We start from the raw sequence: 115343 nt of genomic DNA on the forward strand, positions 1-115343 counted from the left end.
GAGGAATTGCACGCTTAGACGGCAGAAGTAACTTCACTGAAGACGTTACAAGACTACCACCATCGCTTCGTTACTTTGCTGGTGGTGATAATAACTTACGCGGTTATGGCTATGAATCTATTGCTCCTGTCGATGAAGATGGGAAATTGATCGGTGCAAAGTACATGGTCACCAGCACTCTAGAGTACCAGTATAGGGTCTACGGTAATTGGTGGTTGGCAGCGTTTGTGGATTATGGTGATGCTTTTTCTGAAACACCAGAGTGGAAAACCGGTACTGGAGTTGGCGTTCGATGGGCGTCGCCAATTGGACCTGTACGTCTGGACTTTGCATTGGGACTGGATGCGCCTGAAGGCGAACAGTTCCAGTTTCACTTCGGCATAGGACCTGAACTATGACCGAACAATCAAAACCGTTAACCGACAACAGATCACAGCCCGACAGCACCGCAGCAGACGTTGGCACTAAAAAGAAACGCTTATGGTGGCCCGTACGTTGGCTGCTGAAGTCTTCGTTAGGATTGATTATTTTAGTGATTTTGCTGGTCTTGCTTATCGGCGGACTGTTATTTACCAACCCTGGCCTTAAAACCATAGTGTGGGGAGCTCAAAAAGCGCTGCCGCAATTAAGCGTAGAAGACAGTGAAGGGGCATTATTGAGGGAGTTTACTCTCACGAATGTTCGATTTAGTGACGAGTCGCTTGGTGTCGATACTAAGTTTGGCCAACTGCAATTGGGGGTAAATGTTGAGTGTGCTCTGCGTTTGTCGATTTGCGTTGAAAAGCTGGTTGCTAAGCAAGGCTACCTTAAACTGTATGATACAGGCGCACCGGTTGAGCCGGAACCTGAACCAGCAGATGACGACCCTTCACTCATTTTTGTACCTATTCCTATTGAAGTCGGATTGATTTCACTGGATGACATAGAGCTTGATGTTTTCGGCATTGGAATTGACTGGAACTCATTACACACATCCGGTGGGTTTTTTGGCAGTAAATTAACCCTGTTACCCAGTGCTATCTCTGGGTTGACCCTGTCGCTTCCTCCTGCACAAGAAGAGCCTGAAAGTGAATCCGCTGAGGCTGAAGTTGTTGAGGCTGGCCCAATCATCCTTCCAGATGTGCATATCCCTCTGGAGATAGACATTAAGAAGCTGGAGCTTACGCAATTCGAGTATCAAGCCGAAACACCAATAGTTGTGAATCGAGCAATGCTTATTGGGCAAGTCGGTGGGTATGACATTGGTGTCGAGCAGTTTGAATTGGAGATGCCAGAAGTCGATGCGACCCTACAAGGGGACATTCGCCTTGAAGCGGACTATCCACTGAATCTTCATTTGAATGCGACGGTGTTGCACCCAGAATTGAAAGGCCAAACGGTGGATCTTTCAGTTAATAACTCTGTCGCCGATCTCGATTTAGATCTTACTTTATCCAACCTATTATCGGGCCACTTCGCGGGAAACCTACAACCCTTGGATCCTGATTTACCGTTTGATCTTGCAATAAAAGATGTGGACGCTTTTTGGCCCTTGTTTAGCGGGCCAGAGTATCAAGCCAGCATATCGTCTTTGGTGACTAAAGGGAGCTTAGATGGATTTAGTATTGAACTGGTGGGCGCGGTAGATGGAACGGTTGTCCCCGCTACAGAGTTGGATTTACGAGGAAGTGGTGACCTATCCCATATCGACCTAACTCAGCTTACGGTGGGGGTTTTAGGTGGAGAGATCCAAGGTACAGCGTCCGCTGATTGGTCAACACTGGTTAATTGGCAGGCCGAATTGGCATTCGAACAGCTTCAACCAGGGCTCGAATGGCCGGAAGCTGAAGGTGAAGTTAGTGGGCGCTTACGTACAGATGGAACCTTAACAGATGCCGGTGGGTGGAAAGTATCGCTGCCGCTGCTCGATATCGATGGAATATTGAGAGAGTACCCACTTAATCTAGAAGGCTCTGTTGATGTGTCGGATGTGGCGGGCGCCGGAGATTTGTACGTCGATATCCCATCTTTGTCGTTAAGCCATGCTGATAATAGGGTTCAGGTAAGTGGTCAGATCGATAAGTTGTGGGATTTGGCGCTCAACTTGAACTTCGTGGATTTAGCGGCGAGCGTGCCAGATGCTCTGGGGCGAATCCAAGGTGAGGTTTTGATAGGCGGCGCATTGGAAGAGCCGGACTTACAGGTCGATCTCAATGTTAATCAGTTCGCTTTTAAAGACATTGCGACACTAAATTCATTGTCTTTGAAAGGTGATTTAACACCGTTGCCGTCACCCAGTGGCGATATCTCATTAAACGTTAACCAACTGCAGGTGAATCAACAGGATATTGATAGTATTGCGCTGGGGTTTGTTGGCTCCCAAGACCAGCATACATTGCGCTTAGATATTCAATCCGAGATGGTATCTGGCGGGTTAAGCATTCGTGGTGGGTTAAAGCTCGAGCCCGATCTCAACTGGAGTGGCGCACTGTTTGATGCGCACTTTAAAACGTTACAAGGAGAGTGGCGTTTGGATCATGAGCCAAAATTGGGTTATGACATGGCGACGAACGTTGCCAATGTCGACGCGCATTGTTGGCTGCAAGCGCAATCCAAGGTTTGCTTAGACAACGACGTTGTTGCTGGGGAATCTGGAGAGGCATCGCTGTCGGTCAATGAGTTTAACTTTGAGCAATTGGCTGCATTTATCCCTAAAGGCACTGAATTGGATGGACTGTTAAATTTGCAGGCCCAAGCCAAATGGGCACCTGGTACTCCGATTGAAGCACAAGCCACGTTAACATTGCCAACCGGTAAGGTGACTCAGAAGCTTGAACCTGATTTGGTGGTTGGCTGGGAGCAAATTAGCGCCAAAGTCATGCTGGCGGATAATAATCTACGCAGCGAGTGGGCCATTGATCTGACCGAAAACGGACAAGTTAAAGGCTACGCGAATTTGGATGATGTGTTGAATGACAGTCGAGACATTGATGCGAACATTGTTATCGAAGAGATCAACTTATCGCCTTTGCAACCATTGGTCGGCGAGTTTAGCCGTGTTGGCGCGCTGATTGAGTCTGATATTGAGCTAAAAGGGCCGATGTTAAAACCAAAAGCCCAAGGCTATTTTGCGATCAATGATATTCAAGTTGCAGGTGACATAACCCCTGTAGAGGTAAGTAACGGTGAGTTTAGAGTCGACTTCACTGGATACCAAGCCGCTCTTAACTCTCGCATTGATACTGCAGAGGGGAGCTTGGAGATCAAAGGAGAGGCCGATTGGACGGACACGGAGGATTGGTATACCAAGCTCAATATTTTTGCTGAAGAGCTGTTGGTGAGTGTTGACCCCATATTGGTTGCTTCGGTTGAGCCTGACTTAAACATCTCTATTGTCCCTGGAAACATCAAAGTTGATGGTAAAGTGGCACTGCCTTATGGACGAATTACGGTTCAAAGCTTACCCGAGTCTGCGGTATCACTGTCTAGTGATGAAGTTCTTCTCGATGAAGATCTGCAGCCACTGGAAGAGCAAAGCGAGATCCCATTTAACATAGAGACCAACATTAATGTCGTTATTGGAGACGATTTTAGACTCTCTGCATTTGGCTTGCGAGGCAGCCTTGTTGGCGATCTTTCAGTTACTCAAAAAGATCAGGCACCGTTTATTATCGGTGAGGTCAACATCGTCGATGGTGCGTATCGCGCGCTTGGCCAAGACTTGGTGATCAGTGAAGGTAAAATCCTATTTAATGGGCCCGCCGATCAACCTTACCTAGCCGTGACGGCGATACGAAATCCAGATAATACTCAAGATGATGTGACCGCAGGTGTGCGAGTCTCAGGGCCAGCGGACGAGCCTGAAGTGATCATTTTTTCTGATCCATCAATGCCACAAGCCAATGCACTGTCTTACGTGTTAAGGGGTCAAAATCTGGATGCAGAGTCAAGTGGTGATGCGATGACGACGGCGTTGATAGGATTAAGCCTTGCGCGTAGCGGTAAAGTAGTTGGAGAGATTGGTGAAGTGTTTGGAGTACAAGATCTTCAATTGGATACCGAAGGATCCGGGGACGATTCACAAGTGACGGTGAGTGGTTATATATTGCCAGGCCTTCAGGTGAAGTATGGTATGGGAATTTTTGAATCGATTGGTGAATTTACAGTTCGTTACCGTATTGCCAAGGATCTGTATGTTGAAGCTGTTTCCGGTGCAGATAACGCATTAGATGTGCTCTATCAGTTCCAGTTCGACTAAGCTGTAATAGGTGAGTAGTTAAGTTAGGAGTCATCCATGGACAATAATCCGCATTTAGTGTTTGTATATGGCACGTTGCGCCAAGGCGAAGTAAACCATGATTTGTTGGCTTCTAGCGAGTTTATTGGTGGCCACGTGACTGAGCCCAAGTTTGAACTTCAAGACCTAGGAGAGTATCCGGGGCTAATTTCGGGCTCAAGTTCTATCGTCGGAGAAGTCTACCGAATCGATGAACAGACACTGGCCAAACTCGATATATTGGAAGATGTGCCTATTGAGTATCGTCGTGAAGTCATCGATACCCCTTATGGCCCTGCGTACTACTACATCTACCAAGGCCAAGTTCAAGGACGAGATATTGATGGTGGCGACTGGTTCTCGCGGTTTGGTTAAGTGCTTCGTGTAAAATGAGTGTCTAATGATGGAACATTAAAATGCAGTGGCGCGAGCCTTTGGTCGTGTGAATAATCCTGCGTGGCTTCGATCGTCCACCCTAATTGATAATGCTCATTTAATGCATTCACTAGGTCAAAAAAGCTCCATTTATTATCAAAGTTACTATCAAAATGATGCAGTCCTTGCTGTGGCGTTTCGATTAGCTGAAATAACGCCTTGGCGGTGTCGGTCATTAAAGAGGTTGCTGGATACCAAAGAGTCGACGCCTGAACTTTCCCTGTTTCGTCTGCTTGCTTGTTGAGGATCTCGAGCATGTTGTTACCGCCCTGTGTAGGTGACCCTATTTGCCAGCCGATTCGAGCGATCATAGCCTCTGGGTTAGCGGCCCAAATCTCATCCTCGCAGCTCATTTTATATTGGCCATAGTCATCACGGCTGCTGCGCTCGTCGAAGATAGAGTAGGGGCCATTTCTGTTGCTATTAAACACCATGACAGTACTAGTAAAGACAAAGGGGATATCACGTGACTTGGCGGTTTGCGCTAAAAAACCGGCCCAATTTGGGCTTCCCATCGCCAAGTGGCAGATTGCATCGATGTTAAGAGTATCTACAAAAGCTTGTGACTTTTGAGCATCTTGTGGATCGATTGTGTGGTGATCCCATTCAACTACTTGCCATTGTTGCTCAGCGAAATATTTCACCACGATGGGAGCAAGTGTCCCACTCATCCCTGTCATTAAAAGCTTTTTCATCGAAGATTCACTTGTCCTGGTGATGACTTTATTAAAAGGCACATTGCTCTTTCAATACGTTTAATACCAATCGAAGTCATTAACTGGTCAGAAAATTGCGACGGAAAAATCGCTGAGAACAAGGCAAAGATTTTGTAGATAGTTGTTCTAAAAATCTTTAACGCCGTTATCAGTGATTTTAACGAGCAAGAATGATCAGGTAATTGCTTTGGTTGGTATAAATACAGCCTAACGGTCGCAACGCCAAATGAATGCGAAGTGCTTCACATCAAAACTGATCGATGCAAGCGTACAATGAGTAATAGTGAACATAAGCATTAAAATTTTTGAAAACCAAGGAGCTAGGTATGTGGAAGAGATTGTCTCTATGCGTTGTTGCCTGCTGCGCATTTTTGTTGAGTGGCTGCGTGAGCGTGCCTAACGGTGTGACACCAGTAAAAAACTTCGATTTGGAGCGCTACCTAGGCACTTGGTATGAAATCGCGCGATTGGATCACAGCTTTGAACGCGGTATGGAGCAAGTTACTGCGACCTATTCATTGCGAGAGGATGGGAGCGTTACGGTTGCAAATAGAGGATTTGTCACTGACGACGCACAGTGGGAAGACGCCAATGGAGTGGCAAAATTTACCAATGAAGAAGATGAAGGTCATTTAAAAGTGTCTTTCTTTGGCCCTTTTTATGCGTCTTACGTTATTTTTGAGCTCGACAATGAAGAGTATAACTACGCTTTCGTCACTGGTCCAAATAGGGATTATTTGTGGTTTTTGTCTCGCACGCCAGAGGTGGATGAAGCACTGAAACAAAGATTTTTAGATAAGATTGAGCAATTAAATTTTGACACAAACGAGTTGATTTGGGTCGCGCAAAAGTAAGGGATAAATACCCGGCCTAGGGAAGGGCGTTCGCCTAGGCCGGAGTCGAGAGTTTACTGCTCAGGAAAATCCTTTAGAAACTGCTCTAGTTTTTCTACCATGTTGCTTGAACCGACAAAGAAAGGCACACGTTGGTGCAGTTCGGTTGGTTTAAGTTCCATGATGCGAGTGTTACCGTCTGAAGCCAAGCCACCAGCTTGCTCAATCAAAAAGGCCATTGGGTTACACTCGTATAAGAGGCGAAGTTTCCCGTTAGGGTAACTTGCCGTACTTGGGTAAAGGTAGAGACCACCTTTAAGCAAGTTACGGTGAAAGTCTGCAACGAGTGAGCCAATATAGCGAGAGGTGTATGGACGACCATCTTCAGGTTCGTTCTCTTGGCAGTACTTAATGTATTTTTTTACGCCAACTGGGAATTTGATGTAGTTCCCTTCGTTTACAGAATAGATATTGCCATCTTTTGGAATCATCATGCTTTCGTGAGAAAGGCAGAACACACCGATTGATGGGTCGTAGGTAAAGCCGTGAACGCCGTTACCTGTAGTGTAGACCAACATAGTTGAAGAGCCGTAGATTACGTAACCTGCGGCAACTTGTTCGGTACCAGGTTGTAAGAAGTCTTCTTCAGTTGGTGGAGTGCCAACTGGAGAGATACGGCGATATATTGAGAATATGGTGCCCACTGAAACATTCACATCGATGTTCGATGAGCCATCTAATGGATCCATTAATACAACGTATTTAGCGTTGGCATTGCTATCACGGTCGAAATAGACGGCTTCGTCTTCTTCTTCACTGGCGATACCACAGACTTGTCCACGAGCTTCTAATGCAGCTTTAAACTTATCGTTCGCGTATAGATCAAGTTTCTGTTGAGCTTCACCTTGTACATTTTCACTGCCGACTGCACCGGTAATATCGGCGAGACCAGCTTTATTAATCTCTCTGTTTACGACTTTTGCAGCGAGACGAATCGATGCAAAAAGTGAGGACAGTTCACCTGTGGCGTGGGGGAAATCTTGTTGTTTCTCTACCACGAACTCTCCGAGAGTGCGCATATTGGGCATAATTGTTCCTTAAGTCATACTTAGGTAGGGGGAATACACCTGTCTTCTATGAGACTTTACGGTGTTAGTTTAATCATAGGCGGTGAAACTTTTTAATGGTAATGAAGAAACTGGCAATCGCAGCTAGATTGTGAATTATATGTCAAAGTTTGTAAAAATGAGATCTGGCAATAGGTTAAAGTAGGTTCAATGAGTGAGGAGTTTGGTGTTCAGCATGATTTTAAACAATTGGTATGACCACGTGAGACAGCGATGAAGGATGAAACAAATCGTTTTAAACAACTGGTCAGCTCGATGTCGCAAACGAGTCATTTGTCGCTGAGTGAACAGTTGCAGCAGCTGTGCCGTGAGCGCTGGGTAATCGCCATTCAAACCCCTACTGTGGACTCTGCAGTGGCAGACGAAAGCATTTTTAAACAATGTATAGATTTGTTGGATTATTGTGGCTACCACCCAAGCTTTGCTTGGCTTACTCAGTCTGGTCCAAATGTTCGTATGATTGAACGCACACAATCCCCATTTCTTGTGATGCACTTGCCAACAGAGATCGATTCGGTAAGCGCGCGTGGTCTAACCATTCATACTTTATTGCGTTGCACTTATCAGCCGATGCATCTGTCGGGTGCTGTTCTTGATTCGTTGGCTAAAGTGGTGGTTTGGAATGATGACGACTGGGCGCAGCACCATTTCAAAACGACAGAAAGCATTTCGCAATTCACCTCAATAGCGCATAATGCTGCTACCTTGTTAAGTGAGAGTTCGTTAACGGAGTCGCAGCGTTTCATTGCCAGCACAGCGCTTCATATAGGCGTGTTAGAATCCGTCAGTCACTCTTTTTTTAGCCAATATACGTCTATTCAAGATAGTTAATCAGTTTGAGAATCAATATGAGCGGTAACCAATCTCAGTACAGTCATCACGACAAACGGATCACCTTAGCCTTTACTGGCGCATCAGGCGCACCTTACGGTCTGACCTTGCTCGGTTCTTTGCTGGCGGCTGATTATCAGGTTTTTTTGCTCGTTTCTTCGGCAGCACGTGTTGTGTTGGCCACCGAAGAAGGCTTGAAGCTTCCTAGTGGGCCCGATGCAGCTCATAAACAGTTGGTTGAAATGTTCGACTGCGATCCAGAAAAGTTGGTGGTGTGTGGAAAGGAAGACTGGTTCTCCCCAGTTGCTTCTGGTTCTGCTGCTCCTAAACAGATGATCGTGTGCCCCTGCTCAACGGGCAGCGTCGCAGCCATCGCGCATGGTATGTCCGACAACCTCATCGAACGCGCAGCCGATGTCGTCTTAAAAGAGCGTGGTCAACTGCTATTGGTGGTACGCGAGACGCCGTTTTCTACCTTGCATCTTGAGAACATGCACAAGCTGTCAGCGATGGGGGTTACTATCATGCCAGCTGCCCCAGGTTTTTATCATCAGCCGCAATCAATACAAGATCTGGTCGATTTTATGGTGGCAAGGATTTTGGACCACATTGGATTGGATCAAAAATTGGTGAACCGTTGGGGCTATGACCAGCGATAGAGCCACTTGCGTATACCGAGTGTTAATTTACACGTTAAAACTAGGCAAATGTTTCATTTCCCTTTACAATTTCGCTTCACTCAACGGGGAGCTGTTGTAAGTTACTGGGTCTAATGCCGGTATACTTATGTTCGGCTGAGATCAACCTTGGAACCCGTCGACCTGAACCAGATAATACTGGCGTAGGAATTGAGCACTAACATTCATGGAACGAAACCCTCTGGATACACTCAAGCCTGTGCCGCTCATTTCATGGAGAGCGAGCGATGACTTTAACAAAACCTTTACTATTGACCACTCTGGTTGCTGCAGCATTTAGTGCAAACGCAGCTGACACATTAACGGTTTATACCTATGATTCTTTTGCCGCTGAGTGGGGCCCAGGCCCTGCTATAGAGCAAGCATTCGAAGCTCAATGCAACTGCGATCTAAACTTTGTCGCACTAGATGATGGCGTCTCAATACTCAATCGTATTCGCCTTGAAGGGAAAAACACTAAAGCCGATGTCGTACTAGGCCTAGACAATAATCTTGTAGCTGAAGCCAAACAAACGGGTGCATTCGGTGCGCACAATGCGAACCTAAGTAACCTTACTCTCCCAGGCGGTTGGGAAGATGATATTTTCGTCCCTTTTGATTACGGGTATTTCGCGTTCGTTTACAACACAGAAACGGTAACCAACCCACCTAAAAGCTTGAAAGAACTGGTAGAGCGACGTGATGACCTCACAGTTATCTACCAAGATCCACGGACTTCAACGCCGGGTCAAGGTTTGATGCTTTGGATGAAGTCAGTCTACGGCGACGAAGCACCACAAGCTTGGCAGAAGTTGGCTCAAAAGACGGTGACTGTGACAAAAGGCTGGTCTGAAGCGTACTCGATGTTCTTAGAAGGTGAGTCGGACTTGGTGTTGTCTTATACAACGTCACCGGCGTATCACGCCATTGCTGAAGGTGATTCTAAGTATGCCGCAGCTGATTTTAGTGAAGGGCACTACCTACAAGTGGAAGTGGCAGCCAAAGTAAACACTACGTCAAATCCTGAGCTAGCAGAGCAGTTTTTACAGTTTATATCCAGCGATGAGTTTCAGAGCGTGATCCCTACAGGTAACTGGATGTACCCAGTGACCAACGTACAGCAACCTGAAGGGTTCGCTGACTTAACCATGCCAAGCCGCACACTAGAGTTTTCTGCCAATGACGTTGCCCAGCAACGTAAAAGCTGGATCCGTGAGTGGCAAACAGCACTAACACAATAACACCATTATGCCGGCTGTAGAGAGTACTCATACAGGGTCGACAAGCTGGCGATTTAAACCGTCACGGGCTGGGGTGAGTATCGCTGTGATACTCACCCTATTCGTTGGTGGATGCTTATTGAGTTTACTTTCCTTTAGCGGTGACTCGCCCATTACAGGGCTACTTATGGTGATTAACGATCCCTATTACCGACATGTCACCCAGTTCAGTTTTTCCCAAGCGCTGCTTTCGACTCTACTTAGCGTAGGGTTGGCTATCCCCTTGTCTGTCGCGATGTATCGAAGGCAGTTTTTTGGAAAAGCATGGCTGACCAAAATATTTTCAGTCACGTTAGTGTTACCGGTGTTGGTCGCAGTGTTTGGTATTGTTGCCATATATGGAAATAGTGGGCTGCTGGCAAAGCTTGCCGCTTATTTAGGAACCCAGCTACCTTATTCTCTATATGGCCTTAATGGGATAGTGTTGGCTCACCTGTTTTTTAATTTGCCGTACGCGACTCGATTATTATTGCGCTCTCTGGAGTCTATTCCTGTCGCACAGCACCATTTAAGTACCATGCTGGGCATGACACCTTGGCAAAAATTTTGCCGTGTCGAATGGCCAAGGCTCAAGCAGCAGCTTCCTCACTGTGCAGGGTTGGTATTTATGCTCTGCTTCACCAGCTTTGCCACGGTAATGGCACTGGGGGGAGGACCAAAGGCAACAACAATTGAACTTGCCATTTATCAAGCGATTAAGTTTGACTTTGACCTACAGGTCGGCGCTGTATTGGCGCTTTGGCAAATGATGTTGTGCGGCACGCTTGTGTTGGTGATACATCAACTCACCCAGCAACCGCCCGTTGGTGCGATGGAGTATCAACCACTGCCAAAAATAAAGCGGGACAGCACATCGGCTAGGTTTGCTGATTCGTTAATTATTGTGTTTGCGATCTTATTAGTGATCCCACCACTTTTTATGGTTGTATTCAGTGGTTTATCAGGGAGTCTTGAAGCCACGCTGACATCATCAACCTTCTGGATAGCTACGTTTCACTCCTTAGCTATTGCCAGTTGCTCTGCCATCATTGCTTTGGTAATGGCCTATTTGATAGTGAATAGCGCGCGTCAATATCGCTATCAACGTCAAACACTTAAGGCATCGGGACTGGAAGTTATCGGTTCACTTGCGTTGGTCACACCTGGGTTGGTACTGAGCACAGGGTTATTTCTATGGCTAAGAACCTGGGGTGACGCTTATCAATTTGCCTTTGCGGTTGTGGTGTTAGTGAACAGCATGATGGCACTGCCGTTTGCCATTAAGAGCTTGTCACAAGCAATGGATAACCACTTTAGCCATTATCACACTATGTCGTTAATGCTTGGCATGCGCGGTTCTACGCGGTTTCGTTGGGTCGATTTTGCGGGATTAAAGTCTGTTTTCTTACACGCGTTTGCGGTGAGTTTTTTACTATCGCTAGGCGATCTTAGTGCGATTGCGCTGTTTGGAAGCCAAGATTTCACCACCTTACCTCTCTACCTTTTACAATTGTTAGGAAGCTATCAAATGGACGCTGCCGCGACCGTTTCATTGTGGTTATTTATCATTAGCATGCTTTTGCTTGCGCTCGCAGACCAGTCAAAGGTGAACTATGACTAGCCATCTTTCTAAAAACACACCTACGTTAAGTACTGAACCCCAAGGTCTTGAACCGCGCCTTGACTCAAGGCGTGATGTGACTAAAGAGCATGCTTTAGTTATTGAGAGACTTTCATTTGAATATAGCGATCAGTGCTTTGAGTTCACCCTCGAAGTGGATCAAGGAGATACACTTGCACTGATTGGTCCGAGTGGCGCGGGTAAATCGACATTGCTTCATATGATTGCCGGGCTAACTCCACCCAGTGCAGGCCAGTTAGCGTTTGACGGCAAGAGCTTAATTTCGCTGGCACCTTATCAGCGTCCAATAAGTATGTTGTTTCAAGACAATAATCTCTTTTCACACCTTACCGTTGAGCAAAACATCGGGTTAGCGGTAAACCCCAGCCTGAAGTTAACTGAGGCAGAAAAACAGGTTGTTCGTCAAGTAGCCAGTGATGTTGGTTTGGCAGGTAAGCTTAACCAAATGCCGTTAGCACTGTCCGGTGGACAGCGACAGCGTGTAGCATTGGCAAGATGTTGTGCGCAAAGAAAGCCGCTTTGGTTGCTTGATGAACCTTTTTCTGCGTTAGACCCCGAGTTGCGCTTAGAAATGCTATCGTTGGTGAAACAGTTGGCAAATCAGCACAATCTCACCGTAATAATGGTGACCCATCAAGTGAGCGATGCACTGCGTATAGCGGATAGTTTTGGTTACGTTGAACAGGGCAATCTGTGCTACAGCGGTTCAATTGAACAGCTTAAGCAGCTTAAAGAAAGTTCGACGATGCGTTCAACACAGTCGTTAGAGCGCTTTCTCGCGTCATCTTCATAATCGAGACAGTTTTACTGTTTCGGCCTACAAAAAACAGAGTGATAATTTCGTCAGTGTAACGCTATGAATTTCATAGAGGGATGCGTACAATCGCTCCTTTTTGAAAGTAGGTGTGTTGCGACTGCATATACAGCAAAGCGCGCAATTAACATCTACTATTTAGCATAGAGCAGCAATTTAGAAAGGGTGAATGCAGCATGACATTTGCGATTGGTCAGCGTTGGATCAGCGACACAGAAAGTGATTTAGGGTTAGGGACAGTAGTAGCGGTCGATGAAAGAACAGTGACACTGATGTTTCCTGCCGGAGAAGAAGAGCGTGTGTACGCACAAAAAGATGCGCCAATTACCCGTGTTGTGTTTAATGTCGGTGATCAAGTTGAATCCCAAGAAGGGTGGATGCTCACTGTCGAAGACCTTTCCGTCGATCAAGGTGTTGTCACCTACACCGGCGCTCGTTCTGACACTGAAGAGTCAGATGTTCGTTTACGCGAAATCTTTCTAAGCCACACCATTCGATTTAATAAACCACAAGACAAGTTGTTTGCAGGTCAGATTGATCGCATGGACAACTTTGTATTGCGTTATCGAGCGTTGACTCATCAGTATCAACAACACAAGAGTCCACTGCGTGGATTGTGTGGGGTTCGTGCTGGCCTGATACCGCATCAGCTTTATATTGCCCGTGAAGTGGGCAGTCGTTTTGCCCCGCGAGTATTGCTTGCCGATGAAGTTGGCCTAGGTAAAACCATTGAAGCGGGCATGATATTGCACCAACAGGTTTTATCGGGTCGTGCCGAGCGTATCCTTATTGTGGTACCTGAAACGCTACAGCATCAATGGCTTGTCGAAATGATGCGCAGATTTAATTTGTATTTTTCTATCTTTGACGAAGAGCGATGCCTTGAAGCTCAGCAAGAGGTTGCCAATCCTTTTGAGTCGCAGCAGTTGGTTTTGTGCTCACTGGATTTCTTGAAAAAAAGTGAAAAACGACAGGCACAAGTTGCCGAGGCTCATTGGGACGTGCTGGTAGTGGACGAAGCGCACCACTTAGAGTGGAGCGTTGATGCACCAAGCCGCGAATATCAATTGATCGAGTCTATCGCGAGACAGGTCGCCGGTGTGCTTCTATTAACTGCAACCCCAGAGCAGCTTGGGCGCGAAAGCCATTTCGCCCGATTGCGTCTTCTTGATCCGGATAGATTTTACGACTATCAAAGCTTTGTTGACGAAGAGGCCCAATACGAGCCTGTGGCGAATGCGGTTAGCCAACTGGTGAGTGGTCAGCCGCTTACCGATGAAGAAAAAAATCAAATTGGTGACCTCCTTAGCGAGCAAGATGTAGAGCCGATGTTCAACGCCATTGAGTCAGCTAGCGCGCAAGAAGAGCGAGACTTTGCTAGAGATGAGTTGGTGACAAACTTAATGGACCGACACGGTACGGGTCGAGTTTTATTTCGAAATACGCGTTCAGCCATCTCAGGCTTCCCAGTACGTAATACTCACATTATGCAGATGCCAATGCCTGAACAATATCAGCGCGCTTTGAAGGTAAATGCAATGCTGTCTACGGATCTTCCACAAGAGCTATTGGCGAAGAAAAACTTGTACCCAGAGCAAGTATTCCAAGAGCTAGGGGACAGCAGTAATTGGTGGCAATTTGACTCTCGCGTCGATTGGTTAATTGAGAAAGTGAAGGATAAGCGTTCGGCTAAGATTTTGGTCATTGCTTCACGTTCTCATACTGCGCTGCAGTTAGAGCAAGCTTTGCGTGAGCGAGAAGGCATTCGCGCAACGGTATTCCATGAAGGTATGTCGATCATCGAACGCGATAAAGCGGCGGCCTACTTTGCACAAGAAGAAGGTGGGGCGCAGGTTCTGATCTGCTCCGAAATAGGCTCAGAAGGGCGAAACTTCCAATTTGCAAACCAATTGGTGATGTTTGATCTGCCGTTTAACCCTGATTTACTCGAGCAAAGAATTGGCCGCCTTGACCGCATTGGGCAGCAAAATGACATCGACATTTATGTGCCTTGTCTTGAGGGTTCGTCGCAGTCTATTTTGGCCCAGTGGTATCACAATGGCTTGAATGCTTTTTCTGAAACCTGCCCAACGGGCCGCACAGTTTATGAAGCGTTTTCACAGCAATTAATTGAGATGTTAGCCACCGGTGATCATAGTCAACTGGACGATGTCGTAGAGCAATCCAAAGCGCTTAACACCCGTCTAAAGTCCGACCTTGAGCAAGGGCGAGATCGACTACTCGAAATGCACTCTAATGGCGGTGACGCATCGGTTGAGCTAGCAAACGATATTGCGCAGCGTGATGGCGATATCGCTTTGGTTACTTTTGCACTCAGTCTATTTGATGCAGTAGGTCTTAACCAAGAAGACAAAGGTGACAATGCACTTATTGTGACTCCGGCTGAGCACATGATGGTATCGACTTACCCGGGTCTACCGTTTGATGGCGCCACCATCACCTTTGATCGTGATGTGGCTTTGTCTCGCGAAGACATTCAATTTATGTCTTGGGAGCACCCAATGATCCAAGGTGGCATTGAGCTTCTATTTAGTGAAGGTGTTGGTACCAGCGCACTGTCACTGCTAAAAAATAAAGCATTACCTGTCGGTACATTGTTGTTGGAACTGGTTTATGTGGTTGATGCACAAGCACCTAAATCCAGCGGCATTAATCGCTATTTGCCACATACCCCTATCCGCGTCTTAATGGATGCGAAAGGTAATGATCTTTCAGCTCAAGTCGAATTTGAAAGCTTTAACCGCCAGTTAAGCCCTGTGAATAGGCATATGGCAAATAAACTGGTGACGTCTGTTCAGACTGAAATCAATCAATTGATCAATAGAAGTGAGCCGGTCGCAGAACAACAGCTTATAAAAGTGAAACAGCAAGCCCATCAAGAAATGACCGTATCGCTGACCGCAGAGCTAGAGAGACTGCAAGCACTTAAAGCGGTGAACCCGAATATTCGAGATCAAGAAATTGAAGCGTTGGAACAGCAAATTGCTACGCTAGACGACTATATATCTCGAGCGCAGGTGCAACTTGATTCTTTACGTGTGATTGTCGTATCACACAACTAATTGGCAGCATGTAGGAGTTGTTATGGCGATGGAAGCCTACCACCCGCCGATAGAACCATGGGTGGATATTGTGTACCAAGATGAGCATATACTGGTGGCTGACAAGCCACCAGGGCTTCTGTCGGTACCTGGACGTTTGCCAGAACATTACGACAGTTTGTGGAGTCGCCTTGTAGAGCAGTACCCAGATATTCAAGTGGTGCACAGGCTTGATATGGCGACTTCCGGACTGATGTTGTTTGCGCTAACCAAAGACGCTGAGCGTCATCTTAAAAAACAGTTTCAGTATCGCTTAACCCATAAAGTTTACTATGCACGCATTTGGGGCTGTCTGGAAGAAAAAGAGGGTATCATCGATCTACCGTTGATTTGTGATTGGCCTAATCGACCTCGACAGAAAGTGTGTAATCAGGATGGTAAGCACGCGATCACCGATTACCAGAAAGTAGTGTGTGAAGAAAAAACCAGTTTGGTGCGACTACTCCCAGTGACAGGGCGTTCACATCAGTTGCGTGTGCACATGAGTGAAATTGGGCATCCTATTGTGGGGGATGAGTTTTATGCGACCGATGAGGCGCTGCAATTTTCGCAACGATTACAACTTCACAGCACCGAGCTCAGTTTTTACCATCCAGAAAACGATGAACTAGCGTCCATATTTGTACCTTGTCCATTTTATCCTGGGCTGGCTCCGGTGGTACTTGATCACTACCAAGCGCCACAAACATTGCCAGATTACAAGACTTTACCAAAACACTAGCTTAGGATAGTAGGGGCAGCAACACACGACCAAGGAGTGCATGTGGCCCCGCTATCAATTGTTTACCTAGACAGTGCAACTATCCCCTCGCACATTACGATTCCAACACCGAGTTTTCCGCATCATTGGACGGATCACCCCCAGACAAACGCTGAGCAACTCGATGAACGATTAACTGGGCAGCACATTGTCATCACCAATAAAGTCGTGCTTGATGCCGCCATATTGGAAAAGCACCCTCAGATAAAATTAATCGCCATTTCTGCCACCGGCACCAATAATGTTGACCTCACCTATTGCAAGCAACAAGGTATTCGTGTGTGCAATATTCAGGGGTACGCGACACGTTCGGTCCCTGAACATGTGATAGCTATGATGTTTGCTTTAAGACGTAACTTACGCGGCTATCAGCAAGATATCGAGCAAGGGGAGTGGCAGCGTCAGAATCAGTTTTGTTTTTTCACTCACCCAATTCAGGACATTGAGGGGAGTCAACTGGGCATCATTGGATCAGGCGCGCTTGGACAAGCACTTGCTGATAAAGCTCAAGCATTAGGCATGAACGTGGTGTTTTCCGACAGAAAGGGCGCTTCTTCTCTCCGCCCTGGATACCAAGATTTCGAAACAGTGCTACGTGAATCTGACGTAATTTCTCTAAACTGTCCGCTCAACTCGAACACCAAGAATTTGATTTCTTCGACTGAGCTATCGATGATGAAATCAAGCAGTGTATTAATCAATACGGCTCGTGGTGGAGTGGTGGATGAGCAGGCGCTCGTCGATGCGCTCAATAAAAAACAAATTTCTGGGGCGGCGAGCGATGTGTTTATTGAAGAGCCAGCCCCTCTAGATAATCCATTAATGCTCAATGCCCACTTGCCCAACTTAATACTCACACCACACGTGGCTTGGGGCAGTGATTCAGCCATCACTAAGCTGGTGCAAATATTGATAGATAATCTCAATGCATTCGTGGATGGCGAGCCAACAAATGTGGTGATCTAGAGTTAATTTGCGATAGGGGCGTGGCGAGCTAGGATATAAGTATCCCAAGGACAAAAAAATAGCTGCACTTAAAGTGCAGCTATTTCAATATAAGTCTGTTTAGTCTTGCTAGCCTTGAGGCTTAACCACTAAAACATTAACAGGAGAGTTGTGGACAACCTTACTAGCGACTGAACCTAATACCACTTTATCGATTTTTGAACGCTTATGACTTGGCATGACAATGAGGTCTGCCCCAAGCTTTTCTGCGTAATCAATAATGGTCGTATAAGGCTTTCCTTCCGCAACATGTGTCTTATAGACCACCGAATCGTCAACATATTGATCGGCAAATGTTTTAAGTTGCAACTCTACGTCATGCTTCATTTTTAGTGCGGCTTCTTTCGGGAAGTAAGACGACACCATCGACATATGAATTCCAGGCAATACGTTGAGTAGGTGAATTACAGCACCTGCTTTTTTAGCATGCCAAACGGCGGTCTTAATCGCTTTATCGCTAAACCCTTTTTCGTTTAGATCAACGGGGACTAGAATTTGTTTATACATAGTTATCTCTCACCAACGCAACTGGACTTAACTGTCCTCTCTGTATAGTGCATTGCCCCACATTTGCCAATGTGGGGCTTTGAGTTACATCAAAGTATAGAGAATGAACTCAGTTTTATACGTTTAATGCTTGTTTTGATACTCGTCGGCGCTGATTCCACAGCATCAATCCAACAATTAAAAACGAAGGTACAAATACCCACTCTTTCATTGGGCGGTCTGCGGCAAGAACAATGGTTTTGATTTCCCAGTCAAAATCGATGCCCGAAGCCTCAGCTGGAGATCCAAACTCAACCATATCAACAATCATTTTTGAATCAGTCTCAGTCAACATTAGCCCCATTGAAGAGATACGAGCATCTGCATCGCTAGCGCGATCGTCAAACGGTAGACGAACGGTTTTAGCTACAAAGTTACCTTCTAAGTTTTCACCTTCAACCATTAACTCCAGTGACTCACCGACATTCAATGTATCAACAACTTCAACAATTTCTGTACCTGGGAAGTACTCTTTAGCCGGGTACACTTTGTCCCACCAGAATCCTGGACGGAAGAAAGTGAAGGTTAGAACCAATAACAATAAGGTTTCCCACCATTTGTTTTTTGTTAACCACCAGCCCTGCGTGGCGGCAGAGAATAATAGCATTGCCGTGGTCGCTGAGATTATGGTTAATAACAAGTGCCACCAACTGTCGATGCCCATCATCAGCAGCTGAGTGTTGAAGATAAACATGAACGGTAAAATAGCGGTCCGTATATCGTAGGTAAAGCCTTGTATACCTGTGCGGATAGGGTCGGACTTGGCGATGGCCGCTGCAGCAAAAGCGGCGAGACCCACCGGTGGTGTATCATCTGCCAAAATACCAAAATAGAACACAAACAAGTGCACCGCGATCAGCGGTATGATTAATCCATTTTGAGCGCCCAACGTCACAATAACCGGCGCCATCAAGGTGGACACGACGATGTAGTTTGCCGTTGTTGGAAGGCCCATCCCTAAAATCAGGCTAATGATTGCGGTGAATAGCAAAATCAGGAAGATATTACCACCCGAGATAAACTCGACAAAGTCGGTCATTACTAGCCCAATACCGGTTAGGGTGACGACACCCACAACAGTACCCGCTGCAGCCGTAGCGACACCGATGCCTATCATGTTACGAGCACCTGAAACCAACGACTCTGCTAGGTCGACAAAACCTTCTTTCGTGGAGGAGCTAAGCTCCTTTTGGCCTTGGAATTTAGCCATGATTGGACGTTGAGTGATCAAGATAAACATCATAAACACCGTGGCCCAAAATGCGGACAAACCAGGAGAGAAACGTTCAACCGTTAAACACCATACCAGCACGACAATCGGTAGCAAAAAGTGTAAACCCGATTTGATCGTTGGGCCTGGATCAGGCACTTCGGTTAACTCACCGTCAATCTCGACACCGTCTTGATAATTAGCCGAAATCTTAAGTAGACCGACATAACAGATCAGTAGAGCAACCGCGACAATGGGGCTTGCGGCAGCGCCAAACACATCTTTGGTCCAACCTACACCGTAGTAGACCAGAGCACTGATAATGCATAAGCCTAAAATGGTTCCAGTGAACGACAGTAAGCTATATAGCAGCGTCGGTTTGTGGCGACGTGGAAGACCTTCCATTCCTGCTTTACAGGCTTCAAGGTGAACAATGTACAGCAGCGCGACATAAGAAATTAGCGCAGGCAGTAGTGCCGCTTTAATGACTTCTACGTAAGAGATACCAACGTATTCGACCATTAGAAATGCTGCGGCACCCATAATCGGTGGCGTTAGCTGACCATTGGTGGACGCAGCAACTTCTACAGCACCAGCTTTGGTTCCCGGAAAGCCGACTCGCTTCATCAGTGGGATAGTAAATGTCCCTGTCGTCACAACGTTAGCAATCGACGACCCCGATACTAGGCCAGATAAACCTGATGCAACAACAGCCGCTTTAGCGGGGCCACCACGCATATGGCCAAGTAGAGAAAATGCAACTTTAATAAAGTAAGCACCAGCACCAGCACGGTCTAACATCGCGCCAAAAAGTACGAATAGGAATACAAACGAGGTTGAAACGCCTAGAGCAACACCAAATACCCCCTCCGTGGTCAGCCATAAGTGCGACATGGCTTTATTAATGCTTGCCCCTTTATGCGCAATGACGTCGGGCATGTGTGGGCCCGCAAAGGTGTATAGCAAGAATACCGCCGCCACCACCATAAGCGGTGGACCCAGCGCGCGACGAGTTGCTTCTAAAAGAAGCACCATACCGCACACAGCTATGACGATGTCAGCAGTCGTTGGTGCGCCCGAACGCCCAGCAAGCTGAGTATAGAAAATATAGATATACGCAGCAGAAAAAGCACCTACTGCAGCCAATACCCAGTCAATCGCAGGGATGCGATCTCGCGGAGAGCTCGATAAAGCGGGATAGGCTGTAAAAGCTAAGAAGATCGCAAAAGTGAGGTGAATGGCACGAGCTTCTGTATCGTTTAATACAAAAATGTTGAAAATAAAAGGCAGTGGAGAGGCATACCAAAGCTGGAACAATGACCAAAGTAATGGAATAAACCATAAAATGGTACCAGGCATGCCTTTGGGACTGCGGGCGCCTGTATCGGCTTGTGCCACCATCTCTTGTACATCTTGCGGTGGAGTTGTGTTTTTCGTCATATGTGGTTTTCCTGTTTTTGACGACAAGTCAACGATCTGTGATGACTTTACGATCAGTTTAGACTGACTTCGAGTAGGTTGTGTCGGAAGTTAAAAGTGTCGCGAAATTTGGACGGTGCAAAAATCAACTTTTGACCGCCCAAAAAAAGTGTCTACTACTAGAGACTAACAATAGCGTCTTTGGTAGCAGACATAGAAAAGTCTAGTCTAAAAGACCGACTTCTCTATAGTATTTCTCCGCACCTGGATGCAGTGGAATAGAGAGCCCAGCCGACACCATATTTTCTTTTTTGAGGTTTGCGAAAGCTGGGTGTAAGCGTTTGAAGGTTGGAAAGTTTTCAAATACCGCTTTGGTCACTTGATAAGCGACGTCTTCGGATATATCGCTAGTGGTGATTATTGTTGCCGCTACACCAAAGCTCTTAATGTCGCCGTCTGTCCCTTTGTACATGCCTTCAGGGATAGTGGTAAATGTGTAATACGGGTTGTTCGCGACTATGGCGTCGATCTTTGGACCTTGAATAGAAATGAGTTTAGTGTCACATGAGGTCGTGGCTTCTTTGATAGAACCATTTGGATGTCCTACGACGTAGACAAAGGCGTCTATCTTGTTGTCACACAGAGCTTGAGAACGTTCTGAACCTTTTAATTCCGAAGCTAATTTAAAGCTGCTGTTTGACCACCCCATTGCGTCCATGACAACGCCCATTGTTGCTCTGTCGCCCGAGCCAGGGTTACCAATGTTTACGCGCTTACCTTCGAGATCTTCGACGCTGTTAATGTCGGCATCGTTACGAACGATGACATTGAACGGTTCGGTATGGATAGAAAACATAGCGCGAAGCTTTTTATACTCGCCTTGTTTTTCAAATTGGCTGGTGCCATTGTATCCGTGGAATTGCCAATCGGATTGAACCACGCCAAAATCCAGTTCACCGGCTCTCATGGTATTAACGTTGTAAATGGAACCGCCTGTTGATTCAACTGAACAGCGCACGTTGTGCTCTTTGCGGCCTTTATTGACTAACTTACAGATAGCCCCACCAGTTGGGTAATAAACACCAGTTACAGAGCCAGTACCTATAGTGATAAAGCTTTGCGCTTGTACACCGCTGGTTGCAAGTACTGTTGCTGCTACAGCCCCTGCTTTGATCCATTTTTTCAATGCCATGAAATTGTCCTTGAATTGTTTTAATAGCGGCTACTTAAGAGTGTAGCTCGCGTTATGAAGCTCTGTTTATTAGACCGCCAATAAAGTCGTCGTGACGAAAAAGTGGCGCGATAATAGCAAAAAATGGGCAGAAAATCGGTGAGCTTTCGCTTGGGCGGTGAACAGTGGATTAAAAAAACAGCGGCTACTTTAAAGCGTAATAAAATATTACTCTTTAAAATCAGGGTGTTATTGGAGTGCCCTCATGCTCATTAGTAAATGACAGGGATGTGAGCTTGGTCACACTAGTCGAGATGCAATGACTAAGCTCATGATTTGTGTAGATTTTATCCAGAGTACTCGAACAATTCACACACAGAATCGAACAGTTGCTTGGTATCTATCGCCAATGTAGGGGTAATGAAAATGGTATCGTCACCTGCAACAACACCCAAAATACCTTCCGATTTGCCTAAAGAGTCTAGCAAGCGAGCGATGAGCTGCGCGGCACCGGGGCCTGTGTGTATAACCACTAGAGCTTGGTTGTAGTCAACGTCTAGAACCAGTTCGCGTAACGAGCTTGATGCCGTCGGCACGCCCAGCTCTGCAGGAAGGCAATACACCATTTCCATCTTCGCATTGCGGGTACGGACAGCGCCAAACTTAGTCAACATACGTGAGACTTTAGATTGGTTAATATTGTCAAAGCCTTCATTTTTTAATGCGTCGACAATTTCGCTTTGTGAGCCAAAACGCTCTTCTTTTAACAGCGACTTAAACTCTTTGACTAATAGGTCTTGTTTTTCGTTATTTCGCATAAGTGTCTTTTTGTTATCGATATTTCAAAACTATTTTCCCACAGAATGGCCTCACTCAGTAGTGTGATCGTCCTGTTTTGCTAATGTAATCACTTTACAGCATTTGACTGGATAAAAAGAGACCTCTTTCAAAGGCTGATCAAATTTGGCGAGTGACTTCGCAATACCAGCGTTAAATAATTGTAATGGATTAGTGATTGTTTTAATTTCGAATAAGAATTTATGGAGGGCCATGAAAATGGCTTACCTGCTTCTGTACCCTAAAAAACTACAAATATTTGATTGATTCTTTCTCAAGGAGAAGCCCGATGAAAGTAGCTGTTATTGGTGCCGCTGGTGGTATTGGACAAGCACTCGCACTTTTACTAAAAAACAACCTGCCAGCTGGGTCTGATTTGGCATTGTATGACATTGCCCCAGTAACACCTGGTGTTGCTGCCGACCTTAGCCACATTCCAACGCCTGTTACGATTAAAGGTTTTGCTGGTGAAGATCCGTCACCTGCATTAGAAGGTGCGGATGTTGTATTGATCTCTGCTGGTGTTGCCCGTAAGCCTGGTATGGATCGTGCCGACTTATTCAACGTGAACGCTGGTATTGTAAAATCTTTGGCAGAAAAAATTGCTGTTGTTTGTCCAACAGCATGTGTTGGTATCATTACTAACCCAGTCAATACTACGGTACCCATTGCCGCAGAAGTTCTAAAGAAAGCGGGCGTGTACGACAAACGTAAGCTGTTTGGGGTAACGACACTGGATGTGATCCGTTCTGAAACATTTGTTGCAGAGTTAAAAGGCAAAAGCCCGCTAGAGACTAAAGTTCCAGTCATTGGCGGACACTCTGGCGTGACGATTTTACCTTTGCTGTCTCAAGTTGAAGGTGTGGACTTCTCTGATGAAGAAATTGATGCATTGACTAAACGCATTCAAAACGCTGGTACTGAAGTTGTCGAAGCGAAAGCGGGTGGCGGTTCAGCAACTCTGTCTATGGGTCAAGCGGCGTGTCGTTTCGGTCTGTCTCTTGTTAAAGCAATGCAGGGTGAAGAAGGCGTTGTAGAGTGCGCATACGTTGAAGGTGACGGCGCTCACGCTCCATTCTTCGCACAGCCTGTAAAACTGGGTAAAGATGGTGTTGAAGAAATTTTGAGTTACGGCACATTAAGTGACTACGAAAAAGCCGCACTTGATGGAATGCTAGAAACGTTAAATGGTGACATTGCCATTGGTGTAGAGTTTGCAAAATAGAAGGTTCTTCCTTTACTAATTGCAACGATCACTGATTATTAGAGCGGGCCATTAGGTCCGCTTTTTTGATCCATTTATGATCATTACCTTTTAAAGCGACGTATTAAGCTATAAAAGGGAGAAAAGTGATGCAAACAGATAAGATCAAACCCGGTATGCGTGTTGAAGTTCCTCAGGGGATTGGAGATGTGTTGGTCATCGACCACGCCTACGATACTGTTCTTGTACAAGGGGAGCATCCTGAGCAGCAATGGGCAGTACATAGCGGTGACATTGTTAGTAACGAGCAACTGCACATCGAATGTGATCGCTATTATTAATACCACCCAAAGCAATTACCTGACCAGTTAATGACTTCGATTGGTATATAGGCGCTATCATCTTTTTTGAGACAAAAAAGGGCAGGGTTTTCTAAAACGCTGCCCTCTCTTAATGTAGACGGTTGAACTTAACTGCTTCGTTTTACCGCTAAATGCGCTAGAGTAATTAACGCTTCTTTATAGTCAGACTCTGGTAAAGCAGCCAATTCACGTATCGCCTTATCGGCTTCTTGTTCAGCTTTCTTGGTGGTATAGGTCAAGGCGCCGGTTTCATCCATTGCTTGTAATATGTCATCCAGCTTTTCCATTCCGTTGGCTTTTTCTATTGCTTCGTGGATCATCAGACGTTGCGCCTCTGAACCATTGCGCATAGCATAAAGCAGCGGCAGTGTAGGTTTGCCTTCCGCCAAATCATCACCCACATTTTTTCCCATCTCTTTGCCATCGGCAGTGTAGTCAAGAACGTCGTCGATGAGCTGGAATGCTGTTCCCAAGTATTTACCGTAGTTTTGCAGCGCGAGCTCAAGCTTCTCGTCAGCATCCACCAGTAACGCACCGATATGTGCAGCGGCTTCAAATAAACGAGCCGTTTTGGAGTAGATCACTTCCATGTAGTTTTCTTCGGTGGTGCTAGGATCATTACAGTTGATCAATTGTTGCACTTCACCTTCGGCAATAACATTGACCGCACCACTCATTAACTCAAGGATCTTAAGGGATCCTAGGCTGGTCATCATTTGGAATGAGCGAGTGTAAATGAAGTCACCGACTAAAATGCTTGCGGCGTTGCCAAAGGCTGCATTGGCCGTTTCTTTGCCACGGCGCATATCCGATTCGTCGACGACATCATCATGAAGTAGTGTCGCGGTATGGATAAATTCAACAAAGGCCGCAGCGGTAATGTGTTTATCACCCTCATAGCCGAGCGCTTTTGCCGACAACAGTGCAATGAGCGGTCTAAGGCGTTTGCCACCCCCACTCACAATATATAATCCAAGCTGATTGATTAGGCTGACATCTGAATTAAGCTGCGCCTGAATGGTGGCGTTCACTTTTTCCATGTCTTTGGCTGTAAGCGCTTGAATAGCGTTAAAATCCATATTACTTCCGGCTGAGCTAGCCCTCACGGGGGCTTGGTTACTAATTATTTGCGAATAGTACACTAAAAATCGTTGCCAAACACCGCCTCAAAGGGCATGATCCTCTCACTTTTAATTGGTGAATACCTTTTCGCCATTTTTTTTAAATATTGGCTTGTCATAAGGGACGCATTCCCGTAGAATCTGCGCCCTATTGATTAGTTTAGCGCACACCCAAAAAATAGTGGCTGTGCGGAAAAAGCGGAGTAAATTATGTACGCTGTTTTCCAATCTGGTGGTAAACAACACCGAGTAAGCGAAGGACAAGTTCTTCGTTTAGAGAAATTGGACGTAGAAACTGGAGCAACTGTTGAGTTTGATTCAGTTCTAATGATCGCTAACGGTGAAGAAATCACTGTTGGTGCACCTCTTGTAGAGGGTGGCAAAGTTGTAGCTGAAGTGGTTAAGCACGGTCGTGGCGATAAAGTTAAAATCGTTAAGTTCCGTCGTCGTAAGCACTCTCGTAAGCAACAAGGTCACCGTCAGTGGTTCACGGAAGTGAAAATCACTGGCATTAGCGCTTAATTGTAGGAGAGTTTAACAATGGCACACAAAAAAGCTGGCGGTTCTACTCGTAACGGCCGTGACTCAGAAAGTAAACGTCTTGGTGTTAAGCGTTTTGGTGGTGAATCTGTTCTTGCAGGTAACATCATCGTTCGTCAACGTGGTACTAAGTTCCACGCTGGCACAAACGTAGGTTTGGGTAAAGACCACACTCTATTCGCTCTTACCGATGGTAAAGTGAAGTTTGAGACTAAAGGTCCTAAAAACCGCAAATTCGTTACAATCGAATCTGAGTAATTTTAGCCTTAAAGCTGGAATTCAAAAGCCCTGCCGATTCGGCGGGGTTTTTTATTTGTGGGTAGGGTTTTTAACAGCAGTCTGTTTGGTGACAGGCTTTAGGTAGTAATGGCAAGGCAGTGCGTAAACTCGTTTTCAGGGTTTATACTTACTACCTAAACTCTGTTATTCAGCCTGTAGGCTATAGAGCCACTTAGTAATGTGGAGAGTAAAATGAAATTTGTAGATGAAGCGTCGGTAAAAGTTCAAGCCGGTGACGGTGGCAACGGTGTGGTCAGTTTTTGGCGCGAAAAGTTTGTTGCTAAAGGCGGCCCTGACGGTGGTGACGGCGGTGACGGCGGTGATGTGTACATTCAGGCCGATGAAAACCTCAATACACTGATCGACTATCGTTTCCAACGCTTTTACGATGCTGAGCGTGGTGAGAATGGCCGCGGTGGTAACTGTACCGGTAAACGCGGTAAAGACAAAGTCATGCGCGTTCCTGTCGGTACCCGTGCGGTCGATATCCACACCAATGAAATTGTGGGTGAAGTTGCTGAGCACGGCAAGAAAGTGATGGTCGCAAAAGGTGGCTGGCATGGACTGGGCAATACACGTTTTAAATCGTCTGTTAACCGTGCACCTCGCCAAAAAACCATGGGCACTAAAGGTGAAATGCGTGAGTTGCGCCTAGAGCTTCTTCTGCTGGCAGATGTGGGTATGCTTGGCTTGCCAAATGCCGGTAAGTCGACCTTTATTCGCGCTGTTTCCGCAGCTAAACCAAAAGTTGCTGATTACCCATTCACCACTTTAATTCCAAGTCTTGGCGTAGTCAGCGTGGTACCTGAAAAGAGCTTTGTAGTTGCTGATATCCCTGGACTAATCGAAGGTGCCGCTGATGGAGCAGGTCTGGGCATTCGTTTCTTGAAGCACCTGGAGCGTTGTCGAGTATTACTGCACATGATCGATATTATGCCGGTTGATCAATCGGATCCGGTACAAAATGCACTGACGATCATTGACGAGCTTGAGCAATACAGTGAGAAACTTGCTGAGAAACCACGCTGGTTGGTTTTCAATAAAGTGGATCTCATGCCTGAAGAAGATGCAAAGCAAACGATCCAAGAGATCTTGGATGCTTTGGGTTGGGAAGGGGAATACTTTGAGATTTCCGCAATCAACCGTAAAGGGACTAAAGAGCTTTGTTATAAACTTGCAGACTTCATGGAAACTCTACCTCGTAGTGAAGAAGTGCAAACCGAAGAAGAAAAAGTCGACTTCATGTGGGACGATTACCACAAAGAGGCTATGTCTGGTAAAGATGTTGTCACTGAAGATGATGATGATTTCGATGATTGGGATGACGAAGAAGATGACGGTCACGTCATTTATGTTCGTGACTAATTAACAGTCTGTATAATATTTGAAAACCGCTCCAGATGGAGCGGTTTTTTTGTTTGAGAGAAAGCATTGCTAAGGCACAATAGGGACTTAGGAATCCAGCAAGCTAACGCACAAATTTGTGTGGTATTGGGAAAAATTTATTCAAGGAAGAGCTGTCATGTCTAAACAGCGAGCAGTTTCAAGATTTATCGCACAAGCAGGCCAAATGCTTCTTGCTCACGGCGCCGAGAGTACCTTAGTGAGTGATGTCATGCGACGTATGGGGCTTGCCTGTGGTGTTCAAGAAGTGGAAATTGCGCTTTCTGCCAACGCGTTAGTCGTCACCACGGTTATGGATGAGCATTGTATTACTACTGCTCGAAGTTGTGCCGATCGCGGTATTAATATGCGTATAGTGACCCAAATTCAGCGGATATGCATACTGTTGGAGCGCCAGATCCTAGATTTTGAAATGGCCCAACAACGGCTTAAAACCCTATCGCCACAACGCTACAATCGTTGGCTAGTGTTAGCCATGATAGGCTTGTCGTGCGCCAGCTTTTCTCGCTTAGCAGGAGGAGATTGGGTAGTGTTTACCATGACATTTTTAGCCTCAAGTGGCGGTATGCTCGTTCGTCAAGAGTTGGGGCATCGACACTTTAACCCTTTAGTGAACTTTTCCGCGACAGCCTTTGTTACTTCCCTCATCTCTGCGCAGGCAGTGCTGCTTGAACTTGGAAATCAGCCTACGATCGCTATGGCGTCATCGGTATTAATGCTTGTTCCTGGCTTCCCATTAATTAATGCGGTCGCAGACATGTTAAAAGGGCACATAAATATGGGCATAGCGCGATTTGTTATGGCCAGCTTACTCACCTTAGCCACTTGTTTGGGTATTGTGGGTGCCATGTTAGTGACTGGAAGTTGGGGGTGGGTATGATTGATTTACTGCTCGGTTTAGCTAACGATATGCTATTTGCCGCGATCCCTGCAATTGGCTTTGCATTGGTATTTAATGTTCCTCAAAATGCCCTCAAATACTGTGCGATAGGCGGTGCGCTAGGCCACGGTAGTCGCTTTCTGATGATGCATTATGGCGTCCCTATTGAGTGGGCGACGTTCTTTGCCGCAACATTAGTGGGCCTTGTCGGCGTAAAATGGTCTCACCGATTTTTGGCGCACCCAAAAGTTTTTACCGTAGCCGCGTTGATTCCGATGGTCCCTGGGGTGTTTGCGTTTAAAGCGATGATCGCTCTGGTAGAAATTAATCATCTTGGCTATACCCCTGAATTGCTTTCAAGTTGCTTAGAAAACTTCTTAAAAGCGATGTTTATTATTACTGGGTTAGCGGTTGGCCTTGCAGTACCTGGACTGCTATTCTACCGCCGAAAACCGATTGTCTGATCAAGGATTAATATGAAAATTAGTATGATTGCCGCAATGGCCAACGACCGAGTTATTGGTAAGGACAATCAAATGCCGTGGCATCTACCTGCTGACTTTGCTTGGTTTAAGCGAAGTACTATGGGGAAACCCATTATTATGGGGCGCAAAACTTTCGAATCGATTGGTCGACCACTGCCTGGGCGTAAAAACATTGTGATTTCTCGCGACGCTACGCGACAGATTGATGGCGTACAGTTGTGCAGCTCAATAGAAGACGCGATTAAAGCCGCAGGCAACGTAGAAGAAGTGATGATCATTGGCGGTGGTAGCATATATGAGCGCTGCTTACCTTTAGCGGATACTCTGTACCTTACATTCATTAATGCTAATATTGATGGTGACACTTGTTTTCCTGACTGGGGAAAGTTGTGGTCAAAAACATACAGTGAGCATTACCAGGTAGATGATAGAAATGCTTACGATATGGAATTTGTTGTTCTAGAAAAGTCGGAGTAATAACCAGTGGCGAAAGATCGGTTTGATAACTTAGACCTTAACCTGCTCAAGGTGTTTCAAACTCTCATGCAGGAAAGAAACATGCGTAAGGCTTCAGCGCTATTGCATGTATCTCAACCTGCAATCAGCCAATCATTGCAAAAGCTACGGTTTCATTTTGCTGATGACTTGTTTGTAAAGGTGACGCATGGGCTTGAGCCTACCCACTTTGCATTAGAATTATCGGCATCGATTACTCCTTACTTTGACGCGCTAAAGAGCGCTGTAAACAGTCATCAGCAATTTGACCCAAGTAAAATTGACCATCCAATTCGAATTGCACTGGTGGCTACCGTGCAAACGCTTCTTGCAGGCCCACTGTTTAGGATAGTGCGAGAGCAAGCACCCAATGCAACCTTAGAGCTTCTACCATGGGCATCTCAGACCTTTGAAGAAATTCAGTATGGGAGGACACTGTTTGGAGTGACCGTCGATAAAGAGGCTCCAAAAGAGCTATGCGATAACTTTCTAATGCCATTAACAGGCCGCTTTATCGTTAGAAAAGATCACCCGATTAACGAAGCAATCGTTAAGCCTGAAAGGTTTGAAGGCGTTGAGTTAGCTGCTTTTGTTACGCCAGGATGGAATGACCATTTTAGCTATGCGCAAGAAGTCCTAAAAGGTTTTGGTGTTAATACTAATGTCAGCTTTCGCTCAGAAGTGTTAGACACGGTGATAGAGGTTGTTAGCCAAAGCGATCTCATATTTGCGCATTCTACAATGTTCCCAATCGAGCGTTACCCGAACCTTAGGTTCATCGATCTCGATATTCCAATTAGGCAAAAGCAACTAGATATTCATAGCTATCACCACATAAAGGATCGCAATAATCCAATTATCAACTGGTTAAACTCGGTAATTTTAGAGGTGCTTAAGCAGCAGTCTGATAAGCATTGATTATTTCGCTGATAACTTAATTTAATTTCTACTTATTAAATTTGCGCTTTATAGTCGCTGTGTGTCAGGGACGACGTTTTTTTATCAAGGATGACCTCTTAATATTAATAGAGTATTCCAATGAAAAAATGTCTTCCCGTGCTAATTGCCACTTTTTCGGCTGCAGTCTCCCTTCCCACTCTTGCTAACCCTGCTAATGTTGAGGGGCACCGAATAGGTGCTGGCTTCTCAAAAACCAAAGATGTAACGGCTGGCTTTGATCTGGGATTAGGGGGCGGATTAAAGCTAGAGTACGGTTATGAGCTTAACCATATTTTTGGTTTTAATGTGTCTTATCAAGGCTTTGGTGAGTCTTGGGGAGATGCTAATGTCGATGGTTCTGTATTTAAGGCTGACACGGATATAGGTTACGCTTTTGACCTTCAAGAATTCTCTATAAAGCCTTACGTGGCACTGGGTCTGGCGCAGGTTAACGAGAAATTTTCAATCGATGGGATTCCAGGTTCTGGCGACTTGAGCGACACGTCATTTCTATTTGGTTTTGGTGCGCGCGCAACCTTTATGCACAACTTTTATGCCGATATGCGCTTTGACTACTTGATGACTGAGTACAGTGATCTGGACCAGTTTTCTATGAGCTTTGGCTACAAATTCTAATTGCTTGAGTTTTAGTTCTAGCAATTACAGCGCTGCTTGAACAAAGTAGCGCTGATCTTCCCAACGGATCATCGTCAGTGATCCACCCCAGACACAGCCAGTGTCCAGCCCAATCACATTACTATTTTGATAGCCTTCGAGAGCAGCCCAATGCCCGAATAGCACGGTTTTACTTAGCTTTACGCGGTCAGGCCATTCAAACCAAGGGACTAAATTGGGGTCAGAGACCTCCGAGGGAGGCTGCTTGCACGCCATATCAAGCCCACCATTAGCGTAACAATAGCGCATTCGAGTAAACGCATTAATAATGTAGCGCAGTTTTGCATAACCCGTTAGCGTACAGTCCCATAGCTCGGGTTGATTGTCGTACATCTCTTTAAGCAGTGTCACCCAGTGAGAGCCACTCAATGCCTCTTGAACATAAAGTGCATTCGCTCTAGCGGTATCTAAATCCCAAAGAGGAGAAATCCCAGCATGACAAACCACAAACTCTGCATGCTCTTGCATCAAAGGTTGCTGTCTTAGCCAGTCTAGAAGTTCATCGCGATCAGGGGCTTCAAGTATGGGTCTAGTGCGGTCTTTGTCTTTAATACGGTGAATACCATTGGCAACCGCGAGCAGATGAAGATCGTGATTGCCTAGCACCACTTTTAGCGACTTGCCTAATGATCTGGCAAATCGCAACACCTCAAGTGAATCTGGGCCACGGGCGACCAAGTCTCCAGCAATCCACAGTGTATCGAGTTTTGCATTAAACTGAGCTTGCTCCAACAGCATCTGCAGCTCGCGAAAACACCCTTGTGGGTCACCTACAATATAGTTAGCCACAGTTAATTGATGATATTTGGAATGGCAAGAGTAAAAGGGTCAATGTTGGTAGCGAACTCTTGTTGGTGAGAGTCCAGCATGATGTAGCTCCCTTGCATTGTCCCCATTGGCGTTTCAATGGCAGTGCCACTGGTATAGGTGTATTCGTCATTGGCAGGAATGATAGGCTGCTCGCCGACAACACCTTCACCTTCTACCGATATTTGCTTGCCGTTTGCATCGGTGATCAGCCAGCGGCGGCTGATCAACTGTACGGTTTCGGTGCTTAAATTTTTAATTGTGATGACATAAGCAAACACATAGCGCTTTTGCTCAGGATTGGACTGACTTTCAATATACTTAGTCAGTACTTGGCACTTTATGCAAGGGTCACTCATCATCACTCCATTAAGGTAGTATTAAGCCGTGTGGTTGGCATCCAGATAATTCGCCATTGCCACAAACTGTTCTAGAGTAAGGTTTTCAGGTCGCATACTTGGGTTAACTCCAAGCGCTTCCAGTTGCTCTTTATCTAACAGTGCTTTGTAGCAGTTGCGAACGGTTTTGCGACGTTGATTAAAACCTTCACGACACACGCGGTCCAACCATTTAAGGCTGTTTGCTTTATGCGGCAAGACTTCATATGGCACGAGGCGAACAACCGCTGAATCGACTTTTGGTGGTGGAACAAAAGATTCTGGTGGTACTTCCAGCACCGGCACAACTTTACAATAGTACTGAGCCATAACCGTTAAGCGGCCATAGGCCTTGGTTCCAGGACCTGCGGCAAGACGATTAACAACTTCTTTTTGTAGCATGAAGTGCATGTCTTGGATGTCTTTGTGGAACTCAAACAAGTGAAACATCAAGGGTGTAGAGATGTTGTATGGCAGGTTACCAAAGATGCGCAACTTATTGTCAGGCTTAACGAGCTGAGTAAAGTCAAAACGCATTGCATCGCCTTCGTGGATAGTCAGCTTTTCAGCTAAATCCGGATGGTTGCGTAAGCGCTCTGCCAAATCTCGGTCTAGCTCAATTACCGTTAGTTTGTCGACTTCTTTGCCAACAGGTTCGGTGATCGCGCCAAGACCTGGGCCAATTTCAACCAAGTTTTGGCCTGGAAGAGGGTTAATCGATGACACAATGCCATCGATAATGTATGGATCATTTAGGAAGTTTTGGCCAAAACGTTTTCTGGCTTTGTGTCCTTGGTGGACGTCATTTCTCATTGTTTGTTCTCTACTAATTCTATTGCGTGAGCAAGCGCAGTGCGTAAACTTCCTGTATCGGCAAGCCCAGTACCAGCCAAATCAAGCGCAGTGCCATGATCAACTGATGTACGAATAAACGGAAGGCCTAGCGTTATATTGATAGACTCTCCAAATCCTTTAAATTTTAGCACGGGAAGGACCTGATCGTGATACATACCTAACACGGCATCGGCATCTTCTAGATATTTTTGGTTGAAAATGGTGTCAGCAGGCAATGGTCCCACAATATCCATCCCTTGTTCACGTAAACGGTTTAGGGTTGGTGTTATGACTTCAATTTCTTCTCTTCCCAAATGCCCATCTTCTCCCGCATGTGGATTTAGGCCACACACATAGATCTTTGGGCGTTCAATGGCAAACTTAGACACTAAATCGGCATGTAAGATTTCCACAATGCTGGTTAGTCGTTCTGACGTTACCGCCTTTGAGACGTAAGCCAGTGGAATGTGCGTTGTAACCAGCGCAACTCGTAAACCTTCTGTTGCCAGCATCATAACCACGAGAGGAGTCTGAGATTTTTCTGCGAAAAATTCAGTGTGACCACTAAATGCCACACCTGCGCGATTGATCACACCTTTGTGGACTGGACCTGTAACCAAAGCATCAAATTCACCGCTAAGGTTGCCCATTGCGGCCCGCTCGAGCGTTTTCAGCACATAATGCCCATTTGCTTCATCCAAACTGCCTGCAACACAAGGTGAAGACATCGCGATGTGGTCAACGGTTAATTCACCTGCTTGGGTCGGTGTTTTTGGCGCTGTGGCGTCATACTCTTTGAGCGTAACCTCAATACCCAATGCGTCTGCACGTTGCTTTAGCAGCTCTTGATCTGCACAGACAACAAGCTGATGTGGCCAGCTTTGAGTAGACAGTGCTAGTACTAAGTCTGGGCCTATTCCTGCAGGTTCTCCTGGGGTGATTACGATACGCTTAGTTGACAACGTCGAGCTCCTCATCGGTTTCGATAAATTCGACATAGGCGCTGGCACGAAGCTCTTGCAACCAGGTACTGACTTCTTCATTGAACTTACGGTTAAACAGTATTCGATAAGCGCGATTACTTAGCGCAGAGTCCGTTCTATCGACTTCACGGCGATCGAGTACTTCGACAATATGCCAGCCATGGACCGTTTTAAATGGGTCACTAATCAAGCCAATAGGTAAGGTTTCTACCTGGTGTTTAAACTCAGGGACGTACAAATCGGGTGTTTGATAACCTAACTCGCCATCGCGCGATGCAGAGCCTGGGTCTGCTGAAAACTGTTGTGCCAGATCGGCAAACGTTGCTTCGCCACTGTTTATTTGACGAATGTAGTTCTCCAATTGTTGCTTGGCACCTTCGTCACTAAGTATTACTGACGTTTTGATCAATATGTGTCTAGCATTGACCTCTGTAACGGCAACGGTTTCGAGACCTTTGACGTCTTTGATTTTAAGAATATGGAATCCCGCCCCACTTCTAAATGGACCGATAATGGCAGACTTACCTTGCGTCGTAATTTGGTCGGCAAATATGGTCGGCATTTCTTCTTTTCGTAGCCAACCCCAGTCACCACCTTCCAAGGCTTTAGGTCCTTTTGAGTAAGTAAGTGCTAACTTTGAAAAGTCCTCGTCATCGTCAAGCATCTGCTTAATTTCTTGCGCCTGAGCTTCAACTTCTTCTTTCGATTGACTGCTGTTGAATCTTAATTGGATATGCCCAATGCGATACTCGACACTCTTATTGGTCTCTTCAGACAATAGTTTGCTAAGGTTTTCTACCTCTGCTGGCAATATGCTGATTCGACGACGAACCAGTGCATTACGCGCTTCAGAGGCGGCGACTTCATCACGGATCTGTTCGCGGTACTCTGCATAGGATAACCCTTGGTCAGCAACGCTTTGCTGCAGTTCAAGTAGTGTTTGATCGTTATTTCGAGCAATGGTCGAGATTGCTTCATCAAGTCGTTGATCGTTAATTCGTACACCTATGCGCTCTGCCTCTTGTGCCTGCAGCGTATCTAGGATCAATTTATCGAGCACTTGATCTTTCAGTACCTCTTCGTCGGGTAGTGCTTGTCCTTTTTGAGCCGCACCCATACGGACTGATTTTAGTGATGCATCAATATCACTTTGTAGGATGACGCCATCATTGACGATGACGGCAACACGATCTAGCTCTTGCGGTGCAGCAATACTGTGTGAACTCAGCAGCACAGTAAGTGATACCGCAAGCAGCCGTTTAATACTCATCATTACATTGTCCAAAATATGTTAGTTATCTAATCTAAATGGTCGGCCATAACCCAGAGCACCACTGTTAGAGCCTGTGTCTGAGCCTAATGCCTGTCCAAACCCGACAATACCAAAGTTGATACCCAGGTTTTGTTCATACTCAGGTTCGCTGTTGTCGACACCGAGGTTTTCGTAAGAGCGGATTAAGTCGGAATAAGTGAAACCAATATACCAACAATCCGAGTTGTACCGTAAACTGGCAACCAACTCCAGTGGAATACTTTCTGTGGTGTCGTAGTAGTACTGTACGTTGGCTTGCCAGTTGCGATTAATGGAATAACCAGTAACTAGACCGAGCTGAGAGATACCGTCATTGGTGATGTTTTCGGTATCAAAATCTACGGTGCTGTCGATGTAGTCTTTTGTGACGTATCGGTAGTTACCTTGGATATACCCTCGGCCGTGTCTGTACTCTAGACTGCTATTTGCCGTCGCAAGTTCCCCTTGGTCAACAGAATAATAGAGGCCACCGTGGTAATAAAGGTAATCGTTAAAGTTAAAGTCACCTTCCATTGCCCAAGCCAATTGATCGTCGTTAGGGGTGTCATATCGATCGTCTAGGTGGATTATTTGCCCGAATGATAAACTGGCTCGTTCTCGATACTCATCGTCGTAGAATCGCGTAGAGGCGCCATAACTGATTTGGTTTGCAGCGACAATATCATCGACGCCACTTTTCTTACGCGGCCTGAACAGACTGTAGTAGTCGCCTTGCAATGTAGTTGTATCGTAATTGCCATAGATTCCAGATTGGTCAACTTTACCAACGTATAAGTATTGCACTGTGGGTTCGAGCGTTTGTGTATACCCGCCAAATAACGAGGTATCACGCTCTAGTATTAGTGTACCGATCGAGCGAAATTGAGGGACAAATCTGACGACTTCCTCTTCTAAATCGTCTACTCCAACATAGTTTTCAATGTCTTGGTTGTAGTAGGTTCCTAGTAGTCGAGCTTCTGTTATCGCCGATCCCCAAGTGGTTACGATAGGGATTGTAGCGCCTGGCTCTATGTGTACTCGAGTCGCGCCTTCTGGTTGAACGTCGGTGGTGCCGTCCGTTTGAAAACGCGTGACGTGTGAAATGACGTCTAAGTCCAGATATTTGTATACCTGTGGTAAGTAGTAGTTGGCTTCTAACTGCGGCAGCATTTCATAGGGAAGGCCATCTTCAGCGTTTGGCTCATACAATAGTTGGAAGCTACGAACTCTTAATGTGGTATCCCAGTTTTGGTTACGGTAAGAGGTATAGGCATCTTGAAGCAGTTGGCCGTCTTCACGTTCACCGATGTTAGAGTCGATGTCGCGGAAAAAGTAGATGTCGCTTACTTGGCCGTAATCGATGCCAAATTTCCAGTTATTATTGTATATACCGTTGTGCTGCAAGCCCACACCCCAGCGGTCACCAAGGTCTTCGTACAGTTTGTCTTCACCTAACCACTGAAAGTCGACTTGAGACTGCCCGAAGTCGGTGAGTAAGCGAAATTGGTTATCAAGTTGCAACCCACGGTTTTGCATGTACTTGATGTTGGTTTCGAGATCGTAATTTGGTGCAATGTTCCAATAAAATGGGATTTCAGCTTCAAAACCGTCTCGAGAACCGAAGGCTACTGAGGGGTAGAGAAAACCCGTTTTTCGCTCATCCCCTGTAGGAATTGTCATATATGGCATCCAAAAAACAGGGACTTCTTGGATCTCAAAGCGTGGGTTATGCAACGTGGCTGTTTGCTTATCTTGATCAATCTCGATAGAGCTTGCCTTAAACTGCCATGATTTATCGTCTTCGGGGCAAGAGGTAATTGTACCGTCTTCTAATTCGTAATAGTTTTTGCCTTCAGAATAGATAAGTTTGGCGGTGCCACGGCCTTGCTCACACAACATTTCGTAGTCGGCATTTTCAATGGAACTGTTGTTGGTATCGAGATCCGTTGTGACACGAGTCGCGTCGGTCTTGATTTGGCCATCGGTCAGAAAAACGTTGCCTTCCGCAACAGCGATATTATCGGTTTCGTGGAAGGTAACGGTATCGGCCTTTAAAACTTTGACGCCCTGCGTAACAACGACATCACCTTCATAGCGAGCTTTATCACCGCGCTGTCCAGCTAATGAGTCTGCCTCAACATAGGTGGTTTGAGACTCAATGTCTTGATTTTCATCACTGTTGACCAAACATTGATCAAAGTTATCACCGAGAGCATGACTGCCATCAGTTGTGGTATTCTTGGTTGTGTCAGACTCTGCAGCCACAAAATTTGGCAACGCGCACAGTATGGCAAAGAGTAGGGTGCCAACTTTTGTGCGGGAATCATTATGCATTGAGTAGTACTATCCTATGTAACTAGATTTTCGGTCCGTTAGAATGGTTGACCGAGTCCTTGAGGAAATGTTCCTTATAATAATGGAATTTGTGTCATCAAGCGAATTTTGATGCGGAGTTCTATAGATAAATTAGTCGATTGAGAGCAAATAGCATGCATTACTTTGGCAAGTTGATTGGGGTTTTATTTGGTACGATGTTTGGCGGTTTTTTAGGCGCGCTCATCGGCTTATACCTTGGCCATCGATTTGATCGCGCCCGTGCCCGCGCCAACCACCCATTCGGTGGTACTTCTGGAGGGTATCGAGGTACCGCCTCACAGCAGCAGCGACAAGGCGAGTTTTTTAAAGCGACATTCGCGGTAATGGGGCATGTTGCAAAGTCTAAAGGGCAGGTGACTCGTCAAGAAATTGAGTTGGCTAGCAACATTATGCAGCGCATGCGTCTGGACCCAGAGCAAACTAGCGCGGCACAGGCGGCGTTTCGTGACGGTAAGGAGAGCGACTTTCCTTTAGACGAGATACTGCAAAAAGTTCGCACGGTAACGGCAGGGCGTTATGACTTACTGCAATTTTTTCTTGAAGTTCAGGTCTCGGCCGCGTTCGCGGATGGGAGTCTCGATCCCAAAGAGCGCGCGATTTTGCACACCATTGCCCAAGGGCTTGGGTTCAGTGCTGCGCAACTTGAACAGCGTCTTCGTATGCAAGAAGCGGCGTTTAGATTCCAGCAAGGCGGCTTTGGTGGCCATCACCAAGGGCAGTATCAAGGTGGGCAATGGCAACAAGCACCTAGCGCCAACCAGTTAAAGGATGCGTTCGAGCTTATTGGTGTGAGCGAGGATGCCGATTCGCGTGAAGTGAAGCGAGCCTACCGTAAACTGATGAATGAGCATCACCCAGACAAGCTGGTGGCGAAAGGTTTACCACCAGAAATGATGGAGATGGCTAAAGAGAAAGCGCAAGAAATTCAAAATGCGTACGATTTGATTAAGAAAGAGAAAGGGTTTAAGTAAAACACTCGTTAGTATTGAATTGATAGTAGAATAGTTCAATTCAAAAAGAGTGCATGCAGTAGGGTGAGCGCATGAGTCTGCAAAAACCGCACAATTCGGCGTATGACTTCCGCAAAGCGCCGTGAAATCATCCCTGATGGCTCCGACACGGCGTCCATGCCGTGTAGGTTTGCTCCAGTCACACACCAAATTGTGCTCACAAAACGTTCATGACCTTGCCTTGGTACATGCAGGTTTTTAGAGTTTTACACCCTGCTAATGATTGGATGAGTCAACTCTTTAGCAGGGCGTTTTCGTGTGCGATAAGTCGCGTCTATTATTTCACTTCGTTCAGCGACCAGTCATAGTCAAACTTCACCTTACCTGAGAAATTCGCCACCTCTGGTCGAATTTCAGCAAGATGATCAATAACACCATCACTTCCTCCAAAGTCGACCTCAAACCAGTCGTAAATGGATGATAAGGTAAGTTGACCATTGGACAAGAGCACGCCTTTGTCGCTAGATATATAGCTTTGCATCGCTTGTTGCAATAACTGTTCGGTATTGGCCTCAGTAAATGCACGTTGCTGTAGGTTGGGACAGCCGAGACTGGCACAGTTCACCGCATAGTGGGTGCGTGGATCTTGCCAAATCGGGCGCAAAATTCTGTGCTCAATATCGTTCAGTGTCAGCGCTTGACCATTTATGGTGGTAATCTCCTTGTCCCAAGGACCAAAGCTAAATAGCCCGCCAATCTTAGTAATTGATTTTGTGGGGTAGTTATCCAAAATAATATCAATGGTAAAGGCGTTATACAGGTTCACCCAAAATGCGTATTGCTGCTCACGCGTGAGTTGATGCGGATCCACCTCACTCATCTTTGATAAGTACGTTTTTAGTGATTGTTTATCTTGGGTAGTGACTTGATTGTATTTCACTAGGGTGTGCTGCCCTTGCACAACTAAATAGCTGTCCAGAAACTCTTGATAGGGCTGATGATCAATGTCTACAGCCTTGGCATCAGCAAAAGGTTGCCAGTAGTCCCAAAGATCCGCTTTAGGCGCGGCGAACAGTGAGCAAGAAAAAACAACCGCAGTTAGTATAAGTAGTCGATTTACAAAGGTGAACATTGAATCTTCCCTGTCAATATCTTGGTTAAGTGTACGTTAATTAAGACCCCATGGCCGGGCATTTACTTTCACTAAAAAAACAAAAAGCCGCAAAACTCATCGAACGCGAGTATTGCGGCTTTGTCTATAAGCTATCGTTATTTTAAAAAGCTAGGAATTTTGCTTTCAAAATCAGAGATGGCTTGCTCATGTTGCAGGGTTAGACCTATGTTGTCTAAGCCATTAAGTAGGCAGTGGCGTCTAAAAGAGTCAATCTCAAAGCTGTACTCTTTGCCATTCGCGCGCACCTTCAATGCCTCTAGATCGACTTCTACGGTTGCCCCTTCGTTACCTTCGACAAACTCAAACAGCTCATCCACTTCGGCTTCAGTTAATTGAACCGGAACCATCTGGTTATTGATGGAGTTACCATAAAAAATGTCGGCGAAGCTCGGCGCAATCATCGCTTTAATGCCGTAGTCGGCCAGTGCCCATGGTGCGTGCTCACGCGATGATCCACAGCCAAAGTTTTCGCGCGCGAGTAGAATACTTGCCCCGTTATAACGAGGGTAGTTTAAGACAAACTCTGGGTTCGCCTGCTGACCCGCATCGTCCAAAAAGCGCCAGTCATGAAAAAGGTGTTTGCCAAAGCCTAAGCGAGAGACTTTTTGCAAAAACTGTTTGGGGATAATGGCATCGGTATCGACGTTGGCTGCATCTAAGGCGACGACAATACCGGTATGTTGTTTAAATCCAGTCATGAGTTATCTCCTTAGTCCAACGTACGAATATCAACAAAGTGACCAGCAATGGCTGCTGCAGCGGCCATCGCTGGGCTAACCAAATGAGTTCGCCCTTCACGGCCTTGTCGCCCTTCAAAGTTGCGGTTCGACGTCGACGCGCAGCGCTCTTTTGGACCAAGGCGGTCATTGTTCATTGCAAGACACATTGAGCAACCTGGCAGACGCCATTCAAAACCCGCTTGCTTAAAGATCTCATCTAAGCCTTCCGCTTCAGCTTGCGCTTTAACTTGTTCAGAGCCAGGAACAATCAAGGCTTGAACATGAGAGGCAACTTGGCGGCCTTTAGCAACGGCCGCGGCCGCGCGCATATCTTCGATGCGTGAGTTGGTGCAAGAGCCAACAAACACCTTATCGATGTTGTAGTCTGACAGAGCTTTGCCAGCTTCCAATCCCATATAAGCCAAGGCTTTTTCGGCTGAGGCTTTTTCGACAGGGTCATTGAAGCTCTCTGGTGCAGGAATTGGCTCATCCACCGCAATTACTTGGCCTGGGTTGGTTCCCCAAGTCACTTGTGGTTTGATGTCGGCGGCTTGCAAGGTGACAACCGCGTCAAATTGAGCATCGTCGTCCGATTTCAGTGTCGACCAGTAGGCAACAGCGGCATCCCAGTCGTCGCCAGTTGGTGCAAATTTACGTCCTTGTATGTAGTCGAAGGTGGTTTGGTCTGGGGCGACAAGACCGGCTTTCGCGCCTAGTTCGATGGCCATATTACACACCGTCATACGACCTTCCATGGAGAGAGCTTCTATCGCCTCACCACAAAACTCAACCACGTATCCCGTGCCGCCTGCAGCGGTGGTTTTACCAATGATGGCAAGCACGATATCTTTCGCGGTTACGCCTGGGTTTACGTGACCTTTTACTTCAATTTTCATAGTCTTGGCACGGCCCTGTTTTAGCGTCTGCGTTGCCAAAACATGCTCAACTTCTGAGGTGCCAATACCAAAGGCTAACGAGCCAAATGCTCCGTGCGTCGCGGTATGAGAATCACCACACACAATGGTCATGCCCGGCAGAGTAATGCCTAGCTCTGGTCCCATAACATGCACAATACCTTGATATTTATGGTTGATGTCATACAAGGTGACGCCAAATTCTTCACAGTTTTTAGCCAGCGTTTGCATTTGAATTCGTGCCATATCACCAGAGGCATTGATGTCTTTGGTGGTGGTGGATACGTTATGATCCATAGTGGCAAATGTTTTGCCTACTTGGCGAACCGTACGTCCTTTCTCGCGTAATCCATCAAACGCCTGTGGTGACGTGACTTCATGCACTAAGTGACGGTCGATGTACAAAATTGGGTTTTCACCCTCAGCCTCGACCGCAATGTGCGCATCGTAGACTTTTTCATATAGTGTTTTTGCCATGTTGTGTTCCTTGTAGGCGGGCGGGCCCGCCTAATCTAGAGTTCCATTTTGCTATAACAATTCTTTTTAGCCAGCGGCTTGATTACGCGTTGCTGATGTACGCTGCGATGGTATCGCCCATTTGCGATGTCGTCAGAGCTTTTCCTGCTGCAGCAAGATCAGCAGTCAGCTCACCCGCAGATAGCGCTTGGCTCACCGCTTTTTCGATGGCTTGCGCTGCGTCTTCTTCACCTAGGCTGTAGCGCAGCATCAGTGCGGCCGACAGAATTTGAGCCACTGGGTTGGCGATGTTTTTACCCGCGATATCAGGAGCACTGCCACCGGCTGGTTCATACAAACCAAACTGGCTTTCATTGAGGCTGGCTGACGGAAGCATACCCATGGAGCCTGTGATCATCGCGCACTCATCTGAAATAATATCGCCGAAGATGTTAGAACACAGCATCACATCAAATTGCGCAGGATCTTTAATCAGCTGCATGGTCGCGTTATCGATGTACATGTGAGAAAGCTCTACGTCTGGGTAGTCTTTAGCAATCTCTTCGACCACTTCACGCCAGAGAATGGAGCTTTGCAGCACATTGGCTTTGTCTATTGAGCACACTTTCTTATCGCGTAGGCGCGCTGACTCAAAGGCAATTTTGGCAATACGTTCGATTTCGTAGCGATGGTATACCTCGGTATCAAACGCTTTTTCGTCTTTTCCTTCACCTTCACGCCCTTTTGGTTGCCCAAAGTAGATACCGCCGGTGAGCTCACGCACCACCACAATATCAAAACCACGACCAGAAATGTCGGCGCGCAGAGGAGAGAAGTCTTCTAAACCTGCGTGAATTTGCGCAGGGCGTAGGTTACAAAACAGTTGGAAATGCTTACGTAGCGGAAGTAGCGCACCACGCTCTGGCTGATCGTTAGGCGGTAAGTTCTCCCATTTAGGACCGCCAACAGAGCCAAATAGAACTGCGTCTGATTCTTCACAGGCGGTTAATGTTGCAAGCGGAAGCGGAGAACCATGATTATCAATGGCGATCCCACCGACATCATGCTCACTACGCGTAAGAGTAAAGCCAAATTTTTGTTCAATTGCGTCGAGGACTTTGTTGGCTTGCGCCATCACTTCTGGGCCAATACCATCACCTGGCAATACAGCGATGGTGTAATTCTTGTCTGTCATGATCTTCCTTAATAGTTTTCTTATGCTTAATTTTTTAAGTGCGAGTTGATAGCGCCGTAATTTTCTTCGTTATCAACTCGCTTTTGTTACTAAACCGTCGCCACTTTTTTTTGTTTGATTTCGGCGATTTGGTCGGCGCGATGAATGCTGTTTATGACGTGCAGCAATGCTTGTCCTGAGGCCTCAACAATATCGGTTGAAATACCTGTACCGTGATATTTACGACCTTTATAGTTGGCGATGATATCAGCCTGACCTAATCCGTCTTCACCTTCACCTTTCGCCGTTAGGTCAAACTTGTCCAATACAATGTCATAACCTGTGACTCGATAAATACATTGGTAAAGCGCATCTACAGGGCCGTTACCCACAGCCGCCTCAGAGGTTTCGGTATCGCCACACTGCAATTTAATGCTGGTGGTCGCCATCACACTGCCCGATTGAACGCTCAAGTAATTCAACTTATAGAAGTCGTCTTCATCACGCAAGTTTGAGAAGTGCATCAAGGCTTCAAGGTCGTAATCAAACACCTGGCCCTTGCGATCGGCAAGCTTCAAGAAGTCTTCATATAAAGCGTCTAAGTTATACTCTTCATCTTTATAGCCCATGCTGTCCATGTGGCTCTTCACCGCAGCACGACCGCTGCGAGAGGTTAAGTTTAGTGCTTGATTTTTAAGACCAATAGACTCAGGCGTCATGATCTCGTAAGTGTTTTTATTTTTTAGCATGCCATCTTGGTGGATGCCTGATGAGTGACTAAAGGCATTACCGCCCACAATGGCTTTGTTGTCTTGAATCGGCATGTTGCACAATTGGCTAACAAGCTTGCTGGTGCGAGAGATTTCATCGTGTTTAATGTTGGTGCCAACGCCAATTAGATTCTGGCGAGTTTTTAAAATCATCGCCACTTCTTCTAGTGCGCAGTTTCCGGCGCGCTCACCAATACCATTGATGGTGCCTTCGATTTGGCGAGCACCGGCTTGGACAGCCGCAATAGAGTTAGCCACAGACATGCCCAAGTCATCGTGACAGTGCACAGAAATGACCGCCTTATCGATATTAGGGACGCGGTCAAACAGTGTTTGAATGATGCCACCAAATTCATTTGGAACGGTGTAGCCAACGGTATCTGGAATGTTGACGGTGCTTGCACCTGCATTAATCGCCGCTTCTACCATACGACATAGATTGTCGATGGGTGTACGCCCTGCGTCTTCACAAGAAAACTCGACATCGTCGGTATAGTTACGCGCATGTTTTACTGCTTTTACCGCCATCTCAACCACGTCGTCATAACTGCGGCGCAATTTGTCCTGTACGTGGATCGTTGAGGTAGAAATAAAGGTATGAATTCGAAATTGCTCAGCAACGCTCAGTGCTTGCGCTGCGGCGTCGATGTCTGCGGCAACTGCGCGAGACAATGCAGCGATACGACTGTTCTTAATGTGTTTAGCAATAGTTTGTACTGATTCGAAATCACCTGGCGAAGAGATAGGAAAACCAGCTTCAATTACATCAACGCCGAGACGCTCTAACGCATAGGCTATTTGCAGCTTTTCCTTAACCGTCAAACTGGCTGAAAGGGCTTGTTCGCCATCGCGTAGCGTGGTGTCGAAGATAATGACCTGATCCTTCATTTTTAGAATCCTCTTAATAGTGAATCGTTTGCTCTAGCATTTTCTAGGGCGATAAGTACAAAAAAACCCGCCTAGTGCGGGTTGTCTATTTTGTGGTGTTTATGTTTCTTCCACAGCCTACCCGCGCGATTGATTCACGATAAGCAGGAGGAGTAGTGAAGAGACAAAACGGTGCATATTTTACGTCCACAAAAAGTTGATAACAAATTAGTACCCAAAATGACCATCAGCGTCAAGGACAAAATACTTTTTTTATTAAATCGACTTGCATACAGCACAGTGTACAATTTAAAATCTGAGTAATTAATCGGTTGGATAAATACCGAGAATTAAACTAATATCAGACTAGCTGATACACACTTAAAATCCGCCGCGTAGAAATTTTCGATTTATGATTGCAAAGAGTGATGGTGATATGTCCGAACAGACAACCAAAAAAAAAGTCGGCCGCCCCACGGGGAAATCCGACGCACGTGCTCAATTAATTTTACGGGCCCGAGAGCTATTTACTTCTATGCCATATGACAAGGTGTCGACAAGATTAATAGCCGAAAAAGCTGGGGTTAACTCAGCGATGATCCGCTATTACTTTGGAAATAAAGAAGGGCTATTCGAAACCATGGTAAGGGAAACTATGGACCCTCTCAGGCAAAAGATGCACGAGCTACAAAAGCGTGGCGATCAAGTGACGCTGCTGGACATGATGTCTATGCAAATGACCCAAATGAAAGAAATGCCCGATTTTCCTAAGCTGGTATTCCAAGGTATGCATATGCCAGCATCTGCAGTACAGCGACAGCTGTTAGTCAAAGTTTTTTCCGAAATGATGGATACAGAGCATCATCGTATTTTTGCCAAAATGTCTGAAAGTGCATTATTGCGAGAAGGGCTGGATCCTAAAATGGCAAGACTTTCTGTGATCAGTTTAATCATGTTTCCATTTCTGGCTCCCGCACCAATGTTGGAGCTGCACGGCATTGAGTTAGACGATGAGTTTCTAGAAGGTTACTTGTCGCACAATATTGCTTTAATCACCAATGGGTTTATGAAACCCGGCGCTAAAATTGACTAAGGAACGTTAATGTCTCTGTCTCGTAAACTACTTTTCTTCCCATTTTTTGCAGCAGGCATCGCTATTTTAGTGATTGCCGTAAAATCTCAAAAAGATCTTCCCGTCGAACCCATTTCGGAGCGTGCGCGAATTGTCGATGTGATTCCACTAGAAAGGACGTCAATTGCCCCTACTGTGATTGGCTATGGGCAACTTCGCCCAAAAACCGAATGGAAGGCCATAGCTGAAGTGACCGGTCAGGTTTTGTATCGACATCCTGATCTTGAAAAAGGAAAGATCGTGGAAGCCGGTACGCAAGTATTGCGCATAGATCCCATTGATTACGAATTGCAACTTGCTCAGGCAGAAGCCGATTTGAGTAAGTCTAAGACAAGCCTTACAAAGCTCACACTCGAGAACACCAATTTAAAGCAAACCATAAAAATCGAAGAGAGCAGGCTTAAACTGAGTGAGAATGAGTTGTCGCGGATTCAAAATCTGGTTTCTAGAGGCCTGGCCTCACAATCTGATGTGGACTCACAGCAGCAAAGCTATCTTGCGCAGCAAAAACTGGTTCAAGACATGCGCAATACATTAACCCTTTACCCAGAAGAAAGAAGCGCAACGCAAGCTGCGGTGCATGTAAGTCAGGCGAATGTGGATCAAGCCAAAAATTTATTGGATAAAACCAGTATAACCCTACCAGCAACCATGCGTGTTTCGACCGTGGATATTGAAATTAATCAGGTGGTCAACATGCAGCAAACCATGTTTGTAGGGCACTCAATAGAAGCGATTGAAGTCGAAGCGCAACTGTCGATTCATGATCTACAAACCATTGCAAGCAGTGCCGGAGCCATTGCTGCGGTAGGCAATCCTCAAGCCATTCCTAACTTAGATAAAATGAGCGCAGTCGTTACTCTTTCTAGTGGACAACTGACGGCAGAGTATCAAGCGAGAGTCGCGAGACTAAGTGATACCGTGGATGTAAACCAAGCGACTGTTGGTGTCATTTTGGAAATTGACCAAGATTTGCAAACAAACTTGTCCGAAGGTAAGCCATTGTTGGTTAACGGAATGTTTGTTAAAGCATCGATTACAGGAGCGAAACAAGATTTGCTAATGGTGCCTGAGCGCGCGTTGCATGGCGATCGAATTTACCTCATGGATGACAACGGAAAGCTCGATATTCGTCAAGTTACCGTGCTTTATCGACAAGATGGACAAGTGGTCATCGAAGGTGACGTAACCACAGGGGATATGTTGGTTCTTAATGATCTGTTGCCAGCGGTGGAAGGAATGGCTCTAAGAGCGGCTGAAGGAGATCAGCTATGATCCGATTTTTCGCTCGTCACCCTACAGCAGCAAACCTACTCATGTTGGGGATCATGTTGGTGGGATTAACGTCCCTAGGTAACATCAAACGAGAAACCTTTCCGGAATTCAGTCCTCCATACATTATGGCTGGTATTGTCTACCCCGGAGCGTCTCCTCAAGAAGTGGAAGAGAGTCTCTGTGTTCGCCTTGAAGACGCGGTCGATGGGTTGTCTAATATTGTTGAAACACGCTGTGAAGCGATTGAAGGCTCAGCTCGACTTGTTTTGAAATTGAATGATGAAGCGGACATTGGTCGAATGTTGGTGGATGTTCAGACCCAAATTAACTCGATTAACGACTTTCCTGATGAAATTGAGTCTCCTGTTGTTCAAGAGTTAGATTGGAATGAACCGGTCGTCGATGTCGCTGTTGTAGCAGACATGCCTTTACCGCAATTAAAAGCCTATACAGAAGATCTAAAGCGCAGCCTCAAACTCGACTACGGTGTGTCCTTAGTGGATATTGCAGGCTTTTCTGATCACCAATATCGGATTGAACTGAATACCCACGCCATTCGGCAACTTGGTTTAAGTGTTAGTGATATCGCAACGCAAATTGGCCGGCAAAACATTAAGTTACCTAGTGGTAATATTGAAACGGAGCAGAAGAACTTTCTGATCCGTTTTGATGAACGCCGCGTGACCCCACACGAGCTCGAAAGCATTGTGGTTGGGTCGGGCGAAAACGGCTCAGTGATCCGCTTGCGAGACATAGCGACCATAACCGATCGCTTTGAACTCGATGAGCAAAAAATTCTGTTTAATGGCTCTCCGTCAGCAGTATTAAAGATCAGTAAAAACAAGCAGGATGATGCACTGCGAATAAAAGATCAGGTGGCGCTGTTCGTCGCTGATCATCAAGCGATGGCACCCGATGGTGTTGTGCTTGAAATGACTAACGATCTCTCTTCATTGCTGTGGGATCGCTTAAGCATGATGCTCAAAAATGGCTGGCAAGGTATCGTTCTGGTATTTTTCACAATGTGGCTGTTCTTTAGTTTACGATATTCTGCTTGGGTCGCAGCAGGTCTACCGGTCGCGTTCTTAGGTGGCCTGTTTATGATGGCGCAGCTTGGGCTATCGATAAACATTATGTCACTGGTCGGCTTGCTAATGGCGATTGGTATTATGATGGATGATGCCATCGTGATTGCCGAATCCATAGCCTCCCATCTTGAACGCGGCTATAGCATTGACGAAGCAGTATACAAAGGCGTTAAAAAAGTCCTCCCTGGCGTGTTGTCTTCATTTCTCACAACCATCTGCATTTTCGGTAGCTTGCTGTTTCTGCAGGGGGAAATGGGTGCTGTACTGCGCGCGGTGCCGCAAGTGTTGATTTTAGTGTTATCGGTCAGTCTGATTGAAGCGTTCTTAATTTTACCTCACCACCTCGCACACTCACTACACCGTCAACGCAAGGAGCGAGAGCCACTCGCCTTCAAACGCCGTTTCTTAGAAAAGTTTGAACATTTTCGCAATGTACATTTAGTTAATGCGGTCACAAAGGTAGTGGCTTACCGCTACGCCTTTGTTGGTTTTGTTCTGGCGCTAATGATGTCGTCCATTGCGTTGCTTGCCAGTGGCATGCTTAAGTTTGTTCCTTTTCCTGAATTGGATGGCGACATTGCTGAAGCTCGTGTCATCTTGCCTCCAGGTTCGTCGTTGTCACAGACGGAAATCGTTGTTGATACCATCGTAGCCGCAGCCGAGAAACTCAATACGCAATGGAGTGACGAACAAGAAGGTGGCGAGCAACTTGTAAGACAGATCACAAGCCAATTTAATACTAACGCTGACGCCAACGAAACTGGACCACACATTGCCACTGTGCGTTTGGATCTGCTGAGCGCTGAAACTCGCAACAGCAACATAGACCGCTTTATTGACGCGTGGCGAGAGGAAGTTGGCGAGTTGACGGATCCGGTTTCACTCGTGTTTAAACAGCCATCGATGGGACCGGGAGGTCGCGCCCTAGAAGTGCGGATTCAGCACGATGATGTGCATGAACTCAAGGCTGCTTCCCAAGAGATACAAGACTATTTTTCTGGTTTTAATGGCGTAACTGGCGTGATGGACGATATGCGCTTAGGTAAAGAAGAGGTATTGGTTCAGCTTCGTCCTGGTGCAGAAACATTTGGTGTTAACGGCCAAATGATTGCCAATCAGTTGCGCTCGGCCTTTTATGGTCAAACTGCCGATGAAATCCAAGTTGGCGTCGAAAACATAAAAATTGATGTTCGCTTAGATAAACAAGAAGCGGGCGATCTGCAGCAGTTGGCTAACTTTCCCATCATGATGGCCGATGGCAGTCAAATCCCGTTGGGCGCTGTTGCTACCTTGGACTTTCAGCGAAACTATGTGCGAATACAACGAATTAACGGGTTGCGAACGGTCTCAGTATTTGCGGATGTAGACACCACTAAGACCAACACGGGCGAGATTGAACGGCAGTTCCGACGTGACATCGTTCCGGATCTTAAAGCCGATTACCCTGGGTTGCGATTCGATTTTGAAGGTCAGTCTAAAGATGCCGCCGAGACAGGTTCGTCTATGGCGAAAGGTTTCATGATCGGTCTGTTTGGCGTGTTCATGATCTTAAGCTATCAGTTCCGCAGTTATGTGGAGCCCTTTGTGGTGATGATCGCAATACCTCTCGCCTTTATTGGGGCAGCCTACGGTCATTTACTGTGGGGACACCCAATGAGTATGCCGAGCATGCTTGGTTTCATTTCGCTGGCGGGGATTGTGGTCAATGACTCAATATTGTTGGTCCAATACATTCGACATCATATTGAAGAAGGGGACATTATTTATGATGCGGTTGTAAAAGCCAGTCGTGAGCGCTTTAGAGCTGTGTTCTTAACTTCACTCACCACTGCAGCAGGCCTATTACCATTACTTGCAGAAACCAGCTTGCAAGCTCAGGTGATTAAACCTCTAGTGATCTCGACTGTGTTTGGTATTTTTGCTTCTACATTGTTGGTGCTATTTATGATCCCATCGGCTTATGCCATTTTGGCCGATTTTGGATTGGTTCATAAACGTCACGAAGAGTGGGAAGATGACATAAAAACCAGCTAATTGATTTACCTTTAAACGTGTGTTGTTGAAAGAAGGGCCGGATGGTCCTTCTTTTTTTAATACAAAAGACATCCACGCTTCACTTACTTGTCACTTTTGGAGGCTAATTTTTAACTTCAAGATGTGAAAGCCAAGGAGGCGAGAATGTTACTCCAACCAATCGCTCGTATTGCACAGTTTGATCTTAATTTTTCCATACTTTGTTTGGATCACCGTTTTAGTATTGAAGTCGCTAAAGTGTGTCGTTGGATATCGCGTACCGGTGATGGCCCTCTCTATGTGGTTTTGGCTATGGCTCTTCTATGGCTAAGACCAACGCTAGGATGGAGCTTTCTTTGTGCAGGGTTGCTGGCCTTTGCCATTGAACTGCCTATCTATTGGCTCACAAAAAATGCGGTTAGGCGCCGAAGACCAGCCGAACTAACGCGGGTGATCCCCGCATTCATTACCCCCTCAGATCGCTATAGCTTACCTTCCGGACACTCTGCGGCCGCTATGGTGATGGCGACACTGATTGCTTATTTCTTTCCAGCCTTTGCAGTAGTGGCATTGCTTTGGGCTATGGCCGTTGGTCTATCAAGGATTTTATTAGGCGTTCACTTTTTGAGTGATGTGATTGTTGGAATGTTGTTGGGCGCTGCTAGCGCAAATGCTGCATTATTGATGGTGAGCTAAGATGAAAATTTTGTACGGTGTTCAAGGTACAGGTAATGGGCATATCTCTCGAGCACGAGCGATAGCCAGTGAGCTCGAAAAAACCAATGTGGAAGTCGATTTTTTGTTTTCTGGCCGAGCGCAGAATGGATATTTTGCGATGGAGTCTTTTGGTGACTTCAGCCTGAGGCAAGGTTTAAGCTTCGTCACCCATAAAGGACGCGTGAGTTATGCGCGCACGGCACTTAATAATAATCCATTGCGTTTTGTCAGTGAAGCGTGCTCGTTGGATTTAAAAGACTATGACTTAGTGCTAAATGATTTTGAACCTGTGTCGGCTTGGGCTGCAAAATACCAAGGTGTCCCTTGTATTGGTGTCAGTCATCAAAACGCCTTTCGATACGATGTGCCAAAAGCAACATTTGGCCTCGTAGACCGCGCAGTGATCCACCAGTTTGCTCCTTGTGATTTTGAGTTGGGTCTTCATTGGTATCATTATGATCAACCTATTTTGCCCCCCATAATCAGTCACTCCACTGAGCAATCCCCTGAGTTTGGCGAGGCCTTTCTGGTGTACCTTCCGTTTGAGCTTTTAGGGCATATTACGCGTTTGCTTACTCGTTTTGATGGTGTGCAATTCGTCTGTTATCACCCGGGCATCGAGTCGGAGTATCAAAGTGAGAACGTTCTTTATAAGCCATTAAGCCTACAAGGGTTCAAACAAGACTTAGCTCATTGCAGGGGCGTTATTTGCAATGGTGGATTTGAACTGCCTTCAGAAGCTTTGGCTCTGGGTAAGAAACTTCTTTTGAAACCTCTAAAAGGCCAGTTTGAACAACAGAGCAATGTAGCGACGCTAGAAGCTCTAGGGTTAGCGACCACAATGCAACACTTGGACAGCTCCATCATGAGCCAATGGGTGAAAGAGGATCTAGGAGAGCCCGTTTACTATCCAAACGTCGCACAAGACATCGTTCAGTGGTTATTAAAAGCGAATTGGTCTAATCAAAATGAGTTGGTTGACTCGCTCTGGAGCCGGGTTGTTTTTCCGAGTTATGTGGAGTTGAGTGCGTAGAGCTATTACTCAAACTTATCGTTTTAGGCTAAAAATACACCAAAACTCTAATTTATGTATTTTTTGATGTTTTCTAAATCATTGTTTTAAGGTGCCTTGTTGGCAGGCAGTATAAAATGTAATCAGATGTTGTTAAATCGGTTGTCTCAACAAATTCAATTGCTCATAGTGAGTGTCATGCAATATTCATTCGATTGATAATTGAGCAGTGAACCAGGCAAGGAGTGTCAAGAAAGGTCAGTCAGAAAATAGACGCTCAACTATTGTCATGAATCTTACAGTTAACGCTCAGTTAACGAGTTACATGATTTAGAGACCAGGAAACTATGAACTTCACTTCCGATGCCACCAAAGAACAGCTAATCACAGTAGAGACTACTAACCGAAGCATGCCAACACTCCGTGGGGTTGATCTCAATCTGCTAACGGTTTTTGATGCGGTAATGCAAGAGCAAAACATTACTCGAGCCGCGAAACTGCTTAATATGTCGCAACCCGCAGTAAGTAATGCTGTTTCTCGTCTAAAAATCATGTTCAAAGACGATCTGTTTTTGCGTTATGGCCGCGGTATTCAGCCGACACAGCGAGCAAAGCAAATATTTGGCCCAATTCGACAAGCGTTGCAATTGGTAAAGAATGAGTTGCCAGATACTGAGTTTATTCCTCAGTTTTCGACCCGTCAGTTTTCTGTTGCGATTGGTCAGCCTAATGATGTGCGCTTGGTTGGAAAAGTACTACGCCACATTCAGGATTTAGCCCCTAATGTTGAACTTCTGATACAAACAGCAACGGCAAGTGATATTGAGCAGAAGCTACGAATTCAAGAAGTAGACTTTGTCATTGATTTCTCAAAACCTGCGTCGGATGAGTATCGAAGTATTGAACTGTTTACCGACCAATTGGTCGTGCTTGCAGCAAAAGATCACCCAAGAGTTCAAGACTCACTAACTTTAGCCCAACTGCAATTCGAAAAGCACGCACAGCTAACAAGGCAAAATGGTATACAGTCATTTACGCAAGCGGCGTATGCGGAAATTGATTGTAAAGCCGCCTATTGGGGTCTAACAATCACAAACCTAGGCTATGTTGTGTCTGAATCAGAACTGCTCACGATAGTACCTATGTGGGTCGCTAGCGCGATGAGTGAAGTGAATCCTAACTTGAACATCCTTGAATTGCCTCTTAACAATAGACAAATCACCACGTACTTGAGTTGGCACGAAACGGCTCAGCAAAGCTCTGCACATAGTTGGTTAAAGGAGCAAATCGTGAGTATCGCTAAGTCGAAACAGTTAAATTAACCCTGCAATAAGGTGATTAATTCTCAGTGCTAGGGCGGCTTAGTTGACAGCAGCAGCCCTGTTTTGTACGGCGGATAATTTAGCAATAATTGGTTACATTCTATGCGGTGAGATTTTGATTGCGTTTTGAGCGAACGGTTGTACACTTGTGGCGATTATTAGCTTACAAGTGTAAGCCCAACCGGTGAGTCTATGCAAAATTCCTCTTATCATATTGTCAAAAGAATCCGCGAACAGGTTGTTGCGGGTCAAACGAAACCCGCACTACGCTACAAGCAGGATGGCTCGTGGTTAGACATAAGTTGGAGTGAATTTGGTGAACGGCTAGATTCGCTGTCAAAAGCACTAATAGTGAATGGCATTGCGCCTCAAGATAAAGTCGCCATCTTCTCAAACAACATGCCCCAATGGAGCATTGCTGACATTGGTGCGCTGCAGGTTAGAGCAGTAACAGTACCGATTTATCCAACCAATACCCCAAAACAAGCCTCTTACATCCTCCAAGATGCCGACGCTAAGATTTTGTTTGTGGGCGAACAGGCGCAATACGACGCCGCTTTAAGTATATTCGACGAATGCACCCAGCTCGAGTTGGTGGTTGCTATGTGTGAGGATATTACTTTAAGTGAAGAGATTAACAGTTGTCATTGGGCTGAGTTTCTAGAGCAAGGTACAGGTAGCAACGATCAACTTGAACAGCGTTTGAATGACGCCAATTTTGATGATCTTCTAACCTTGATATACACCTCTGGTACAACAGGGCAGCCAAAAGGCGTTATGCTCGACTACGCTAACTTTGCCAGCCAATTGAAGTCTCACGACGAACGCTTAAGCCTAGCACCAGATGATGTGTCATTAGCCTTTTTACCGCTGTCACATGTATTTGAACGCGCATGGTCTTTCTATGTGTTGTATACCGGCGCAACTAATGTCTACCTAAAAGACACAATGCAAGTGGTAGAGGCCCTAAAGGAAGTTCAGCCAACCATCATGGCGGCAGTTCCTCGCTTCTATGAAAAAGTGTTCTCAACCATCCACGAAAAAGTATCCAAAGCATCGTTTGTAAAGAAACTGATGTTTACGTGGGCGGTAAATATGGGAGCAAAAGTGGCTGCTGCCAAGAAAGAGCAACGTAAGCCGGGTTGGTTATTGAAGAAAAACTACGCCTTAGCAGACAAATTAATACTGTCTAAACTGCGAGCAGGCCTAGGTGGAAACATAAAGTTCATGCCTTGTGGTGGTGCGAAACTGGATGAAACCATTGGTCGTTTCTTCCATGCGATAGGGATCAACGTTAAGCTAGGTTACGGCATGACCGAAACTGTGGCGACGGTGACCTGTTGGGATGACGAACAATTCAACCCTGACTCTATTGGCACTGTTATGCCTGGTGCGGAAGTTAAAATTGGTGAAAACAACGAAATTTTAGTCCGTGGCCCTATGGTCATGCGCGGTTACTATAAAATGCCCGAAGAGACTGAAAAATCGTTCGATGAGCACGGCTTCTTGAAAACGGGAGATGCTGGCCATTTTGATGAGCATGGTAATTTGTTCATTACGGACCGTATTAAAGAGCTGATGAAGACCTCAGGCGGTAAGTACATCGCACCTCAAATGGTCGAGGGTACCCTTGGTAAAGACCACTTTATCGAGCAAATTGCCGTAGTTGCAGATACCCGTAAATTTGTGTCCGCCTTGATTGTGCCAAGTTTTGAAGCACTAGAAGAGTACGCGAAAGAATTAAACATTAAGTATCACGATCGATTGGAGCTGATTAAACACAGTGAAGTGGTTGAGATGTTTGAAAAGCGTGTTCACGCACTGCAAAATGAATTAGCACGATTTGAGCAAGTGAAGAAATTTAAGCTGTTGCCAAAATCATTCTCTATGGATGAAGGCGAATTGACCCCGACTCAAAAGCTTCGTCGTAAAGTAATCAATGAACGTTATAAAGACGAAATCGAAGAAATGTACGATGAGAAAAAGGGCAAGTAATCGCTCAAAATAACAAATTGTTAACTGAAACACCTGTAATGCTACATTGCAGGTGTTTTTTTATGCAAATACGGTTGATCTAATTTGTCCAATAAAGGTACAGTGACGTTAGAAGCAGTGTGAACCCACACCGCTGACATAGCACACCGAGTAGGAATCTCGGTCAGGCTAACCATAAGTCCTACTATGTACTGCCACAGCAATGACTTGGAAATTGAGTCATTACTTGGGTAAGGAGACAATATGAAAACAACCCCTACACCAGACGCTACCGCTGGTGCTGAAATGCTATCTGGCGCACAAATGGTCGTTCAATCCCTCATCGAGGAAGGTGTCGAACAAATTTTTGGCTACCCTGGCGGCTCAGTTCTAGACATCTACGATGCACTTCATGCCAAAACCGATCACATTAAACATGTGTTAGTTCGACACGAGCAAGCGGCGACTCATATGGCCGATGGTTATGCTCGTTCAACAGGCAAGACAGGCGTGGTTTTGGTTTGTTCAGGGCCTGGTGCAACCAATACCATCACCGGTATTGCGACTGCGTATATGGATTCAATTCCAATGATAGTCATATCAGGAAACGTCCCCAACAGTCTAATTGGTAACGATGCGTTTCAAGAGTGTGACATTGTTGGTGTTTCTCGTCCGGTGGTAAAACATAGTTTTTTGGTGAAAAAAGCCGAAGACATCGCTGAAACCGTTAAAAAAGCATTCTACATTGCCAATACTGGGCGACCAGGACCTGTGGTGATTGATTTACCTAAAGACATTTTAAACCCACTGATCAAGTTTCCTTATCAATACCCTAAAACGCTGAAAATGCGCTCTTACAATCCAACAACTTCGGGGCACAAAGGGCAAATTAAGAAAGCGCTTAAAGCTCTTTCTGAAGCTAAGAAGCCAGTTCTTTATGTGGGTGGTGGCGCGGTTATTTCTGATGCCAGTGAGCCGCTGATTAAGCTAGCGAATGCGCTTAACCTTCCGGTAGTGAGTACTTTAATGGGGCTTGGGGCATTCCCTGGAACGCACAAAAACTCGGTCGGTATGTTGGGAATGCATGGTACCTATGAAGCGAATATGACGATGCACAACGCAGACTTTATCTTTGGGGTTGGGGTGCGTTTTGATGACCGTACTACCAATAACCTAGAGAAATATTGTCCAAATGCCAAAGTGGCGCATATCGATATCGATCCTTCTTCAATTTCTAAAAACGTTCGCGTTGACCTTCCTATCGTGGGCTCGGCCGATAAGGTTCTCACCACTATGGTAGAGCTGCTAGAAGAGCAGTCCATCACTAACGATGACGATGCGATGAACACATGGTGGGGTGAGATTCAAGCATGGCGCAATCGTCATTGTCTTGCTTACAAAACCTCAGAAGACAAAATCAAACCACAGCAAGTCATTGAAGCGTTGTACAAAGCAACCGATGGCAAAGCGTACGTGGCATCGGATGTTGGACAGCACCAGATGTTTGCGGCTTTATATTATCCGTTTGATAAGCCGCGCCAATGGATCAACAGTGGTGGACTTGGCACCATGGGATTTGGTTTACCTGCGGGTATGGGGGTTAAATTTGCCCATCCTCAAGAAGAAGTGGTTGTCGTAACCGGAGATGGCAGTATTCAAATGAATATTCAAGAGCTCTCTACCGCACTGCAATACGGAATACCGGTGAAAATCATCAACCTGAATAACCGATTCCTTGGCATGGTGAAACAGTGGCAAGACATTATCTATCAAGGTAGACACTCCAACTCGTACATGAGTTCAGTACCAGATTTTGCAGCAATTGCTGAAGCTTATGGCCATGTTGGTATTCGTATTTCCTCTCCAAGCGATCTCGAAAGCGGTCTTAAACAAGCACTGGATATGAAGGACAGACTGGTGTTTGTTGATATTAATGTGGACGAGACAGAGCATGTTTATCCTATGCAGATTAAAGGCGAAGGTATGGACAAAATGTGGCTAAGCAAAACGGAGAGAACCTAATGAGACATATCATTTCTTTGTTAATGGAAAACCAACCCGGTGCATTGTCACGCGTTGTAGGGCTATTCTCTCAGCGTGGTTATAACATTGAATCACTCACTGTTTCGCCAACAGATGATGAAACCTTATCTCGTCTAAATATCACGACTAAAAGTAATACGCTGCAACTAGAACAGATTCAAAAGCAACTCAACAAGTTGATTGACGTGCTAAAGGTGCAAGAGGTCACCGAAATTGATCATATCGAACGTGAGTTAATGATGGTGAAAGTGAAAGCGTGTAAAGATGAGCAACGCGCAGAGGTGAAGCGAACTGCCGATATTTTTAGAGGGCAGATTGTGGATGTAACTGCGAAGCAATACACCGTGCAATTGACTGGACCGAGCGATAAGCTAGATGCATTCTTAACCTCAATCGCAGAAAACACCGAGGTGATTGAAGTCGCGCGAAGTGGTGTCGTTGGCATTGCACGTGGGGAACGGGCGCTCAAAGCGTAATTGTTGTTATTTTTCAGTGTGTGAATGCGCCTTTTGGTTATAATAGAGGCGCATTTTTTATACGAGTTTTAGAATTCTATTAATGACCAAGTTTATTCAAACCACTCAACTGTTGCGATTTTCTGTACTAGCAGTGATGGTCCTTATCGCAATTGTAGTAGCTTCTTATTTTACTCGTATGGACGCAAAAGAAGATGCTCTCATGCAGCAATATATTGCCGAGGCGCAGCATCAACTGGAGTTTACAGGTCGCGAGTTTTCTAATGTACGAATGCAGCTTGTGAGTTTGACCAAGGTGATCGCGTCCGACTATCGCGTAGCCGACATGTTAGATATGCCTTCTAAAGATAATAAACAACTGCTTGAAGAAGCATGGTTTAGCATTATCGAAAATCAGCACTGGTTTGATGAAATACGCTTGATTGATGAGGAGGGACAAGAGTTAGTTGTTGCGTTGTTGGATGAAAAGTCGGGCACGATTAGCTTTGAATCGGCAGAGCTGCTCAACAACTTTCTGGATGACCCCTCTTTTAAAGATTTTGCGCGTTCGATTACCGATACCATAAGCACCTGGGGCATAAAAATTGTCGATGAAGAACTTCTTGCCGAAGGAGCAAGAATGTACGTCTCATTTCCGCTGTCCCTCAATGGTGTTCGCGAAGGGTATATCGTCGTGACGTTTAATTTGTGGCGACTAGTCAATGCCCTAAATTACTCTCCCCTTAATCACATTGAAGCTGAGATAATCGATGAGCATGGATTCTTTTTTGCCTCAGAAGATACCAATATTTTGTTCGGCGGCATTATCCCTGCCCATGCTCACCATAACGTAGCAAAGATGTACCCTGACACGTGGCAGAGGATGCAACACCAGTTAGAAGGTGTGTCGTATGTAGATAACACAACCATAGTGTATAAGCGATTAACCAATCAACCAGACGATGAGTCGATTGTTGGGATCGTTCGAATAACCGATGATATCGTCGCAAGCAGTCTAAAGTATCAGCGTGAAGCCTTAATTTCCCAGTCTCTTACTTTTGTTTTAATTGGCGTGTTGATGCTGGTGCCAGGCGTCTATTTCTTAAGCCAGTATCAAATGAGGCTGCTCGATAGCACGTTGGCTAAAGCGGCTCTTGAAGGTATGTCAGCGGTGATAATTGCTGATGAGGAAGGGCGCATCGTCAAGGTAAACAATGAGTTCATCAACATGACGGGCTACTCACCGGGCAAAGTGATAGGCACAAAATACGAAAAATTGGTGGTGCCCTCAAGTGTCGAACAAGTACTTACTCAAAGAGAGTCGGCATTAAAAAAACACGGTGTGTGGCAAGGCGAATTAATGGCAGTATGCGCCAACGGGAACTTAATACATACTCAAGTGAGAGAGCAGCGAGGGGTTATTGAGAAAAACTATCGCTTTAATATCGTATCTCTTATCGATATCAGCTCTCAAAAAGCGCTAGAGGAAAAGCTGCTTTATTTGAGTGAGCATGATGGGCTAACAGATATTTGGAATCGACGTAAGTTTGATAACGAACTTCATAAATACGCATCACTTAAAATGCGTTACCCAAGTAAAGAGCCTGCAGCGCTAGCGATCATCGATATTGACCACTTCAAAGCAATCAATGATCAGTTTGGGCACGACGTTGGCGATAATGTAATAAAGAAAGTGGCGAAGTATTTTGTCGACAATCTTAGAGTCACAGACTTTGTTGCCCGAGTCGGGGGAGAAGAGTTTGCGGTGATCATGCCTCATACTGACAACACTGTGGCTGGTAACGTATTAAATAGATTACGCGAACATCTAAACCTTGAAGGGGAGGGGTTACCACCGGTGACCGTGAGTATCGGTGTTGCCGATATAACGGACAGCGCGGACCATTGCTATAAGAATGCCGATAAGGCGTTGTATCTCGCAAAAGAGCAAGGGCGAAATCAAGTCAAACTGAGTGACTAATGGTTTGTGTGGTGGAACAGCTAAACCATATTAATCTATCATTGGTCGCAATAGCTGCTGAATATTAGGCAAAAAAAAAGACTTCGTAAGAAGTCTTTTTTATTATCTAGCGTAATCGCGGTGCGATTATAGTACGTGTACTGACGCAGTGTTTGTTGTGCCTGACGCTACTAGAGCACCAGAAACCATTACTACGATGTCGCCTTTCTTACCAAAACCAGACTCAAGAGCGTACTCTTTACCGTTTTTGTAGAATTCGTCAGTGCTGTCGATAGAATCAACAAGTACAGGGCGAACACCTTTAGTTAGAACAAGCTGTGCAGCAGTTTTTGCGTTAGTTGTTAGTGCAACAATGCTTGCTGTTGGGAAGTACTTACGTACAGAGCGAGCAGATTTACCACCTTCAGTTGCAACGATGATAAGTGGTGCAGCTAGTTTTTCAGCAGTGTCTACAGCGCCTTTACATACAGCTTCAGTGATGCGAAGACGTGGGCTATCTAGACGAGAACCTAGTTCAGCTTTAAGTGCAGCATCAGTACGGTTAGCAATTTGAGCCATGATAGTTACCGCTTCAACAGGGTATTTACCTTTAGCTGTTTCGCCTGAAAGCATTACTGCGTCAGTACCGTCCATGATTGCGTTTGCAACGTCACCCGCTTCTGCGCGAGTTGGGCGTGGGTTTTGAATCATAGAATCAAGCATTTGAGTTGCTGTGATAACTGTTTTACGTGCGCGGTTACATTTCTCGATCATCATTTTCTGAGCGAAGATAACTTCTTCTGCTGGGATTTCAACACCTAGGTCGCCACGAGCAACCATGATGCCGTCAGAAAGCTCAAGAATCTCGTCAAAGTTATCAACGCCTTCTTGGTTTTCAATTTTAGAAATGATGTGAATGTTGCTTCCGCCGTTAGCGTTTAGGATTTCACGGATTTCTTTAACGTCTGCTGCCTTGCGGATGAAAGATGCAGCAACGAAGTCAACGCCTTGCTCACAACCAAACTTAAGGTCGTTCTTGTCTTTTTCAGAAAGAGCAGGAAGTTGAACAGAAACACCAGGAAGGTTTACACCTTTGTTTTCGCCTAGTGCGCCGTTGTTTAGAACTTTACACTTAACTTCAGTGTCAGTTGTTGAGATAACTTCCATTTCAATTAGGCCATCATCTACTAGGATGGTGTTACCTGCAGAAAGGTCGCCTGCGAAACCAGCGTAAGTTACTGCCACAACGTCTTTATTACCAACAACAGAGATGTCAGTAGTAAATGTGAACTCTTGACCAGCTACTAGATCAACGTCATTGCCGCCTTCTAGTTTAATAGTACGGATTTCAGGGCCTTTAGTATCGAGAAGAATGGCAAGTTGCTTACCAGCACCTTCCATTACTTTACGGAAGTTTTCGATACGAGTACCGTGTTCTGCGTAGTCGCCGTGTGAGAAGTTAAGGCGCATTACGTTCATGCCAGCGTTAACAAGTTCAGTTAGCTTTTCTACAGATTCGGTTTTTGGGCCAATCGTACATACGATTTTGGTCTTTTTCATGGAAGTGCTTCTCCAGTATTTACAAAGTGATAAATTCAAATTTATGGGCTGTCCAAAACAGCATAGTTGAAGTTTTCAGTTGTGCTGAAAAATCCCATTTGGATGCATTATGGGGCCTTCACTATGATGTCTTGGTGTATCGTAACCCTTTCAGAGTTTTGGTAATTAAATTACATTTGCGTGACGCTTTTTTGTCCGCAATTTCAACTTTTCACTCTAGGTACCCCAGTTTTTGACCAGATTACTGCGCTAATGTGTGATGTCTTTTGTAATTTAATTTCTTAACGTGACGGATTCTAACACTTAAAACCGCGGATTACACGGTTTAAGAGTTGTCATAGAACAAGGTTTTGCTTCAAAATATTATTTTTCTTGATGAAATAAATCATCTGGTTAGCAGGAAGCATTTTTTGACTCAAATTTGAGGTTTGAGTACCTATTTAGAGGTAGGCGTGAACAAAGGGATAGCCTGTTCTAACGAACTGAGTATGGCTGTCGCTTTCTCACGAATTGTGTGACTTGGTGTGGTGAGGTCAGGGACCATGACGCAATCGCATTTGGCGGCAAGGCCCGCACGCATGCCATTATTAGAGTCTTCAAATACGACACATTGATCAGCCTTTACGTTTAGCCCTTGTATTGCACGGATATAGCATTCTGGATTGGGCTTCCCTTTAACTACGTCATCGCCGGTCACTATCACTTTAAAGGAAGACAGGTAGTGGTAATCCTTAAAATGGTGTTGAACTTGGCTCAGTGAGGACGAGGTTACCAACGCCAATTTTACCTGTTGATCCAAAAGGTGATGAAAAAGCGTATCGAAACCTCGCTTAATTTCGGTTGTATTGCGTTTTTGAGCAGCCATAAGTCTATCTCTATCGAAAATAAACTTATCCAGGCTAAAGTCGGCGTTTAGAAAGTATCTCTTAAGCATGTCTTCACACTCAACATCTTTCACACCAATGAACTTTGAATAAAATGAGTCATCAATATTGAGGCTTTGCAATTGAGCTGCCTGTTGCCAAACACTTTTGATGCTTCGCTCGGTATCAAAGATCAGGCCGTCCATGTCAAAAAGGGCTGCACAATACATGACTATCTCCTTTATATAGGGTTAGCAAAGGTGAAATAAAATTACATTTCCACTGGCTCAATCAATTTGCGGGCAAATAACAACCAACTTTCGCTTGATAAACACCCATTAATGACAACCAAATTAAAGGGACTTTAAGCTTATGTGATCTGCGTCACAATAAATTTTTAGCTACCAAGCGTTAAAGTGAGGCATGGGTCACTATAAAATGAGTTTCATTATCATCTGCGGCGGAGTGTAATTTTATGACGCGCCATTTGTGTGATCTGTGTCGCTATTTATATTTCTGAATATCTTTTTATGTGTGATCTGCGTCACAAAAATGTCAGGGGCGTGCAATATTTAATGCTTGTGTTAGATTTTTGGTAAATCGAAATCGCGAAAGATTGCGATTACCACAACATATAACATAACAAAAAAGACAAGAGGTCGCCCTATGCTTTCTCCTGAAGCGAAGATCAAGGTTCAAAACTTTGGTCGATTTTTATCCAACATGGTAATGCCGAACATCGGAGCGTTCATCGCTTGGGGTTTCATTACTGCTTTATTCATCCCAACTGGCTGGTGGCCAAACGAAACACTCGCTGCCCTAGTTGGACCAATGATTACCTATCTATTGCCATTACTAATCGGTTACACCGGTGGTAAAATTGTTGGCGGAGATCGCGGTGCGGTCGTCGGTGCAATTACCACAATGGGCGTTATCGTTGGTACCGACATTCCAATGTTCATGGGTGCAATGATTGCAGGCCCATTTGGCGGCTGGGCAATCAAGAAGTTTGATGCATCTGTCGATGGTAAGGTGAAGAGTGGTTTCGAGATGTTGGTCAACAACTTCTCAGCCGGTATCGTTGGTATGATTTGTGCGATCATCGCATTCTTCGTTGTAGGTCCAGCTGTTAAGATGCTATCTAGTGCATTGGCTGCTGGTGTAGACATCATGGTGAATGCAGGTCTGCTTCCTTTAGCGTCCATTTTTGTTGAACCTGCAAAAATTCTATTCCTAAATAACGCGATTAACCACGGTATCTTCACGCCACTTGGTGTTCAACAATCTGAAGAGCTTGGTCGTTCAATCTTCTTCCTGATTGAAGCGAACCCAGGTCCTGGTCTAGGTCTACTGTTGGCATACATGGTGTTTGGCCGCGGCAGTGCTAAGCAATCTGCTGCAGGTGCTTCGATCATCCACTTCTTTGGTGGTATCCACGAGATTTATTTCCCGTACGTACTAATGAACCCACGCCTTATCCTTGCTGTAATTGCAGGTGGTATGACTGGTGTATTCACTCTGGTTGTATTTGATGCTGGCCTAATCTCTCCTGCATCTCCAGGTTCAATCTTCGCGGTATTGTTAATGACACCTAAGTCAGCGTTTGTTGGCGTAATCCTGTCGGTCATTGCATCAGCGACTGTCTCTTTTGTTGTCGCATCGCTACTAATGAAAACTCAAGCGCAAACCGATGATGAAGATTCACTAGAGCAAGCGGCTAGTCAAATGAAAGACATGAAAGCAAGCTCTAAAGGTGCACCAGTTGCTGCAGATTTCAACATGAGCAACGTGAAAAAAATCATCGTAGCCTGTGATGCTGGTATGGGGTCAAGTGCAATGGGTGCAAGCTTACTGCGCAAGAAAGTGGAAGCTGCTGGTCTAGGCATTAGCGTGACAAACTTAGCTATTAACAGTTTGCCTCAAGATGTCGACATTGTCGTGACACACCGAGACCTCACCGATAGAGCTCGCTCTGTGGTCGCAAGTGCTCACCACATATCACTCAGCAACTTCTTAGACGCTGCTGTCTATGACAATCTGGTGGCGGAGTTAGAGCAAGCACAGTCTCAAACTACTTCAGCCCCAAGCGCTGAAGGAAAAAAAAAACCAGCTGAAGACAAGCTAACGTTAACGGAAGACAACATCTTCCTAGGACTACAGTCCAAAGATAAACAGCAAGCAATCCGCTTTGCGGGTGAAAAGCTGGCCGCGCTGGATTACGTATCGCCTGAGTACATCGACGGTATGTTTGCCCGAGAAGAATTAGTTTCGACTTACTTGGGCGAGTCCATCGCGGTGCCACACGGCACCATCGAAGCAAAACAATATGTTAAGACTACAGGCATCGTATTTTGCCAATACCCACAAGGTATTCAGTGGGGTGAGGACGAAGATGATGTCGCTAAAATGGTCATTGGTATTGCGGCGCAAGGTGATGAACACAACATGGTGCTAATGGCGATTACAAATTCACTAGATGACGAAGAAGCGGTGACATTGCTTCAAACAACAACTAACCCACAAGATGTGTTAAAAATTCTGAACGGTTAAGTTGAACTTGATTCGTCAACGCTCCTAAGTGAACGAGGCCAGCATTCCCCCTATATTGCTCTGGCCTCCTTTTTGTTTCTAAAACATTGAAAATTGGTTAGGTAAATTATGAAAGCTCTACATTTTGGTGCCGGCAACATCGGGCGTGGTTTTATTGGTAAACTGCTCTCTGACGCTGGAATTGCAGTGACGTTTGCGGATGTAAATGAAACAGTGGTCAATGCGCTTATTGAGCGTAACCAGTACCCAGTAAAAGTAGTGGGTGAAGACAGTGTTGTTGAAGAAGTCAGTAACGTTACTGCCATCAGTTCACTGGATCCAAGTATTGCTGATTTAGTCGCTGACGTTGATATGGTCACAACCGCAGTAGGCCCAACAGTGCTTAACATCATCGCTAAGACCATTGCCGATGGCATTGAGAAGCGACTTTCTAACAACAACACGGCGCCACTTAATATCATTGCGTGTGAAAACATGGTGCGTGGTACGAGTCAGCTTAAAGAAACAGTATTTGGTCATTTAAGCGATCAAGCCAAAGCGTTTTCTGACCAATATGTTGGATTTGTTGATTCCGCGGTAGACCGTATTGTCCCTCCTGCCGAAGAAGGTGAAACCGACCCGCTTGCAGTGACAGTAGAAACTTTTAGTGAGTGGATCGTTGATCAAACTCAGTTTAAGGGCGACATTCCAGACATTCCAGGAATGGAATGCACTGACAACCTAATGGCCTTTGTAGAACGTAAGCTGTTCACTCTAAATACGGGCCACCTTATTACCGCTTATCTAGGTGTGTTGGCGGGACATGAAACGATCAAAGAGTCGATTGAAGATGATGCAATTCGAGCGGATGTGACCGCTGCAATGAATGAAAGTGGTGCAGTATTGATCAAGCGTTACGGCTTTGATCCTGAAGCTCACGCTGCTTACATTCAGAAAATTCTTGGTCGATTTGCGAACCCATATTTACGCGATGAAGTGGATCGCGTAGGGCGCCAGCCTATTCGTAAACTCAGCCCGCAAGACCGTTTGGTTAAACCACTAAACGGGACATTAGAGTACGGATTACCCAATGAGTACCTTCTTAAGGGTATTGCTGCCGCATTCTTGTATAAGAATGACGATGACCCTCAAGCCGTTGAATTGCAAGCTATGTTTGCAGAAAAAGGCTTCGCACAAACACTTGCTCATTATTCAGAGCTGAAAGCTGACTCGGAAATTGTTACACTCGCTGAGCAAGCATATAACGCACTTAAATAATAACGCCCATAGCGCTGCGTAAGCGGCGCTATCAACCATCGTATTTGAACGAATGCCAATATCTCCAGAACATGAAACTGAATTACTCGAAGCTCTGTCTGAATCACAGAACGCTAATGAGTGCCTGCTTAGCGCCTATGATGTGCTAGACGATACTGTGGATGCAGTATTACAGTCTATCTTTCATAAGGACGACTATGCAGTGAAGTTCGTTGTTGAACCATTGCTCACTACGGATGGGCCTCTTGGAGACGTTTTGATCCGCTGTAAGTTGTTGTTAGGGTTAGGTGGAATCAGTAAGCAAACCTATGACGATATTGAGATTTTTGTCACTTTAAAAGAGTGGGCTCGTCATGAACCAAACGTGAGCTTCATTGATCCCAATGTATTGTTTGAGCTTAATCGAGTCCAGGCAATTCATAGCGTCATGCCATTAGAGTTTTCTGATGCACTCATAGAAGGTTTGGATGAAAGCTCCAAACTGATGTTCTTGCAAAGACACTTTCTTAAAGTGCGCTCAACGATTGTATTGGCGGTAACGTCGCTAATGCATTCATTATGTAAAGAGAACGCACTGACCAGTTAGTTGAATAGATTCACCAGACAGTAAATATCAAAAGGCGGTTCATGATTGAACCGCCTTTTCTATATAGAAGCAATCTATGCAACGTCAATCGAATGGTTGGGGGGAGCGATCAACCTACAGTGCTTAAAGATCTTGGATGTTTTCTGCTTCCAGTTCTTTAAAGTATTTAACCGTTTTAACCTTAAGCTCTTGTTGAGCCGCTTCGTCAGCGACAATAACCGCTTTATTGTGCATTTGAAGTGCTGTGACCGTCCACAAATGGTTAACGCTACCTTCAACGGCCATCTGTAGTGCTTGCGCTTTATTGTGACCAATGGACAGAATCATCACTTCTTCTGCATCAAGCAGTGTCGCAACACCAATGGTCAGTGCGTATTTTGGCACTTGATTTAGGTCGTTATCGAAAAAGCGTGAGTTTGCAATGCGCGTATCTTCGGTGAGAGTTTTGATACGAGTGCGAGAGGCCAATGACGAACCTGGCTCGTTAAAGGCGATGTGACCATCAATGCCTACACCACCCATAAATAGGTTAACACGACCAAAAGAACGCATTTTCTCTTCGTACGCAGCACAATGCGCATCGATATCTTCAGCTTGTCCGTCAAGTAGGTTGATGTTTTCTTCTTGAACATCTACGTGATTGAAGAAATTGTTGTACATAAACGAACGGTACGACTCTGGGTGCTCTGGATCGATCCCTACATATTCATCCATGTTAAATGTCACCACGTGCTTAAAGCTCACGTCGCCTTTGTTGTACATTTCTATCAGGTATTTATACGTGGTTAATGGTGTGCCACCAGTTGGTAGGCCAAGGACAAAAGGTCGATCAGCAGTAGGCTGAAAATTGTTGATCGCTTCTACAATGTGGCGTGCCGCCCACTTTCCAACTTGCTGCGCATTTGCTACGGGAATCAGTCTCATAACTCTACCTATTCTTAAATGTTCTTAAAATGGAAGTAACTAGGTTATTTTGCATTGTAAATTAAGTGTGATGATTATCCAAACAATAATGGTAGCCGCTAATAAGATTTCCACACTTTTGTGCGCTCTCTCGCATCAATAGTAAATCAAGGTTTCTAACCAGATTTCGAATTGAAACTTATGATTTAGGCCTACTGTTTCCATCAAGGTTTAGTCAAACAAGTAGATTTGCTAACAAGCTTATGTTTCCTAGTAAAAGTGTTACTTCTGAGACGAATTTACATTGGACAATGGTCTTTCGGTGTGAAAGAATCATGAAATCAAAACGAAACTTAAGCGATCATGACGAAACGAAATACTCAGATTCGAAGAAACGCAATTGCGACTTTAGTTAGCCGAAAAGGTGATGTTAGCGTTGAAGAGTTAGCGATCAAGTTTGAAACTTCTGAAGTTACGATTCGAAAGGACCTAGCCATGCTAGAACGTGGTGGTCAGCTAGTTCGTCGCTATGGTGGTGCCGTGGCTCTGCCAACGGAAGCCATAAATCAAGAGCTGGATAGTTTAGTTTCTACGGTCAAATTGTCCTTAGCGGAAGCTGCCGCGCAGCTGATCAAAGATCACAACCGCATTATCGTAGATTGTGGTAGCACTACAGGGGCATTAATCCCACACTTGTCGCACTACAAAGGCTTAGTCGTGATGACAAACTCTCTCAATGTCGCCAATGCGTTAAACGAGCTAGAAAGTGAGCCAACCCTGCTTATGACCGGCGGCACTTGGGATGCACATTCTGATTCGTTTCAAGGGCAAGTCGCTGAAGCAACGTTAAGAGCCTATGATTTTGACCAGCTATTTATTGGTGCCGATGGATTAGATCTAGACCGCGGTACAACAACGTTTAATGAATTAACCGGCCTCAGCCGCGTCATGTCTGACGCATCGCGAGAGGTCATTGTCATGATTGAGTCCGAGAAAATTGGCCGACGTATGCCTAACTTGGAACTGGATTGGGACGCTATTGATGTCTTGGTCACTGACGAGCAACTCAGCCAAGAACAACAACAAATTATTGAATCTAATGCCGTGCGCGTCGTTCGCGCTGAAAAATAAGTGGCAAACTAACTATTTGGAGTAAAAACATGTGTGGAATAGTAGGTGCAGTAGCACAACGTGATGTAGCAGAAATTTTAGTCGAAGGCTTACGCCGCCTAGAATACCGTGGCTACGACTCTGCCGGTGTTGCCGTCGTTGACGCTGAGTCGAATCTAACTCGCGTGCGTCGCCTTGGTAAAGTGCAAGAGCTTGCTGATGCAGTAAACGAAGCCAAAGTTGTGGGCGGTACTGGTATTGCACACACTCGCTGGGCAACTCATGGTGAGCCAAGTGAAGTCAACGCTCACCCACATATGTCTGGTGACATTGCTGTGGTGCACAATGGCATCATCGAAAACCATGAAGAGTTGCGCGAACTGCTGCAAAGCCGCGGTTATGTATTCACCTCTCAAACCGATACTGAAGTCATCGCACACATGGTGGAGTGGGAGCTTCGCACCTCAGAAACACTGCTAGAAGCGCTGCAAAAAACCGCTAAGCAGCTTGATGGTGCGTACGGTACGGTAGCTGTTGATCGTCGGGACCCGTCACGCATTGTGGTTGCGCGCTCTGGTAGCCCGATTGTTATCGGCTTCGGTGTCGGTGAAAACTTCCTTGCCTCTGATCAGCTTGCGCTACTTAGCGTTACGCGCCGCTTTATGTACTTAGAAGAGGGTGATGTTGCTGAAGTCACTCGCCGTGATGTGACTGTGTTTAATGCACTGGGTGAAAGTGTAGAGCGTGAAATCATTGAGTCGACGGTCGAGCACGATGCCGGCGATAAAGGCAAATACCGCCACTTCATGCAAAAAGAGATCTTTGAACAACCAGCTGCACTTATTAGCACAATGGAAGGTCGCATCTCTGAAAAATCAGTGATCACCAATGCTATTGGCGTTCGCGCTGAAGAGATTTTAAGTAAAGTAGAGCATGTGCAAATCATCGCATGTGGTACGTCATACAACTCTGGTATGGCTGCGCGCTATTGGTTTGAGTCAATTGCGGGAGTCAGCTGTGATGTTGAGATCGCCTCTGAATTCCGTTACCGCGATTTTGTGGTACGTCCAAATAGCTTATTGGTGACACTTTCTCAGTCAGGTGAAACCGCCGATACATTAGCTGCACTGCGTCTTGCTAAAGAAAAAGGCTACATGTCAGCAATGACCATTTGTAACGTTGCCGGCTCGTCATTGGTTCGTGAATCAGACTTTGCTTTCATGACTCGTGCAGGCACCGAGATTGGTGTTGCATCAACCAAAGCGTTCACCACTCAACTTGCTGCAATGCTGATGATGGTTGTGTCTATTGGCCGCCTTCAAGGTCGTGTTGATGAAAAACGTGAAGCAGAGATTGTGAAGTCACTGCATGAGCTACCAGCACATATCGAATACGCGCTCTCTTATGATAAAGCTATTGAAGCTCTGGCACCGGATTTCGCTGACAAACACCATACGTTGTTTTTGGGTCGTGGTGAGTTTTACCCGATTGCGATGGAAGCGTCACTTAAACTTAAAGAGATCTCATACATTCACGCTGAAGCCTATGCAGCAGGCGAGCTAAAGCACGGCCCACTGGCTCTGATTGATGCCGATATGCCTGTTGTTGTGGTTGCGCCAAGTAACGAGTTGTTAGAGAAGCTAAAATCAAACGTTGAAGAAGTACGCGCTCGTGGCGGTCAACTGTATGTGTTTGCCGATGAAGCAGCAGGTTTTGAAGAAGATGAAAACATGAAGATCATCAAGCTTCCTCACGTTGATGAAGTCGTTGCTCCTATCTACTACACAGTGCCTATGCAGCTTTTGGCCTACCATGTAGCACTTATTAAAGGTACCGATGTGGATCAACCTCGTAACCTAGCAAAAGCGGTTACTGTTGAGTAATTAAAACGGGGTTTGCTACTGCTCGAAATTAAGCAGTAGCCTCTAACATACCGATACTGTTCGAGCTCTGCTTACTTCTAGGCAGAGCTCGTTTTTTTGCACTCTACCAACTGATAGATTGGTTCAGCTGATTCAAAACTTTCAGTCGATAACTTTCCGAATCCATCGCGCTTCATCAAGTTGTGCTGGTATGAATAACAGCTGCGGTCAAAAAAGGGCAGTCCTTTATAGTGACTACCCTAGTCTACAGTGTGTCTAGAAAACTTGGCTAGGCAGTAACTGCCTCAGCATCAAGTAATAACGTAGATAACCTTAGCCTTAACAAAAGATGCTCTCGCCCTTATGCGCTTATAAGAGTGCGAACGTAGTCTGCAACGTCTTTATCCTGACAATGTTCGAAGAAACACTCTTGGAAGTGTTTTCCTGATACTGCCTGTGTAACCAGTGATTGATCGATAGCTTTTAGCGAATCAAGGTAGTCGTTTTTAGTCACCGCTGCTTTTACATCATTCAGTAACTTCGCATTTTGCTGTTGAGGTTCGGCACGCTCTCGTGGGTAACCTAAACCGCGCTCACCGGTTAGTAGCGCTTTTTCAAACATATAGCGAACGTTCAACTCTGCTCCCCAACCGTACCCTTTGGCAAAGGCAAGAGATAGGGCATTACCGTTATTGATTTGGTTAAACAAAAACGCATCGGAAGGATCGAGGCAGTAACCACATACTACACCTGGGTGTAGGTTTAGCGACATCATTGCGCCTTGGCCTGTACCACAACCGGTAAAGACAAAGTCTACAGCCTTAGTATTGAGTAAGATGCTAGCCATAATGCCTAGATGAATATAGGTGAGGTGATGGTCATTGTCATCGTGCATACCTACGTTAAATACAGGGTGGCCTAATTGGTCAGCGACTGCGTTAAGTTCATTGACTACAGTAGCATTTTTACCTGCTTGACTGTTTTCCATCATTAAAGCGATTTTCATTGTATTACTCCAAAGTTAAATAGATTATTTCGGTGCTTTAGCGAGCTAACCAGCCACCATCGACGGCGATGGTGTAGCCATTTACATAGTCAGAGGCGCTTGACGCTAGGAAGACACATGGGCCAGCGACATCTTCAGGTTTGCCCCAGCGTTCAGCAGGAATACGCGCAAGTATGTCTTGATTTCGCTTTTCATCTTCGCGAAGTGCTGCGGTATTGTCCGTCGCCATGTATCCCGGGGCGATCGCATTGACATTGATATTGTGCTTAGCCCACTCATTGGCCATGGCGCGAGTGACACCTTGTACAGCGCTTTTAGACGCTGTGTAGGACGGTACGCGAATACCTCCTTGGAATGAGAGCATTGACGCGATGTTGATGATCTTGCCACCACTGTTTTGAGCAATAAATTGCTTGGCAACTGTCTGTGACATGAAGAAGGTCGATTTAATGTTGAGATCCATAACGTCATCCCAATCTTGCTCGGTAAACTCAATGGCGTCGTTGCGGCGGATAATGCCCGCATTGTTGACCAGTACATCGATACGACCAAACTCTGTAACGGCTTGATCTATTACCGATGGAATACATTCGGTTTTCATTAAGTCTGCTCTGATATCTAAAAACCGGCGACCTAACTCTTCAACTTGGTGCTTCGTGTCGGCAGGTTCGGCAAAATTAATACCTACGATGTGACAGCCAGCCTGTGCAAGCCCAAGTGCCATTCCCTGACCAAGTCCTGTATTACAGCCAGTGACGATGGCCACTTTTCCAGATAAATCGAACTGTTCTAAAATCATTGTGAGTTCCTTATTAAGATGCTTAGAGCGTCCAAAATGTAAATTTTGGGTGCAAAAATCTTGTACTCGACCGATATGGTCGAATACGTAGGGTTATGTTTTTGTTAGGTAATTCGTTTGTTGGCTATTCGAGCTTCTTAACGGAGTCTCGACTGTATAACTGCACACCTATGTTGATTCGAGTAGCAATATCACTGGTGTTATTGAACTCGTGGAAAAGTGCATCGATGGTTGATTTCACCATGTATGAAATTTCACCACCAATTGAGCTGAGCGTTGGGGTGACCATAGAACTAATGGACAAGTTATCAAACCCGATGACAGACACGTCGTCTGGAACCCTGATTCCGCGATTGTCTAGCTCTTCGATTAGTGTGATGGCCGTTCTGTCACACAGACAAAAAATCGCTGTAGCGTCATCAAGCATTCCCGAATCCAGTAATTCAGGAAGGATCAGACTAGCACCAAAGTCAGCACCAGCTTTACCGACCATGATTTTCTCAGCTAATCCTTTGTGATCAAGCTTATTGCACATCTCGATGATATCGATGATTTCTACGGATTCAGCGCCTAACTCTTTGGCTTTACGTTCAAAACCATAGGTTCGCTTTCGAATGGATGGACGGGTTTGTGCTGTAAGCATGGCGAGCTTTTTATGTCCATACTCAATCAGGTGTTTTGCCGCTAACTCACCGCCCAGTTCATAGTCTAATGAGACACTAGAAAGGCGCATTTTATCGTCGTAACCATTGACTAATACAATAGGTTTTTCTTGATCAGCAAGCTTATGGGCAACCTCTGGTAACTCGGGCCCTAGCATCAGCACAGATTCCGCACTTTCGAGCTTTTTCAGTATCTGTTGCTGGTCTATTTTGCCATTGATGAGCGTGAGTTTGGGTTCGATTCCCATATCACTAAGCTGCGTTTGGAACTCGTTCATCATAATGGTGTAGAACTGATCGGGTGAGCCCACTGGCACAGTGGTCGCGATGTTCACTGACGTGACTGGCGCAGTCAGCTTTAGCTTTGCAGCTTTGCGTTGGTAACCACTTTTCTCAATGGCTTCTTCAACCTGACGCTTTATATCCGTATGCACATTTGGATTGTTATTCAGGACTCGAGATACAGTGCTTCTTGAGATCCCTGTCATTTCAGAGAGATCTGAAATCGTGACTTTTTTCATAACATTCAAAGTGTAATCCTTAATTTTTCACTTGATATCACTATCAATCTAATTCGATTTTCTACGGTATTCACTATAGTTAATTTTCCTCAGAGTTAAAAGATAAATTTCACGAAATGAGTCATTTTGTGAAATATTTCACGAGAAAGGGAAATATCTCAAAATTAGATCTTGTTCACGGTCGGGGTTTTTCTCGTGATGCATAATCATTTCCAGTGAGTCGACAACGACAAAGATTTAGAGAGTGAAATATGGATAACCAGACCAAATTCGAAAAAATGCAGACCAATATTCTGCATTCCATTGAGAGAAATATTCCAAGAGTTGGCACGCGTAACCCAGAAATCGGTTATGGCGCTCCTGATTTCAATTGGCGTTACCCAAATGTTTACTACTGGACAGACTCATTCTGGACAGGGCAGCTCTGGCTGGCATATAGCTTGACTGGAGAAGAGAAGTTTAAGAACAGCGCTCGTATGCGAAATGAGCACTTTGAGCGTGTGTTAGGCACACCTACTTGGATTGATCATGATATGGGCTTTCTGTTCAGCCTTACGGCTGTAGCCGATTACAAGCTCACCGGATGCAAAGAGGCGCGCCAACGTGGGTTACGTGCTGCCGAAGCTCTTAGAAATCGCTTCAACTGGAATGGCGAGTATCTTCCGGCGTGGAATGCAGAGGCGGGTAATCCTGGTCATGCAGAGGTTGTTCAAGGCAAAATCATCATCGATTGCATGCAAAATCTAGGGCTTCTATTGTGGGCCTACCAAGAAACGTGTGTAGAAAGCTTCAAACAAGTTGCCATGCAACAAGCTGAAACCTCGCTGAAATACCTGATTCGCGACGACTTTAGTACCTATCACTCATTTGACTTTGATCCACGCACCAATAAACCGGTTGGTGGAAAAACCATGCAAGGTTATGCCGATGAATCTTGCTGGAGCCGTGGCCAAGCCTGGGCAATTCACGGTTACGCACAATTAGCGGAAACCACCGGGGACCTACGTTATGCCGACATCAGTGCAAAATTGATGGACTGGGTAGTGGAACATATTACCGAAGACTACGTTCCAGTTTGGGATTACCTATTACCTGAAGGTGAAACACCGTTCAAAGATACATCCGCGGGTGCGGTTACTGCATCTGGGCTATTTATGCTTGCCGATGTTTACAAAAAGGCGGACAACGGCCAGCAAGCTGAGAAATATCAAGCACTAGCAGAGAAAATGCTACTGGCCTTACACGAGAATCATGACCTGACAGAATATGAACATGCTCAAGGCTTGTTATCGGGTGGAGCGTCACATGTACGCAGAACCAATAGCCCTGAAACCAAGTTCTATTCCGATGGCATGTTGCCGTATGGCGACTATTACTATTTTGAAGCCGTAATGCGTGCCCAAGGGCATACCAATTTCTTCTGGAAAAAGTAGGTCATTCTCATGCCATTCTATAAGCCGTTTTCTGAAAACCCGATGGTCACTAAGCAAGACTATCAACAATTGGTCCTAGATCTATTCGAGCCTGTTCGCCCGTACTTGGCATCACAGGGTGCAAAAATGGACTTTGATCAAGGTGGTGCAATCTTTGACATGAGCGCCAGTGCACTCGAAGGGGTTGCTCGTCTGCTTTGGGGAATCATTCCGTTAGTAAAAGGTGGCGGGGAGTTTGAACACTGGGACCTTTTTCACACTGCCATTTCACAAGGCACGGATCCAAATCACCCTAATTACTGGGGAGTGATGGAAACCATCAATCAAACCAGTGTAGAGAAAGCTGCATTTGGCTTGTTGCTAGCGGCGTTACCTGAGCACGGGTGGGCTCCATTGGATCCTCAAACCAAAGAGAACTTCGCTCAGTGGTTAGCTCAAATTCAACAGGCGCAAATGCCTCAAAATAACTGGCTATTTTTTACCATTTTGGTTCAAGCAGGGCTTAGAAAAGTCGGCCGTAGCGACCTGGTAGATATTAACAAAGAAGCCAGTTACCTAAAGACACTGAAAAGTTTTTACCTTGGTGATGGTTGGTACGGCGACGGTGCAGGAAAAAACATCGATCACTATGGTGGGTTTGCAATCCATTATTACAGTTTAATCTATGCAAGTTTGATTGAAGATGCAGACAATGAACTCAAACAATTGTTCATTGAGCGAGCGAACGAGTTTTGTGAACCGTTTTCATATTGGTTCGCCGAATCAGGCGAATGCATGGCACAAGGGCGATCGCTTACCTATCGCTTTGCGACTGCTGGTTTTTGGGCAAGCGCCGCAATTTCAGATTTGTCGGCGATGGAGCTAGGAACCATTAAAGGGCTTTGGGCGCGTCATCTTCGTCAATGGAAAGACAAGCCTATTTTTACTACCGAAGGGCTGTTAACCCGAGGGTACGATTACCCGACGCTGACAGTCTGTGAAGGGTACAACTCACCGACGTCGCCGTATTGGGCATTTAAAGCATTTTTACCTCTTGCATTAGAAGACTCACACCCATTTTGGCAGGTTGAAGAAAAACCGTTGGCACTGAGCCAAGAGGTGTATGCCATGCCAGCCGCGAACACCATCATTCAGCGCGTTGGTGGTCACAGCATTGCACATTTCTCTGGCACCATCGAACAGCAGTTTCAGGTCGATAAGTACAATAAGTTCGCCTACTCCACCTGTTTTGGTGCGGACTTCGACTCGTTGAAAGACAGCCACCAGATGTTATTTGGCGATAATATTTTGGCAATTAGCTTCGATGAAGGTGTGAATTGGCAAATGCGTATGAGTAACCACCATGTCATTGTCGATGAAACACAAAACCGCATGAGCATTGAATGGACGACTGGCACCATGAGTATCACTACTGTGATTGACGTGCTGGATAATGGCGAGTCTATTCGCACTCACACTATTGAGCTTCCTCAGAATGCATGGGTTGTCGAGTCTGGATTTGCCGTGAGCAACTGGTACCAGCCTAAAGAGACCCTAATACAACGACAGGGCATTCAGGCCAATATAGAAATTCGAGGTGCAAATGGGACCTCACAAATCATTAGCCTTGATGGCTATGAAAAAGAATCACGCGATGGATATCGTATACATACGAACGTCGTTTCCCCTAGAACACACGTACCGTATCTGCTGACTAAGCTGAGTGCAGGAAAGCACCAATTGATCAGTCGCTACCGTGTTCACCCTACAACTTAATAATAAAAATATATTGAATCAAAAGGACAAATGATGAAGAAGACTCTTACTGCAATAGTGGCGGGCGGACTGGTTTCAGGTGCGTTTGCCGCGGATAACAGTACACCAAACTTGCGCATTTTAGATGAGCAATCGACGGCATGGACGCGCAACTTTAACCCTTGGCTTGGTGGTTTGGCATCGACAGGCTACGCGTATGAGCCGCTGTTTTTGTTCAATCAGTTAGATTCTCAAAAAGAGCATCCTTGGCTAGCGACCAGCTATGAAATCAGCGAAGATCTTAAAACGCTGACCGTAGATATTCGCGAAGGGGTTAAATGGTCTGACGGTGAAGACTTCACCGTAGAAGATATTTTGTTTACGTTTGAGTACACCAAGCAGAATCCATCTATCGATTTATCTGGGGTTAACACTGCGGTAAGCAGTGTCGAAAAAATCGACGAAAACACCATCAAGTTCCACCTTGCTGAGCAAAATGCGTTTGTACACCTTAATGTGTTAAAGACCACTATTATCCCTCAGCACATTTGGTCTTCGGTTGAAGATCCAACGCGAGAGATTGTTCAAAACCCAGTGGGTACAGGACCGTTTACTGAAATCGAACGCTTTACCCCTCAAATTTATACCCAGTGTGTGAACGAGAATTACTGGAATGACGACATTGAAATTCGTTGCTTGGAGTTCCCACAATTTTCTTCGTCTGACGCGGCATTGGAAATGATGTCTAAAGGTTCTACCGATTGGCACAATATCTTTGTACCCGATATTGATCGCCTCTACGTGAACTCTGCCGACGGCAACAAATACTGGTTCCCGTCAGGTGATGGCGTGCGCTTAACCTTTAACTACGACACAGAAAATGAAGGCGCCAAAAAAGCCTTTAATGATGTTGAGTTTCGTAAGGCCGCAAGTCTTGCGATGGACCGAGAAGCAATGCGTGACCTCGGAGCCTATGGTTACGTAAAACTGGGCAACTCTGCAACCAACCTATCTGGATCGTTGTCCTCTTGGAAAGACGACGTAGCTGAAAAAACATGGGCCGAGTTCAATCAGTTTGACATGAGCAAAGCCAAACAAATTTTGGCTGATGCTGGATACAAAGATGTTACTGGCGATGGGTACATTGAAAACAAAGACGGCAGCAAGCTTGAGTTTATGATCCAGGTACCAAGTGGTTGGGGCGCGATGGTTAACAACGCGACTATTGCGGTTGAAGGCCTTCGCGAAGCAGGTATCAAAGCCAACCTTATTACCCCTGAAACGTCTGCATACTCTAAAAACTGGAACGGCGGCAACTTTGACGCCAACATAGGCGCTGGTAGTTCTGCCTCATCAGTGTGGAAGTTTTACGACTACACCATGCACTCTCGTTACGCGAAAACGGGTAACTGGTGGTCCACAGCAATGCATAACTACGCTAACCAGGACATCGATGAAGCGATTGCGGTCTTAAGTAAAACCTTAGACAGCGACAAGCAAAAAGAGATCGTTGGCGAAATCGAACGACACTATGCCGAGAACGTTGTGCAAATTCCACTGTACCTTAATGCTGTGTGGTACTCGTACAACGACAGCCGATTTACGGGCTTCTTTAATGCCGATAATCCAATTGCACACCCTGCAACCTTTAGTGAAAACAAACTGCTGCACGTGCGCTATATCAAGCCAAGAAGCTAATAACCCGTTCTCCATGCAGTTTAAGAGACCACTGAACGTGGTGGTCTCTTTATCTTAGGGATTCAATCTATGAAATACATACTGAGCCGTTTTGGCTTCTACATGCTCGCGTTTATGGCGGCAGTGACGATTAACTTCTTTCTGCCTCGTATGATGCCGGGTGACCCGATACAGTCGTTTTTGGCTCGCTTAGCGCAAAACGGTGGCAATGTTAGCCCTGAAATGATCGCTTCGTTGGAAGCACTATATGGCTACTCGACCAATGTTCCATTGTTTAATCAGTTTATTACCTACATTGGGGCAATATTCTCTGGTGAATGGGGTATGTCGACACGTTTCTTTGCACCGGTATTTGATGTGCTAGGTCGCGGGATGCTTTGGACTCTATTACTGGTCGGTGTTTATCTTATAGTGTCTTACACCATTACCACACTACTAGGCATTTACGTGGCTTGGAAACGTGGCACATGGGCTGACTCGGTCATTACTGTTGGTTCGGTCATTATTTCATCGACACCCTCGGTAGTGATGGCGTTAGCGATGTACTTCCTATTTGCATCAAACCTACAGTGGTTCCCAACAGGCTATGCCTATGATCCGCAACTTGATCCTGCATTGAGCTTTGAGTTTATCGGTAGCGTAATGCACCACATCGCCTTACCGCTGACGTGTATGGTGGCCTTGGGCATGGGTAACGTCATGGGAATGCGCTCTAACATGATCAATCAGCTGGGTGAAGACTTCATCGTAATGGGCTGGGCTAAAGGCGTAAAAGACGACAAAGTGATGCTTCAGTATGGCGCGCGAAATGCTGTGCTACCGATGATCACAACCTTTGCAATGTCTATCGGTGGAATATTCGGCGGCTCATTGATCATCGAAATCATTTTTAACTACCCAGGATTGGGACAGATTACTTATCAAGCTATTTTGGCTCGTGATTACCCGCTTGTGCAGGGATACCTATTGATTATGACAGCGATGGTGCTTGGCGCTAACTTTATTGCCGATTGTCTGCTGTTTGTCCTCGACCCACGTCTTCGTACAGAACTAGAACAATAATTGGGAGAAACACACAATGAAGTTTCTAAAAATAGCAAAACAGTTTTTCCTGGATAACCCAAAAGCATTCATCGGAATCGCCTTGGTGTTTACCGTGGTATTGATGTGCACATTCGCGCCGCTACTGACCGAGTATGTAGCGTCTGCACGTGTAGGTCGTCCTCATCAGCCACCGAGTGCTGACCATATTATGGGGACAACACGAATGGGACGTGACGTATGGGCACAAGTGCTGTACGGAGGTCGTATTTCGTTAATGGTGGGGCTGATTGCCGGAACATTTGTCATTCTTATGGCCATGATAGTGGGTATTACCGCCGGTTACTTTGGTGGCATCGTCGATAATATTTTATCGCTGATCACCAACATCGTTATGGTTATCCCAAGCTTACCTTTGATGCTGGTACTAGCGGCATTCTTGAATCAGGTTTCGCCGACGGTCATCGCTATTATCATCGGATTAACGTCTTGGCCATGGGGTGCAAGGGTACTGCGTTCGCAGACATTGGCAATTCGCAATAGAGACTTTGTTCACGCGGCGGAAGTGATGGGCGAAACCAAAAAACGCATGCTGTTTGCTGAAGTGATGCCAAACATGCTGTCGATTTTAGCCTCTAGCTTTATCGGTACGGTTATCTACGCTGTGATGACACAAGCAACTCTTGAGTTCATCGGTCTGGGTGACCCACTCAGTGTGACTTGGGGCGGCATGTTATACAACGCTAGCCAAACCTCTGCGATTCGTATTGGAGCATGGTGGGAAATCCTAGCGCCAAGTGTGGCACTGACTTTGGTTGCGATTGGTCTAGCACTGATTAACTTCTCGATTGACGAGATTTCTAACCCGAAACTAAAAGCGCAGCGCATCATGGCTCGATTCCGTCGAGAAGAGAAGAAAGCCGCTAAACAAGCAGCAAAAGAACAACTTAAGACCGCGGAGCAGGCGTAATGAAAAAACTAGTCGAAGTTAAAAACCTGTGTGTGGACTACATTACCTTTGATGGCCGAGTTCGCGCGGTAAATGATGTGAGTTTTCACATTGGCGAGCGCGAAATCCTTGGTTTAGCTGGTGAATCTGGCTGTGGTAAATCGACCATTGCCTATTCTCTGATGCGATTGCACCGCCCGCCTGCAATGATCTCTGATGGTGAGATTTTATTTGAAGGTCAAGATGTGCTGGGCATGAACGATGAAGAGCTAAGAAGCTTTCGTTGGAAAGATACCTCGATGGTCTTTCAAAGTGCAATGAACTGCCTTAACCCAGTGAAAACGATTGAGTACCAGTTTAGAGATATTTTTGAAGCCCACAACGTGGTTAAAAATCGAGAAGAATCGATAGAGAAAGCCAAAGAGTTACTTAGAATTGTGGATATTCCTACTGAGCGTTTGTTTGACTATCCGCATCAGTTCTCGGGCGGAATGCGTCAACGTGTGGTGATTGCATTGGCGTTAGCGCTAAAACCTAAGCTATTGATCATGGATGAGCCAACAACAGCGTTAGACGTTGTGGTTCAACGTGAAATTCTGCAAAAGGTGTATCAGCTTAAGGAAGAGTTCGGTTTTTCAATTTTGTTCATTACTCACGACCTAAGTTTAATGGTCGAGTTGTGTGACCGAATTGGCATCATGTACTCTGGTCAACTTGTCGAGTTGGCACCCGCTAAAGAGATTTTGAGTAAGCCTAAGCACCCTTATGCGCATGGCTTAGGGGATTCGTTCCCGACGCTGCATGGTGAACTTCAAGAGATGAAGGGCATACCAGGCACACCATTGGATCTGAGTAACGTTCCACAGGGCTGTCGATTTGCACCGCGCTGCTTTAAAGCGACCGAAGCGTGTCGCCAAGCCGAGCCTAAGTTAGTTGGCGCGGGAGAAAACCGCTGGGTTGCTTGTCACGATCCAATGCCAATTGAGTCAACACCATCATCCACTTTGGAGGCTGTATAATGTCTGTAGCAACTCCTGAAAAAGATTTTGATAAACAGCATCCAGTTGTTTTAGAAGCGAAAAACCTAACCATCGATTTCTCGAAAAAACGCGATTCGTGGTTTGGACCTAAGCAATTTTTACGAGCGGTTAATGGTCTAGATTTTGAACTGCGCGAAGGGCGCTGCTTGGCGGTCGTAGGTGAATCTGGATGTGGAAAAAGCACCAGCGCAAAAATTGCGACCAAAATCCACAAAGCGACAGAAGGCGCGATCTATTATCGTGGTAAAAACATTGATGATATCGATGGCGGTGAAGAGCTGGCAGACTATCGCCGTGACGTTCAAATGGTGTTTCAAGACCCGTTCAGTTCGCTAAACCCACTGCATACGATCCGTTACCATTTGATGAGACCGCTGCAGATCTATCATGGTTTAAAGCCTGGGCCTGAAGCAGACGAAAAAATGGTTGAGATCCTGACTGAGGTCGGTCTTACACCCGCTAAAGAGGTGCTAGGGAAATTTCCTCACCAACTGTCTGGCGGACAAAGACAGCGTGTCTTTCTTGCAAAAACATTGGCCATTGGCGCAAAAGTAATTTTGGCCGATGAACCCACCTCAATGTTGGATGTTTCTATTCGCATTGGCGTACTTAACCTGATGAACAAAATGAAGAAGGAGATGGGCAAGGCGTTCATGTATATCACGCATGACATCGCGACAGCTCGTTACTTCGCAGAAGACACTGTTGTGCTGTATTGCGGTCATATGGTGGAGTGGGGATCAACCGAAGAGATCACTCAAAACCCGCAACACCCTTACACGCAATTGTTGCTGGCGGCTGTTCCTGATCCAAGCCGAAGCATACACGAAAAGCTTCCAACGCATCGTTCGATGGAAACACCGATGTGGTCGCCTGATAGAAAAGGCTGTCCGTACGCGGCTCGTTGCCCTCAAGCGAAAGCACAATGCAGCGAGTATTTACCCGATGCCGTAGAAGTGGCTCCTAATCACTTCACGCGTTGCCATCTGTTTGTTTAACCAATAAGACCAGCAATAAGTAGTGATGTTGCTGGTCTCAATAACCCCCTGTGCTATACCCGCTTGACGAGGAGTCGTACCAACTCAAGCATCAACAAATTCACATTATTGGCCTTTTGCCATGCCACCAGTGCAAATCCTCACTGGTGGCCCTTTTTAACCAAGTAACAACTTGGCTGTATATTGTTTTGAGCATTTATTTGGTGTTTAAAATCATATGCTAGCTAATTACCTTGCTCTTTAAAGTTAGTAAATAAAATACGCTATTGATTTGGCGCTAATGTTTAGTACTGAGTTATTTATATTTTATTGAGCTCTAAGGTAATAGAACAATAACGATCTTCATCGTTATATATTCAAGTCAGTAAGTTCAAGGTTTATTAAGGTGAAAAGATGAAAGCTAAGTTGGTAAGAACTAAAAAGGCGAGTAAAGAGTTTTGGACTCCGCAGCCAGATGTCATATTTAAAGATCTCAATGAAGTCGAGTTCAAACCTCAAAATTTGATCGCAGTCGACTCTTCACAAGAGTTTCAAGAGCATATGGGATTCGGTGGTTCATTTACTGAAGCTGCAGCAGTGACTCTATCTGAGGCACCAGAGGCTATTCGCCAAGAAGCTTTAACTGCGTATTTTTCTAAATCAGAAGGGTTGGGCTACAACTTAGGCCGCTTAAGCATTCACTCTTGTGACTTTGGACTGGGTAATTACACCTACATCGAAGAGGGTGATGCAGCGCTCGATACCTTTGACATGTCACATGACGATGAGCTGATCATCCCGATGATAAAAGAGGCTCAAGAGATTGCAGGTGAAGACCTGACTCTGCTCGCATCACCTTGGTCTCCCCCAGCTTTCATGAAAGACAATAATGAAATGAACTACGGTGGCAAACTCCTACCAGAATACCATCAAGCTTGGGCGAATTACTTCTCCAAATTTATTCATGGCATGCAAGATCGCGGTATAAATTTATGGGGGGTAAGCGTGCAAAACGAGCCCGCAGCCACACAAACATGGGATTCATGCCAATACAGCGCCGATGAAGAAAAAAACTTTGTTCGCGACTACTTAGGACCAACGCTTGAAATCAATAATCAAGCGGATAAAAACATTGTGATTTGGGATCACAACCGAGACCTAATCTTAGAGCGCGCTATCCCAGCTTACTCTGACCCCGAAGCGGCTAAATACATTTGGGGGGTGGGCAATCATTGGTATGTCAGTGAAGACTTTGAGTTATTAGGCAAACTGCACGACCTATTCCCTGAGAAGCACATCTTATTTACCGAAGGCTGTGTAGAGTACGGGATTTATGGCAATGAACCTGTTTGGGAAAATGGTGAGCACTATGGCCGCAACATCATTGGTGACTTCAATAACTGGTCAAGAGGCTGGATTGATTGGAACTTGTTCTTAAACGAAGAAGGTGGGCCGAATCACGTCAGTAACTTCTGTGAAGCGCCAATTATGTATGACCGGAAAAAGCAGCAACTGATCTACAACATCTCCTATTACTACATCGGTCACTTCTCTAAGTACATTCAAACCGGTGCTAAAAGAATCTTAACCACAACGACGGCTAAGCCTGTCGAGGTCAGTGGTACAGGAACCAGAACCAATGCCAAGGCGGTTTCTGCTGTCGCCTACAAAAACCCCAATGGTGAGATTGTTATCGTCGCTCAAAATGAAGGGCACATTGCCGAAATGACTTTAATGGTGGACGGAAAAGCAGTCAATATTTCGCTACCTAATAATTCAATATCAACATTTATTATTTAGTTTTAATCGTCTTAATAACCAGCAATGTAATTAGTGAGGGTTATATTGCTGGTGTTTTAATAAGGAGGTGTATTTAACCGTTTAATCAACCCCAAATGATTTAGATTTTATTTAGTTCCTACAAATAACAGTTTGCGCCTTGAAGTTCCATCAGGGTGTAAGGATTTCTGTACCTATAATTATTGTAAATATAATGAAAACTAAAAATATAAACATAGCAGTATTAGCCCTAGCAATAGGCAGTTCTTTTTCAGCACACGCATCTACAGACTTTTTTGGATACGCCCGAGCAGGGCTACATGTTTCCCCCGACGGTCAAAAAGGTAATGGTCAACCTGACTATATCAGAGCAGAGGGCGCACCCAATAAATACCGCTTAGGTAATGAAGACGATTGGGCTGAGCTAGGTATCCGTCATGATTTGTATGAAGAGGGCACCGAGCGCGCAGAGATTGGATTTATGATGGGGACGTGGCATAACCCAGAAACACGTTCAAACTCATTCACCATTATGCAGGCTTGGGGGCAAATGTACGGAATATTGGGCAGCGAAAAAACCAGTTTATGGGCCGGCCAGCGCTACACTCGTAACATTGCCGATGATATGTTGGATTTTAAATATTGGGATAATAGCGGTCGTGGATTTGGCTTGCGCGATATCGAAGCCGGTGACGTACTGATCGATTTTGCTACGGTGTACAACAATGTCGCGTACACGGACTATCAAGACGAAAGCAAAACTCGCCGCTCTGCTGTTGTGATGCCCGAATTTCGAGTCCATGGAATTGACTTTTTAAACGGTAATTTAACGCTTGGGGTGAACTACGCCGTCGTGGTTGACGATACTGACATTAAAGAACACGTTGGTGAAGGCAACTATGATCGTGACGGGTATATGTTTACTGTGAACCATAAGTCTAACATTGCCGGCGCCTACAATATCTTCACGGTGCAGATGAATGGCGGTATTGGTGTTGGTGGTTGGCATGATGGTGAAGGTGAGCTATTAAACCTAACCACTCCGGGTACGAGTTACCGCATCATGAACCACGGTTTTTGTACCATCAACGAGTCGTGGGGCTGTCAGTATTCTTTGGCTTACGAAAACATCAGTATGGATGACGCCAATGATGATGGAAAAGACTGGTTTGCCGTAGGTATCCGTCCTAAGTACTCTTGGAACCAATACATGCAAACGGAAGTTGAGCTAGGTTACCAACTGGTCAACAGCGAGCGCTATGACGACAGTAACACCTCATGGAAAGCAACGCTGGCTCAGAAGTTCCAACTCGGAACAGTGCCACACATTCGCTTCTACGCGACCTATGCCGAAGCGGAGACAAACTGGCAAGAAGTCAGTTTTGGTAAACACTCGTCTGAAGAGAACACTGCGATTGACTCATGGACCTTTGGTGTTCAATTTGAAGCGTGGTGGTAACCACTTACAATTGCGCTGAGCATTAAATAACAGCAGCAAACAGTGTGAAACGGCCCTAATGAATTAGGGCCGTTTTTTGTGTAAGCTATGAGCACTGTTTTTAATGCTTTGGGATAGTGATGGGAAACTCAGTCAGTCAGACACTGCTTGTATTTGTCAGTATTCTAGCCATGTTGCTATCCAGTACGGCGATGAGCTTCCCTGTCAGTGCCACCGCTGGCGCAAATGACAGTGCTACCCATTTAACGCACGAACAACATAGTGTCGAAGGCCGCTGCCACCTAGCTGGGAGTGGGGAGTATACCAGTGACTCCAGTTCGTCTATTGACGAAAAACACTGTCCAACAGTCAATACAGAGCTTTGCTGCCCCAGCACTTGCTTTAACACCTCCTTCGGTTTTCCTTCGATTGCGCAGCCTCAAGCGCATGGCGCAACATTGGCCCTGCTGCATCCTGTGGTGATCGGTCATAAAATTAGTCGGTTGCAAGGCATATTAAAGCCACCAATCACGTTTTCATTATCCCAGATATAACTTAAATTCAACAACTTACTCTGAGAGAGCAGATAAGACTCTGCTAAAGGATGAAAAATGAAAACGATTAAATGCGCTATTTATTTATGCACAATGATCATGGCAACCAACGCCGTTGCCAATACAACCGTCGAGTTGTATAAATCACCGAGCTGCGGATGCTGCACCGAGTGGGCTGAGATCATGGAAGAGAAAGGTTATACCGTTCATGTTCATCACCAAAATAATTGGAATGAGGTTAAAAGCGACTTCGGCATGCCAAATCAATTGGTCTCCTGTCATACCGCGGTAATCGATGGCTACATGTTTGAAGGGCACGTGCCAGAGTCCGATATTGCGCGAGTATTAAAAGAGCGTCCGCAAACATTATCTGGATTGTCGGCGCCGGGTATGCCGCAGCACTCTCCTGGAATGGCAAAGCCGGGTGATGAGTATAAAGACTTTGATGTGATTGCCTTCGATAAGGACGGCAACATGAGCGTATTTAGCCAGTATTGAATGCGCTAGATCGTCAGTAGAGTTTGGCGTTTTTAAATATTAACCACACTCTACAATCTCCCAACACGCAGTGTTCGAGGTGCTACTCGTTCACTGCGTTCTCTTAGGCGTTATTTTTTCTATACTCCAATGGCTTTAAACCCACCGAGGATTGGAAAGTCGAATAGAACGCACTCGCCGATCGAAACCCAGCTTCTTGACTAATTTGACTCACCGACATCGTAGATTCGGTGAGCAGCACACGAGCTCGATGGATACGCATATTAGTGATGTATTTTTTGATAGTCATATCCAACATATTATGAAAAATATTCATTGCGTACTTGGGGTTAAGCTTCACAGCAGTTGCCACATCATCAACAGTGATTGGGTCTTGAAAATTGGCAGAAATATAGCTGATCATTTGATGAACATGCTTAGCTGTACTGGCACTAATGTTCTTATCAGGTCTACCAACCTCAAAATGAGCGCTCACAATCAATTCAGCGTTATACGAAAGTCGTCGTAAAAATAATCCTACTTCCTCACTAGTTATATCCTGCATCACCGATGATTCACTTGCGTAATATTTGTGCCATCGGCGGCACTCGGAGATATCGATCAGGTCCGTGCTCATTGCTCTTGCAATATCACCATTAAGTAGCCGAGCTCCCAAGTTATTGTGCAGTCGCCAGTTAAACAAAATGTGTACTGGGACTGACAATATTGTCATGAACGCGTCGTCACTTACGGCGGTAACGCGATGGGGCACGGTAGCCCAAAACGCGACTATGCTCCCTTGCTCAAACTTGATTTCATGTCCTGAAAGTTCATAGGTTAACTGTCCGTTATGTATAACATTTATCTCTATGTGCTCGTGCCAGTGATACTCTTTCATGACCAAAGGTGCACGAAACTCAACCAGCAGTTCACTGGCATTTAGGGGCTCTTTTATAATCTTATCAAGCCCATTACCCACGTATTTACTGGTCTTGGGGATAAGGTTTGGGTCTTGCAGGGTCATTCTAAAGGTCATACGGCCTCCTAACGTTTCAGGAACATTGTATGAGACTTAACCAAAACAAGGAATGGGGGGATGTCACACTCATCGTAAACTTTTACTTACAAGAATTCCTGAAAAGTTATTTTGCGTGAGCGGCAGGAGGCAAACAGTTTACAGGATTTGACGACTCTCTTATGGTTTAAATGACTTCACTGGTAACGTTTACACTTATCGTTATCGGAGAAGAAAAAATAGCAACACCATTATTAAAAAACACTATGGACGTGACGCTAATGAAACCTACAACCCTATTAAAAATTGCTATACTTCCGTCGCTACTGAGCATCTCAGTCGCACAAGCCCTGCCTAATGGAGCCTCCTCGCTTCCAGAGCCCGCACAGATTCCAAATCGTTTGGAAATCAAACAGTTTATGCCTGATGAACTGATGCAAGTTAAAGCTCTGGAGAGTTACACTGAGCCTGCATGGGTTACCGAAAAATTCGTTAACGCCGGTTTGTTACCGCCAGTTAAAGACCGCTTACCTAAAGAACCTATCGTGATGATGACCGAGTCTATGCCTGATGGTGTGGGTGAATACGGTGGCGTTTTCCGTCACTCCATTGGTGGTCGACCACAAGGATGGAACTGGGCTGCAGCGCAAACTCAAGGCTGGGGCGGCATTAACTACACGGTCCAACAGTGTTTGACCAGCACCGGACCTATGTACCAACTAAAAGGTGAAGCTCTACAAGTGCTGCCAAACCTAGCAACTGACTGGCAGTGGTCTGACGATAAAATGTCATTGACCATGAACCTGCTAGAAGGTGCGCGTTGGTCTGATGGCGAACTGTTTACCTCTGAAGATGTGCGTTTTTACTGGGAAGACACCGTTCTTGAAGAGCGTATTCCGTCATTCAGTTCAGCAGACGCTATTGGCGCTGGTGCTAAGCTAGAGGTCGTTGATGAGTACACAATTCGTTGGCACTTCGAGAAACCAAGCCAAAATCAAGCGCTGTATAACATGTCGTTTTTGACCTTCTGTCCAGGGCCTGCGCACGTACTCAAAGCGCACCATCCTAAGTACACAGAAGGCAAAACTTTCGACGACTTCACCAATGCGCTACCAGCGGATGAGTTACCAGCTGTGACAATGGGACCATGGGTACCAACCGATGTGAAGACGGACCAAATTATTGTTTTGCGTCGTAATCCGTATTTTTGGAAAGTGGACGAAAAGGGCCAGCAGTTACCTTACATGGATGAAATGCATTTCAATTTAGGTACATGGGAAGGTCGCACCATTCAAACTTTGGCGGGTACCGCAGACTTCTCTAACATGGAAAACCCACCTATTTATCTAGAAACCTTGCGTAAGTTAGCGGGTGATAATGCTAAAGCAACAGCAATGTTTGGTCCGCGTAACTTGAGTTGGGCGATCCAGATGAACCAAAACCCAACCATGTCGGTGGCTGATGTTCGTCAAGAAGGTATCCGACTACTTAACCGAGATCTTAAGTTCCGTAAAGCGATCAGCCATGCGGTCGATCGTAAAACGTTAGGACAAGCGTTGGTGAAAGGGCCATTTACCGCCGAATACGCGGGTGGCTTCCATCCAGAAACATCGTTCTATGATGCTGACAGTGTGGTTTACTTTGGCTATGACCAAGAGTTAGCTAAGCAATACCTTGCTGAACTTGGCTTAAAAGATACCGATGGTGATGGGATCTTAAACTTTACTGAAGGCCCAGCGAAAGGTGAAGAGTTAGAAATTGTCTTAACGGTCGGTCCAACAAGCTCAGAAGCCGCGCTCGCAGAGAACCTTAACTCGATGATGGGTGAAGTGGGTATTAAGATCATTCCACGCCCACTTGATAATGTTCAAAACGATGCAGAGCGCGATCGCGGTGCCTTTGATTGGCGTACACACCGTGGTGAGAAAGAGCTCGCGATTCCGTTCCAACGCGTTGAATGGATTGCTCCAGTCGCAGAAACCGGTCCACTATGGCACCGTGGTAGCAACTCTGATCCGCAGCAACTTCAAGACTTTGAAAAACGTCTTGCCGAGTTAGCATTAGAGTTCTCATCGGAAGAAGATACCGCGAAACAGAAGGCGTTGATGGCAGAGTTCAATACTCTATTCACTGAAAACGTCTACCACGTAGGCTTGGTCTCTTACCCTGGTGCACTGTTGGTAAATAAGCGAGTGAAGAACGTGCCCAACGCACCAATTCTTGCTTACCAATGGGCAGAAGACGCGGTAATGCGTGAACGTCTATGGGTACCAAAAGCAGACCAGATCGCAGAGCTTCAACCAGAAACTCTGCCAACTCACTCTAAGTAAATCGTGTCGGAGGGTTGGCACACTATGCGCCTGCCAACCCTCTAGTCACTTTACTTCTAGTCACCTGTTACGAGGGGAGAATATCTCCCCTATCTGGAGAACTCCATGCTCGATTTTATAAGCAAGCGCTTGCTGGGCACCCTGATCCTGCTATTTGTGCTGAGCGTGCTGACATTTGTCATCATTCAACTGCCAAGTGGTGATTACGGCGACTTGGTAAAAAACCAAGCCATGACGATGGGCGGGGCATCACCGGCTCAAGCGGAATTGCTCGCAGAGCAGGCGAGGGAACGCTTTGGTCTTAATGACCCACTCATTGTTCAATATGGCCGATGGATTGGTAATATTGTATTTCACTTCGACTTTGGTCACTCATTTGCCTACAACAAACCGGTAATGGAAGTGGTCGGTGATCGCTTACCTCGCACGTTAGCCATTGCCCTATCTTGTCATATTGGTGCGACCCTACTAGGCGTACTTGCTGGTATTTATGCCGCACGCCGTCAAAACAAAGTAGGCGATCGCGTTGCGACACTGTTTTCATTTATTGCCATGACCGTACCACGCTTCGTGATGGCGATTATTTTGGTCTACTTCATGGTGTTTGTTTGGGATGTAGGCTCCATTGGTGCCATGAACTCCCCGCAATACATGTTTGAGCCGATGTCGTGGGCAAAATTTTGGGACACCATTGTTCATATTTGGCCCGTTATTTTGATTGCAGCCTTCGGTGGTATGGCATTTAACCTTCGTATTATGCGCGGTAACTTGCTGGATGTGTTGAAGCTTCAGTATGTCGAAACTGCTCGAGCCAAAGGCTTAACCGAAAACCGTGTCATTTATAAACACGCGGTGCCTAACGCGATGCACAGTTTAGTGTCTTATCAAGGTGTGGCCCTTCCGTACATGATCACGGGTGAAATGGAAGCTGCGATGGTTTTGGGTATCCCGACTATCGGTCCATTGATCATCAGTGCTATGGCTGAACAAGACGTCTATGTCATCGGCACCATCATGCTACTTATCGCAGCGCTACTGGTTATTGGTAATTTGATTGCTGATATTCTTCTCGCTGTATTAGATCCACGCATTCGACTTGCTTAGGAGTACTCATGCAAACGCTTGATTCTAGTTCTCAAAACTACTCCAGTCTGGTCTGGCTGCGATTTTCAAAAAATAAGACCGCTCTGTTCAGTTTAGTGCTGATTGTATTGTTGGTGTTGGCGGCTGTATTTGCCCCCTTCTTATCACCTAACGATCCACTGAAACGCTATGGAGAAAACATTTACGATGCGCCAGCAAACCTTTATTGGTTTGATGAAGATGGCAGCTTCCACCTACGTCCTTTTGTTTATGGAAAAACGTCTGAGTTGGATCCGGTGACCTTTTTACCGGTCATTACGGAAGACCGTTCTCAGCGTATTCATTTAACCTTTTTTAGCAAAGGGTGGGAGTATGAACTCTTTGGTATCAGTGCTTCTCGCCACCTTGTTGGTTTGGAAGACGGTTCACCACTGTTTTTAATCGGCAGTGACAACTTAGGGCGAGACTTGTTGTCGCGCTGCCTTGATGGCAGTCGAATCACGTTATTGTTCTCATTTTGTGTGGTCTCTGTGGTGGTGATTGTCGGGACATTAGTGGGCATGTTATCGGGCTATCTAGGGGGGACCTTTGATTTGATTGCGCAGCGGATTGCTGAGCTCGCCCTGGCGTTTCCTGCTGTACCACTTTATCTCGCGCTAATTGCGGTTCTGCCCGCCACGGCTAACTCCACCATGGTGTTTGTCATGTTGGTGGTGATTTTGTCGTGCTTGCAATGGGCCTTCATTGCTCGCCAAGTTCGCGGGCAGGTGATGTCTTTACGCGGACTCGACTACATCCGCTCGGCAAAATCGGTAGGCGCTAAAGATATGCGTATCGTCATGCGACATATATTGCCAAACATCACCAGTAACGTGGTTGTACTCGCCACCATGATGTTCCCAACAGTTGTGCTCACCGAAAGCTTTTTTAGTTTCCTATCGGTAGGTATAAAAGCGCCAATGATCAGCTGGGGATCATTACTTAACGCTGCGGGTCAATACCAAACCATTGGTTCGTACCCTTGGTTGCTGGCACCGGTTGGCTTCATTCTCATTGCGGTACTTGGTTTTAACGCTTTAGGCGATGGCCTGCGTGACGCCGTTGACCCATATTCATCTTAGGAGCAAACATGAAACAGAACGTTATTGCAGAGGTAAAAGACCTCAATATCAGCTTTGCGACCCTAGATGGCCAGGTGGACGCGCTGCGAAACATTAACTACCAGATCCGACAAGGACAGATGGTGGCGTTGGTTGGTGAAAGTGGCAGCGGTAAATCGGTCTCGGCACGCACCTTTATGGGGCTCACCGCAGAAAACGCCATTATTGGGGAAAGCAGCGAAGTTTGCTTCAATCAGCGCGATGTGAGTAAGCTAAAACCCAAAGAGCTTCGAAACTTACGCGGTAATGAAATTTCGATGATCTTCCAAGAGCCAATGACCTCGCTCAATCCTTTGTATACCTTGGGTGAGCAGATCACAGAAGCCATTTTAGTGCATCAAAAAATGTCGGGTGCCGAGGCAAAGGCGCGCACCATTGAATTATTTGAATTGGTGCAAATCCCTCAGCCTGCGGAGCGCTTTGACCAATACCCTCACCAATTATCGGGGGGGCAGAGACAGCGTGTAATGATCGCTATGGCTTTAGCTAATGATCCTGAGTTGTTGATCGCCGATGAGCCAACCACAGCGCTGGATGTGACGGTGCAAGCGAAGATCTTACAGCTGATCAAAGAGCTTCAACTGCAAAAGCAGATGAGTGTGCTATTGATTACCCACGACTTAACCATTGTGCGTCAGTTTGCCGATTACATTTATGTTATGAAGCAAGGTGAAGTGGTCGAGCACAATACGACGACTGAGATTTTTGACGCGCCTCAGCATCCTTATACACAGATGCTGATCAACTCAGAGCCAAAGGGCCGACATACCCCACTTGATATCGACTCACCAGAGGTGCTGCGAGCAGACAAAATGCGAGTTGAATTTAGCCTTGGCAAAAAGTCGTTCTTTTCACGCAAGCCACCCAAGTCTCTTCTGGCTGTTGATGATATATCCATCTCGCTTAAACGGGGTGAAACACTGGGTATTGTAGGAGAGAGTGGCTCAGGTAAAACCACATTGGCGATGGCTGTCTTCCAACTGCTCAATGAAGGCAAGACCAGTGGGGAAGTGACCTGGGAAGGGCGCCGAATCGATAACATGAAAGCGGATGAGTTGCGCACTCTAAGGCAAGAGCTGCAAGTGGTCTTTCAAGACCCGTTTGCGTCGCTCAACCCTCGCTTAAGTGTGGAGCAAATTTTGGCTGAAGGTCTGATTGTAAACAAGGTTTGCGCTAACGCTGATGAGCGCCGTGCCAAGTGTGAACAGGCATTGGAAGATGCGGGCCTTCCAAAAGACATTCTCAACCGTTACCCACACGAATTCTCTGGTGGACAGCGTCAGCGTATCGCGATTGCGCGTGCATTGGTACTGGATCCTAAAGTGATTCTATTGGATGAGCCGACCTCTGCTTTGGACTTAACGATTCAAAATAAAATCGTCGAACTGCTCAAAGAGTTGCAGCAAAAACGAGGTATTTCGTATCTGTTTATTTCTCACGATTTGCGCGTGGTGAGAGCGCTGTGTCACCGTGTACTTGTGATGCGTCATGGTGAAGAGATAGAGCAAGGGCCTACCTCGGAAGTGCTTGAACAATCGGAACACTCTTATACCCAGAAATTGTTGAAAGCGGCGTTTGAAATCGCTGCATAACCTAAGGAAATGATCGCTATGAAACAACCTAAAATCTGTATCATCGGTGCAGGAAGCACAGTTTTTGCAAAAAATATCCTTGGCGATACGCTTTACTTGCCGGCGTTTAAACGCTGTCATATTTCGCTGCATGATATCGATGAGACGCGTCTTGAAGAGTCGAGCCTTGTAGTGTCAAAGCTTGCAAAAACCTTAGGTGCGGAGCCTAGGATCACGCAAACGACGGATCGTAAACTGGCGTTAAAAGATGCTGATTTTGTGATCACTATGTTTCAGGTAGGTGGGTATGAACCGGCGACGGTAACTGATTTTGAGATCCCTAAAGCTTACGGCCTGCGTCAAACGATCGCAGATACCTTAGGTGTGGGTGGGATCATGCGTGCATTGCGCACAATCCCAGTTTTCTTAGACATTGCCAGTGATATGCGTGAGCAGTGCCCCGAGGCGACCATGCTCAATTACGTTAACCCAATGGCGATGATTTCTTGGGCAATGCAGCGTATGGCATCGGATATTAAATATGTTGGGTTGTGCCACTCAGTGCAAGGGACTGCTGCTGAGCTGGCTCACGATCTCGACATCAACGTAGACGATCTTCGCTACACCGCTGCGGGGATCAATCACGTTGCCTTTATGCTCACCTTTGAAGGTAGAAATGAACAGGGTGAATACGTTGACCTTTACCCGCGTTTAAAAGAGGCTTACACCTCTGGTAAAGCGCCGAAAGCGAACATTCATAACCCTCGATGCGAGAACAAAGTACGCTACGAAATGATGATGCGTTTGGGCTATTTCGTCACCGAGTCTTCAGAACACTTTGCTGAGTACACCCCATGGTTTATTAAGGAAGGACGTGAAGACTTGCTTGAAAAATATAGCGTTCCTTTGGACGAATACCCGATTCGCTGCGTTGAGCAAATAGCGGCGTGGAAAGATGAAGCACAGGCGTATCGTGATGCGAAAACTATCGAAGTTAAACAAAGCCATGAGTATGCGAGCAAGATCTTGAACTCCATCTGGACCGGAGAGCCTTCAGTGATTTATGGCAACGTGGGTAACTATGGCCTTATCGATAATTTACCAGAAGGATGCGCAGTTGAGGTCCCTTGTTTGATTGATGCAAATGGTATTCAACCTGTTAAAGTCGGCCGATTGCCAGAGCACTTAGCGGCGCTAATCCGCACTAACGTGAATGTTCAAGCATTGGTTGTTGAGTCCATGGTGACCCAAAATCGTGACCACATTTATCATGCGGCCATGCTAGATCCTCATACAGGCGCTGAGCTGGATCTCGACCAGATTTGGTCGTTGGTGGATGAGCTAATCGCCGCGCATGGAAACTTTATGCCAGACTATCTGCGCCAGTAAACGCATAAAAAGTTGTTGGGTTAAGTTAAACCTCGCCAGTACCTTGGTGAGGTTTTTTTTAAGCCTGAGCGACAGTAGAAAAATTGCGACGCGAAAGGGAGCACTCCCTAAGACTTGTAAAAGAGGCTATACTTCGCGGATTTTCTAAACTTGAAGAGTCAGTCATATGTCATTTACAGATCTTGTGCATGCAAGGCGTTCGGTACGTAAGTTCGACCAATCACACAGCTTTGATAGCCAAAGTGTCGACAATGCTTTGGCGCTAGCACAGCTGAGTCCAAACAGTTCAAACATGCAGTTGTGGGAGTTTCACCGAGTGGTCAATCCCGCACTGATTGAGCAAATGGGGCCCCTTTGCATGAAGCAAAATGCCGCAGCCACGGCAAACGAGTTGGTGCTGTTTGTCGTCACTCCAGATAAGTGGAAACAACGCGCACAGCTAAATGCGCAGCAGGTTAGAGCAAACTTCAGTGGAAGAGAAGATCTGCCGGTGGCCAAAAGGGCATTTAAATACTACGAAACGTTGATCCCAGCGCTTTATAACAATGACGCTTTAGGTATTAGAGGCGCGGTACGTAAAGTTTATTCATGGTGGTTAGGGCGCACCAAACCGATGGTTCGCGAAGTGTCTAAATCGGATGTGCGTGTCACTATGCACAAAAGTGCCTCTCTGGCTGCGATGACATTTATGTACGCTATGAAAGAGCAAGGTTACGACACCTGCCCTATGGAGGGGTTTGACTCTAAACGCGTAAAAGCGCTGCTAGGGTTACCCGCTAATGTCGAAGTGTGCATGATTGTTAGTTGTGGCAAGGCGCTAGCGGAAGGTGTCTACGGTGACAGGCATCGTGTAGAGCTTAGCTCAATAACCCACAGCCATTAAATGCGCCTTTAACACATCTGATCTTTGAATAATAAGGTGTGGTTTGCTTGTAACTTCTCGGGAACCAAGCAAGCCTCCTCAAATTGTTGGCGAGGCACAGGCTTGGCAAAATAGTAACCTTGTCCAATGGTGCAGCCAAGCGCGGCAACGATATCGGATTGTTCTCGATTCTCTATCCCTTCCGCAACGGTCTCGATGCCAAAACCTTCTGCTAAAGAAGCAATAGCGTTAACCAGATTGAAGTTCTTATCGTTGGACTCGATATCGTTAACAAAACTTCTATCAACTTTCACTCCATTGAAGTTAAAGCGCTGCATGTAAGACAGTGAAGAGTAGCCGGTTCCAAAGTCATCCAGCCAAACTGAGTGACCCAATTTTTGCAGCTCGGTTAACACTTGATTGGCTTTTTCCGTATCGTTTAACAATAAGGACTCTGTCACCTCTAACTGCAACATCTCTGCGGGAACACCATGTTTTTGGGTGATTTTTCGCAGTATGCGTGGCAGATTCTGTCGATATATTTGACGGGCAGATAAGTTGATTGCCACGTGAAATTCTTCGGAAATTTTGTTTTGTGATAACCAGCGTTTTAAAGCCATGATGGCTTGTTCTATTAAATGTTCGCCAACTTGCAAAATGACGTCAGACGACTCGGCAATAGGTATAAACTGATCGGGGAAAATGTAGCCCCTTTCTGGGTGGTTCCATCTTACTAGCGCTTCTGCACCAATCAGTTTCCCACTGTTTAAGTCAATTTTAGGCTGATACCAAAACTCAAATTGAGAAAGGTCATTCAAGGCCGAATGCAGCTCTTTTTCGATGATGGCTTGGTGTTCAAAATGCTGACGCATACTTTCACTAAATTCAACATACGCATTTTTACCATTGTCCTTAGCGCGATACATCGCCATATCGGCATACTTGATCAGCTCGTTAGCGCTGCAATCAAATTTTGATGAAAGCACCACACCTACGCTACCACCTGCTTGAATCAATTCATTCTCTATCTGAATCGGTTCACGCAGTTGCTTCAGAATTTCTTGAACACACAGATCTTCTTTACTCGCATCCAAATCAACAATAGCGATGACAAATTCGTCGCCACCAATTCGCGAGACCATGTTGAGATCAGCAGTATCTGGGTTGATAACCGCTTCGTTTCTTGAGGTAAAATACGTGAGTCGACTTGCGATAGTGTTGAGAAGGACATCCCCGTGACCATGACCAAATGTGTCATTCACCCATTTAAATTCATCTAGATCGATGAAATACAGATGAATCGAATGTCGTGGTGTTGCCTTTAACAGTGTTTCTAAATGCTCGGTAAATTTGCTTCTATTAGGCAGTTGAGTGAGTGTGTCGTGGAACGCCAAATGACGAATGGCTTCGTTCTTACGGTTAATTTTGGCACTCATTTGGTTGTAAGCGTCACTCAACGCGCCAATTTCATCGTCGCGATAGAACTTTGGAATGTCTTTGTGGTAATCCTCATTTTGGTTGAAATGGTTTATCAGTGTGTTTAAAGGGCGCGTCAGAGATTTGGACAATAAAATGGCCAGTGATAGCCCCAATACTACGCTGATCAGAAGCACAACCAGCTGCACCAGTAGAAAGCTTTCTTGTCCTTCTGCTTGGATCTTTTCGAGTATGCGGCGGTTAGTTAGATTATCTTGATGTAAGGTGTCTTGTCCCAGTTCGATAAATACACTGCCTACCACGACATGCCCTTCTGCGATGGGCAAAATGACGACCAGTCTCTCTTTATCTGTCGGGCTGCTAAGCGCGTCGAGTACCACAGTCTTCTTTTGAGTGACTGCTTGTTCAATAGCCTCTACATTGGGGGGTGGAAGCCCAAACTCTTCGAGGTTCTTTGTTCCGTCGTGAAAGATCAGTCCATCAGAATCAATGACATAAATACGTTTTACTTCTTCTAGGGCAATCACGGGTTTGATCAACTGGTAGGTATGATCGAGGTTTAAGGTGTAGACAGGATTAAAGAGGTTGTCGGACAAGATTTTTCCGATCGACAAACCTTTGCGAATGAGTTGATGCTCTAATGCTTTTTCGGTGGTCTGGTTTAATTCATCGAACAAATATTGCGTATTGGCGGTATAAAAGGCGCGATAGGAAAAAAAGTACACCACTGTGACCACGGCCAAGATTAATAAGGTGGTTAGGCTAAAACGGACACTCAGTGGGAATTTTGTCTTCATTTATTGGCTTACTCGATCAATGCTAATACTTCTGAAAAAGTATGCCGGCTCTGTTCAATGTGCATTTTTGCACTGTGTGATATTGGCTCAATCTTGGTGGTTTCTTTAAAGCTCAATAGCGACGCTAATCCAAGCTGCTGTTCATGAGCGGAGTACATAGCTTGTTGAATGGCTAATCGTTCCAATCCACCCAAACGCGTAGAGGTTAGCATTAAACTTCTAGGGAAAGGGTTAGTTTCACTGATGATACTCAGTGACTCTGAGACCTTTTTTGGTACGGTGCTTTTGTCTGCCCAATCAATATGGCTAAATGCCGCCGCTTCTACCCGCTTATGATAAACCCAAATGGACATATTGAGTTCATTGGCGTTGTTAAGCTGCTGTTTGATAAACAAGTATCCGACTTTGTCAGGGTCGGGACGTTGACTGATAGAGGAGAGCTTTTGCAGTGAGATCCCGTTGGCAATAAGATGACTCGCGGGTAAAAAAAAAGCACTGGTTGAAGAGGGCTTTTCAAAAACGATCGTTTTGCCTTTCAGTTGTTCTAACTCGCTGATATTGCTATCGCGTCGAGTAAAAATTACCGATGTATAATCCGCGGAGTTTTGCTTCCAGCGTAGCCCAGATAGTTCGACAGAGCTGTTCGATTCAAAATAGAGCGCAGAATACAATGTGGAGGTAATAAGTTGAACGTCGCCGTTTTCAATACGTTGTATCATCTCCTCGGCAGTCGCGGTCACAATGACGCGACCATGTGTGTAACCGAAGTGAGTAAGTTGAGCGGCCATATAATCGGCGAATGGGGTAGCAGACTTAATTTTGTTTTTAGGCTTGTCTGAAATGATGCCAATGGTAAACGGTTTGCTCTGCACAACGCCATCGCTAGACAATGCACTCGCGTTAACGACATTGTGCATCATAATCAAAGCCATCAGTAGAGCGCAAAAAACTCGACTTGCCACAACACCATCCTTAGTATCCATATAAAGCACACTATAACATACCGAATGATGCACCGTAAACATTGTTGAGTTGCAAGCTCAATGTCTCTATTTACAGTTACGAGCGGCGAGTTTCAGGGGGCAGTAACGGGTAAACGAGCTTTTCTAGTCCCTCTATTTTTAGCGCTAATGAAAGCTTCATTAGGTCGCCCAACTCACCTTTTGGAAACTCTGATTTATTAGCAAACCATAATAAATACTCTTCAGGCAAAAGTATGATTGGCCTGCCCGCAAATCGCCCATAAGGCATTTTAGTTTCGGCCAATTTGATCAGCATCTGTTTATTGAGCAATGAATCAGACAATGGGGAGACCCGCGATGTATTTGTGTAGAAACACGGCGACAATAGCGTAGAGAACAAGGGAAATCACTAAGGTCAGTGCCTCTCGAGGCCAACTGTAGATTAGCGTTGGCTTATCCCATTTACCGTCGCGCTTATTAATAAAAATGATGCTTAACTCGGCCCATATTAGTAATCCGCCAAAAAGGATCACGGAGCGAGCTTCGCCATTAGATAAAAGGTGTGCAAAAGCCCAAATGGCCACAGCTGTCAATTGAGGGTGACGGATCCACTGTTTTATGCGCGTTCCTTTAGACTGAGATGCGCCAAGTAGGATAAAGGAAACCATCATCAGCAGCATGGTTACATGGCGTAGGCCAACAGAAGGTATGTACCAGATCTCGGGTAACGTTGAACGCCAACCAAACACGATGAACAGCAACGAAGCCAAAATAGTGAGGGCGAACAACCCTTTGTATTTACTTTCACCGTGTTGCTCAATCCATTGGCTGCGTTTTTGAGGTGCAGCGGAAGGGATAAGATGAGCAATACTCCAAAGAAGTACTCCGAACGTTAGAAGTATCATTTTGATTTCCTTATCATTTGCTAGAACTTCATCCTAACTCAATGCAGTGTCGATTTCTTGAGGGCAGCAGGCAAAATTCCAATCAATATGGATCTAAAAAAGCATGGCAAGCTAGAAGTTTTTCCCGATGCTCAGCTGAATGCCGTCATAGCTGTTATAAAAGTCACTCAAACCGGTGTCGGCGACACTGATGAGATACTCTCCTTTAACCCAAAAGTTGTCACCAATGTCCCATTGAATTCCGCCACCAATGTTAAACAAAACGCCGCTCTCGTTACCGTCTCTTGCACCATCACTGTATAAATTGGCGATGGTATATAAGCCACTTGCTCGCCCGTATAAACTAAAGGGCGTATCAAATAACGGTCCAGTGGAGGCTAGGCCAGATAGGCCAAAGGTGTAATAGGACAAACTGACTTCGGCATTATCCGCAGAGTTGTCGATCTCACTCTCTGAATAGCGAAATAACCCTTCAACAGCAAAGTGTTGACTGAAATTATGCCCCCAACCTAAGCCAAAACTGGGTTGGATAGAGGTCTCGCCAAAATCGGGGGTATCAAAACCGACATTGCCTAATGAAAAATAGACGTAATCGTTAGGGTACGGTTTGATAGCCGCGCTAAGTGAAAATGAGGCTATCGCCAAACTCACGCACACAATTTTCTTAATCATCAATGATCCTTTGTCCATATTGAGCGGTTATGCCTATGAGTTTAAAACAAAAAGAACACAAAGGTTGAGGTTTTTATGCTTTTGGGGTCAGAGTCAATTGACTCTGACCCCAAGATATTTGTTAATGAGAGAGTGATAGTCATTTTAACCGGTAGGGAGCTGCACCATGTCGTTATCCATTACACAAATCGAAGCGCTGAGTTTAGTTGCTGAGTTTGGTTCGGTATCGGAAGCGGCGCGGCAATCTGGCTACACGCGGACTAAGTTGAGTATGGCGTTAAAAGCATTGGAGTCTGAGCTTGATACGCAGCTCCTAGAGCGCACTGGTAACCATATTGAGTTGTCGGAGGCGGGCAAGGCGATTCAGCGAGATTGCCAGAGCATTCTGAGCGCAACCCAACGGATCAGACAAACCTGTAAACAAGTTAAAGGGGAATTCAAAGCCGAAATTTGGATTGCTCGTGACGACTCTCTTCCCGACGATTTCTGGCAGGATCTTGCCCATCAATTGAATCATAAGTTTCCCGCGACCTCGTTTAATATCATACTCGCTTCAACGGGGGACTTAGCCAACTTAGTTGAAACCGAGCAAGTGGATTTTGCGTTTGGTGTGGATTATGAGCGCGCTGATGACCCCCGTTTAATCTCGAGTCCATTAGGTAAGATCCGTATGATGTCGGTGTGCAGCGCCGAGAATCACCTAGGCCGGATGCGCCGTGTGACAGACGACGTTCTAAGAGAAGAAATGCAAGCGTTAATGGTGTATCTCAACGAGAAAGACAACCCCGATCTCGCACCATTTTCGCGCCACTATATTGGTTTTTCTAGTTTCGATTACATCCTTTCTACCATCCAAACCGAGAATGCTTGGGGCGTTATGCCCGAGCCACTGATCAGAGAGCTGCTTCGTGAACGCTCGCTTGTAGTGATAAAGCATACCTATGGATTAATCCAAGAAAACTACTGCATGTTTGCCTCGGCTGGGATCAGCGAGCACCCAGGTATGAACTGGCTTTCTGATAAACTCAGCGACTACTTATTTGACTTCTAAGCTAAGCAATTCAGTCACTGTCAATAATGCTGACACCTAAATTTTCACTTAACGTATTGATATTTAATGATTTAGAAAAAGGTCATGGTGCCAATTCCAAAGTGAGATGCGGTTGACGCTTGTTCGCTGCTCACAACTCGCTCAGTATAGTTTTTACTTAAACACCGTAATTTTCGGTAAAGGAAAGACCATGAGCCCTACTCATCAGCACTTAGAGCATAAAGTATTGCGCTTTTCATCGCTGCTCGCCGCCGCGTTTGCAGTGGGTGGGTTGGTGATAGGAATACTGCTCGGATCCATTGTTATCGTCTTTGATGGTGTGTACTCGCTGGTCAGTCTGCTGTTAACTTTGTTGTCACTGGCTACAGCAAAGGTTATTCATGCACCTCGTGACGCCCATTTTCCCAACGGTCGCGCTGTGTTAGAGCCTCTAGTGATTGCGATTAAAGGTGCGGTAATTATGGGGGTAGTGATTTACTCCATGTACAGCGCCGTCCAAGCTCTGTTTAGTGGTGGTGTAAGCCTAAATATTGGTGTGGCGAGCGGTTTTGCTTTGGTTAATATCCTTGGGTGTGCGTACGCTTGGAAAAAAATACAAGTGATGAGTAAGAGCCATCAATCGGGTTTGATGGATGCTGAGGCCAAGCAGTGGAAGATGGACACGATCTTAAGCGTTGCTGTAGGAGCAGGCTTTTTGATGGCCTGGGCGATCACCCACACTACTTTTGCTCAATACGCTGTTTACGCCGATCCCGTAATGATGCTGCTAATTTCTGGGTACTTTATCAAAGTACCTCTGGAAATGATGGTAGGTTCGGGTCGTGAACTGCTACAAATGTCCCCCAATGAAGAGCTAGTAGAAGAAGTGCAGCAGAGTGTCGATGCAATAGACCAAACGCATAATGTGACGCTAAGCAGTGTGTTGAAAGTTGGGCCTGAGCTGCGTATTGAACTGTCGGTTAAACCTCAGGCAAACAGGGTCATGGCGTCCGACGAGCTGCATAGAATGAAAGCTGCCCTGAATCGAACGCTCGCAAAAGTGCCTTTAGACGTAAAGCTTACTGTTAACATGGCTTCTTAGTTTCTCTATTAAACCCTGCTCAATAGAGGAGGGCCGCAGAGCGCCTTTGTTGGTTTGCTATATCTTTAATTGAGTGCCATCTTATTAATAAATAACCCGTTTAACTGCTCTTAACAGTAGGCATAACTATGACAAACCCAAAAATTCCACTTGTGTCCAAAGAGAGTGTTGAGTTTTTTGCATCGATGTTTAAAGAGCTGGATCAACGCAGTTACGACTTGCTGCGAAAGGCAACGCTTCCCAACGATATCCATAAAGAGACAAATTACCTATGTTTGCCTGAATCAAGTCTTAAGAACTTTATGGAAGTGCTTGGGGAGAGTCTTGAAAACGATAGATTGGGCATTGTATTTCTTCGAAGCTGCAGAGAAACCTTCATTCCTAAAATGGTTGGAGTGTTGACCCAAAATCAGTCCCTAAAAGCTGCGCTTGAAGAATTCTGTGAAGTGTTAAAACAAGAGTCGACAGGCGCGCACGTATGTGTCGAAAACTCCGGTGGGAAATGGTGGTTGGTTCGGCATAAAAGTAAGTCAGACGAAGTGTGGTTCAAATATGCAGAAATGTTTTCGGTGATGTTTATGGCCGAGCTGCTTCGCGTATTAACCAGCAATCGGTGGACTCCAACGATAATCGGCATCCAAGACTCATCGGCAGAAGACTTCAAGAAACTACCAACGTTAGGCAAAGCAACCTTCAGCGTTGAACGCCCAGTTACAGCCCTTGAAATTCCTCAACCATTGATCGACTTACCGATTAATCTTCAAAGTGTCGAACAATCAAAGCTACTCCTTGGTCAACTCGATTTGGGTGAAGAGGCGTCTTACGTCGATCAGTTTCGTCTCGCGATGCGGCCATACCTATCGATGGGTAAATTGCCCATAACACTGGCTGCTCAGATTCTTAGAACCAACGTAAGAACGCTGCAAAGAAAGTTAAAAAAAGAAGATCGAATCTACCAAGAGCTCATTGAAGAAATGGTGTTTGATGAGATAAAAGAATGCCTAACGAGTACTGACTTTCCTGTGACCCAAGTTGCAAGTCAGTTTGGCTACTCCGACTCTGCGCACTTTGGGCGCAGCTTCAAGCGTGTCACTGGGTTGACCCCAACTCAGTATCGAGCACAAAGAGCTTAACCATCCTTACCCGTCAAAATTTAGTGGTGCTATACCGCGGTTGTTTCGCTCGCGTAATTAACACCGATCTGCGGTTTGCTTTTACCCCCTTAGCGAACAACAAATTGAGTGACTTACTGTGTCGTCAAATGGCTGTTGTAATGCACTCTCTAAAACTCTACCTTTATTAACAATGATGTTACATATTCACGAGAATCATATTGTTATGCCCAATCCCAAACGTTAGAAAGTTAGGGGAGCGCTAAACCAGCGGCTAACACCACCGTAAAGTCTTTATGTGTCACTGCGCCCATTAATTGCTAATAGACGGAGTGCGACTAAGATTTAGAGAATGGATCTCTATGTTAACAAAGGATATTTTTAGAATGACATGGACTCGTTCAAACGCAGCACCGACGCTCATCGGAATGGTCATTTCCTGCTCCGCCCTGTCATCATTCGCGATTGCGGCTAACTTTGAAAGCCCAGACTCAGTCGAGAGCACCATCGCACAGCAAAAAGCGCAGCAGCTTAGTTGGCGTGAAAACTTGGCGAATAATGGATTTACATTTGGTGCCGACTATTTTGCTTTAGGACTCACATCTGGTGACGGTTCCGATGGTCAGTCTGTCGATGCATCCTCTGGTGTCGCTAGGTTGTATGGCGCTTGGAGTTTAACGCCGAGCGGGCGACTAGTATGGAAAGTTGAACATCGCCACGCCTATGGCAGTAGCACCCCTAAGAACTATGCGTTTATTGACAATTTTTCTGGTAATGAAGGCTTGGGTTACGCTGGGTTGATTGCACCTGCGTTTAGCGACCAAGGGTTTCGCGTCACCGATTTAAACTGGAAACAGACCATCAACGATGGCAGAGGAACCCTCATAGTTGGTTGGCAAGACGTGACTAACTATGTAGACGTGTATGCGCTAGCGAGTCCGTGGTCTGGGTTTACTAACCTGTCCTTCTCTACAGGCTCTGGGGCTATGGGGCTTCCAGACGATGGGATATTAGCTCTGTCTGCAGGACACATGATAAGTGATCAGTATTATGTGGTTGCAGGTATTGCCGATGCCAACGGCAAGTCGGACGATATTTTCGATGGCTTTAGTACGGTGTTTGGTAGTGACGCTGCCTATTTCACCACTTTGGAGTTGGGCTGGACAGCCTCACAAGAGCAAATCTATACCGACAATGTCCACGTTACGTTTTGGCACTTTGGTGAAGGTACTCGGCACAACCTCAATTATCCAACACCAGGCTATACCGATGGTGGTAAGGGGATAAACTTTTCTTGGAGCCAGTTCTTCACACCACAGATTATGCCCTTTGTTCGTGGAGGATATTCACAAGGACAAGTTGCGCTCTACGATAAATCGCTCAGTGCAGGGTTAGGTTATTTCGGTCTGGGAAGCGCAAATAATAATTTGGGGTTTGCGTTTAACTGGTCTGAAATCAACGAAGAGATTTTGCAGCCGATTGCACATTCTGAACAGCAGTGGACCACCGAGCTCTACTACAACATGCAATTTGGAGACTATGTCCAGATTACACCGGACATTCAGTACATTAAGGATCCATCTTTTTCAAATGAAAGTAGCGCGTGGGTGTTTGGTGTAAGAGCAAGACTGTTTATTTAGCACGATTGATCGCCAAACGAGCATCGCGTCTTGTTGGGCCTAGTTTCGATTTTCAAAAGGGACATTGAAATGAAAAAAACTCTACTCGCTTCATCACTGGCTATGATTGCCACTTTCACTTATGCAGCAGAAGAAGCACTCGCCTTACCTCAGACTCTGTTTCAAAATGTCGACATCTTCAATGGAACAGAAAACACACTGTACCAAGACCATTTTGTATTGGTCGAAGGCAACAAAATCGCGTCTATTTCTGATGCTGCAATAGAGGTTCGCGAAGACGCCGTTATCATTGATGGCAGTGGCAAAACCTTAACCCCAGGATTTATTGAAGCGCATGCTCATTTGATGTTAATGGGGCCAAGCTTACCCGCCATGGAGTCGAGCGTCACATGGGAAGACTTCGCCATTCACGGAACTCGGATGGCCGAAATGTACTTAATGCAAGGGTTTACCACCGTGCGTGATGCGGGTGGAGCCAATGGTGGCTTACGTAGAGCAATTGATGCAGGACAGATCGTTGGGCCTCGTTACTACCCATCTGGTGCGTTTCTCAGTACGCGTGGCGGGCATGCCGATTTCGCAAACTATACTGCCCCCGTTGGTGAGCAGACCAACTTTGGTCGTTTAAATATGGCGCAAGAAGTCGACAGTGTTGCCGAGGTGAACAAGTTCGCGCGCAATAATTTTCGAATGGGTGCAACGCAGTTAAAGTATATGCAGTCTGGCGGGGTAGTATCGGCGTTTGACCCGTGGCAATTACTCGCAGGCTCTCCAGAAGAAATTGCGGCGGCTGTGGCGGTTGCAGACTCTTATGGCAGTTATGTCATGGCGCACTCCTACAGAAAAGAGGCCATCATCGGCGCTCTAAACTCTGGCGTTCGCTCCATTGAACACGGCTTTATGTTTGATTGTGAAATCTCAGACTTAATGAAAGAGAAAGGCGCGTATATTACAACAAACCTAACGGCCTTTGATCCTAACCTCCTTGAGATCCCTGCAATCAAAAATGTACCAGCTAGTCTTGCTAAAGCCAAGTCGGCGTCAGCTGCCTTTGAAGACTACATCCCGAACATGAAAAAGTGTCCTGCGCCAAGAGCGTTCCAAACCGACTGCGTAGGCTCAGTGGACGCGTGTAATATCCAGATTGCCTATGAGAAGAAACTCAATAACGACTTCTTTGGCGCATTCGAATCGATGAAAACCCTCACATCCGTTGGAGGGGAATTGGTGGCGTTGTCAGGTGATTTCATGAATCCATACCCAGAGGCTAAGTTGGGTGTGATTGAGGTTGGCGCATATGCCGATGTTTTACTACTCGATGGTAACCCGTTGGAGGATTTCTCAGTGGTGGGTACCGGTGAGAAATGGTTTGGCGCCGAGAAGCGTCCAGAGTCGCCAGACTCCATCAAGTTGATAATGAAAGATGGCGTTATATACAAAAACAGTCTTTAAGTGGCCAATCGCCCATCGGAGCTTTTGCACCGATGGGCCGTGAGGTTTAGAAGCAATACAGATTCGTGGGCTAACATATTGAAAATACTGGTTACTCTATGGTTGCTGTTCATTTCATTTAGTGTTTTTTCCAAGGAAATGAAACTCTTAGAATGGAAAGATCTAACGCCATCACTGTCGCACAATCAAATTGTGCTCCCTGAGCTAAGTTATCAACAACGTTTAACACTGCAAGATGTGTTCACGCTGAGTCGATACAATGATACGGAAAGCCAAAATCAGTTGGCCGAGTTAAAGCAAACCCTCAAGGCTGAAGGTTTAGATGCGGACGAGCTGCTTCGACTGCGCAAAGAGTATATCGAGCAGCAACAACGCGCTGCTGAAACCGTTACCGCTGAATTTGATGGGCAAGCAGTACGTATACCTGGCTTTTTGGTACCGATTGAGTTCTCATCCCCATTGGTGGCCACAGACTTCCTACTCGTGCCTACGGCTGGAGCATGTATTCACATGCCACCACCTCCGGCTAACCAAATTGTTCGAGTCTCGTACCCAAACGGATACAAAGTAGAAACGGTGCAATACCCTGTATGGGTAGAAGGGGTCATATCGTCTAACTTGAAAACAGACAATGTGTATCTAGTGGATGGTGAAACCGACGTCACTATGGGGTATACCCTAACGGCATCGTCTGTGGAGAATTACCACTAGTTAGGTTTGAGCTGTGTAACTAGCTTAGAGCGCACTATTCATTCGTCTGGCGTCTCTAATTCGCTATAAATATGCTGTAAATACGTAAGAACGAAAAAGGCCTGAGAACGCATGCGCTCTCAGGCCTTTATGTATTTGGTGGCCCCTCACAGACTTGAACTGTGGACCTAACGATTATGAGTACTATCTCCATTGTTGTTCAGTGAACATTGGTGAACCTTGCTGGTCTTTTAAGTTGCTGTTTTATTGTGATTATTTTGATTTTCTTGTTTTTTGTTATCTACTGTTGTTTACTGGGGTTTAATGATTTTGCTATAAATATGCTATAAATAGATTTTGGGTGAAATGGATGCCAATCAAGAAAAAGATTACAAATTCTGCTTTGAAAGACCTTACAGTTGAGCAACGCCGAATAAATGATACCGAGGTGTCGGGGTTCCACGCTCTGAAGTTTGCATCGGGAAAAATAGCTTACTACGTCTACTACCGAATTGATGGTAAGCAGGTTAATTTCAAGATTGGCTTGGCAAGTGATATCTCGCCAGCACAGGCTCGAGATCGGGCAAGAGAAAAGCTTGGTGAAGTAGTAAAGGGTACAGATGTTCAAGAGTCGCGCAAGCAAGCGAGAATAGAACAAAAAAGTGAAAAGTACCTTAATTTCTATAAATTTTTAGATACCAAGTACTCAGTCTTTCTTAAGAGCAGAAATCCGAAAACTGCACATACTATCATTTCACACCTCAAATCGATGTTTAAGTGCTTTAAAGCTAAAAACCTAAATGAAATTGATGCTTGGAGTGTCGAGCAATGGCGCAATGATAGGCTTGAACTTGGCAGAAAACCGTCAACCATAAATGCTAGCGTAAACACTTTGAAAGGAGCGATGTCTAGGGCTGTCGAGTGGGGAATTATCGATAGTCACGAACTTCATAAAGTTAAGACACTAAAGTTCGATAATACTCGCATTCGTTATCTATCAACTGAAGAGTTGGCGCAGCTAAATGAAGCCATTCTTGAAAGAAACCAGTTATTACGAGATAAGCGTGATAGCGCGAATGAACATCGCAGAATCAGAGGGAGAGACGAGCATACTGATCTCAAAAAAGTGCGCTTTGTTGACTATTTAGAGCCACTGATTATTTTGGCAATGAACACGGGGCTAAGACGTGGTGAATTGTTGTCTTTAAAGTGGAGTGATATTACAACCAGAGGGCGTTATTTAACCGTTCGAGCTAGCAATGCAAAGTCTTCGAAGAGTCGTGTTGTTCACCTGAATGATACAGCTTTGAGTGCACTTAGATATTGGAAAAAGCAGAATACTAAGTGCGAATTTGTATTTACTGCTGATATGGAAAACCCTTTAGCCGACATAAAGAAGGCGTGGAATAACCTTTTAGCTAAGTCTGGGGTTACAGATTTTAGGTTTCATGACTTTAGGCATCACTTTGCCAGTTCATTGGTTATGGCTGGTGTTGATTTAAACACCGTCAGAGAATTGCTTGGACATAGCGATCTTAAAATGACATTAAGGTATGCTCATTTAGCACCGGAACACAAGGCAGCCGCAGTTAACTTAATAGGGTAGTCAGTCAAGGATGGATAGAAAGTTTTTACACCTTTCGGAAATAGAAAAATGCTTCAGTTTAACTAAAGAACAAGTGTTGGATGAAGTTGAGGTAGGTAAGTTGAACTTACATGCTTGGGTTAGTACAGATAAGGCATTTGCTATTAGTGAAAGCAATGCAGTGTTGGCACAGGTTTGTTTAAGTGGTCATATTCGGCTTTCTAATGAAATGTCTAAGAAATTACTTGTAGGGGATGTTCAACTAAGAAAGCTAACAGGCTTTACTCTAACTCAGTTAACCAATCCCATTGCGGCAAAGGAGGTTTTTTCTCATCATGGTGCAGGTGAGTTTAGCAATATATGCGGAGAGCCAATCGACCTCGCCCAAACAAAATGGATTGCGCTTTCAATTAATAATACCGTCCCATTTTTAAGTGCAGCAATGAGCGCACAAGGAACAATAGAGGGATCTTCAAACTTGAATGCTCTTGATTCCATAGCAAATGCGTTGTCTGCTTTTTCGAGCACAGTGCGAAATGGAGAGAAACAACTTTCTCTCGGTTACTTCGCCTTGAAACCAAGCGACATAAGATTACACGTAGGCGAGTTAAGGCGGCACTTTAACCTAACCGAAGCCGAAATAGTTACGCCTTCTAAGCCGGTTATCGATACGCCTCTAAGCCAATGCGAACCTACTTTGAAGGCAAATACACTTACTCATGAAATTGCCATCATACAGTTTCGAATACTAGAAAAGCACCCAAAAGCCAATTCGAAAACGGTTTGGAACATAATTCGTGAAGATGTTCGGAAAGAAGAGTTCATGTTTGATCGGGATGAAGTAATTCTTGATATGGGGACTCAGAACATGACCTATGGCAATAATAAGGAAATGGGATATCGCACCTTCCAAAACATGTTGTCGGATGTGAGAAAATACGTGCATAACTAGCTGCATGCTTGTCTGCATGTGCATGTTTACTGCTGTTCAATAACCTCTCTACTAAACAAATCGTTTTAACAGAGGGTAAATATGAACGATAGTAAACGTGCTCTTACTGAGCAAGAAACCGCAACATACATTGGCATGAGCCGTTCTTTTCTGCGACAAGCTCGCATGGAAGGCCACCGAAAAAACCGCACTATTGCACCACCCTTCATTCGTATTGGTCGCGCCGTTCGCTACCTTCGAGAAGATCTTGATAAGTGGCTAAGCAATAAAACGAAGCATGACCGTCTACCAATGGAGGGCAGCTTTGATGCGTAACTTTAATGAAACACCAGACTTCCCCGATATAAAAATATCTAACCATGGTAATCGGCTGGTTCTAAACACAGCTGATAACCTTAAAGCGCTACTTAAGCACTCTTCGATAGAAGCAAAGTTTAACCTGATGACCCTTGAGTCAGACATCTTTCTAGAAGACCAATTCATAGGTGCACCAGAACTAATTCGCAGTGAATTAATTTCACTAGCTGCAATCCATGATTTACCCAAAGCTGCCATAGATGACCACTTTGCAGCGGTTGCGCGAGATGCTCCATACCACCCTGTAGCTGATTGGCTAAGTGGGGAATGGGATGGTGTCGCACGAATAGATAAGGCATTAGATTGCTTAAAACCTAAGAATTCACAGTTAGCAAAGTCTGTGTTGAAGCATTGGCTAGTCGGGTGCGTAGCATCGTTATTGGTCCCAAACTTCAAGTCTAAGCTGGTTCCTGTTCTTCAAGGTGGCCAATCGTTTAAGAAAACGGCATTTGTTGAGCGCATTGCCAATGTTCTGAGCGGTGCCTTTCTTGAAGGTGCTGAGCTAAATCCAGACAACAAAGACAGTGTGCTGTCTGTAATACGATCTTGGGTTGTAGAGTTAGGTGAATTAGAGCGCTCAACTAAAAACTGTCAAGGGAGTTTAAAGGCGTTTATTACGCGCTCTTGTGACACCGTTCGACCTCCCTATGGCCGAAACGACATTAAAAAACGTCGGCAGACAAATCTAATTGCAACGGTCAATGAGTCTGAATTTTTGAAGGATGAAACGGGCAATACACGATATGCCGTCATTGAGCTTATTGGAGAAACTGATATGGATTTGCTGAATCAAATATTAGGTTGGGAGTACAAGTCTACGGGTGAATTGGTTCTCAATGATCCTGAGTGCCTTCGTCAGTTTTGGCTCGAAGTAAAGTATCTATTCCAAGTAGAAAAACATCCTTGGGTGCTACCAACTGAGATTGCTACGAAGGTCTTTGAAGAGTCGTCAAAGTTTGCTGATAAAGGGCAGTGGTACGGTGTTGTCGTGGACCACCTTAACGAGTGTAACGGAAAAGGAAAGCAATGGTTAACAACTAAACAGGTTTGCGAAGAGTTGAAGGTTGATATCTCACGAAGTAGTGGGGTTGGAAAGTGCCTGAGCCGATTATCTAGCGAGGGCAAGCTAGAGAAAAAAATGCTTAATGGGACAAACCGTTATTTGTTTCCGACTGTCATAGATTGCGGGGGGCAGTAAATTCACCCCACCTCCTCCACTTAAAGTGGGGGAGGTGGGGTAGCTTGCATAGGTTACTGAATTTTGGTTATATTTGCAGCAGGGTATTCACCTCGCTAAGTGTAGGGTTATTATGTTAATACCATTTGCTATTCACGAGAAAACAGGAAAGTACGTTGATATCAGCGAAGTTGAGCGCGGCCGAAATTGCGGTTGTATTTGCCCTAGCTGCAAGCAACGCCTTGTTGCAAGGTTTTGCAATGGTGAGCGAATTGATCACTTTGCGCATGATGCCTCTAACAATCAGGCTGATGAAAAAAAGAAGGAATGTGACTACTCATTCTTTGTCGCTGCAAAACTTATGATCAAGCAAAGCTTAGTTGATATGGAAAGCCTCGCTATAAAGACTCCTGAATGGACGAAGACTCTCACCGATGAAGATCGTTTTGGAAATCAAGTGACTACTACAAAGCGAATAACTGGCGAAAAACAGTTAGACACTACAAGCTTTACGGTTCATGAAAGTACTTCAAGCAATCAACCTTTCGATGTTAGCTTCGAAATTGGGGGATACCCAATAGGAGTAAGACTGCAATATACAAATCGTGACAATCTTGAACTGCGTGTATCATCAAAGCATTCAGCGCTAGTAATAGATCTAGATGACCTTGCTATGGAGTACGACCAGTTTTCAGGAACTAGTCTCAAGACGTTCAAGGAAGTCGCAATTGAGTATTTTCTACAGTCAGGGACAAGATACTGGAAATGTCATGCACGAGAGGCTTCACTATTACCTGAAATGCTAGCAGACCTCGAAGTAAAGAAACAAGCATCAGAGAAAGAAAGAGAGGCCATATTGGTAACTCGAAGGCATATTCTTGAGCAAACTGTATCGCATTATAAGTCTTGTGGTTCATGTCAGACCGTCGTGTATGATGCTGTTGGGCTGGTATGTCGTAAATGCGGAACATTTTATACAGACGTGCCGTTATCGGAAGTTTTCGATGTTGAAGATGACTCGAAATTTTGTATGAGGTGTCAGGCGAAAGTTGGTGTTAAGTATGACAACAATCTATGTAGTGATTGTGTCGCCAAATACATAAATGAAGGTGTTTGGCGTGACAAGGATTTCGCTCGGGAAATCAGAAAGCTTGACAACATCAAACGATAGAGGGTAGTTACTTCTGCTAAATCGAAAATACCCCAGAGTTTGCTAGCACTAATAATCCAGCATACGTCAGGTAGCTGTAACTACGGCAATCCGTGCCACTAAAATAGGGGGCGTTAGAAATCAAATCGTAACGCTGATTGTTGTGAGAGTGCGCACAACTAAAGACATATGATGGAAAAGTGAAGAAAAAGTAATCGATGTAATATTTTTCATCATAAAATCAGTGCCTTATATGCCTTGATGATTATAATAAAGTACGATCCCCCCCTACTCCCCCTTGTGAAATTGAATTTAACTATCTGAATTTTAGTAATAATTTACGACTTAACTTTCAATTGTTATTGTTAAGAGTACAATATTGGTAGTGCTCAAGGAGTGGATGCACATTGTGCTTCCCACTCACTACTTTGGAGTGAGTGAACGTAATTATGAAAGGTAATTAGTTTTATCTTTAGCTTCGTGCTTGCCCTAACTTTTAGGGTGTTAACTCTCTGTAACTTTGGACTTCCTTGAGCACTACCTAACAAGGAGAATAAAGTGCTTTCTGATAGTATTTGGTGGACTCGACAATCACGTATAAAAACCGAAAGACGGCTTCTAAATAATGCTTTTCATTCCCAATTAATACTGCTTTGGTATTCATTTTATTCTGTAGCTATATCAATTTATTATCTAAATAGTACTCCAGATGCTACGTCTAACAAATATTGGTTAATATATTCAATTTTGGTTCTTGTCGTTTCAGTATACATAAATGGATTCTCATTTAAAGAAAGGGCAAGTTTAATTAAAGAGAATTACGAGGAATTGAAAGCCTTATGGATTGAAGCGAAAGCGATTGAGAAAAATGACGGTGAACTGAAAGATATTAGTTCTAGATATGAAAAGAGTTTAAGTAGTTGCGAAAATCACCACCCTTCAGATTATCTTGATGCTTTGTTTTCTGCATACATATCAGCTATAGATAAAAGTAAGATTAAACCTAACCCAACGAGAATACAGATTTTAAAAGCCATTGTTAATAGGATTAAACGATTTTCAATGCTTTCTGCTTTTTATTTTCTACCAATTGCCATCACACTGTTCTTAAATTTCGATTTTATCACTAGGAACTGTTTAAAATGAAACCAATAAAGCAACAGTTTGAATCTTACTTTTCTGCTGATAATTTATCTAGGATTTTCCAAGAGATTATAGTTTATTCTGGAGGGACTGGTATTGATAATATAAATCAATATACCTTTCGAAAGCAACAAGATGAACAAATTGAAATTATTTCAAGAAAAATGATATCTGGAAATTATTCTTTTGCTAAGTATAAACTTAGTCTAATTAGCAAGGGGAGAGGTAAAGTCCCTAGAGAAATATCTATACCCACTGTAAGAGATAGAATCGCACTGCGTGCTATGTGCGATTTTTTACAAGAGCGTTTTAAAAGCAGTGTTAATTTTGAACTACCACAGTCAGTAGTTAGAAAAATAAAGGAAGATATAGCCAGTGATAGATATTCAGGTGTTGTGAAGTTAGATATTTCTAACTTTTATCCATCTATTGATCACAAGCTGTTGGAGCTACAGTTAAATAAAAGATTACGCCAGCATCAAGACATTAAAAGTGTTATATACTCTGCTGTTACGGCACCAACAGTGAATATGTCGTCCCGTGATGATAAACCAAATATTGAAGGTGTACCTCAAGGGCTTTCAATCTCTAATATTCTTGCGGCTATATATCTTCAAGACTTAGATAAATTCCTTCAAAAAATGGAAAATGTTAAGTGCTATAGATATGTAGATGATATTCTTATACTGTGTGATGTTGATGAAGCAGAAAGAATATCTAAGAAAGTCATAACTAAATTTTCCACATATAATCTAAATATACATTGCCCAATTGAAATGCCTCACAAGTCTATGATAGGGAGCCTAAATAATGACTTTGATTACTTGGGTTATTTGTTTAAGGGACAAGTTGTTACTGTTAAAAATAGTAGCATAGAAAGGCTAAAAGCGTCATTAGTTAGTCTGTTTACAAGCTATAAGTATTCTGAAAAGAAGAGTGAGGCTTTTTTAAATTGGCGAGTTAATATTCGAGTGACAGGATGTGTGTTTGAAAATAAAAACAAAGGTTGGCTTTTCTTCTACTCCCAGATTAATGATGAAGAATTACTTCATAAGTTGGATCATTTTGTATACAAGTTGTGTAGTCGTTTTGATGTCAACATAAAGCCTAAAAAGTTTGTAAGAGCGTTTAAAGAAATATCTCATAGAAAGCATTCGACTCCATATGTGCCAAATTTTGATGAATTTACTTTGGAAGACATGGGGAGAGTTCTTTCTGTATATTTTGGTTATAACTTAAAAGGAA

The 115343-nt window shown here is 45.3% G+C and carries 98 protein-coding genes and 1 riboswitch (2 of these 99 cut by a window edge); of the genes, 68 read left to right on the forward strand and 30 right to left on the reverse strand.

Features of this window, described 5'->3' with window-relative positions:
- The 3 genes in view from tamA to JQC93_RS13045 are tightly spaced (at most 36 nt apart) and all read left to right on the forward strand, a layout consistent with a single transcriptional unit that may run on beyond the window.
- A protein-coding gene (gene tamA / locus JQC93_RS13035; protein ID WP_236009556.1) for an autotransporter assembly complex protein TamA crosses the window boundary here: on the forward strand, positions 1 to 398 show its 3' end. It extends 1300 nt beyond the left edge of the window; 398 of the gene's 1698 nt are visible here — the last part of the coding sequence; the start codon falls outside the window, past its left edge; its stop codon occupies positions 396 to 398.
- The gene (gene tamB, locus JQC93_RS13040) at positions 395 to 4237 is read left to right on the forward strand and encodes an autotransporter assembly complex protein TamB (RefSeq protein ID WP_205158873.1); all 3843 of its coding nucleotides are present in this window, start codon (positions 395 to 397) and stop codon (positions 4235 to 4237) included. Before tamA ends, tamB begins: the two co-directional genes overlap by 4 nt.
- A gap of 36 nt (positions 4238 to 4273) precedes the next feature.
- Positions 4274 to 4630: a gamma-glutamylcyclotransferase family protein gene (locus JQC93_RS13045; RefSeq protein ID WP_205158874.1), complete on the forward strand. Its 357-nt coding sequence runs from the start codon at positions 4274 to 4276 to the stop codon at positions 4628 to 4630.
- Here JQC93_RS13045 and JQC93_RS13050 read toward each other — a convergent pair.
- The gene (locus tag JQC93_RS13050) at positions 4627 to 5385 is read right to left on the reverse strand and encodes a sugar nucleotide-binding protein (RefSeq protein ID WP_205158875.1); all 759 of its coding nucleotides are present in this window, start codon (positions 5383 to 5385) and stop codon (positions 4627 to 4629) included. The two genes, JQC93_RS13045 and JQC93_RS13050, sit on opposite strands and share 4 nt — an antisense overlap.
- Positions 5386 to 5732: 347 nt before the next feature.
- Between JQC93_RS13050 and JQC93_RS13055 the strand changes: the two genes are divergently transcribed.
- Positions 5733 to 6260, forward strand: a complete 528-nt coding sequence (locus JQC93_RS13055) for a lipocalin family protein (RefSeq protein WP_205158876.1) — start codon at positions 5733 to 5735, stop codon at positions 6258 to 6260.
- A gap of 53 nt (positions 6261 to 6313) precedes the next feature.
- Here JQC93_RS13055 and fbp read toward each other — a convergent pair whose 3' ends face one another.
- Complete coding sequence (gene fbp / locus JQC93_RS13060) at positions 6314 to 7327, reverse strand: class 1 fructose-bisphosphatase (protein ID WP_205158877.1); 1014 nt, start codon at positions 7325 to 7327, stop codon at positions 6314 to 6316.
- A 252-nt stretch (positions 7328 to 7579) separates the two neighbouring features.
- Here fbp and JQC93_RS13065 point away from each other — a divergent pair, with 252 nt between their 5' ends.
- From JQC93_RS13065 to JQC93_RS13100, 8 genes are all read left to right on the forward strand, one after another.
- Complete coding sequence (locus tag JQC93_RS13065) at positions 7580 to 8197, forward strand: hypothetical protein (RefSeq protein WP_205158878.1); 618 nt, start codon at positions 7580 to 7582, stop codon at positions 8195 to 8197.
- A 17-nt stretch (positions 8198 to 8214) separates the two neighbouring features.
- A complete protein-coding gene (locus tag JQC93_RS13070) occupies positions 8215 to 8856 on the forward strand; it encodes a flavin prenyltransferase UbiX (protein ID WP_205158879.1) in 642 nt (213 codons plus the stop codon).
- Positions 8857 to 8930: 74 nt separating this feature from the next.
- Positions 8931 to 9062: riboswitch (TPP riboswitch) on the forward strand.
- A 60-nt stretch (positions 9063 to 9122) separates the two neighbouring features.
- Positions 9123 to 10115: a thiamine ABC transporter substrate binding subunit gene (gene thiB / locus JQC93_RS13075; RefSeq protein ID WP_205158880.1), complete on the forward strand. Its 993-nt coding sequence runs from the start codon at positions 9123 to 9125 to the stop codon at positions 10113 to 10115.
- A 7-nt stretch (positions 10116 to 10122) separates the two neighbouring features.
- The gene (thiP, locus tag JQC93_RS13080) at positions 10123 to 11754 is read left to right on the forward strand and encodes a thiamine/thiamine pyrophosphate ABC transporter permease (protein ID WP_205158881.1); all 1632 of its coding nucleotides are present in this window, start codon (positions 10123 to 10125) and stop codon (positions 11752 to 11754) included.
- Complete coding sequence (gene thiQ, locus JQC93_RS13085; RefSeq protein ID WP_205158882.1) at positions 11747 to 12568, forward strand: thiamine ABC transporter ATP-binding protein; 822 nt, start codon at positions 11747 to 11749, stop codon at positions 12566 to 12568. The genes thiP and thiQ overlap by 8 nt, the downstream gene beginning before the upstream one ends.
- A gap of 197 nt (positions 12569 to 12765) precedes the next feature.
- Positions 12766 to 15672 (forward strand): RNA polymerase-associated protein RapA, encoded by a 2907-nt coding sequence (rapA, locus tag JQC93_RS13090; protein WP_205158883.1) that lies wholly within the window; start codon positions 12766 to 12768, stop codon positions 15670 to 15672.
- Between the two features lie 22 nt (positions 15673 to 15694).
- Positions 15695 to 16432 (forward strand): bifunctional tRNA pseudouridine(32) synthase/23S rRNA pseudouridine(746) synthase RluA, encoded by a 738-nt coding sequence (gene rluA / locus JQC93_RS13095; protein WP_205158884.1) that lies wholly within the window; start codon positions 15695 to 15697, stop codon positions 16430 to 16432.
- A 42-nt stretch (positions 16433 to 16474) separates the two neighbouring features.
- A complete protein-coding gene (locus JQC93_RS13100; RefSeq protein ID WP_205158885.1) occupies positions 16475 to 17437 on the forward strand; it encodes a D-2-hydroxyacid dehydrogenase in 963 nt (320 codons plus the stop codon).
- 108 nt (positions 17438 to 17545) lie between these two features.
- Here JQC93_RS13100 and JQC93_RS13105 read toward each other — a convergent pair whose 3' ends face one another.
- From JQC93_RS13105 to argR, 4 genes are all read right to left on the reverse strand, one after another.
- Positions 17546 to 17983 (reverse strand): universal stress protein, encoded by a 438-nt coding sequence (locus tag JQC93_RS13105; protein WP_205158886.1) that lies wholly within the window; start codon positions 17981 to 17983, stop codon positions 17546 to 17548.
- A 115-nt stretch (positions 17984 to 18098) separates the two neighbouring features.
- Complete coding sequence (locus JQC93_RS13110) at positions 18099 to 20672, reverse strand: TRAP transporter permease (RefSeq protein WP_205158887.1); 2574 nt, start codon at positions 20670 to 20672, stop codon at positions 18099 to 18101.
- A gap of 202 nt (positions 20673 to 20874) precedes the next feature.
- Positions 20875 to 21843, reverse strand: coding sequence for a TAXI family TRAP transporter solute-binding subunit (locus tag JQC93_RS13115; protein WP_205158888.1), 969 nt, complete (start codon positions 21841 to 21843; stop codon positions 20875 to 20877).
- A 326-nt stretch (positions 21844 to 22169) separates the two neighbouring features.
- Positions 22170 to 22640 (reverse strand): transcriptional regulator ArgR, encoded by a 471-nt coding sequence (gene argR / locus JQC93_RS13120; protein WP_205158889.1) that lies wholly within the window; start codon positions 22638 to 22640, stop codon positions 22170 to 22172.
- A gap of 308 nt (positions 22641 to 22948) precedes the next feature.
- Between argR and mdh the strand changes: the two genes are divergently transcribed.
- Complete coding sequence (mdh, locus tag JQC93_RS13125; RefSeq protein WP_205158890.1) at positions 22949 to 23884, forward strand: malate dehydrogenase; 936 nt, start codon at positions 22949 to 22951, stop codon at positions 23882 to 23884.
- A 128-nt stretch (positions 23885 to 24012) separates the two neighbouring features.
- Complete coding sequence (locus JQC93_RS13130) at positions 24013 to 24204, forward strand: hypothetical protein (protein ID WP_205158891.1); 192 nt, start codon at positions 24013 to 24015, stop codon at positions 24202 to 24204.
- 128 nt (positions 24205 to 24332) lie between these two features.
- Here JQC93_RS13130 and ispB read toward each other — a convergent pair whose 3' ends face one another.
- Complete coding sequence (gene ispB / locus JQC93_RS13135; protein ID WP_205158892.1) at positions 24333 to 25304, reverse strand: octaprenyl diphosphate synthase; 972 nt, start codon at positions 25302 to 25304, stop codon at positions 24333 to 24335.
- 252 nt (positions 25305 to 25556) lie between these two features.
- On the opposite strand from ispB, the gene rplU reads away from it, so the two are divergent.
- The 8 genes from rplU (at position 25557) to JQC93_RS13175 (ending at position 31004) form a co-directional block, all read left to right on the forward strand.
- Positions 25557 to 25868, forward strand: a complete 312-nt coding sequence (rplU, locus tag JQC93_RS13140; protein WP_084889041.1) for a 50S ribosomal protein L21 — start codon at positions 25557 to 25559, stop codon at positions 25866 to 25868.
- An 18-nt stretch (positions 25869 to 25886) separates the two neighbouring features.
- Positions 25887 to 26144 (forward strand): 50S ribosomal protein L27, encoded by a 258-nt coding sequence (gene rpmA, locus JQC93_RS13145; RefSeq protein WP_084889042.1) that lies wholly within the window; start codon positions 25887 to 25889, stop codon positions 26142 to 26144.
- 213 nt (positions 26145 to 26357) lie between these two features.
- Positions 26358 to 27530 (forward strand): Obg family GTPase CgtA, encoded by a 1173-nt coding sequence (gene cgtA, locus JQC93_RS13150; protein WP_205158893.1) that lies wholly within the window; start codon positions 26358 to 26360, stop codon positions 27528 to 27530.
- A gap of 157 nt (positions 27531 to 27687) precedes the next feature.
- Complete coding sequence (locus JQC93_RS13155) at positions 27688 to 28449, forward strand: threonine/serine exporter family protein (RefSeq protein ID WP_205158894.1); 762 nt, start codon at positions 27688 to 27690, stop codon at positions 28447 to 28449.
- Entirely contained in the window at positions 28446 to 28913 is a 468-nt protein-coding gene (locus JQC93_RS13160) for a threonine/serine exporter family protein (RefSeq protein ID WP_236009557.1), read from the forward strand. The genes JQC93_RS13155 and JQC93_RS13160 overlap by 4 nt, the downstream gene beginning before the upstream one ends.
- Positions 28914 to 28925: 12 nt before the next feature.
- Complete coding sequence (gene folA, locus JQC93_RS13165) at positions 28926 to 29411, forward strand: type 3 dihydrofolate reductase (protein ID WP_205158896.1); 486 nt, start codon at positions 28926 to 28928, stop codon at positions 29409 to 29411.
- Between the two features lie 6 nt (positions 29412 to 29417).
- A complete protein-coding gene (locus JQC93_RS13170; protein ID WP_205158897.1) occupies positions 29418 to 30347 on the forward strand; it encodes a LysR family transcriptional regulator in 930 nt (309 codons plus the stop codon).
- Positions 30348 to 30467: 120 nt separating this feature from the next.
- Positions 30468 to 31004: an outer membrane beta-barrel protein gene (locus JQC93_RS13175; RefSeq protein WP_205158898.1), complete on the forward strand. Its 537-nt coding sequence runs from the start codon at positions 30468 to 30470 to the stop codon at positions 31002 to 31004.
- A 24-nt stretch (positions 31005 to 31028) separates the two neighbouring features.
- Here the strand turns inward: JQC93_RS13175 and JQC93_RS13180 are convergent, their stop codons facing one another.
- Genes JQC93_RS13180 through lptD form a run of 6 tightly spaced genes read right to left on the reverse strand, consistent with a single transcriptional unit; the run spans position 31029 to position 37669 of the window.
- On the reverse strand, positions 31029 to 31832 hold the full coding sequence (locus JQC93_RS13180) for a symmetrical bis(5'-nucleosyl)-tetraphosphatase (RefSeq protein WP_205158899.1): 804 nt from the start codon (positions 31830 to 31832) through the stop codon (positions 31029 to 31031).
- A 2-nt stretch (positions 31833 to 31834) separates the two neighbouring features.
- On the reverse strand, positions 31835 to 32212 hold the full coding sequence (apaG, locus tag JQC93_RS13185) for a Co2+/Mg2+ efflux protein ApaG (protein ID WP_236009559.1): 378 nt from the start codon (positions 32210 to 32212) through the stop codon (positions 31835 to 31837).
- An 18-nt stretch (positions 32213 to 32230) separates the two neighbouring features.
- A complete protein-coding gene (gene rsmA, locus JQC93_RS13190) occupies positions 32231 to 33040 on the reverse strand; it encodes a 16S rRNA (adenine(1518)-N(6)/adenine(1519)-N(6))-dimethyltransferase RsmA (protein ID WP_205158901.1) in 810 nt (269 codons plus the stop codon).
- Positions 33037 to 34038, reverse strand: a complete 1002-nt coding sequence (gene pdxA, locus JQC93_RS13195) for a 4-hydroxythreonine-4-phosphate dehydrogenase PdxA (protein ID WP_205159079.1) — start codon at positions 34036 to 34038, stop codon at positions 33037 to 33039. Before pdxA ends, rsmA begins: the two co-directional genes overlap by 4 nt.
- On the reverse strand, positions 34013 to 35317 hold the full coding sequence (gene surA, locus JQC93_RS13200) for a peptidylprolyl isomerase SurA (protein WP_205158902.1): 1305 nt from the start codon (positions 35315 to 35317) through the stop codon (positions 34013 to 34015). Before surA ends, pdxA begins: the two co-directional genes overlap by 26 nt.
- Positions 35318 to 35335: 18 nt before the next feature.
- Positions 35336 to 37669: an LPS assembly protein LptD gene (gene lptD / locus JQC93_RS13205; RefSeq protein WP_205158903.1), complete on the reverse strand. Its 2334-nt coding sequence runs from the start codon at positions 37667 to 37669 to the stop codon at positions 35336 to 35338.
- Positions 37670 to 37824: 155 nt separating this feature from the next.
- Between lptD and djlA the strand changes: the two genes are divergently transcribed.
- Positions 37825 to 38682, forward strand: a complete 858-nt coding sequence (djlA, locus tag JQC93_RS13210; RefSeq protein WP_205158904.1) for a co-chaperone DjlA — start codon at positions 37825 to 37827, stop codon at positions 38680 to 38682.
- 316 nt (positions 38683 to 38998) lie between these two features.
- Here djlA and JQC93_RS13215 read toward each other — a convergent pair whose 3' ends face one another.
- The 5 genes from JQC93_RS13215 to leuA form a co-directional block, all read right to left on the reverse strand.
- Entirely contained in the window at positions 38999 to 39793 is a 795-nt protein-coding gene (locus JQC93_RS13215; protein ID WP_205158905.1) for a DUF547 domain-containing protein, read from the reverse strand.
- Between the two features lie 137 nt (positions 39794 to 39930).
- Entirely contained in the window at positions 39931 to 40533 is a 603-nt protein-coding gene (gene leuD, locus JQC93_RS13220) for a 3-isopropylmalate dehydratase small subunit (RefSeq protein WP_205158906.1), read from the reverse strand.
- Positions 40534 to 40544: 11 nt separating this feature from the next.
- Positions 40545 to 41945 carry a 3-isopropylmalate dehydratase large subunit gene (gene leuC / locus JQC93_RS13225; protein WP_205158907.1) on the reverse strand — a complete coding sequence of 467 codons (1401 nt, stop codon included), beginning with the start codon at positions 41943 to 41945 and terminating at the stop codon, positions 40545 to 40547.
- Between the two features lie 82 nt (positions 41946 to 42027).
- Positions 42028 to 43119 carry a 3-isopropylmalate dehydrogenase gene (gene leuB / locus JQC93_RS13230; protein WP_205158908.1) on the reverse strand — a complete coding sequence of 364 codons (1092 nt, stop codon included), beginning with the start codon at positions 43117 to 43119 and terminating at the stop codon, positions 42028 to 42030.
- A gap of 89 nt (positions 43120 to 43208) precedes the next feature.
- A complete protein-coding gene (gene leuA, locus JQC93_RS13235; protein ID WP_205158909.1) occupies positions 43209 to 44756 on the reverse strand; it encodes a 2-isopropylmalate synthase in 1548 nt (515 codons plus the stop codon).
- A 415-nt stretch (positions 44757 to 45171) separates the two neighbouring features.
- Between leuA and JQC93_RS13240 the strand changes: the two genes are divergently transcribed.
- The 10 genes from JQC93_RS13240 to JQC93_RS13285 all read left to right on the forward strand — a co-directional run bounded on the left by JQC93_RS13240 (position 45172) and on the right by JQC93_RS13285 (position 59747).
- Positions 45172 to 45828: a TetR/AcrR family transcriptional regulator gene (locus JQC93_RS13240; RefSeq protein WP_205158910.1), complete on the forward strand. Its 657-nt coding sequence runs from the start codon at positions 45172 to 45174 to the stop codon at positions 45826 to 45828.
- Positions 45829 to 45837: 9 nt separating this feature from the next.
- Positions 45838 to 47142, forward strand: a complete 1305-nt coding sequence (locus tag JQC93_RS13245) for an efflux RND transporter periplasmic adaptor subunit (RefSeq protein WP_205158911.1) — start codon at positions 45838 to 45840, stop codon at positions 47140 to 47142.
- The gene (locus tag JQC93_RS13250; RefSeq protein ID WP_205158912.1) at positions 47139 to 50264 is read left to right on the forward strand and encodes an efflux RND transporter permease subunit; all 3126 of its coding nucleotides are present in this window, start codon (positions 47139 to 47141) and stop codon (positions 50262 to 50264) included. The genes JQC93_RS13245 and JQC93_RS13250 overlap by 4 nt, the downstream gene beginning before the upstream one ends.
- A 144-nt stretch (positions 50265 to 50408) precedes the next feature.
- The gene (locus JQC93_RS13255; RefSeq protein WP_205158913.1) at positions 50409 to 50939 is read left to right on the forward strand and encodes a phosphatase PAP2 family protein; all 531 of its coding nucleotides are present in this window, start codon (positions 50409 to 50411) and stop codon (positions 50937 to 50939) included.
- Between the two features lies 1 nt (position 50940).
- Complete coding sequence (locus JQC93_RS13260; protein ID WP_205158914.1) at positions 50941 to 51993, forward strand: MJ1255/VC2487 family glycosyltransferase; 1053 nt, start codon at positions 50941 to 50943, stop codon at positions 51991 to 51993.
- A gap of 326 nt (positions 51994 to 52319) precedes the next feature.
- Positions 52320 to 53294, forward strand: a complete 975-nt coding sequence (leuO, locus tag JQC93_RS13265; RefSeq protein ID WP_205158915.1) for a transcriptional regulator LeuO — start codon at positions 52320 to 52322, stop codon at positions 53292 to 53294.
- A 192-nt stretch (positions 53295 to 53486) separates the two neighbouring features.
- Positions 53487 to 55289, forward strand: a complete 1803-nt coding sequence (locus JQC93_RS13270; RefSeq protein ID WP_205158916.1) for an AMP-dependent synthetase/ligase — start codon at positions 53487 to 53489, stop codon at positions 55287 to 55289.
- A gap of 243 nt (positions 55290 to 55532) precedes the next feature.
- Positions 55533 to 57290, forward strand: coding sequence for an acetolactate synthase 3 large subunit (locus JQC93_RS13275; protein ID WP_408068607.1), 1758 nt, complete (start codon positions 55533 to 55535; stop codon positions 57288 to 57290).
- Positions 57290 to 57787 carry an acetolactate synthase small subunit gene (gene ilvN, locus JQC93_RS13280; protein WP_084889068.1) on the forward strand — a complete coding sequence of 166 codons (498 nt, stop codon included), beginning with the start codon at positions 57290 to 57292 and terminating at the stop codon, positions 57785 to 57787. Before JQC93_RS13275 ends, ilvN begins: the two co-directional genes overlap by 1 nt.
- Positions 57788 to 57869: 82 nt before the next feature.
- Positions 57870 to 59747, forward strand: a complete 1878-nt coding sequence (locus JQC93_RS13285; protein WP_205158917.1) for a sensor domain-containing diguanylate cyclase — start codon at positions 57870 to 57872, stop codon at positions 59745 to 59747.
- A gap of 126 nt (positions 59748 to 59873) precedes the next feature.
- Here JQC93_RS13285 and pykF read toward each other — a convergent pair whose 3' ends face one another.
- Complete coding sequence (gene pykF, locus JQC93_RS13290) at positions 59874 to 61286, reverse strand: pyruvate kinase PykF (protein ID WP_205158918.1); 1413 nt, start codon at positions 61284 to 61286, stop codon at positions 59874 to 59876.
- A 436-nt stretch (positions 61287 to 61722) separates the two neighbouring features.
- The gene (locus JQC93_RS13295; protein ID WP_205158919.1) at positions 61723 to 62379 is read right to left on the reverse strand and encodes an HAD family hydrolase; all 657 of its coding nucleotides are present in this window, start codon (positions 62377 to 62379) and stop codon (positions 61723 to 61725) included.
- 436 nt (positions 62380 to 62815) lie between these two features.
- On the opposite strand from JQC93_RS13295, the gene JQC93_RS13300 reads away from it, so the two are divergent.
- From JQC93_RS13300 to JQC93_RS13310, 3 genes are all read left to right on the forward strand, one after another.
- Complete coding sequence (locus JQC93_RS13300) at positions 62816 to 64699, forward strand: PTS mannitol transporter subunit IICBA (RefSeq protein ID WP_205158920.1); 1884 nt, start codon at positions 62816 to 62818, stop codon at positions 64697 to 64699.
- A gap of 108 nt (positions 64700 to 64807) precedes the next feature.
- Entirely contained in the window at positions 64808 to 65956 is a 1149-nt protein-coding gene (locus tag JQC93_RS13305; protein WP_205158921.1) for a mannitol-1-phosphate 5-dehydrogenase, read from the forward strand.
- Positions 65957 to 66008: 52 nt separating this feature from the next.
- Positions 66009 to 66542 (forward strand): MltR family transcriptional regulator, encoded by a 534-nt coding sequence (locus JQC93_RS13310; protein WP_205158922.1) that lies wholly within the window; start codon positions 66009 to 66011, stop codon positions 66540 to 66542.
- Positions 66543 to 66665: 123 nt separating this feature from the next.
- Here the strand turns inward: JQC93_RS13310 and nagB are convergent, their stop codons facing one another.
- Positions 66666 to 67466, reverse strand: a complete 801-nt coding sequence (nagB, locus tag JQC93_RS13315; protein ID WP_084889075.1) for a glucosamine-6-phosphate deaminase — start codon at positions 67464 to 67466, stop codon at positions 66666 to 66668.
- A gap of 342 nt (positions 67467 to 67808) precedes the next feature.
- On the opposite strand from nagB, the gene JQC93_RS13320 reads away from it, so the two are divergent.
- Together JQC93_RS13320 and glmS are read left to right on the forward strand one after the other, a co-directional pair.
- On the forward strand, positions 67809 to 68576 hold the full coding sequence (locus JQC93_RS13320) for a DeoR/GlpR family DNA-binding transcription regulator (protein ID WP_205158923.1): 768 nt from the start codon (positions 67809 to 67811) through the stop codon (positions 68574 to 68576).
- A gap of 29 nt (positions 68577 to 68605) precedes the next feature.
- The gene (gene glmS, locus JQC93_RS13325; RefSeq protein WP_205158924.1) at positions 68606 to 70438 is read left to right on the forward strand and encodes a glutamine--fructose-6-phosphate transaminase (isomerizing); all 1833 of its coding nucleotides are present in this window, start codon (positions 68606 to 68608) and stop codon (positions 70436 to 70438) included.
- Between the two features lie 340 nt (positions 70439 to 70778).
- Here glmS and JQC93_RS13330 read toward each other — a convergent pair whose 3' ends face one another.
- The 3 genes from JQC93_RS13330 to JQC93_RS13340 form a co-directional block, all read right to left on the reverse strand.
- A complete protein-coding gene (locus JQC93_RS13330; RefSeq protein ID WP_205158925.1) occupies positions 70779 to 71423 on the reverse strand; it encodes an RpiB/LacA/LacB family sugar-phosphate isomerase in 645 nt (214 codons plus the stop codon).
- Positions 71424 to 71460: 37 nt separating this feature from the next.
- Positions 71461 to 72222, reverse strand: a complete 762-nt coding sequence (gene kduD, locus JQC93_RS13335; RefSeq protein ID WP_205158926.1) for a 2-dehydro-3-deoxy-D-gluconate 5-dehydrogenase KduD — start codon at positions 72220 to 72222, stop codon at positions 71461 to 71463.
- Between the two features lie 124 nt (positions 72223 to 72346).
- A complete protein-coding gene (locus JQC93_RS13340) occupies positions 72347 to 73405 on the reverse strand; it encodes a LacI family DNA-binding transcriptional regulator (RefSeq protein ID WP_205158927.1) in 1059 nt (352 codons plus the stop codon).
- Between the two features lie 251 nt (positions 73406 to 73656).
- Here JQC93_RS13340 and JQC93_RS13345 point away from each other — a divergent pair, with 251 nt between their 5' ends.
- The 11 genes from JQC93_RS13345 (at position 73657) to JQC93_RS13395 (ending at position 86546) form a co-directional block, all read left to right on the forward strand.
- Positions 73657 to 74838 (forward strand): glycoside hydrolase family 88 protein, encoded by a 1182-nt coding sequence (locus JQC93_RS13345; RefSeq protein WP_205158928.1) that lies wholly within the window; start codon positions 73657 to 73659, stop codon positions 74836 to 74838.
- Positions 74839 to 74847: 9 nt separating this feature from the next.
- Positions 74848 to 76593 carry a DUF2264 domain-containing protein gene (locus tag JQC93_RS13350; RefSeq protein WP_205158929.1) on the forward strand — a complete coding sequence of 582 codons (1746 nt, stop codon included), beginning with the start codon at positions 74848 to 74850 and terminating at the stop codon, positions 76591 to 76593.
- 33 nt (positions 76594 to 76626) lie between these two features.
- A complete protein-coding gene (locus JQC93_RS13355; RefSeq protein WP_205158930.1) occupies positions 76627 to 78270 on the forward strand; it encodes an ABC transporter substrate-binding protein in 1644 nt (547 codons plus the stop codon).
- A gap of 69 nt (positions 78271 to 78339) precedes the next feature.
- Complete coding sequence (locus tag JQC93_RS13360) at positions 78340 to 79332, forward strand: ABC transporter permease (RefSeq protein WP_084889084.1); 993 nt, start codon at positions 78340 to 78342, stop codon at positions 79330 to 79332.
- 16 nt (positions 79333 to 79348) lie between these two features.
- Entirely contained in the window at positions 79349 to 80281 is a 933-nt protein-coding gene (locus tag JQC93_RS13365) for an ABC transporter permease (RefSeq protein WP_205158931.1), read from the forward strand.
- Entirely contained in the window at positions 80281 to 81279 is a 999-nt protein-coding gene (locus JQC93_RS13370) for an ABC transporter ATP-binding protein (RefSeq protein ID WP_205158932.1), read from the forward strand. The genes JQC93_RS13365 and JQC93_RS13370 overlap by 1 nt, the downstream gene beginning before the upstream one ends.
- Entirely contained in the window at positions 81279 to 82298 is a 1020-nt protein-coding gene (locus tag JQC93_RS13375) for an ABC transporter ATP-binding protein (RefSeq protein WP_205158933.1), read from the forward strand. Before JQC93_RS13370 ends, JQC93_RS13375 begins: the two co-directional genes overlap by 1 nt.
- Positions 82299 to 82691: 393 nt before the next feature.
- Entirely contained in the window at positions 82692 to 84077 is a 1386-nt protein-coding gene (locus JQC93_RS13380) for a glycoside hydrolase family 30 protein (protein ID WP_205158934.1), read from the forward strand.
- A 193-nt stretch (positions 84078 to 84270) separates the two neighbouring features.
- Positions 84271 to 85515 (forward strand): carbohydrate porin, encoded by a 1245-nt coding sequence (locus tag JQC93_RS13385; RefSeq protein WP_205158935.1) that lies wholly within the window; start codon positions 84271 to 84273, stop codon positions 85513 to 85515.
- A gap of 119 nt (positions 85516 to 85634) precedes the next feature.
- Positions 85635 to 86048 carry a hypothetical protein gene (locus JQC93_RS13390; protein WP_205158936.1) on the forward strand — a complete coding sequence of 138 codons (414 nt, stop codon included), beginning with the start codon at positions 85635 to 85637 and terminating at the stop codon, positions 86046 to 86048.
- Positions 86049 to 86105: 57 nt separating this feature from the next.
- Entirely contained in the window at positions 86106 to 86546 is a 441-nt protein-coding gene (locus JQC93_RS13395) for a DUF411 domain-containing protein (protein WP_205158937.1), read from the forward strand.
- A 103-nt stretch (positions 86547 to 86649) separates the two neighbouring features.
- On the opposite strand, the gene JQC93_RS13400 is transcribed toward JQC93_RS13395, so the two are convergent.
- Entirely contained in the window at positions 86650 to 87561 is a 912-nt protein-coding gene (locus JQC93_RS13400; protein WP_205158938.1) for a helix-turn-helix domain-containing protein, read from the reverse strand.
- A 260-nt stretch (positions 87562 to 87821) separates the two neighbouring features.
- Between JQC93_RS13400 and JQC93_RS13405 the strand changes: the two genes are divergently transcribed.
- The 6 genes from JQC93_RS13405 (at position 87822) to JQC93_RS13430 (ending at position 95956) form a co-directional block, all read left to right on the forward strand.
- Positions 87822 to 89870 carry an ABC transporter substrate-binding protein gene (locus JQC93_RS13405; protein WP_205158939.1) on the forward strand — a complete coding sequence of 683 codons (2049 nt, stop codon included), beginning with the start codon at positions 87822 to 87824 and terminating at the stop codon, positions 89868 to 89870.
- Positions 89871 to 89975: 105 nt separating this feature from the next.
- Positions 89976 to 90974: an ABC transporter permease gene (locus JQC93_RS13410; protein ID WP_084889094.1), complete on the forward strand. Its 999-nt coding sequence runs from the start codon at positions 89976 to 89978 to the stop codon at positions 90972 to 90974.
- Positions 90975 to 90982: 8 nt separating this feature from the next.
- The gene (locus tag JQC93_RS13415) at positions 90983 to 92074 is read left to right on the forward strand and encodes an ABC transporter permease (RefSeq protein ID WP_205158940.1); all 1092 of its coding nucleotides are present in this window, start codon (positions 90983 to 90985) and stop codon (positions 92072 to 92074) included.
- Positions 92075 to 92082: 8 nt separating this feature from the next.
- On the forward strand, positions 92083 to 93705 hold the full coding sequence (locus JQC93_RS13420) for an ABC transporter ATP-binding protein (RefSeq protein ID WP_205158941.1): 1623 nt from the start codon (positions 92083 to 92085) through the stop codon (positions 93703 to 93705).
- Positions 93706 to 93723: 18 nt separating this feature from the next.
- Positions 93724 to 95073 carry an alpha-glucosidase/alpha-galactosidase gene (melA, locus tag JQC93_RS13425; protein WP_205158942.1) on the forward strand — a complete coding sequence of 450 codons (1350 nt, stop codon included), beginning with the start codon at positions 93724 to 93726 and terminating at the stop codon, positions 95071 to 95073.
- Positions 95074 to 95239: 166 nt separating this feature from the next.
- Positions 95240 to 95956 carry a nitroreductase family protein gene (locus tag JQC93_RS13430; protein ID WP_205158943.1) on the forward strand — a complete coding sequence of 239 codons (717 nt, stop codon included), beginning with the start codon at positions 95240 to 95242 and terminating at the stop codon, positions 95954 to 95956.
- Positions 95957 to 95964: 8 nt separating this feature from the next.
- Here the strand turns inward: JQC93_RS13430 and JQC93_RS13435 are convergent, their stop codons facing one another.
- The 5 genes from JQC93_RS13435 to JQC93_RS13455 form a co-directional block, all read right to left on the reverse strand.
- Positions 95965 to 98169, reverse strand: a complete 2205-nt coding sequence (locus JQC93_RS13435) for a putative bifunctional diguanylate cyclase/phosphodiesterase (protein WP_205158944.1) — start codon at positions 98167 to 98169, stop codon at positions 95965 to 95967.
- 8 nt (positions 98170 to 98177) lie between these two features.
- A complete protein-coding gene (locus tag JQC93_RS13440) occupies positions 98178 to 99152 on the reverse strand; it encodes a PhnD/SsuA/transferrin family substrate-binding protein (RefSeq protein WP_205158945.1) in 975 nt (324 codons plus the stop codon).
- Positions 99153 to 99228: 76 nt separating this feature from the next.
- Entirely contained in the window at positions 99229 to 99462 is a 234-nt protein-coding gene (locus JQC93_RS13445; RefSeq protein WP_205159081.1) for a DUF3820 family protein, read from the reverse strand.
- Positions 99463 to 99466: 4 nt separating this feature from the next.
- A complete protein-coding gene (locus JQC93_RS13450; protein ID WP_205158946.1) occupies positions 99467 to 100036 on the reverse strand; it encodes an NnrU family protein in 570 nt (189 codons plus the stop codon).
- Between the two features lie 111 nt (positions 100037 to 100147).
- Positions 100148 to 100708, reverse strand: coding sequence for a porin family protein (locus tag JQC93_RS13455; RefSeq protein ID WP_205158947.1), 561 nt, complete (start codon positions 100706 to 100708; stop codon positions 100148 to 100150).
- Positions 100709 to 100874: 166 nt separating this feature from the next.
- Between JQC93_RS13455 and JQC93_RS13460 the strand changes: the two genes are divergently transcribed.
- From JQC93_RS13460 to JQC93_RS13520, 13 genes are all read left to right on the forward strand, one after another.
- Complete coding sequence (locus JQC93_RS13460; RefSeq protein WP_205158948.1) at positions 100875 to 101759, forward strand: LysR family transcriptional regulator; 885 nt, start codon at positions 100875 to 100877, stop codon at positions 101757 to 101759.
- Between the two features lie 190 nt (positions 101760 to 101949).
- Positions 101950 to 102840 (forward strand): cation diffusion facilitator family transporter, encoded by an 891-nt coding sequence (locus JQC93_RS13465; protein ID WP_205158949.1) that lies wholly within the window; start codon positions 101950 to 101952, stop codon positions 102838 to 102840.
- Between the two features lie 128 nt (positions 102841 to 102968).
- Positions 102969 to 103973 carry a helix-turn-helix domain-containing protein gene (locus JQC93_RS13470; protein WP_236009561.1) on the forward strand — a complete coding sequence of 335 codons (1005 nt, stop codon included), beginning with the start codon at positions 102969 to 102971 and terminating at the stop codon, positions 103971 to 103973.
- Positions 103974 to 104380: 407 nt separating this feature from the next.
- The gene (locus JQC93_RS13475; RefSeq protein ID WP_236009571.1) at positions 104381 to 105592 is read left to right on the forward strand and encodes a carbohydrate porin; all 1212 of its coding nucleotides are present in this window, start codon (positions 104381 to 104383) and stop codon (positions 105590 to 105592) included.
- A gap of 69 nt (positions 105593 to 105661) precedes the next feature.
- The gene (locus JQC93_RS13480) at positions 105662 to 107044 is read left to right on the forward strand and encodes an amidohydrolase family protein (protein WP_236009563.1); all 1383 of its coding nucleotides are present in this window, start codon (positions 105662 to 105664) and stop codon (positions 107042 to 107044) included.
- A gap of 138 nt (positions 107045 to 107182) precedes the next feature.
- Positions 107183 to 107755, forward strand: coding sequence for a DUF3299 domain-containing protein (locus tag JQC93_RS13485; RefSeq protein WP_205158951.1), 573 nt, complete (start codon positions 107183 to 107185; stop codon positions 107753 to 107755).
- Between the two features lie 349 nt (positions 107756 to 108104).
- On the forward strand, positions 108105 to 109340 hold the full coding sequence (locus JQC93_RS13490) for a site-specific integrase (RefSeq protein WP_205158952.1): 1236 nt from the start codon (positions 108105 to 108107) through the stop codon (positions 109338 to 109340).
- A 10-nt stretch (positions 109341 to 109350) separates the two neighbouring features.
- Positions 109351 to 110271 carry a hypothetical protein gene (locus tag JQC93_RS13495; RefSeq protein ID WP_205158953.1) on the forward strand — a complete coding sequence of 307 codons (921 nt, stop codon included), beginning with the start codon at positions 109351 to 109353 and terminating at the stop codon, positions 110269 to 110271.
- A gap of 81 nt (positions 110272 to 110352) precedes the next feature.
- Complete coding sequence (locus JQC93_RS13500) at positions 110353 to 110586, forward strand: helix-turn-helix transcriptional regulator (RefSeq protein ID WP_205158954.1); 234 nt, start codon at positions 110353 to 110355, stop codon at positions 110584 to 110586.
- Complete coding sequence (locus tag JQC93_RS13505) at positions 110579 to 111826, forward strand: VapE domain-containing protein (protein WP_205158955.1); 1248 nt, start codon at positions 110579 to 110581, stop codon at positions 111824 to 111826. The genes JQC93_RS13500 and JQC93_RS13505 overlap by 8 nt, the downstream gene beginning before the upstream one ends.
- Before the next feature lie 112 nt (positions 111827 to 111938).
- Positions 111939 to 112976, forward strand: a complete 1038-nt coding sequence (locus tag JQC93_RS13510; protein WP_205158956.1) for a competence protein CoiA family protein — start codon at positions 111939 to 111941, stop codon at positions 112974 to 112976.
- A gap of 537 nt (positions 112977 to 113513) precedes the next feature.
- Positions 113514 to 114101 (forward strand): SLATT domain-containing protein, encoded by a 588-nt coding sequence (locus tag JQC93_RS13515; RefSeq protein WP_205158957.1) that lies wholly within the window; start codon positions 113514 to 113516, stop codon positions 114099 to 114101.
- Positions 114098 to 115343: the 5' portion of a reverse transcriptase/maturase family protein gene (locus JQC93_RS13520; RefSeq protein WP_205158958.1), read on the forward strand. It continues 98 nt past the right edge of the window; 1246 of the gene's 1344 nt are visible here — the first part of the coding sequence; its start codon is at positions 114098 to 114100; the stop codon falls past the right edge of the window. Before JQC93_RS13515 ends, JQC93_RS13520 begins: the two co-directional genes overlap by 4 nt.

The organism is Vibrio ulleungensis (assembly GCF_016900875.1).
Taxonomy (GTDB): Bacteria; Pseudomonadota; Gammaproteobacteria; order Enterobacterales; family Vibrionaceae; genus Vibrio; species Vibrio ulleungensis.

Coding starts and splice junctions, on each gene's coding strand:
- tamB (WP_205158873.1), top strand. CDS start 395: ATGACCGAACAATCAAAACCGTTAACCGACAACAGATCACAGCCCGAC.
- JQC93_RS13045 (WP_205158874.1), top strand. CDS start 4,274: ATGGACAATAATCCGCATTTAGTGTTTGTATATGGCACGTTGCGCCAA.
- JQC93_RS13050 (WP_205158875.1), bottom strand. CDS start 5,385: ATGAAAAAGCTTTTAATGACAGGGATGAGTGGGACACTTGCTCCCATC.
- JQC93_RS13055 (WP_205158876.1), top strand. CDS start 5,733: ATGTGGAAGAGATTGTCTCTATGCGTTGTTGCCTGCTGCGCATTTTTG.
- fbp (WP_205158877.1), bottom strand. CDS start 7,327: ATGCCCAATATGCGCACTCTCGGAGAGTTCGTGGTAGAGAAACAACAA.
- JQC93_RS13065 (WP_205158878.1), top strand. CDS start 7,580: ATGAAGGATGAAACAAATCGTTTTAAACAACTGGTCAGCTCGATGTCG.
- JQC93_RS13070 (WP_205158879.1), top strand. CDS start 8,215: ATGAGCGGTAACCAATCTCAGTACAGTCATCACGACAAACGGATCACC.
- thiB (WP_205158880.1), top strand. CDS start 9,123: ATGACTTTAACAAAACCTTTACTATTGACCACTCTGGTTGCTGCAGCA.
- thiP (WP_205158881.1), top strand. CDS start 10,123: ATGCCGGCTGTAGAGAGTACTCATACAGGGTCGACAAGCTGGCGATTT.
- thiQ (WP_205158882.1), top strand. CDS start 11,747: ATGACTAGCCATCTTTCTAAAAACACACCTACGTTAAGTACTGAACCC.
- rapA (WP_205158883.1), top strand. CDS start 12,766: ATGACATTTGCGATTGGTCAGCGTTGGATCAGCGACACAGAAAGTGAT.
- rluA (WP_205158884.1), top strand. CDS start 15,695: ATGGCGATGGAAGCCTACCACCCGCCGATAGAACCATGGGTGGATATT.
- JQC93_RS13105 (WP_205158886.1), bottom strand. CDS start 17,983: ATGTATAAACAAATTCTAGTCCCCGTTGATCTAAACGAAAAAGGGTTT.
- JQC93_RS13110 (WP_205158887.1), bottom strand. CDS start 20,672: ATGACGAAAAACACAACTCCACCGCAAGATGTACAAGAGATGGTGGCA.
- JQC93_RS13115 (WP_205158888.1), bottom strand. CDS start 21,843: ATGGCATTGAAAAAATGGATCAAAGCAGGGGCTGTAGCAGCAACAGTA.
- argR (WP_205158889.1), bottom strand. CDS start 22,640: ATGCGAAATAACGAAAAACAAGACCTATTAGTCAAAGAGTTTAAGTCG.
- mdh (WP_205158890.1), top strand. CDS start 22,949: ATGAAAGTAGCTGTTATTGGTGCCGCTGGTGGTATTGGACAAGCACTC.
- JQC93_RS13130 (WP_205158891.1), top strand. CDS start 24,013: ATGCAAACAGATAAGATCAAACCCGGTATGCGTGTTGAAGTTCCTCAG.
- ispB (WP_205158892.1), bottom strand. CDS start 25,304: ATGGATTTTAACGCTATTCAAGCGCTTACAGCCAAAGACATGGAAAAA.
- rplU (WP_084889041.1), top strand. CDS start 25,557: ATGTACGCTGTTTTCCAATCTGGTGGTAAACAACACCGAGTAAGCGAA.
- rpmA (WP_084889042.1), top strand. CDS start 25,887: ATGGCACACAAAAAAGCTGGCGGTTCTACTCGTAACGGCCGTGACTCA.
- cgtA (WP_205158893.1), top strand. CDS start 26,358: ATGAAATTTGTAGATGAAGCGTCGGTAAAAGTTCAAGCCGGTGACGGT.
- JQC93_RS13155 (WP_205158894.1), top strand. CDS start 27,688: ATGTCTAAACAGCGAGCAGTTTCAAGATTTATCGCACAAGCAGGCCAA.
- JQC93_RS13160 (WP_236009557.1), top strand. CDS start 28,446: ATGATTGATTTACTGCTCGGTTTAGCTAACGATATGCTATTTGCCGCG.
- folA (WP_205158896.1), top strand. CDS start 28,926: ATGAAAATTAGTATGATTGCCGCAATGGCCAACGACCGAGTTATTGGT.
- JQC93_RS13175 (WP_205158898.1), top strand. CDS start 30,468: ATGAAAAAATGTCTTCCCGTGCTAATTGCCACTTTTTCGGCTGCAGTC.
- apaG (WP_236009559.1), bottom strand. CDS start 32,212: ATGATGAGTGACCCTTGCATAAAGTGCCAAGTACTGACTAAGTATATT.
- rsmA (WP_205158901.1), bottom strand. CDS start 33,040: ATGAGAAATGACGTCCACCAAGGACACAAAGCCAGAAAACGTTTTGGC.
- pdxA (WP_205159079.1), bottom strand. CDS start 34,038: ATGAGGAGCTCGACGTTGTCAACTAAGCGTATCGTAATCACCCCAGGA.
- surA (WP_205158902.1), bottom strand. CDS start 35,317: ATGATGAGTATTAAACGGCTGCTTGCGGTATCACTTACTGTGCTGCTG.
- lptD (WP_205158903.1), bottom strand. CDS start 37,669: ATGCATAATGATTCCCGCACAAAAGTTGGCACCCTACTCTTTGCCATA.
- djlA (WP_205158904.1), top strand. CDS start 37,825: ATGCATTACTTTGGCAAGTTGATTGGGGTTTTATTTGGTACGATGTTT.
- JQC93_RS13215 (WP_205158905.1), bottom strand. CDS start 39,793: ATGTTCACCTTTGTAAATCGACTACTTATACTAACTGCGGTTGTTTTT.
- leuD (WP_205158906.1), bottom strand. CDS start 40,533: ATGACTGGATTTAAACAACATACCGGTATTGTCGTCGCCTTAGATGCA.
- leuC (WP_205158907.1), bottom strand. CDS start 41,945: ATGGCAAAAACACTATATGAAAAAGTCTACGATGCGCACATTGCGGTC.
- leuB (WP_205158908.1), bottom strand. CDS start 43,119: ATGACAGACAAGAATTACACCATCGCTGTATTGCCAGGTGATGGTATT.
- leuA (WP_205158909.1), bottom strand. CDS start 44,756: ATGAAGGATCAGGTCATTATCTTCGACACCACGCTACGCGATGGCGAA.
- JQC93_RS13240 (WP_205158910.1), top strand. CDS start 45,172: ATGTCCGAACAGACAACCAAAAAAAAAGTCGGCCGCCCCACGGGGAAA.
- JQC93_RS13245 (WP_205158911.1), top strand. CDS start 45,838: ATGTCTCTGTCTCGTAAACTACTTTTCTTCCCATTTTTTGCAGCAGGC.
- JQC93_RS13250 (WP_205158912.1), top strand. CDS start 47,139: ATGATCCGATTTTTCGCTCGTCACCCTACAGCAGCAAACCTACTCATG.
- JQC93_RS13255 (WP_205158913.1), top strand. CDS start 50,409: ATGTTACTCCAACCAATCGCTCGTATTGCACAGTTTGATCTTAATTTT.
- JQC93_RS13260 (WP_205158914.1), top strand. CDS start 50,941: ATGAAAATTTTGTACGGTGTTCAAGGTACAGGTAATGGGCATATCTCT.
- leuO (WP_205158915.1), top strand. CDS start 52,320: ATGAACTTCACTTCCGATGCCACCAAAGAACAGCTAATCACAGTAGAG.
- JQC93_RS13270 (WP_205158916.1), top strand. CDS start 53,487: ATGCAAAATTCCTCTTATCATATTGTCAAAAGAATCCGCGAACAGGTT.
- JQC93_RS13275 (WP_408068607.1), top strand. CDS start 55,533: ATGAAAACAACCCCTACACCAGACGCTACCGCTGGTGCTGAAATGCTA.
- ilvN (WP_084889068.1), top strand. CDS start 57,290: ATGAGACATATCATTTCTTTGTTAATGGAAAACCAACCCGGTGCATTG.
- JQC93_RS13285 (WP_205158917.1), top strand. CDS start 57,870: ATGACCAAGTTTATTCAAACCACTCAACTGTTGCGATTTTCTGTACTA.
- pykF (WP_205158918.1), bottom strand. CDS start 61,286: ATGAAAAAGACCAAAATCGTATGTACGATTGGCCCAAAAACCGAATCT.
- JQC93_RS13295 (WP_205158919.1), bottom strand. CDS start 62,379: ATGTATTGTGCAGCCCTTTTTGACATGGACGGCCTGATCTTTGATACC.
- JQC93_RS13300 (WP_205158920.1), top strand. CDS start 62,816: ATGCTTTCTCCTGAAGCGAAGATCAAGGTTCAAAACTTTGGTCGATTT.
- JQC93_RS13305 (WP_205158921.1), top strand. CDS start 64,808: ATGAAAGCTCTACATTTTGGTGCCGGCAACATCGGGCGTGGTTTTATT.
- JQC93_RS13310 (WP_205158922.1), top strand. CDS start 66,009: ATGCCAATATCTCCAGAACATGAAACTGAATTACTCGAAGCTCTGTCT.
- nagB (WP_084889075.1), bottom strand. CDS start 67,466: ATGAGACTGATTCCCGTAGCAAATGCGCAGCAAGTTGGAAAGTGGGCG.
- JQC93_RS13320 (WP_205158923.1), top strand. CDS start 67,809: ATGACGAAACGAAATACTCAGATTCGAAGAAACGCAATTGCGACTTTA.
- glmS (WP_205158924.1), top strand. CDS start 68,606: ATGTGTGGAATAGTAGGTGCAGTAGCACAACGTGATGTAGCAGAAATT.
- JQC93_RS13330 (WP_205158925.1), bottom strand. CDS start 71,423: ATGAAAATCGCTTTAATGATGGAAAACAGTCAAGCAGGTAAAAATGCT.
- kduD (WP_205158926.1), bottom strand. CDS start 72,222: ATGATTTTAGAACAGTTCGATTTATCTGGAAAAGTGGCCATCGTCACT.
- JQC93_RS13340 (WP_205158927.1), bottom strand. CDS start 73,405: ATGAAAAAAGTCACGATTTCAGATCTCTCTGAAATGACAGGGATCTCA.
- JQC93_RS13345 (WP_205158928.1), top strand. CDS start 73,657: ATGGATAACCAGACCAAATTCGAAAAAATGCAGACCAATATTCTGCAT.
- JQC93_RS13350 (WP_205158929.1), top strand. CDS start 74,848: ATGCCATTCTATAAGCCGTTTTCTGAAAACCCGATGGTCACTAAGCAA.
- JQC93_RS13355 (WP_205158930.1), top strand. CDS start 76,627: ATGAAGAAGACTCTTACTGCAATAGTGGCGGGCGGACTGGTTTCAGGT.
- JQC93_RS13360 (WP_084889084.1), top strand. CDS start 78,340: ATGAAATACATACTGAGCCGTTTTGGCTTCTACATGCTCGCGTTTATG.
- JQC93_RS13365 (WP_205158931.1), top strand. CDS start 79,349: ATGAAGTTTCTAAAAATAGCAAAACAGTTTTTCCTGGATAACCCAAAA.
- JQC93_RS13370 (WP_205158932.1), top strand. CDS start 80,281: ATGAAAAAACTAGTCGAAGTTAAAAACCTGTGTGTGGACTACATTACC.
- JQC93_RS13375 (WP_205158933.1), top strand. CDS start 81,279: ATGTCTGTAGCAACTCCTGAAAAAGATTTTGATAAACAGCATCCAGTT.
- JQC93_RS13380 (WP_205158934.1), top strand. CDS start 82,692: ATGAAAGCTAAGTTGGTAAGAACTAAAAAGGCGAGTAAAGAGTTTTGG.
- JQC93_RS13385 (WP_205158935.1), top strand. CDS start 84,271: ATGAAAACTAAAAATATAAACATAGCAGTATTAGCCCTAGCAATAGGC.
- JQC93_RS13390 (WP_205158936.1), top strand. CDS start 85,635: ATGGGAAACTCAGTCAGTCAGACACTGCTTGTATTTGTCAGTATTCTA.
- JQC93_RS13395 (WP_205158937.1), top strand. CDS start 86,106: ATGAAAACGATTAAATGCGCTATTTATTTATGCACAATGATCATGGCA.
- JQC93_RS13400 (WP_205158938.1), bottom strand. CDS start 87,561: ATGACCTTTAGAATGACCCTGCAAGACCCAAACCTTATCCCCAAGACC.
- JQC93_RS13405 (WP_205158939.1), top strand. CDS start 87,822: ATGAAACCTACAACCCTATTAAAAATTGCTATACTTCCGTCGCTACTG.
- JQC93_RS13410 (WP_084889094.1), top strand. CDS start 89,976: ATGCTCGATTTTATAAGCAAGCGCTTGCTGGGCACCCTGATCCTGCTA.
- JQC93_RS13415 (WP_205158940.1), top strand. CDS start 90,983: ATGCAAACGCTTGATTCTAGTTCTCAAAACTACTCCAGTCTGGTCTGG.
- JQC93_RS13420 (WP_205158941.1), top strand. CDS start 92,083: ATGAAACAGAACGTTATTGCAGAGGTAAAAGACCTCAATATCAGCTTT.
- melA (WP_205158942.1), top strand. CDS start 93,724: ATGAAACAACCTAAAATCTGTATCATCGGTGCAGGAAGCACAGTTTTT.
- JQC93_RS13430 (WP_205158943.1), top strand. CDS start 95,240: ATGTCATTTACAGATCTTGTGCATGCAAGGCGTTCGGTACGTAAGTTC.
- JQC93_RS13435 (WP_205158944.1), bottom strand. CDS start 98,169: ATGAAGACAAAATTCCCACTGAGTGTCCGTTTTAGCCTAACCACCTTA.
- JQC93_RS13440 (WP_205158945.1), bottom strand. CDS start 99,152: ATGGATACTAAGGATGGTGTTGTGGCAAGTCGAGTTTTTTGCGCTCTA.
- JQC93_RS13450 (WP_205158946.1), bottom strand. CDS start 100,036: ATGATACTTCTAACGTTCGGAGTACTTCTTTGGAGTATTGCTCATCTT.
- JQC93_RS13455 (WP_205158947.1), bottom strand. CDS start 100,708: ATGATTAAGAAAATTGTGTGCGTGAGTTTGGCGATAGCCTCATTTTCA.
- JQC93_RS13460 (WP_205158948.1), top strand. CDS start 100,875: ATGTCGTTATCCATTACACAAATCGAAGCGCTGAGTTTAGTTGCTGAG.
- JQC93_RS13465 (WP_205158949.1), top strand. CDS start 101,950: ATGAGCCCTACTCATCAGCACTTAGAGCATAAAGTATTGCGCTTTTCA.
- JQC93_RS13470 (WP_236009561.1), top strand. CDS start 102,969: ATGACAAACCCAAAAATTCCACTTGTGTCCAAAGAGAGTGTTGAGTTT.
- JQC93_RS13475 (WP_236009571.1), top strand. CDS start 104,381: ATGGTCATTTCCTGCTCCGCCCTGTCATCATTCGCGATTGCGGCTAAC.
- JQC93_RS13480 (WP_236009563.1), top strand. CDS start 105,662: ATGAAAAAAACTCTACTCGCTTCATCACTGGCTATGATTGCCACTTTC.
- JQC93_RS13485 (WP_205158951.1), top strand. CDS start 107,183: ATGAAACTCTTAGAATGGAAAGATCTAACGCCATCACTGTCGCACAAT.
- JQC93_RS13490 (WP_205158952.1), top strand. CDS start 108,105: ATGCCAATCAAGAAAAAGATTACAAATTCTGCTTTGAAAGACCTTACA.
- JQC93_RS13495 (WP_205158953.1), top strand. CDS start 109,351: ATGGATAGAAAGTTTTTACACCTTTCGGAAATAGAAAAATGCTTCAGT.
- JQC93_RS13500 (WP_205158954.1), top strand. CDS start 110,353: ATGAACGATAGTAAACGTGCTCTTACTGAGCAAGAAACCGCAACATAC.
- JQC93_RS13505 (WP_205158955.1), top strand. CDS start 110,579: ATGCGTAACTTTAATGAAACACCAGACTTCCCCGATATAAAAATATCT.
- JQC93_RS13510 (WP_205158956.1), top strand. CDS start 111,939: ATGTTAATACCATTTGCTATTCACGAGAAAACAGGAAAGTACGTTGAT.